113 protein-coding genes and 1 riboswitch (1 of these 114 only partly in view) are annotated in these 111887 nt (G+C 59.7%); of the genes, 76 read left to right on the forward strand and 37 right to left on the reverse strand.

What is annotated here, in order from left to right:
• Positions 1 to 1199, reverse strand: partial view of a flagellar biosynthetic protein FliO gene (locus tag ACIQUH_RS02505; protein ID WP_400812309.1) — the 5' portion only. The gene continues 46 nt to the left of window position 1, outside the view; only the first 1199 of its 1245 coding nucleotides appear in the window; it begins with the start codon at positions 1197 to 1199; its stop codon lies beyond the left edge, outside the window.
• A 234-nt stretch (positions 1200 to 1433) separates the two neighbouring features.
• Between ACIQUH_RS02505 and ACIQUH_RS02510 the strand changes: the two genes are divergently transcribed.
• The 7 genes from ACIQUH_RS02510 (at position 1434) to ACIQUH_RS02540 (ending at position 9907) form a co-directional block, all read left to right on the forward strand.
• Positions 1434 to 1712, forward strand: a complete 279-nt coding sequence (locus ACIQUH_RS02510) for a hypothetical protein (RefSeq protein WP_400812311.1) — start codon at positions 1434 to 1436, stop codon at positions 1710 to 1712.
• Positions 1713 to 1886: 174 nt separating this feature from the next.
• A complete protein-coding gene (cckA, locus tag ACIQUH_RS02515; RefSeq protein WP_400812313.1) occupies positions 1887 to 4475 on the forward strand; it encodes a cell cycle histidine kinase CckA in 2589 nt (862 codons plus the stop codon).
• A 282-nt stretch (positions 4476 to 4757) separates the two neighbouring features.
• Positions 4758 to 5114 carry an ATP-dependent Clp protease adapter ClpS gene (gene clpS / locus ACIQUH_RS02520; RefSeq protein ID WP_196377757.1) on the forward strand — a complete coding sequence of 119 codons (357 nt, stop codon included), beginning with the start codon at positions 4758 to 4760 and terminating at the stop codon, positions 5112 to 5114.
• 10 nt (positions 5115 to 5124) lie between these two features.
• Positions 5125 to 7638, forward strand: coding sequence for an ATP-dependent Clp protease ATP-binding subunit ClpA (gene clpA, locus ACIQUH_RS02525; RefSeq protein ID WP_400812316.1), 2514 nt, complete (start codon positions 5125 to 5127; stop codon positions 7636 to 7638).
• Between the two features lie 167 nt (positions 7639 to 7805).
• The gene (locus ACIQUH_RS02530; RefSeq protein ID WP_400812318.1) at positions 7806 to 8564 is read left to right on the forward strand and encodes an AzlC family ABC transporter permease; all 759 of its coding nucleotides are present in this window, start codon (positions 7806 to 7808) and stop codon (positions 8562 to 8564) included.
• On the forward strand, positions 8561 to 8905 hold the full coding sequence (locus tag ACIQUH_RS02535) for an AzlD domain-containing protein (protein WP_400812320.1): 345 nt from the start codon (positions 8561 to 8563) through the stop codon (positions 8903 to 8905). Before ACIQUH_RS02530 ends, ACIQUH_RS02535 begins: the two co-directional genes overlap by 4 nt.
• A gap of 69 nt (positions 8906 to 8974) precedes the next feature.
• Positions 8975 to 9907, forward strand: coding sequence for a phosphatase PAP2 family protein (locus tag ACIQUH_RS02540; RefSeq protein WP_400812322.1), 933 nt, complete (start codon positions 8975 to 8977; stop codon positions 9905 to 9907).
• Here the strand turns inward: ACIQUH_RS02540 and ACIQUH_RS02545 are convergent.
• Complete coding sequence (locus tag ACIQUH_RS02545; RefSeq protein WP_400812507.1) at positions 9904 to 10788, reverse strand: LysR family transcriptional regulator; 885 nt, start codon at positions 10786 to 10788, stop codon at positions 9904 to 9906. The two genes, ACIQUH_RS02540 and ACIQUH_RS02545, sit on opposite strands and share 4 nt — an antisense overlap.
• Positions 10789 to 10898: 110 nt before the next feature.
• Here ACIQUH_RS02545 and ACIQUH_RS02550 point away from each other — a divergent pair, with 110 nt between their 5' ends.
• Positions 10899 to 11750: an urea carboxylase-associated family protein gene (locus ACIQUH_RS02550; protein ID WP_400812324.1), complete on the forward strand. Its 852-nt coding sequence runs from the start codon at positions 10899 to 10901 to the stop codon at positions 11748 to 11750.
• Positions 11751 to 11931: 181 nt separating this feature from the next.
• On the opposite strand, the gene ACIQUH_RS02555 is transcribed toward ACIQUH_RS02550, so the two are convergent.
• From ACIQUH_RS02555 to ACIQUH_RS02570, 4 genes are read right to left on the reverse strand one after another with little or no spacing between them, the layout of a single operon-like run.
• A complete protein-coding gene (locus tag ACIQUH_RS02555) occupies positions 11932 to 12360 on the reverse strand; it encodes an HIT family protein (protein WP_400812326.1) in 429 nt (142 codons plus the stop codon).
• Positions 12361 to 12381: 21 nt separating this feature from the next.
• Complete coding sequence (locus ACIQUH_RS02560) at positions 12382 to 13581, reverse strand: GNAT family N-acetyltransferase (protein ID WP_400812328.1); 1200 nt, start codon at positions 13579 to 13581, stop codon at positions 12382 to 12384.
• Positions 13578 to 14318: a glycerophosphodiester phosphodiesterase gene (locus ACIQUH_RS02565; RefSeq protein ID WP_400812330.1), complete on the reverse strand. Its 741-nt coding sequence runs from the start codon at positions 14316 to 14318 to the stop codon at positions 13578 to 13580. The genes ACIQUH_RS02560 and ACIQUH_RS02565 overlap by 4 nt, the downstream gene beginning before the upstream one ends.
• Positions 14315 to 14785 (reverse strand): RidA family protein, encoded by a 471-nt coding sequence (locus tag ACIQUH_RS02570; protein WP_279655271.1) that lies wholly within the window; start codon positions 14783 to 14785, stop codon positions 14315 to 14317. The genes ACIQUH_RS02565 and ACIQUH_RS02570 overlap by 4 nt, the downstream gene beginning before the upstream one ends.
• A gap of 116 nt (positions 14786 to 14901) precedes the next feature.
• Between ACIQUH_RS02570 and ACIQUH_RS02575 the strand changes: the two genes are divergently transcribed.
• The 19 genes from ACIQUH_RS02575 to ACIQUH_RS02665 all read left to right on the forward strand — a co-directional run bounded on the left by ACIQUH_RS02575 (position 14902) and on the right by ACIQUH_RS02665 (position 33049).
• Positions 14902 to 15744, forward strand: a complete 843-nt coding sequence (locus tag ACIQUH_RS02575; RefSeq protein WP_400812332.1) for a cell envelope integrity EipB family protein — start codon at positions 14902 to 14904, stop codon at positions 15742 to 15744.
• Between the two features lie 193 nt (positions 15745 to 15937).
• A complete protein-coding gene (gene rpsB, locus ACIQUH_RS02580; protein WP_269710387.1) occupies positions 15938 to 16705 on the forward strand; it encodes a 30S ribosomal protein S2 in 768 nt (255 codons plus the stop codon).
• A gap of 362 nt (positions 16706 to 17067) precedes the next feature.
• Positions 17068 to 17994 carry a translation elongation factor Ts gene (gene tsf / locus ACIQUH_RS02585; protein ID WP_400812335.1) on the forward strand — a complete coding sequence of 309 codons (927 nt, stop codon included), beginning with the start codon at positions 17068 to 17070 and terminating at the stop codon, positions 17992 to 17994.
• Positions 17995 to 18091: 97 nt separating this feature from the next.
• Entirely contained in the window at positions 18092 to 18814 is a 723-nt protein-coding gene (gene pyrH, locus ACIQUH_RS02590; RefSeq protein ID WP_003502561.1) for a UMP kinase, read from the forward strand.
• A gap of 61 nt (positions 18815 to 18875) precedes the next feature.
• Positions 18876 to 19433, forward strand: a complete 558-nt coding sequence (gene frr / locus ACIQUH_RS02595) for a ribosome recycling factor (protein ID WP_003521407.1) — start codon at positions 18876 to 18878, stop codon at positions 19431 to 19433.
• A gap of 65 nt (positions 19434 to 19498) precedes the next feature.
• Complete coding sequence (locus tag ACIQUH_RS02600; protein ID WP_400812338.1) at positions 19499 to 20242, forward strand: isoprenyl transferase; 744 nt, start codon at positions 19499 to 19501, stop codon at positions 20240 to 20242.
• A complete protein-coding gene (locus ACIQUH_RS02605) occupies positions 20242 to 21075 on the forward strand; it encodes a phosphatidate cytidylyltransferase (RefSeq protein ID WP_400812340.1) in 834 nt (277 codons plus the stop codon). Before ACIQUH_RS02600 ends, ACIQUH_RS02605 begins: the two co-directional genes overlap by 1 nt.
• A 49-nt stretch (positions 21076 to 21124) precedes the next feature.
• Positions 21125 to 22246 (forward strand): RIP metalloprotease RseP, encoded by a 1122-nt coding sequence (rseP, locus tag ACIQUH_RS02610; RefSeq protein ID WP_400812509.1) that lies wholly within the window; start codon positions 21125 to 21127, stop codon positions 22244 to 22246.
• 199 nt (positions 22247 to 22445) lie between these two features.
• Positions 22446 to 24776: an outer membrane protein assembly factor BamA gene (gene bamA, locus ACIQUH_RS02615; protein WP_400812342.1), complete on the forward strand. Its 2331-nt coding sequence runs from the start codon at positions 22446 to 22448 to the stop codon at positions 24774 to 24776.
• A 49-nt stretch (positions 24777 to 24825) separates the two neighbouring features.
• Positions 24826 to 25893 (forward strand): UDP-3-O-(3-hydroxymyristoyl)glucosamine N-acyltransferase, encoded by a 1068-nt coding sequence (gene lpxD, locus ACIQUH_RS02620; protein ID WP_400812344.1) that lies wholly within the window; start codon positions 24826 to 24828, stop codon positions 25891 to 25893.
• Entirely contained in the window at positions 25886 to 26353 is a 468-nt protein-coding gene (gene fabZ / locus ACIQUH_RS02625; protein WP_149146525.1) for a 3-hydroxyacyl-ACP dehydratase FabZ, read from the forward strand. The genes lpxD and fabZ overlap by 8 nt, the downstream gene beginning before the upstream one ends.
• Entirely contained in the window at positions 26350 to 27165 is an 816-nt protein-coding gene (gene lpxA / locus ACIQUH_RS02630; protein WP_149741415.1) for an acyl-ACP--UDP-N-acetylglucosamine O-acyltransferase, read from the forward strand. The genes fabZ and lpxA overlap by 4 nt, the downstream gene beginning before the upstream one ends.
• A gap of 3 nt (positions 27166 to 27168) precedes the next feature.
• On the forward strand, positions 27169 to 28041 hold the full coding sequence (locus ACIQUH_RS02635) for an LpxI family protein (RefSeq protein ID WP_400812347.1): 873 nt from the start codon (positions 27169 to 27171) through the stop codon (positions 28039 to 28041).
• 4 nt (positions 28042 to 28045) lie between these two features.
• Positions 28046 to 29218, forward strand: coding sequence for a lipid-A-disaccharide synthase (gene lpxB, locus ACIQUH_RS02640; RefSeq protein ID WP_400812349.1), 1173 nt, complete (start codon positions 28046 to 28048; stop codon positions 29216 to 29218).
• Between the two features lie 208 nt (positions 29219 to 29426).
• Positions 29427 to 30137: a GntR family transcriptional regulator gene (locus ACIQUH_RS02645; protein ID WP_400812351.1), complete on the forward strand. Its 711-nt coding sequence runs from the start codon at positions 29427 to 29429 to the stop codon at positions 30135 to 30137.
• A 6-nt stretch (positions 30138 to 30143) separates the two neighbouring features.
• A complete protein-coding gene (locus tag ACIQUH_RS02650) occupies positions 30144 to 30929 on the forward strand; it encodes a transporter substrate-binding domain-containing protein (RefSeq protein ID WP_400812353.1) in 786 nt (261 codons plus the stop codon).
• Between the two features lie 80 nt (positions 30930 to 31009).
• Entirely contained in the window at positions 31010 to 31681 is a 672-nt protein-coding gene (locus ACIQUH_RS02655; RefSeq protein ID WP_400812355.1) for an amino acid ABC transporter permease, read from the forward strand.
• Positions 31678 to 32337 carry an amino acid ABC transporter permease gene (locus ACIQUH_RS02660; protein WP_003521390.1) on the forward strand — a complete coding sequence of 220 codons (660 nt, stop codon included), beginning with the start codon at positions 31678 to 31680 and terminating at the stop codon, positions 32335 to 32337. Before ACIQUH_RS02655 ends, ACIQUH_RS02660 begins: the two co-directional genes overlap by 4 nt.
• Positions 32315 to 33049 carry an amino acid ABC transporter ATP-binding protein gene (locus ACIQUH_RS02665; RefSeq protein ID WP_080790806.1) on the forward strand — a complete coding sequence of 245 codons (735 nt, stop codon included), beginning with the start codon at positions 32315 to 32317 and terminating at the stop codon, positions 33047 to 33049. The genes ACIQUH_RS02660 and ACIQUH_RS02665 overlap by 23 nt, the downstream gene beginning before the upstream one ends.
• A gap of 76 nt (positions 33050 to 33125) precedes the next feature.
• Here the strand turns inward: ACIQUH_RS02665 and gltA are convergent, their stop codons facing one another.
• Positions 33126 to 34415 carry a citrate synthase gene (gene gltA / locus ACIQUH_RS02670; protein WP_003502585.1) on the reverse strand — a complete coding sequence of 430 codons (1290 nt, stop codon included), beginning with the start codon at positions 34413 to 34415 and terminating at the stop codon, positions 33126 to 33128.
• A gap of 307 nt (positions 34416 to 34722) precedes the next feature.
• On the opposite strand from gltA, the gene ACIQUH_RS02675 reads away from it, so the two are divergent.
• Positions 34723 to 37152: a ComEC/Rec2 family competence protein gene (locus tag ACIQUH_RS02675; protein WP_400812511.1), complete on the forward strand. Its 2430-nt coding sequence runs from the start codon at positions 34723 to 34725 to the stop codon at positions 37150 to 37152.
• Between the two features lie 20 nt (positions 37153 to 37172).
• Here the strand turns inward: ACIQUH_RS02675 and ACIQUH_RS02680 are convergent, their stop codons facing one another.
• From ACIQUH_RS02680 to ACIQUH_RS02715, 8 genes are all read right to left on the reverse strand, one after another.
• Positions 37173 to 37850: a glutathione S-transferase family protein gene (locus ACIQUH_RS02680; protein WP_400812359.1), complete on the reverse strand. Its 678-nt coding sequence runs from the start codon at positions 37848 to 37850 to the stop codon at positions 37173 to 37175.
• 439 nt (positions 37851 to 38289) lie between these two features.
• On the reverse strand, positions 38290 to 39012 hold the full coding sequence (gene lexA / locus ACIQUH_RS02685; protein WP_003521385.1) for a transcriptional repressor LexA: 723 nt from the start codon (positions 39010 to 39012) through the stop codon (positions 38290 to 38292).
• Positions 39013 to 39259: 247 nt separating this feature from the next.
• Positions 39260 to 40519 carry a TRAP transporter large permease subunit gene (locus tag ACIQUH_RS02690; protein WP_174056728.1) on the reverse strand — a complete coding sequence of 420 codons (1260 nt, stop codon included), beginning with the start codon at positions 40517 to 40519 and terminating at the stop codon, positions 39260 to 39262.
• On the reverse strand, positions 40516 to 41049 hold the full coding sequence (locus ACIQUH_RS02695; RefSeq protein WP_400812361.1) for a TRAP transporter small permease: 534 nt from the start codon (positions 41047 to 41049) through the stop codon (positions 40516 to 40518). Before ACIQUH_RS02695 ends, ACIQUH_RS02690 begins: the two co-directional genes overlap by 4 nt.
• 119 nt (positions 41050 to 41168) lie before the next feature.
• Positions 41169 to 42176, reverse strand: coding sequence for a TRAP transporter substrate-binding protein (locus ACIQUH_RS02700; protein WP_400812363.1), 1008 nt, complete (start codon positions 42174 to 42176; stop codon positions 41169 to 41171).
• Between the two features lie 122 nt (positions 42177 to 42298).
• Positions 42299 to 43330, reverse strand: coding sequence for a transketolase family protein (locus tag ACIQUH_RS02705; protein ID WP_400812365.1), 1032 nt, complete (start codon positions 43328 to 43330; stop codon positions 42299 to 42301).
• Positions 43327 to 44199 (reverse strand): transketolase, encoded by an 873-nt coding sequence (locus tag ACIQUH_RS02710; protein ID WP_400812367.1) that lies wholly within the window; start codon positions 44197 to 44199, stop codon positions 43327 to 43329. Before ACIQUH_RS02710 ends, ACIQUH_RS02705 begins: the two co-directional genes overlap by 4 nt.
• Before the next feature lie 59 nt (positions 44200 to 44258).
• On the reverse strand, positions 44259 to 45020 hold the full coding sequence (locus ACIQUH_RS02715) for an SDR family NAD(P)-dependent oxidoreductase (protein ID WP_400812369.1): 762 nt from the start codon (positions 45018 to 45020) through the stop codon (positions 44259 to 44261).
• 169 nt (positions 45021 to 45189) lie between these two features.
• Here ACIQUH_RS02715 and ACIQUH_RS02720 point away from each other — a divergent pair, with 169 nt between their 5' ends.
• The 17 genes from ACIQUH_RS02720 (at position 45190) to lipA (ending at position 61201) form a co-directional block, all read left to right on the forward strand.
• Positions 45190 to 46077, forward strand: coding sequence for a LysR substrate-binding domain-containing protein (locus ACIQUH_RS02720; protein WP_400812371.1), 888 nt, complete (start codon positions 45190 to 45192; stop codon positions 46075 to 46077).
• Positions 46078 to 46228: 151 nt separating this feature from the next.
• Positions 46229 to 47128: a sugar phosphate isomerase/epimerase family protein gene (locus ACIQUH_RS02725; protein WP_400812373.1), complete on the forward strand. Its 900-nt coding sequence runs from the start codon at positions 46229 to 46231 to the stop codon at positions 47126 to 47128.
• A 21-nt stretch (positions 47129 to 47149) separates the two neighbouring features.
• Entirely contained in the window at positions 47150 to 48142 is a 993-nt protein-coding gene (locus ACIQUH_RS02730; RefSeq protein ID WP_400812375.1) for a dihydroxyacetone kinase subunit DhaK, read from the forward strand.
• Between the two features lie 11 nt (positions 48143 to 48153).
• Positions 48154 to 48798, forward strand: coding sequence for a dihydroxyacetone kinase subunit DhaL (gene dhaL, locus ACIQUH_RS02735; RefSeq protein WP_400812377.1), 645 nt, complete (start codon positions 48154 to 48156; stop codon positions 48796 to 48798).
• Positions 48799 to 48859: 61 nt separating this feature from the next.
• Positions 48860 to 49297: an RpiB/LacA/LacB family sugar-phosphate isomerase gene (locus ACIQUH_RS02740; RefSeq protein WP_003521371.1), complete on the forward strand. Its 438-nt coding sequence runs from the start codon at positions 48860 to 48862 to the stop codon at positions 49295 to 49297.
• Positions 49298 to 49401: 104 nt separating this feature from the next.
• Entirely contained in the window at positions 49402 to 50271 is an 870-nt protein-coding gene (locus ACIQUH_RS02745; RefSeq protein ID WP_400812379.1) for a VOC family protein, read from the forward strand.
• Positions 50271 to 51116, forward strand: coding sequence for a 3-deoxy-8-phosphooctulonate synthase (kdsA, locus tag ACIQUH_RS02750; protein WP_400812381.1), 846 nt, complete (start codon positions 50271 to 50273; stop codon positions 51114 to 51116). Before ACIQUH_RS02745 ends, kdsA begins: the two co-directional genes overlap by 1 nt.
• 149 nt (positions 51117 to 51265) lie before the next feature.
• A complete protein-coding gene (gene eno, locus ACIQUH_RS02755) occupies positions 51266 to 52540 on the forward strand; it encodes a phosphopyruvate hydratase (RefSeq protein WP_065115527.1) in 1275 nt (424 codons plus the stop codon).
• A gap of 304 nt (positions 52541 to 52844) precedes the next feature.
• Positions 52845 to 53162 carry a septum formation initiator family protein gene (locus ACIQUH_RS02760; protein ID WP_004441601.1) on the forward strand — a complete coding sequence of 106 codons (318 nt, stop codon included), beginning with the start codon at positions 52845 to 52847 and terminating at the stop codon, positions 53160 to 53162.
• A 153-nt stretch (positions 53163 to 53315) separates the two neighbouring features.
• Positions 53316 to 54359 carry a pyruvate dehydrogenase (acetyl-transferring) E1 component subunit alpha gene (gene pdhA, locus ACIQUH_RS02765; RefSeq protein ID WP_400812384.1) on the forward strand — a complete coding sequence of 348 codons (1044 nt, stop codon included), beginning with the start codon at positions 53316 to 53318 and terminating at the stop codon, positions 54357 to 54359.
• A 17-nt stretch (positions 54360 to 54376) separates the two neighbouring features.
• A complete protein-coding gene (locus ACIQUH_RS02770; RefSeq protein ID WP_400812385.1) occupies positions 54377 to 55777 on the forward strand; it encodes a pyruvate dehydrogenase complex E1 component subunit beta in 1401 nt (466 codons plus the stop codon).
• A gap of 14 nt (positions 55778 to 55791) precedes the next feature.
• On the forward strand, positions 55792 to 57150 hold the full coding sequence (locus ACIQUH_RS02775; RefSeq protein ID WP_400812386.1) for a pyruvate dehydrogenase complex dihydrolipoamide acetyltransferase: 1359 nt from the start codon (positions 55792 to 55794) through the stop codon (positions 57148 to 57150).
• 12 nt (positions 57151 to 57162) lie between these two features.
• Positions 57163 to 57636 (forward strand): hypothetical protein, encoded by a 474-nt coding sequence (locus tag ACIQUH_RS02780; RefSeq protein WP_400812388.1) that lies wholly within the window; start codon positions 57163 to 57165, stop codon positions 57634 to 57636.
• Positions 57633 to 58274 (forward strand): SGNH/GDSL hydrolase family protein, encoded by a 642-nt coding sequence (locus tag ACIQUH_RS02785; protein ID WP_400812390.1) that lies wholly within the window; start codon positions 57633 to 57635, stop codon positions 58272 to 58274. The genes ACIQUH_RS02780 and ACIQUH_RS02785 overlap by 4 nt, the downstream gene beginning before the upstream one ends.
• Before the next feature lie 60 nt (positions 58275 to 58334).
• On the forward strand, positions 58335 to 59780 hold the full coding sequence (gene lpdA, locus ACIQUH_RS02790) for a dihydrolipoyl dehydrogenase (protein ID WP_400812392.1): 1446 nt from the start codon (positions 58335 to 58337) through the stop codon (positions 59778 to 59780).
• A 97-nt stretch (positions 59781 to 59877) separates the two neighbouring features.
• Positions 59878 to 60126 carry a GlsB/YeaQ/YmgE family stress response membrane protein gene (locus ACIQUH_RS02795; RefSeq protein WP_006312479.1) on the forward strand — a complete coding sequence of 83 codons (249 nt, stop codon included), beginning with the start codon at positions 59878 to 59880 and terminating at the stop codon, positions 60124 to 60126.
• 103 nt (positions 60127 to 60229) lie between these two features.
• The gene (lipA, locus tag ACIQUH_RS02800) at positions 60230 to 61201 is read left to right on the forward strand and encodes a lipoyl synthase (protein WP_046800214.1); all 972 of its coding nucleotides are present in this window, start codon (positions 60230 to 60232) and stop codon (positions 61199 to 61201) included.
• A 164-nt stretch (positions 61202 to 61365) separates the two neighbouring features.
• On the opposite strand, the gene ACIQUH_RS02805 is transcribed toward lipA, so the two are convergent.
• The 3 genes from ACIQUH_RS02805 to ACIQUH_RS02815 all read right to left on the reverse strand — a co-directional run bounded on the left by ACIQUH_RS02805 (position 61366) and on the right by ACIQUH_RS02815 (position 63697).
• Entirely contained in the window at positions 61366 to 62298 is a 933-nt protein-coding gene (locus tag ACIQUH_RS02805; RefSeq protein ID WP_400812395.1) for a DMT family transporter, read from the reverse strand.
• Between the two features lie 359 nt (positions 62299 to 62657).
• Positions 62658 to 63392 (reverse strand): AraC family transcriptional regulator, encoded by a 735-nt coding sequence (locus ACIQUH_RS02810; protein ID WP_400812397.1) that lies wholly within the window; start codon positions 63390 to 63392, stop codon positions 62658 to 62660.
• Positions 63393 to 63520: 128 nt separating this feature from the next.
• Complete coding sequence (locus ACIQUH_RS02815; protein WP_003496171.1) at positions 63521 to 63697, reverse strand: hypothetical protein; 177 nt, start codon at positions 63695 to 63697, stop codon at positions 63521 to 63523.
• Positions 63698 to 63946: 249 nt separating this feature from the next.
• Here ACIQUH_RS02815 and ACIQUH_RS02820 point away from each other — a divergent pair, with 249 nt between their 5' ends.
• The gene (locus ACIQUH_RS02820) at positions 63947 to 64516 is read left to right on the forward strand and encodes an AAA family ATPase (RefSeq protein WP_400812398.1); all 570 of its coding nucleotides are present in this window, start codon (positions 63947 to 63949) and stop codon (positions 64514 to 64516) included.
• Positions 64517 to 64525: 9 nt separating this feature from the next.
• Positions 64526 to 64981: a type II toxin-antitoxin system RatA family toxin gene (locus tag ACIQUH_RS02825; RefSeq protein ID WP_400812400.1), complete on the forward strand. Its 456-nt coding sequence runs from the start codon at positions 64526 to 64528 to the stop codon at positions 64979 to 64981.
• On the opposite strand, the gene ACIQUH_RS02830 is transcribed toward ACIQUH_RS02825, so the two are convergent.
• Entirely contained in the window at positions 64963 to 65472 is a 510-nt protein-coding gene (locus tag ACIQUH_RS02830; protein WP_400812402.1) for a CinA family protein, read from the reverse strand. The two genes, ACIQUH_RS02825 and ACIQUH_RS02830, sit on opposite strands and share 19 nt — an antisense overlap.
• Complete coding sequence (locus tag ACIQUH_RS02835) at positions 65469 to 66656, reverse strand: bifunctional 2-C-methyl-D-erythritol 4-phosphate cytidylyltransferase/2-C-methyl-D-erythritol 2,4-cyclodiphosphate synthase (protein ID WP_400812403.1); 1188 nt, start codon at positions 66654 to 66656, stop codon at positions 65469 to 65471. Before ACIQUH_RS02835 ends, ACIQUH_RS02830 begins: the two co-directional genes overlap by 4 nt.
• Before the next feature lie 276 nt (positions 66657 to 66932).
• Between ACIQUH_RS02835 and dusB the strand changes: the two genes are divergently transcribed.
• From dusB to hflX, 8 genes are all read left to right on the forward strand, one after another.
• Positions 66933 to 67949 carry a tRNA dihydrouridine synthase DusB gene (gene dusB, locus ACIQUH_RS02840; RefSeq protein WP_400812405.1) on the forward strand — a complete coding sequence of 339 codons (1017 nt, stop codon included), beginning with the start codon at positions 66933 to 66935 and terminating at the stop codon, positions 67947 to 67949.
• Positions 67946 to 69094: a nitrogen regulation protein NR(II) gene (locus tag ACIQUH_RS02845; RefSeq protein ID WP_269347687.1), complete on the forward strand. Its 1149-nt coding sequence runs from the start codon at positions 67946 to 67948 to the stop codon at positions 69092 to 69094. The genes dusB and ACIQUH_RS02845 overlap by 4 nt, the downstream gene beginning before the upstream one ends.
• Positions 69091 to 70542: a nitrogen regulation protein NR(I) gene (gene ntrC / locus ACIQUH_RS02850; protein WP_003521350.1), complete on the forward strand. Its 1452-nt coding sequence runs from the start codon at positions 69091 to 69093 to the stop codon at positions 70540 to 70542. Before ACIQUH_RS02845 ends, ntrC begins: the two co-directional genes overlap by 4 nt.
• A 150-nt stretch (positions 70543 to 70692) precedes the next feature.
• Entirely contained in the window at positions 70693 to 72954 is a 2262-nt protein-coding gene (locus ACIQUH_RS02855; protein WP_400812408.1) for an ATP-binding protein, read from the forward strand.
• Positions 72944 to 74308, forward strand: a complete 1365-nt coding sequence (locus ACIQUH_RS02860) for a sigma-54 dependent transcriptional regulator (protein ID WP_006315356.1) — start codon at positions 72944 to 72946, stop codon at positions 74306 to 74308. The genes ACIQUH_RS02855 and ACIQUH_RS02860 overlap by 11 nt, the downstream gene beginning before the upstream one ends.
• 48 nt (positions 74309 to 74356) lie before the next feature.
• The gene (gene trkA, locus ACIQUH_RS02865; RefSeq protein ID WP_065655394.1) at positions 74357 to 75733 is read left to right on the forward strand and encodes a Trk system potassium transporter TrkA; all 1377 of its coding nucleotides are present in this window, start codon (positions 74357 to 74359) and stop codon (positions 75731 to 75733) included.
• A 184-nt stretch (positions 75734 to 75917) separates the two neighbouring features.
• On the forward strand, positions 75918 to 76160 hold the full coding sequence (gene hfq, locus ACIQUH_RS02870) for an RNA chaperone Hfq (RefSeq protein WP_003496145.1): 243 nt from the start codon (positions 75918 to 75920) through the stop codon (positions 76158 to 76160).
• 126 nt (positions 76161 to 76286) lie between these two features.
• On the forward strand, positions 76287 to 77693 hold the full coding sequence (gene hflX / locus ACIQUH_RS02875; protein ID WP_400812512.1) for a GTPase HflX: 1407 nt from the start codon (positions 76287 to 76289) through the stop codon (positions 77691 to 77693).
• Between the two features lie 152 nt (positions 77694 to 77845).
• On the opposite strand, the gene mazG is transcribed toward hflX, so the two are convergent.
• Together mazG and ACIQUH_RS02885 are read right to left on the reverse strand one after the other, a co-directional pair.
• Positions 77846 to 78691: a nucleoside triphosphate pyrophosphohydrolase gene (gene mazG, locus ACIQUH_RS02880; protein ID WP_400812411.1), complete on the reverse strand. Its 846-nt coding sequence runs from the start codon at positions 78689 to 78691 to the stop codon at positions 77846 to 77848.
• Between the two features lie 75 nt (positions 78692 to 78766).
• Positions 78767 to 79354 (reverse strand): deaminase, encoded by a 588-nt coding sequence (locus ACIQUH_RS02885; RefSeq protein ID WP_400812413.1) that lies wholly within the window; start codon positions 79352 to 79354, stop codon positions 78767 to 78769.
• 263 nt (positions 79355 to 79617) lie between these two features.
• Here ACIQUH_RS02885 and cysG point away from each other — a divergent pair, with 263 nt between their 5' ends.
• The 5 genes from cysG to ACIQUH_RS02910 all read left to right on the forward strand — a co-directional run bounded on the left by cysG (position 79618) and on the right by ACIQUH_RS02910 (position 84545).
• On the forward strand, positions 79618 to 81081 hold the full coding sequence (gene cysG / locus ACIQUH_RS02890) for a siroheme synthase CysG (protein WP_400812415.1): 1464 nt from the start codon (positions 79618 to 79620) through the stop codon (positions 81079 to 81081).
• Entirely contained in the window at positions 81074 to 81388 is a 315-nt protein-coding gene (locus ACIQUH_RS02895; protein ID WP_400812416.1) for a DUF2849 domain-containing protein, read from the forward strand. The genes cysG and ACIQUH_RS02895 overlap by 8 nt, the downstream gene beginning before the upstream one ends.
• Positions 81389 to 81396: 8 nt before the next feature.
• On the forward strand, positions 81397 to 83067 hold the full coding sequence (locus tag ACIQUH_RS02900) for a nitrite/sulfite reductase (protein WP_400812417.1): 1671 nt from the start codon (positions 81397 to 81399) through the stop codon (positions 83065 to 83067).
• 10 nt (positions 83068 to 83077) lie between these two features.
• Positions 83078 to 83584 carry a DUF934 domain-containing protein gene (locus ACIQUH_RS02905; RefSeq protein WP_400812419.1) on the forward strand — a complete coding sequence of 169 codons (507 nt, stop codon included), beginning with the start codon at positions 83078 to 83080 and terminating at the stop codon, positions 83582 to 83584.
• Positions 83585 to 83732: 148 nt separating this feature from the next.
• Positions 83733 to 84545, forward strand: coding sequence for a ferredoxin--NADP reductase (locus ACIQUH_RS02910; RefSeq protein ID WP_400812421.1), 813 nt, complete (start codon positions 83733 to 83735; stop codon positions 84543 to 84545).
• 58 nt (positions 84546 to 84603) lie between these two features.
• Here the strand turns inward: ACIQUH_RS02910 and ACIQUH_RS02915 are convergent, their stop codons facing one another.
• Positions 84604 to 85890, reverse strand: coding sequence for an MFS transporter (locus ACIQUH_RS02915; protein WP_400812423.1), 1287 nt, complete (start codon positions 85888 to 85890; stop codon positions 84604 to 84606).
• A 195-nt stretch (positions 85891 to 86085) separates the two neighbouring features.
• On the opposite strand from ACIQUH_RS02915, the gene ACIQUH_RS02920 reads away from it, so the two are divergent.
• On the forward strand, positions 86086 to 86589 hold the full coding sequence (locus ACIQUH_RS02920; protein WP_400812425.1) for a hypothetical protein: 504 nt from the start codon (positions 86086 to 86088) through the stop codon (positions 86587 to 86589).
• Positions 86590 to 86627: 38 nt separating this feature from the next.
• Here ACIQUH_RS02920 and ACIQUH_RS02925 read toward each other — a convergent pair whose 3' ends face one another.
• The 5 genes from ACIQUH_RS02925 to ACIQUH_RS02945 all read right to left on the reverse strand — a co-directional run bounded on the left by ACIQUH_RS02925 (position 86628) and on the right by ACIQUH_RS02945 (position 92791).
• The gene (locus ACIQUH_RS02925; protein ID WP_400812514.1) at positions 86628 to 87431 is read right to left on the reverse strand and encodes an endonuclease/exonuclease/phosphatase family protein; all 804 of its coding nucleotides are present in this window, start codon (positions 87429 to 87431) and stop codon (positions 86628 to 86630) included.
• Positions 87432 to 87587: 156 nt separating this feature from the next.
• Complete coding sequence (gene gcvP / locus ACIQUH_RS02930; protein WP_400812427.1) at positions 87588 to 90452, reverse strand: aminomethyl-transferring glycine dehydrogenase; 2865 nt, start codon at positions 90450 to 90452, stop codon at positions 87588 to 87590.
• Positions 90452 to 90814 (reverse strand): glycine cleavage system protein GcvH, encoded by a 363-nt coding sequence (gcvH, locus tag ACIQUH_RS02935; protein WP_142855703.1) that lies wholly within the window; start codon positions 90812 to 90814, stop codon positions 90452 to 90454. Before gcvH ends, gcvP begins: the two co-directional genes overlap by 1 nt.
• Positions 90815 to 91053: 239 nt before the next feature.
• Positions 91054 to 92193: a glycine cleavage system aminomethyltransferase GcvT gene (gcvT, locus tag ACIQUH_RS02940; protein WP_400812429.1), complete on the reverse strand. Its 1140-nt coding sequence runs from the start codon at positions 92191 to 92193 to the stop codon at positions 91054 to 91056.
• A gap of 152 nt (positions 92194 to 92345) precedes the next feature.
• Positions 92346 to 92433, reverse strand: a riboswitch (glycine riboswitch).
• A gap of 172 nt (positions 92434 to 92605) precedes the next feature.
• Positions 92606 to 92791, reverse strand: a complete 186-nt coding sequence (locus ACIQUH_RS02945; protein ID WP_400812431.1) for a DUF3008 family protein — start codon at positions 92789 to 92791, stop codon at positions 92606 to 92608.
• A 163-nt stretch (positions 92792 to 92954) separates the two neighbouring features.
• Here ACIQUH_RS02945 and ACIQUH_RS02950 point away from each other — a divergent pair, with 163 nt between their 5' ends.
• Both ACIQUH_RS02950 and ACIQUH_RS02955 read left to right on the forward strand, forming a co-directional pair.
• Entirely contained in the window at positions 92955 to 93344 is a 390-nt protein-coding gene (locus tag ACIQUH_RS02950; RefSeq protein ID WP_400812433.1) for a hypothetical protein, read from the forward strand.
• An 87-nt stretch (positions 93345 to 93431) separates the two neighbouring features.
• On the forward strand, positions 93432 to 94403 hold the full coding sequence (locus ACIQUH_RS02955) for a copper chaperone PCu(A)C (RefSeq protein ID WP_400812435.1): 972 nt from the start codon (positions 93432 to 93434) through the stop codon (positions 94401 to 94403).
• 238 nt (positions 94404 to 94641) lie between these two features.
• On the opposite strand, the gene ACIQUH_RS02960 is transcribed toward ACIQUH_RS02955, so the two are convergent.
• Complete coding sequence (locus ACIQUH_RS02960) at positions 94642 to 94944, reverse strand: hypothetical protein (RefSeq protein ID WP_035239747.1); 303 nt, start codon at positions 94942 to 94944, stop codon at positions 94642 to 94644.
• A gap of 201 nt (positions 94945 to 95145) precedes the next feature.
• Here ACIQUH_RS02960 and crcB point away from each other — a divergent pair, with 201 nt between their 5' ends.
• From crcB to ACIQUH_RS02985, 5 genes are all read left to right on the forward strand, one after another.
• On the forward strand, positions 95146 to 95523 hold the full coding sequence (crcB, locus tag ACIQUH_RS02965) for a fluoride efflux transporter CrcB (protein ID WP_400812437.1): 378 nt from the start codon (positions 95146 to 95148) through the stop codon (positions 95521 to 95523).
• Between the two features lie 66 nt (positions 95524 to 95589).
• Positions 95590 to 96579 (forward strand): RluA family pseudouridine synthase, encoded by a 990-nt coding sequence (locus tag ACIQUH_RS02970; protein WP_400812439.1) that lies wholly within the window; start codon positions 95590 to 95592, stop codon positions 96577 to 96579.
• Positions 96580 to 96584: 5 nt separating this feature from the next.
• Positions 96585 to 97250 carry an HAD family hydrolase gene (locus tag ACIQUH_RS02975; protein ID WP_400812441.1) on the forward strand — a complete coding sequence of 222 codons (666 nt, stop codon included), beginning with the start codon at positions 96585 to 96587 and terminating at the stop codon, positions 97248 to 97250.
• A 32-nt stretch (positions 97251 to 97282) separates the two neighbouring features.
• Positions 97283 to 98074 (forward strand): ATP12 family chaperone protein, encoded by a 792-nt coding sequence (locus ACIQUH_RS02980; RefSeq protein ID WP_400812443.1) that lies wholly within the window; start codon positions 97283 to 97285, stop codon positions 98072 to 98074.
• A gap of 60 nt (positions 98075 to 98134) precedes the next feature.
• Positions 98135 to 98623 carry a hypothetical protein gene (locus ACIQUH_RS02985; protein ID WP_400812445.1) on the forward strand — a complete coding sequence of 163 codons (489 nt, stop codon included), beginning with the start codon at positions 98135 to 98137 and terminating at the stop codon, positions 98621 to 98623.
• Between the two features lie 23 nt (positions 98624 to 98646).
• Here the strand turns inward: ACIQUH_RS02985 and ACIQUH_RS02990 are convergent, their stop codons facing one another.
• From ACIQUH_RS02990 to ACIQUH_RS03005, 4 genes are read right to left on the reverse strand one after another with little or no spacing between them, the layout of a single operon-like run.
• A complete protein-coding gene (locus tag ACIQUH_RS02990) occupies positions 98647 to 99405 on the reverse strand; it encodes a DUF3658 domain-containing protein (RefSeq protein WP_400812447.1) in 759 nt (252 codons plus the stop codon).
• Positions 99406 to 99442: 37 nt separating this feature from the next.
• A complete protein-coding gene (fghA, locus tag ACIQUH_RS02995; protein WP_400812448.1) occupies positions 99443 to 100276 on the reverse strand; it encodes an S-formylglutathione hydrolase in 834 nt (277 codons plus the stop codon).
• A gap of 29 nt (positions 100277 to 100305) precedes the next feature.
• The gene (locus tag ACIQUH_RS03000) at positions 100306 to 100965 is read right to left on the reverse strand and encodes a DUF1345 domain-containing protein (protein ID WP_400812450.1); all 660 of its coding nucleotides are present in this window, start codon (positions 100963 to 100965) and stop codon (positions 100306 to 100308) included.
• A gap of 25 nt (positions 100966 to 100990) precedes the next feature.
• Positions 100991 to 101446: a YaiI/YqxD family protein gene (locus ACIQUH_RS03005; RefSeq protein WP_400812452.1), complete on the reverse strand. Its 456-nt coding sequence runs from the start codon at positions 101444 to 101446 to the stop codon at positions 100991 to 100993.
• A gap of 166 nt (positions 101447 to 101612) precedes the next feature.
• Here ACIQUH_RS03005 and ACIQUH_RS03010 point away from each other — a divergent pair, with 166 nt between their 5' ends.
• Positions 101613 to 102065, forward strand: coding sequence for a DUF5680 domain-containing protein (locus tag ACIQUH_RS03010; protein WP_400812453.1), 453 nt, complete (start codon positions 101613 to 101615; stop codon positions 102063 to 102065).
• Between the two features lie 53 nt (positions 102066 to 102118).
• Here ACIQUH_RS03010 and ACIQUH_RS03015 read toward each other — a convergent pair whose 3' ends face one another.
• Both ACIQUH_RS03015 and ACIQUH_RS03020 read right to left on the reverse strand, forming a co-directional pair.
• Positions 102119 to 102775 carry a peroxiredoxin gene (locus ACIQUH_RS03015; protein WP_400812455.1) on the reverse strand — a complete coding sequence of 219 codons (657 nt, stop codon included), beginning with the start codon at positions 102773 to 102775 and terminating at the stop codon, positions 102119 to 102121.
• A gap of 102 nt (positions 102776 to 102877) precedes the next feature.
• Complete coding sequence (locus ACIQUH_RS03020; protein WP_400812457.1) at positions 102878 to 103768, reverse strand: arginase family protein; 891 nt, start codon at positions 103766 to 103768, stop codon at positions 102878 to 102880.
• Between the two features lie 207 nt (positions 103769 to 103975).
• Between ACIQUH_RS03020 and ACIQUH_RS03025 the strand changes: the two genes are divergently transcribed.
• Complete coding sequence (locus ACIQUH_RS03025; RefSeq protein ID WP_400812459.1) at positions 103976 to 104626, forward strand: glutathione S-transferase family protein; 651 nt, start codon at positions 103976 to 103978, stop codon at positions 104624 to 104626.
• 42 nt (positions 104627 to 104668) lie between these two features.
• Here the strand turns inward: ACIQUH_RS03025 and ACIQUH_RS03030 are convergent, their stop codons facing one another.
• Entirely contained in the window at positions 104669 to 105106 is a 438-nt protein-coding gene (locus tag ACIQUH_RS03030; RefSeq protein ID WP_400812460.1) for a GNAT family N-acetyltransferase, read from the reverse strand.
• A gap of 140 nt (positions 105107 to 105246) precedes the next feature.
• Entirely contained in the window at positions 105247 to 105387 is a 141-nt protein-coding gene (locus ACIQUH_RS03035) for a DUF1127 domain-containing protein (protein WP_400812462.1), read from the reverse strand.
• Positions 105388 to 105685: 298 nt separating this feature from the next.
• Here ACIQUH_RS03035 and ACIQUH_RS03040 point away from each other — a divergent pair, with 298 nt between their 5' ends.
• The 6 genes from ACIQUH_RS03040 to ACIQUH_RS03065 all read left to right on the forward strand — a co-directional run bounded on the left by ACIQUH_RS03040 (position 105686) and on the right by ACIQUH_RS03065 (position 111651).
• Positions 105686 to 106876 carry an ABC transporter substrate-binding protein gene (locus ACIQUH_RS03040; protein ID WP_400812464.1) on the forward strand — a complete coding sequence of 397 codons (1191 nt, stop codon included), beginning with the start codon at positions 105686 to 105688 and terminating at the stop codon, positions 106874 to 106876.
• Between the two features lie 21 nt (positions 106877 to 106897).
• Positions 106898 to 107770 carry a branched-chain amino acid ABC transporter permease gene (locus ACIQUH_RS03045; RefSeq protein ID WP_035217353.1) on the forward strand — a complete coding sequence of 291 codons (873 nt, stop codon included), beginning with the start codon at positions 106898 to 106900 and terminating at the stop codon, positions 107768 to 107770.
• A gap of 145 nt (positions 107771 to 107915) precedes the next feature.
• Entirely contained in the window at positions 107916 to 108902 is a 987-nt protein-coding gene (locus ACIQUH_RS03050) for a branched-chain amino acid ABC transporter permease (protein ID WP_400812467.1), read from the forward strand.
• Complete coding sequence (locus tag ACIQUH_RS03055; protein WP_269346180.1) at positions 108899 to 109672, forward strand: ABC transporter ATP-binding protein; 774 nt, start codon at positions 108899 to 108901, stop codon at positions 109670 to 109672. The genes ACIQUH_RS03050 and ACIQUH_RS03055 overlap by 4 nt, the downstream gene beginning before the upstream one ends.
• Positions 109662 to 110405, forward strand: a complete 744-nt coding sequence (locus tag ACIQUH_RS03060) for an ABC transporter ATP-binding protein (RefSeq protein ID WP_080828768.1) — start codon at positions 109662 to 109664, stop codon at positions 110403 to 110405. Before ACIQUH_RS03055 ends, ACIQUH_RS03060 begins: the two co-directional genes overlap by 11 nt.
• Before the next feature lie 37 nt (positions 110406 to 110442).
• Positions 110443 to 111651: an aspartate transaminase gene (locus ACIQUH_RS03065; RefSeq protein ID WP_400812469.1), complete on the forward strand. Its 1209-nt coding sequence runs from the start codon at positions 110443 to 110445 to the stop codon at positions 111649 to 111651.
• Positions 111652 to 111887 lie beyond the last annotated feature (236 nt).

The following is a 111887-nucleotide window of genomic DNA, read 5'->3' on the forward strand; positions in this document are numbered from 1 at the left end:
TCTTTCTGCATGTCTCCATCCGGTGAAGCGCCGGTGACGGGCGGAGAAACTGGCTGTGGCTTGATCTGCTTTTCCGCGACAGGAGCGATGGACGGTTCATTATCCGCCTCCTTGCTCTTGGCAATCTCCGCCTCGAGAAAACTCTCGAAATCGCTGGCAAGCTCATCGGAAAACTTCGGCTCGGCGTCGTTCGAAGGCACAGCCGGATTTTCGGGCTTGGGCGGAAAAGGTGCGGGCGGCGTAGTCTGCCCCGGTTTCAGGTCGGGTAGAACCCTTTCCCGCGCTGCGTCGAGAAAATCGGCGGCGCTGGACTGGTCGATCACCGGCTCGCGCGCGGCAAAAACCGGTGGCGCAAATTCCGCAGTCCGTTCTTCCGCCTTCGCCTGTGCGGGCGCCTGCACGGGGACTGGCGGTGCGACCGGAGCCGGAGCCGGCACGACGGGCTCGGCACGCCTGGGTTCCGTTCGGGCCGCGGCCATGTCGAGCGACGCAGCCGCCATAGGCAGAATGGCAGCGGCTGGAGCAACTGCAACAGGTATTGGCGGCGGCGTGGGTCGGGCTGCCTCCCGCTCGGGCGTGGCCTGTCTTGCCGGCGGCGCGGGTTCGCGCGCCGTTACAGATGCGGATACGGGTTGCGGCGGGGTCGAAGGGCGTGGCGGAACCTGCGCGGCGGCTGCCGCAACGGGTGCCGGACGCGGGGCCGGGGCGGGCGGCTCCGGCCGTTGCGGTTGCTTTGCGGGTTCTTCAGGCACGGAAACGGGAGATGCTGCCACAACGGGCTGCTGTTGCGGCAGGGCGGCGCGACGTTCCTGCTGGATCGTCGGCTCGGCTCTCTTCTGTTCGCTTTCCTGGCGCGGCAGCGCCTTCAATTCCGGCTCCTGCACGTCCCTGACGATCGGGATCGCGCCTATGCCGCTCTCGATGACGATATCCGTTGGGCCGCCGATCATGACCAGATGCTCGACATTGTCGCGGCGCACCAGCACCAGGCGGCGGCGCGCATCTACGGCCGTTGCATCGAGAACCTGCAGACGCGGCTGCCGGTTGCGCCCGCCCCGGATGAAAGGAGCCGAACCACTGCGCCGGCGCAGAAGCCACAGCGCAATCGCCAGAACCAAGAGGGCCACACCCACACCGACGACGGCGACGATGAGACGGTTTCCATAGGTGCCGATAAAATCTTCCATCATGGAGATCATCCCTTCAGATTTTTTTTGGCTTTTAGTTTCTTGGGCAATTAATATTGCCGTGGTTCTTATAATGTGAACATCAAGCAGGAAAAGACGATTTTTTTAGGCGCGACACAAGGTTTATTCATTTCGCCCCATAGGATCGCCGCCTCAACCGCAATGACGCCACCCAAGCGTCATATCTCGTCCTTCAATGCTGCGAGACAGCGAAAGTTGCATTTTTTGTCGAAGGAGCGGTCCTGAATGTCCCGGTCATTGCGCATTGACAGCTCCCTTGCACGCCGTTTGATAAGTGTTGTTTTGCTGCTGTTGCCGTTTTTCGCGTTTCCACAATGGAGCGCGCGTGCCGAAGACAAAGTGCCGGAAACCTCACCCACCATGACGGAGTTCGTGCGAGACAATCCTTTCTGCGTCGACTTCACCGACGGATGCTCGGTTTGCACCGTCACCGATGGCAAGATCATCTGTTCCGCGCCACGCATTCAATGCCAGGTGAAGGCATTGACCTGTACCAGACAGTAGTCTTTTAAGGCTTTTATACACCCTTCAGGCCGTTTTCGCTGTGCGTTTTTAAGCCTTTGTGTCCTGGCGGAGCTTTTTGCCGGTCAAGCGAGTTGCTACAAGAAATTCTGCTGCCCGATTCCGTCACGGAAATAAGGCGGACCGAATGACGACCTGCACGACTGCGAGGCCAAGATGACACGGGTGCGCGAGACAAGCGACAACGACCTTCCGCTGGTGGACAGGCGTGCCCGTTCCGGCACGGTTTTGCGCATTCTGCTTCTGGCGCTTGTTCTGATCGCGGCGGCGGCCGCCTTCGTCTATTTCAAGGATTCGCTGGAAAACGAAATCGTGCTCGGCATTCTCGGCGTGCTGGCCATGATGGGCATTTTCTTTCTGGTCTCGTCGATCATCGGCTTCATCGAGGTCATGCCGCAGTCGCAATCCGACGGTCTTGCCCGTCGCTTCCTGTCGGCACACCCCGAAGGCACGCTGATCACCGATGCAAAGGGGCATATGGTCTATGCCAACGCCACCTATTGCCGGATGAGCGGCACCACCAAGGCGAGCGATATCCAGAGCCTCGAGACGCTTTTGTCTCGCAGCCGCGAATCGACCGAAGCGCTGTACCGGCTCATCAACGTTCTGCGCGAAGGCCGCGACGGCTACGAAGAATTCCGGCTGCTGAAACCGCTCGGCGAAGACTCCAACACCGGGCCGCATTGGTACAGGCTGAAGGGCCGGGTGCTGAAGGATGCGGGCGGCGAGGGTCTGCACGTCTTCCAGATCGCCGATATCACGCCGGAGCGCGAGGATCAGGAGCGCTTTTTCCGCGAATTGCAGAATGCCATCGATTATCTCGATCACGCCCCGGCCGGTTTCTTTTCCGCTGGCCGCAAGGGCGAAATCGTTTATCTGAACGCCACCCTGTCCGAATGGCTCGGCATCGATCTGGCGCAGTTTTCGCCGGGTTCGATGACCGTCTCCGATATCGTCGCCGGTGAAGGCATGGCGCTGATCGAATCGGTGCATCCGCAGGGCACGGCGAAACGTACCGAAATCCTCGATCTCGACATGCGCCGGGTGAACGGCCAGAGCATGCCGGCCCGCCTCGTGCACCAGGTCACCTCGAAAGATGGCGCGCCCGGTGAGAGCCGCACCATTGTCCTTATGCGCCCGAAGGGACAGGAGGATACGGAATCCTCCTCCGCCATGCGTTTCACGCGGTTTTTCAACAATACGCCGATGGCCATCGCCTCGCTTGATGGTGAAGGCCGCATCCTGCGCATCAACGCGCCCTTCCTGAAATTGTTCTCCGGCGTCGTCGGGCGCGACGATATTGATCGCGGCGTGGCACTCGAAACCGTCCTTCACGACAATGAAAAGCCGCGGCTCGAACAGGCTTTGGCCGAAGCCAAGGACCGCCAGGGCGATATTGCGCCCTTCGATTCCCGCCATCCGAGCGACGAGACCAGGCATTTCCGTTTCTACGTCAACGCCGTCATCGATCAGGACGATGAAGCGCCGGAAGAAGTGGCGATTGTTTATGCCATTGAGGTGACCGAGCAGAAGGCGCTCGAAACCCAGATGGCGCAGACGCAGAAGATGAATGCGGTGGGCACGCTGGCGGGCGGCATCGCCCACGACTTCAACAACGTGTTGACCGCCATCCTGCTCTCGTCCGACCATCTGCTGCTGCAGGCGCGGCCCGCCGATCCGAGCTTTGCCGATCTCATGGAGATCAAGCGCAACGCCAACCGCGCCGCCGTGCTGGTGCGCCAGCTTCTCGCTTTCTCGCGCAAGCAGACCATGCGCCCGGCAATCCTCAACCTCACGGATGTGATCGGCGATCTGCGCATGCTGGTCGACCGGCTGATATCAGGCACCAATGTCAAGCTGGAGGTCGATTACGGCCGCGATCTCTGGCCGGTAAAGACGGACCTGTCGCAATTCGAACAGGTGCTCATCAATCTCTGCGTCAATGCGCGCGACGCCATGCCCGATGGCGGCAAGATCACCATCAGGACGCGCAACGTCGATGAAAAGGAAGTCGCAGCGCTTGGCCGTCCCGAATTCCCGGCCGAAGACATGGTCATGGTGGAAGTTGCCGATAACGGCACCGGCATTCCGCCTGAAATCATGGACAAGATTTTCGAGCCCTTCTTCACCACCAAGGAAGTTGGCAAGGGGACCGGCCTTGGCCTGTCGATGGTCTATGGCATCGTCAAGCAGTCGGGCGGTTATATCTATCCCGAATCGGAAGTGGGCAAGGGAACCGCCTTCCGCATTTACCTGCCGCGCCATGTGGTGGAGGCCGTGCAGAGCAATGGACAGCAGTCCGGTGAGGCAGCACTTGCTCCTGTCATCGCTGCCGAGCCGGTAAAGGAAGAGCCGCTGGACCTGACCGGCAAATCCGCTGTCGTGCTTCTGGTGGAGGACGAGGAGGCAGTGCGGCGCGGCGGCAAGCGCATGCTGGAAACGCGCGGTTACACCGTGCACGAGGCCGGCTCCGGCACCGAGGCGCTGGAGGTGATGGAGGAACTGGAAGGCAAGGTCGACATCGTCGTCTCCGACGTCGTGATGCCGGAAATGGACGGTCCTTCGCTGCTGAGAGAACTGCGCAAGTCCTATCCCGACCTGAAATTCATCTTCGTTTCGGGTTATGCCGAAGATGCCTTCGCCAAGAACCTGCCGGCGGATGCCAAGTTCGGATTCCTGCCGAAACCCTTCTCGCTGAAGCAGCTTGCCATTGCCGTTCGCGAAATGCTGGACGACAAGGAGTAAGGCTGGCGGCGGCGAACCGGGTTAGCCTGCGCCACGACCTTTTCCGCCCGTTCGAATCCGGCCTGAAATGTGCCGCTCCTGCCGGTTCGTCTCTACTTGTGCTGCGCGCGGCCTCCGCATCCGCACTTTTCCCGAGGTTTGCCCCTTCGCAAACGCAATAGTGATTGCACCGTTTCGCAAGGGGCTTAAAATCGCGTCTTAACGACCTAGATATGAAGAGGCGAAGTTCTCCCTCCTGGCGATAAGCTGTCGGTTTGAGAACAGTTTGGAGAATGATGAAAGATGATCGCTAGGCCGATCTACATGCAGGGCGAGGGCGAAGGGGAAGACGGCAGCGGTACCAACCGCGGAACGTCTGTTATCACCCGCGTCAAGCCAAAAACAAAAAGACCGAATTTGTACCGTGTTCTTTTACTGAATGACGACTACACTCCCATGGAATTCGTCATCCATATTCTGGAGCGTTTTTTCCAGAAGGATCGCGAAGCGGCAACCCGTATCATGCTGCACGTGCACCAGCACGGCGTGGGCGAATGCGGGGTGTTTACATATGAGGTCGCAGAGACGAAAGTAAGCCAGGTCATGGATTTCGCCCGACAGCACCAGCATCCGCTGCAATGCGTCATGGAAAAGAAATGAGGATCGCAACGTGCCAACTTTTTCCCCGAGTCTCGAGAAGGCGCTGCACCAGGCACTGACCTTTGCAAATGAGCGTCATCACGAATATGCGACGCTGGAACATCTCCTTCTGGCGCTGATCGACGACGCGGATGCCGCCGCCGTGATGGGCGCCTGCAATGTCGATCTCGATGCGCTGCGCAAGACCGTCAGCGACTACGTCGACAATGAACTGACGAACCTCGTCACGGGTTACGACGAGGATTCCAAACCCACATCCGGCTTCCAGCGGGTCATCCAGCGGGCCGTCATTCATGTTCAATCGTCCGGCCGCGAGGAAGTGACCGGCGCGAACGTGCTTGTGGCCATTTTCGCCGAGCGCGAAAGCCACGCCGCGTATTTCCTGCAGGAACAGGAAATGACCCGTTACGACGCGGTCAATTACATCTCCCACGGTATCGGCAAGCGTCCGGGCACCTCCCAGACCCGCACGCCGCGTGGTGCCGATGAGCCGGAAAGCGAAAACAAGCCGAACCGCAGCAACCCCGAGGAGGACGGCTCCTCCGCCAAGAAGCAGCAGGACGCGCTGAAAGCCTATTGCATCAACCTCAATGAAAAGGCGAAGAACGGCAAGATCGACCCGTTGATCGGCCGTCACGACGAGGTCAACCGCACGATCCAGATTCTCTGCCGCCGCTCCAAGAACAACCCGCTTTACGTGGGTGATCCGGGCGTCGGCAAGACGGCGATTGCCGAAGGTCTTGCCAAGCGCATCGTCGAAGGCAAGGTGCCGGAAGCGCTCGCCAACGACACGATCTTTTCGCTCGACATGGGCACGCTGCTGGCCGGCACCCGTTATCGCGGTGATTTCGAAGAGCGTCTGAAGCAGGTGGTCAAGGAACTCGAAGAATATCCGGGCGCAGTTCTGTTCATCGACGAAATCCACACCGTCATTGGTGCGGGTGCAACCTCCGGCGGCGCGATGGACGCATCGAACCTGCTGAAGCCTGCGCTGTCCTCGGGTGCTATCCGCTGCATCGGCTCCACCACCTACAAGGAATATCGCCAGTTCTTCGAGAAGGATCGCGCGCTTGTGCGTCGTTTCCAGAAGATCGACGTCAACGAGCCGTCCATCGATGATGCCATCGCCATCATGAAGGGCCTGAAGCCCTATTTCGAGGATTATCATCACCTCAGATATTCCAATGAGGCGATCAAGGCTGCCGTGGAACTGTCGGCCCGCTACATTTCCGACCGCAAGCTGCCGGACAAGGCGATCGACGTGATCGACGAGACCGGTGCGGCGCAGATGCTGCTGCCGGCCTCCAAGCGTCGCAAGCTGATCACCGAGCGGGAAATCGAGGCCACCATCGCGACGATGGCCCGCATTCCCCCGAAGACGGTCTCCAAGGACGACGAGATGGTTCTCGCCAATCTCGAAAAGGAACTGCGCTCGGTCGTTTATGGTCAGGACATCGCCATCGAGGCGCTGGCCACGGCCATCAAGCTGGCACGTGCGGGCCTGCGCGAACCGAACAAGCCGATCGGCTCCTACGTCTTCTCCGGCCCGACGGGCGTCGGCAAGACGGAAGTGGCCAAGCAGCTTGCCGCTTCGCTCGGCGTCGAGATGCTGCGCTTCGACATGTCGGAATATATGGAGCGCCATACCGTGTCGCGTCTGCTCGGCGCACCTCCCGGTTATGTCGGCTTCGATCAGGGCGGTCTTTTGACCGATGGCGTCGACCAGCATCCGCATTCCGTGGTGCTGCTGGACGAAATCGAAAAGGCGCATCCTGACATCTACAACATTCTGTTGCAGGTGATGGACCATGGCTCGCTGACCGACCATAACGGCAAGAAGATCGACTTCCGCAACGTCATCCTGATCATGACGACTAATGCGGGTGCGTCCGAAATGGCGAAATCCGCCATCGGTTTCGGTTCTTCGCGCCGCACGGGTGAGGATGAAGAGGCGATCAACCGCCTGTTCACGCCGGAGTTCCGCAACCGTCTGGATGCGATCATTCCGTTCTCGCCGCTGCCGACCGCCGTTATCCACAAGGTCGTGCAGAAGTTCGTCATGCAGCTGGAAACCCAGCTCTCCGAACGCAACGTCACCTTCGATCTGCATGAAGATGCGATCTCCTGGCTGGCGGAAAAGGGTTACGACGAAAAGATGGGCGCTCGCCCGCTGTCGCGCGTGATCCAGGAAAACATCAAGAAGCCGCTCGCCAATGAAATCCTCTTCGGCAAGCTCAAGAAGGGCGGCGTCGTCAGCGTCACCGTCGGCAAGAAGGATGACGGTTCCGACGGCCTGATCCTTGAGGTTCTGCCGGAGACCGCACCCGTGAAGCCGCAGCCGGAGGCCGAGTTGAAGGCGGCCAAATCGCCCGGCAAGGCAAAGGCCAAGGCGAAACCCGCTTCCAAGGCGGCGAAGGCCAATGAAGAGGCGGATGTCCTTGTTGCCGAAGCCGATAAGTCGGACGAGGACAACAAGCCGCGCCGCAAGACCAATACGGTGCCGAAAGTGCCGAAGAAGAAATGATAACGGTCTTCGACCGATAAATCAGTGCCGGGCGAAAGCCCGGCATTTTCATGTATGAAGCGCGCCGCGTTTTGTCTGATACCTACGGCGCGCTCTATTTTTTTGTTTTACGCATGTCGTTCCGAAACACGGCGCATTTCGGGGAGACATGCACGAGTGGGTCAGCAATGCAGACTGCCGACAGCGATACCGTCCCCCTGAGCGGCTGGTTTTTCCGGGGAATGCGGGGCATATTCTCGTTGCCTTCGCTCATTCTCACGACATCTTTCGTCGGTTTCAGCGCCTTTGCACTGGAATCCGGGGTTGCGCGCGGCGAAGCCGTGTTCATGACGCTTGTCATCTGGGCCCTGCCGGCCAAGATGATCCTGATCGGCTCCATGGTCGGTGGCGCCAATCTTGCCGCCTGTTTTCTGGCGGTGACATTGTCCTCGGTCCGGATGATGCCGATGGTTGCTTCCATCGTTCCGGAAATGCGCGGCGCGAAGACGCCGACTTGGATTTTGCTTTTTCTCTCGCATTTCGTTGCAATCACGGCGTGGGTCTTTGCCACGCAGAATCTCTCCAAGGTGCCACGAGAGGCGCGCGCCGCCTGGTTCGCGGGTTTTGGTATTACGCTTACCGTCGTCAATGCCATCATCGTCGGCCTGTGTTACGGCGTGGTCGCCGCCTTTCCTCCGCTCGTCGCGGGTGTTCTCTTCTTTTTGACCCCGGTTTATTTCATAGCATCGATCTGGGCCTCCGCCCGCCATTCCGTCGTCAAGGTCGCCTTCGTCATCGGCGTGATTGCCGGACCTGTCTTTGCGGTGATCGCGCCGGAATTCGATATTCTCTATGCCGGGATAGGCGGGGGCACTTTGGCCTATCTGATCGACCGCCTCCTGTTCCGCCGCCGGATAAAGCCCCTCTCACCGGAGAGCGAACCATGATGACCGAACAATGGTGGGCGCCTTATCTCTTTATCGCCATCGCCGGCTGGCTGGCGACCGATCTCTGGCGCTGGCTCGGCGTCCTCGCCGGTAACCGGTTAAAAGAGGATTCTGAAGCGCTTTATTGGGTGCGGGCGGTGGCCACCGCCCTCGTCATGGCGGTGACCGCCAAGCTCATCGTCTTTCCGACCGGAACGCTGGAAGCATCGCCGATTTGGCTGCGCATCGGCGCCGCTGCAGTCGGTTTTCTCGCATTCCTGCTCGCCGGCCAGCGTGTCATCGTCGGGGTGGCTGTTCCGATTCTGCTTCTGGCAGGCGGGCTTTTCATGCTCGGTCTTTAATATTGAATTATCCTAATATTAAGTCCGCGTCCGTAGTTTATCTCTGTTTGGGGACAGGGACGGACTTTAATGCAGCTATTTGCCGCAGAGCGATTTGTACTGCGTACGGTGATCATATTATTTGTTGTCGATGCCGCGCTGATCGCCATCAAGGGTATTCAGCTTGATTATGTCGGATATTTTTTATGCGGGATGGCGGGTGTCGGCGTGTTTGCGCTCGGTCTGTTCTATCGTAACAGCGGTCGCGATCTTCCCATTGCCGCTGCCTTGATTTCGAGCGGATTGTTCATCCTGTTCTCGCTGGTCGGTGCTGTTTTTAACTACATGTTCCTGCCCGTGGCGTTTCCGGTAATCGATCCCGTGCTCTTCCGCCTGGACAGGGCTCTCGGGTATAGCTGGCCTGATATGGTGACCTGGGCAGCGACATATCCCTGGATCGGCAAAATGCTGTTCGTGGTTTATACGACCTCCCTGCCGCAATTGCTGCTGATCATCATCATGCTCGGTTTTACGGGCAAGGACAGGATGTTGCATCATTTCATCGTCACCGGGGTGATGGGTGCGATGGCCAGCATCATCTTCTGGATATTTTTTCCCACCTATGGGGCAAAGGCCTATCACGAGTTGCCGGAGTGGGTTACGCAGGCCATTCCCTTGATGGTGGATCCCGCCTACGGGCGTGAATTGATGCGACTTGGGCAGGACGGTGTGACCTATCTCTCTCCCAAGAACGTACTGGGCCTCATCGGCTTCCCGTCGTTCCACATCTTCATGGCGGCAATGTCGGTCTGGTTCGTACCGCGTCACTGGCTGGTGATATCGGTGATCCTGACGCTGAACCTCCTGATGCTGCCGGCCGTTCTGGTGCAGGGCGGACATCATCTTTCGGATGTTTTCGGCGGCCTCATCGCTTTTGCGGTCGTCTGCGCCGCATCGGGCCGGCTGCTTGACTGGCTGTCGGCGAGGGAAAGCATGGGGGTTGCGGTAACGGTTCCGGCTTAGATCGTTGTAGTGGAACCGTTGCTCTGACTTGTATAGGCTTCCGTCACCAGCCAGTCGGCCAGAATCTTCGCCTGCGCTGTCATCTCCTCCGTCCGGATGAGCCAATAATATTTGTCCGTATCGACAGCCCGGTCGAAGAGAACGGCCAACTGGCCGTTTGCGATCTCTTCGCGAAGAAGCGCCGTCGGGCAGAGGCCGATACCCTGTCCCGCTTTCAAGGCCGTAACGAGCAGATTGAAATCCGCGAAAATCGGACCTGCGCCATAGGGCAGCGGCATATCGCCGACCGCAAACCAGTCCCGCCATGCCGTCTCGCTGTCGTCATGCAGCAATTCCGCGCGCAACAGACTGGCCTCATCATCGAAAGGGCCGGAACTGACGAGGTAGGCGGGAGCGCAGGTCGGGCGCGTCTCGGCGCTGAAAAGTGCCGCGGCATTTTCCCCGAAGGATATCCCATGCGCGATGGTGAGATCGGCGGCCCCTGCATGCTGCGTCCCGGAATAGCTGATCGACACCTGTATATCGGGATGCAAGGCCCGGAAGCGGGGCAGCCGGGGTGTCAGAAAATGTGCCACCACAGAGGGCAGGCTGGCAAGGTGCACGGTCATCCGCTCTCGCCCGCGGCGAATGCGTTCTGCCGCGGAAGCGATATGCCGCAGGCTGCTGGAGACCGTGTTGCCAAATTCCTTTCCGGCCGGGGTAAGCCTGACGCCGCGCGCGTGACGCTCAAAAAGCGCAACCCCGAGCCATGCCTCGAGATTGCGCACATGCTGGCTTACCGCAGTCGCCGTCATGCCCAGCTCCTGCGCGGCCAGGGCAAAACTGGCCTTTCTGGCGGCGGCTTCGAAAGCGCGAAGGGTGGCGAGTGGCGGCAGTGTCATGATCGGCAAGGGTAAGTGAGACTTGGGCTGAGCGCAAGAAAAACCCGTCTTGTCAGCGGGGCGGCCATGGCGCATTTATCACGTCGATAACGTCTTTTTCCGAGGATTTCATGACCCCCATGCCTGTTGCCGAACCCGCGGATGCCGCCGCGCGCCGTGCCATCCGTCCCGTCGTTGTTTATCCGAACGGCACGCTGGAGACACCGGATCTTGCGCGCCTTGAGCGGGCAAAGAACGGGATGGAGAAGGTCGACGAAGTCATCGTGCCCCCGCGTGACGGTCGCACCTTCAATGTCCCCAAGGGGCATTTTTTCCGCATCGTCAGTATCGAAGGCCCGCAGGTGGGGGATTTGAACCTCTGGAACGCCGATGATCTGAACGAGCGCTTTTTCAGCGGCAAGACGCGCGCGCTGCATGCCACCCATGTTTCCGTCGGCAACCGGCTGTGGAGCAACCTGCCATCTCTGCGGCCGATGGCGACCATCACCCATGATACGCTGTCATGGTATGGCTTCGACGAAGATGGCGGCGGTGTGCATGACGTGATCGGCACCCGCTGCGATCCCTATACCAACAAGCTGCTGAGTGGCGGTGACTATCACCATTGCTGCCATTCCAACCTGACGAATGCGCTCGCCTCCGCCAGGGGCCTGTCGTTCCGCGAGGCTGAGCCGCATGTGCACGATGTGCTGAATGTCTTCATGTGCACCGGTTTTACCCACGATACACACCAATATTTCATGAAGGCGAGCCCGGTGCGGCCGGGCGACTATCTGGAATTTTTCGCGGAAATCGATCTCATCGGCGCGCTTTCCGCCTGCCCCGGCGGCGATTGCAGCGCCACGCATTCCAGCGACACGGCGGCCTGTTATCCGCTGAAGGTGGAAATATTCCGGCCGGATATGGCGGCGCTGGAAGGTTGGCCGTGGCCGGAGCGGAATGCGTACCGTCCTGTCGGGTGATAATGCACATCACCGTCGTCATGCCGGACTAGATCCGGCATCCAGCCACGGCGCGTCTGCGCCGTGAGAAGAGTCTCCCGCGATCAAGGACTTGATCGCGCTGGACCCCGGATCAGGTCCGGGGTGACGGCGTGCGGATGCCGTGGTCCGGCTGCCAAACGCCCATGCGTCTTTACGCTCTTCACGAAGCGAGCGCCGCCCTGATCTTTTCCGCATGGGCCTTCAGCACCTCGCCATCCGCCATCACGCCGGAATGCGGCTTCAGCGGTTCGCCTTCCTTGCGCGGAATGACGTGGAAATGCAGGTGGAACACGGTCTGGCCGGCTGCCGGCTCGTTGAACTGGGCGATGAAGACGCCGTCCGCATCGAAAGCTTCCTTGGCGGCCACGGCGAGTTTCTGTACCACGGGAATGGTTCTTGCCAGCACTTCCGGGTCGGCATCGAGCAGATTGCGCGAACCGGTCTTGGGAACGACGAGCAGATGGCCGGGCGCCTGCGGCATCACATCCATGAAGGCCAGCGTATGCTCATCCTCGTAAAGCTTGTGGCTCGGAATTTCGCCGCGCAGGATTTTTGCGAAGATATTGTTGTCGTCATAGGCGCTGGTCATCGTTGATCTCCTCATCGCGGACTATGCGTCCGGTTCCTGTTCCTGTCTCTCACCCTTGCGGAAGGGCGTGTGTTCATCGAGATAATCGCCAATATGCTCGACCTCTTCGCGCTCGCGCTGAAGATAATCGGCAATGGCGCGGCGCAGGCCCGGATGGGCGATGAAATGCGCCGAATGGGTGGTGACCGGCACGTAACCGCGCGCCAGCTTATGCTCGCCCTGGGCGCCGGCTTCCACCCGCTTCAATCCCCTGGAAAGCGCGAAATCGATCGCCTGATGGTAGCAGACCTCGAAATGCAGGAAGGGGTGATCCTCGATGCAGCCCCAGTGGCGGCCATAAAGCGCATCCGAACCGATGAAGTTGATCGCACCGGCAATATAGCGCCCCTCGCGTTTCGCCATCACCAGCAGCACGTCATCGGCCATCCGTTCGCCGATCAGCGAATAAAATTTCCGCGTCAGATAGGGCCGGCCCCATTTGCGGCTGCCGGTATCCATGTAGAAGGCGAAGAACTGGTCCCAGATATCCTCGGTCAGATCGCTCCCGGTCAGCCAGTCGATCTCTATGCCATGTTCCAGCGCCGCACGGCGTTCCTTTTTTAGCCCCTTGCGCTTGCGCGAGGACAGGGCTTCGAGAAAATCATCATGGTCGCGATAACCGTCATTGATGAAATGGAACTGCTGGTCGGTCCTGTGCAGGAAATCCCGGGGTAGAAGGGCGGAAAGGTCGTCTTCCTGCAGAAACGTGACATGCGCGGAGGAAACGCCGATCTTTTCCGTCACCTGTGCGAGACCGGAGGCCAGAAGCGGCTTGAAGCGCGTGGCGTCCGCCGTTTCTGCAACAAGGAGCCGCGGCCCGGTCGCAGGAGTGAAGGGCACCGCACATTGCAGTTTCGGATAATAATGGCCGCCGGCCCGCTCGAAAGCATCCGCCCAGCCATGGTCGAACACATATTCGCCCTGGCTGTGGTTTTTCAGATAGGCCGGAACAGCGCCGACGAGCGTGCCCGCAGCATCTTCGAGCAGCAGGTGATGTCCAAGCCAGCCGGTCTTTGCCGTAGCCGAGCCTGACTCTTCCATGGATGATAAAAATTCATGGGAAATAAAAGGATTGTAGTATTTTCCTGATGTATTGCGCGAAGTTCCGGAAAGCCGTTTCCAGCTTTCCGGATCGATATCCCCGAAGGATTGCGCAATGCTGATGGAATAGTCTTCTGTCATGCCGTGGCGGACGGGTTCTCTCTCGGGTCGAAACCTTCGAATGTCATCTGGTCCGCATATTTATAGGTAGTCGCACGCGCATTTTCATCCCTGACCGTCCAGGTAATCACCGGAAGCCCGAGTTTTCTTTGCGCTTCGATGAAGCTGTTGGGCAGGTGACCCCAATGATAGGAGATGAAATCGAGCCCCAGCTGCATCGCTTCGTCATGCTTGAAGAAGTCTTCCGGCTTGTCGCCTTCGGCCGTGAGACCCAGCGGCCAGGGCGAGCCCGCAGCCTTCAGGTCTTTCAGCAGGTGATGATCGAAGCTCATCAGCGCCACATGGCCCTTATAGCCTTCGAGATCGTCCAGCACCGCCTCCGCAAAACCGTCATCGACGCCTTCGCCGGCGCGGCCTTTCAGCTCGATCACCAGCGGCACCTTGCCGGCTGTGAGCGCCAGAAGCTGCTTGAGGGTAGGGACCCGGTCCTTGGTCTGACCAACGGCAAGCAGAGAAAGTTCGGCCGATGTGCGTTCCCGCACGTCGCCCTTTATACCTGTCAGCCGGGCCATGTCGTCATCGTGAAAAATCACCGGCACGCTGTCGGCCGCCAGCTGTACGTCGCATTCAATGGCGAAACCGGCCTCGATGGCGCGGAAAAAGGCGGAGAGCGTATTTTCCCAGACCGCCTTGTTGAGATCGTGATAACCGCGATGGGCGACGGGCTCAGCCGTCAGCCAGGAAAGCTTGAGCGTCATACGTCGATTTCCACGATGGCGTCGATTTCGACGGATGCATTGAAGGGCAGGCAGGCCATGCCGACGGCGGCGCGGGCATGTTTGCCGGGCTCACCGAGAACATTGGCGATGAGATTGGAAGCGCCGTTGATGACGAGGTGCTGTTCCACGAACTCGGGAACCGACGCGACAAAGCCGTTCAGCTTGATGACACGGCGGATTTTCGAGAGATCGCCATTCAAAGCGGCCTTGACCTGTGCGAGAATGTTGACGGCGCATAATTCGGCCGCGCGCTGGGCGCCCGCGACGTCGACATCGCGGCCAACGAGGCCCGTCACCGCAATCTTGCCCGATTCCATCGGCAGTTGACCCGATACATAAAGCAGATTGCCGCTGATGGTGAAAGGAACGTAGTTTGCGGCTGGTGCTGCCGCGACTGGAAGCGTAAAGCCAAGTTCCTTGAGGCGGCCTTCGATGACGTCCGACATTTTCGTCTCCGGTTTTGTTGTAAATCCTTCAAGAATCCGGCATTCAGAAGATGTTGATCCAAAAGCCGGGCGGTTGCTTGTACAATATGAGCAGCGAGTCCAACAGGAGATATTGCATGTTTGTCAGGACGCTTGGTTTCGTTGCCGCAACAGGGCTTATGACCGGCCTGTCAAACGCTGCCAATGCCTTGCCCGTCGCGGTTCCGGATCTCATTGCGCATCGCGCCATCTATGATCTCGAACTCAAGGATGCGTCGGATCGCTCCGGCATCGAGGGCATGACGGGTCGCATGGTCTATGAATTCACCGGCTCGGCCTGTCAGGGTTACAAGACGGATTTCCGTTTCGTGACGCAGATCAACACGGGCGACGCCGTGCGCATGACCGATCAGCAGACCACGACCTTCGAAGATCTCGCGGCCAAAAAATTCACCTTTGAGACCAAGTCCTACACCGACGACAAGCTGGACAAGGAAGTGCAGGGGGCCGCAACCGAAGGCACCGATGGCGTGAAGATCGATCTCACCCGCCCGGATGCCCGCCAGGTGAGCCTCGTCGCCAGCGAATTCCCGACACAACATATGTTTCAGGTCATCGAAAATGCCCGCCAGGGCAAGCGCATTTTTGAATCGCGCATTTTCGACGGTTCGGATGACGGCGATGAAAGCCTGATCACGTCCACGCTGGTCGGCAAATCGCAGACACCGAAGGACGGCGATGAGGACGCCGGCAAGGCGGGCGAATTCGCCAAGGCCGCTTACTGGCCGGTGACCATCGCTTATTACAACGACAAGACCGGCACCGACGCCCTGCCGATCTACCGCATGTCGTTCAAGCTCTACGAAAACGGAATCACCCGCGACCTGACGATGGATTACGGCGATTTCGTTCTGACGGGTAAGCTTGCGAAGCTCGATATCCTCAAGCCCGAGACCTGCGAAAACAAGCCGGTTCGCTGAAACGCGGGCGGTTCTCGCGGTTTTTTTGCATAAACGCTTGCATTTTCACGCGGGCGACTGTATGCGGCTCACCATTCCACACGCGAAGCTTGGGATGTTCCGGGAGAAATCCGGTCCGTTCCGCCCGGTGGTATCGATGAAAATCGGTGCTGTTCGCTTCGCGGGGGTTAAACCGGAAAAGGAGTAACAAGGCATGGCATTGCCCGATTTTTCTATGCGCCAGCTTCTGGAAGCTGGTGTTCACTTCGGCCACCAGACGCACCGCTGGAACCCGAAGATGAAGCCGTACATCTTCGGCGACCGTAACAACATCCACATCATCGACCTGGCTCAGACCGTTCCGATGCTGTCGCGCGCCCTTCAGGTCGTGTCCGACACCGTCGCTCGCGGCGGCCGCGTTCTGTTCGTCGGCACCAAGCGCCAGGCGTCGGAAATCATCGCCGACAGCGCAAAGCGTTCGGCCCAGTACTACGTCAACTCCCGCTGGCTCGGCGGCATGATGACCAACTGGAAGACCATCTCGAACTCGATCCAGCGTCTGCGCAAGGTCGACGAGATCCTGAACTCGGAAGCTTCCGGCTACTCCAAGAAGGAACGCCTGAACCTCGAGCGCGAGCGCGAAAAGCTTGAAAAGGCTCTCGGCGGTATCCGCGATATGGGCGGCGTTCCGGACCTGATGTTCATCATCGACACCAACAAGGAAAAGATCGCGATCGAAGAAGCCAAGCGCCTTGGCATTCCGGTCGTTGCGATCATCGACAGCAACTGCGATCCGGATCACATCGACTACCCGATCCCCGGTAACGACGACGCATCGCGCGCCATTTCGCTTTATTGCGACCTGATCGCCCGCGCTGCCATCGACGGTATCGCACGTCAGCAGGGCGCTTCCGGCCGCGACATCGGCGCTGCCGAAGAAGCTCCGATCGAGCCCGCTCTCGAAGACGAGGCTGGCGCCTGATTTAGGCCCTGTCTGGCGGTGATTTCTTGATCGCCGTCTCCTCGACCAGGATATGACAAGGCCGTCAAAGACCTTCAATGGGTTGACGGCCTTGTTCGTTTCATACCGCTCCGTCCCGGTTTTTAGGAAGCTGTCGGCGTCTGATGTGGTTGAAACGGAAAGCAGTCTTCATAACGCTGTCACACTTCGGCGGCACCCATCATTTCGATGTATGGAGACGCCGCAGCACTTGGGAATGCGCATACCCCTTTCCTGAAATCCTCTCCGGTTTCAAAGGGTGTGCGGCCGGGTACACTCATCACCCAGAAATTCGGCACGGCAAATTCAGCCGGCTGACCGATCGAACCGATAAGAGGCAAACAATGACCGAAATCACAGCCGCAATGGTGAAGGAACTGCGCGAGAAATCCGGCGCAGGCATGATGGACTGCAAGAAGGCTCTTGCTGAAACCAATGGCGACATGGAAGCGGCGATCGACTGGCTGCGCGCCAAGGGTATCGCAAAGGCCGACAAGAAGTCCGGCCGCACGGCTGCCGAAGGTCTGATCGGCGTTGCCACCATGGGTCACAAGGCTGTCGTCGTTGAGCTCAACTCCGAGACCGACTTCGTTGCCCGTAACGATGCGTTCCAGGACCTCATCCGCGGTATCGCCCAGGTTGCCCTCACCACCGATGGCACCGTTGAGGCTGTTTCCGCTGCCACCTATCCGGCAACCGGCAAGTCTGTTGCTGACAGCATCAAGGACGCGATTGCGACGATCGGCGAAAACATGACGCTGCGCCGCTCGGCTGCACTCGAAGTGCCGCACGGCGTTGTCGCGACCTATGTCCACAACGCTGCCGGCGACGGCATCGGCAAGCTCGGCGTTCTCGTTGCCCTGAAGTCGGAAGGCGACAAGGCTGTCCTGAACTCCATCGGCCGCCAGGTTGCCATGCACATCGCTGCAACCAACCCGCTCGCCATCCGCGCTGAAGAAGTTGACGCCGCCGTTGCTGAGCGCGAACGCAACGTCTTCATCGAGCAGGCCCGCGAATCCGGCAAGCCGGAAGCCATCATCGAAAAGATGGTTGACGGCCGCATGCGCAAGTTCTTCGAAGAAGTCGCACTTCTGTCGCAGGCTTTCGTCATCAACCCCGACCTGACCGTCGGCGCTGCCGTCAAGGAAGCCGAAAAGGAAGCCGGTGCGTCCATCGAAGTGACGGGCATGGTTCGCCTGCTGCTCGGCGAAGGCGTCGAGAAGGAAGAAAGCGATTTCGCAGCCGAAGTCGCAGCCGTCGCCAAGGGCTGATTATATTTACCCAATCTTGGGAAAACGGGAGGGCATCGCGTGACAACGCGGTGCCCTTCGTGTATCCGCGTTTCGGTTACATTTCCGAGGAGTCATGATGTCTTCCAAGCCGATCTACAAACGTGTTCTTCTCAAGGCTTCCGGTGAAGCCCTCATGGGCGATCAGGGTTTCGGTATCGATGTGGCGGTGGCCGACCGTATTGCCTCCGATATCGCCGAGGCGAGGGCGATGGGCGTTGAAGTCGGCGTTGTCGTCGGCGGTGGCAATATTTTCCGCGGTGTGGCCGTGGCATCCAAGGGTGGCGACCGCGTCACCGGCGACCATATGGGCATGCTGGCGACCGTCATCAACGCGCTGGCGCTGGCAACCTCGTTGCGCAAGCTCAGCATCGACACCGTCGTTCTCTCGGCAATCGCAATGCCTGAAATCTGTGAGAGCTTCTCGCAGCGTGCCGCCCTTCACCATCTGGCCCAGGGGCGCGTGGTGATTTTCGCCGGCGGCACCGGCAACCCGTTCTTCACCACCGATTCCGCTGCGGCGCTGCGCGCCGCCGAAATGGGTGCAGAAGCGATCTTCAAGGGCACCCAGGTGGATGGCATCTACTCCGCCGACCCCAAGAAGGATCCGACAGCGACCCGTTTCGACGAACTGACCCACAGCGAAGTGCTCGGCAAGGGGCTGGCGGTCATGGATATCGCTGCCGTGGCGCTTGCCCGCGAAAACCACATCCCGATCATTGTTTTCTCGATCCATGAGAAGGGCGGTTTCGCGCAGATATTGACCGGCGGCGGCCGCAAGACCATCGTGCACGACAAATAATCCAAAACGATGCCGCCCCTGGGGCGAATACGGCCGCTGGCCGACAAGATGGAGTATCAAGATGAGTGGTGTTGACCTCAACGATATCAAGCGCCGTATGGACGGTGCCATCAATGCATTCAAGAGCGATATCGCATCGCTGCGCACCGGCCGCGCTTCGGCCAATATTCTCGATCCGGTCACCATCGAGGCCTATGGCTCGCGCGTTCCGCTCAACCAGGTTGCGAATATCACCGTGCCGGAGCCGCGCATGCTCGGCGTCAACATCTGGGACAAGTCGATGGTCAACGCCGTCGACCGGGCGATCCGCGAGTCCAATCTCGGCCTCAACCCCATCGTCGACGGCCAGAACCTGCGTATCCCGCTGCCTGAACTCAACGAGGAGCGCCGCAAATCGCTCGTCAAGGTCGCCCATGATTATGCCGAAAAGTCCAAGGTGGCGATTCGCCATGTGCGCCGTGATGGCATGGACGGTCTGAAAAAAGCCGAAAAGGACGGTGACATCGGTCAGGACGAAAGCCGTGGACAGTCGGAAAAAGTGCAGAAAATGACCGACGACACGATTTCGGAAATTGACCGCTTGCTTGCCGAGAAGGAAAAGGAAATCATGCAGGTCTGATATCGCTTGCGATAGACCTGTATTTTATTCGTTTTAATTCCGCGCTGCCCTGTTACTGGATCGATATGCCGACGACGACACGTTCCTCCATACCCGAGCACGTCGCCATCATCATGGATGGCAATGGACGCTGGGCAAAGCAGCGCGGTCTTCCGCGCGTGATGGGGCATCGCCGCGGGGTGGAGGCGGTGCGCGAGACCGTGCGTGCGGCTGGCGAATGTGGCATCAGCTATCTGACGCTGTTCGCCTTCTCTTCGGAAAACTGGCGCAGGCCCGAAGCCGAGGTGAGCGATCTGATGGGCCTTCTGAAGGCCTTCATCCGTCGTGACCTTGCGGAACTTCATCGCGAAAATGTCCGCGTGCGGATCATCGGCGACCGGCAGGGGCTGAAGACCGACATACGCTCCCTCCTTGAAGAGGCGGAGCAGATGACGGCCGATAATACCAAGCTGACGCTGGTGATCGCCTTCAATTACGGCAGCCGTGACGAGATCGCCCGCGCGACAGCGTCAATCGCCCGTGATGTCGCTGAAGGCCGGCTCGATGCCGCTTCGATCACGCCGGAGATGATTTCGGCCCGGCTCGACACCTCGGGCATGCCGGATCCCGATCTCATCATCCGCACCAGCGGCGAAGAGCGCCTGTCGAACTTCCTGCTCTGGCAGGCGGCCTATTCCGAGTTCCTGTTCGTGCCTGAATATTGGCCGGACTTCGACCGCCAGCGATTCTTCTCCGCAATCGAGCAATATGCAACGCGTGACCGCCGCTTCGGTGCACTCACCGAGCAGGTTGCCGTGGCAGGCGCCTGATGAGCCGTGAACTCAGACTGCGGATCGTATCCGCGATCGTCATGGCCGCGGTCATTCTGGCCGCGACCTGGTATGGCGGCATCCTCTTCCGCATCGTCGCGGGCCTTCTGGCGATTCTCATCTATTATGAATGGTCGACGATTACCCGGCTGTCGGAGACCAACTCGACCGGCAATGCCTGGGGCTGGTTTGCGGTCGCCGTCATCGCCGGCAATACGATTTTCGGCGAATCCTCGCTCGATCTGCCGCTCTTATCCGGCTTCACGCTGACCGCGGCGCTGTTTCCGGTTTTGCGCGGCAAGAACTGGTGGCTGGTGGGCGGCATTTTTTATGCGGGTCTGAGCGGCATATCGCTGGCAGCCATTCGTGGTGACGAGTTGACGGGCTTCGTGTCCATCCTGTTCATTTTCGCCGTCGTCTGGTCGACGGATATCCTCGCCTATTTCGTCGGGCGCGCCATTGGCGGGCCGAAGCTCGCACCTTCGATCTCGCCCGGCAAGACCTGGTCCGGCGCGATCGGCGGGGCGGTCGCGGCCGTGATCGGCGGCGGCGCGGTGTCCATGGCCTATCACGGCAGGATCAGCCTGCTGGTGCTGGGGCTCGCGCTTGTCCTTTCGGTGTTCAGCCAGATCGGCGACCTTTTCGAATCCTTCGTGAAACGGCGTTTCCAGGTCAAGGATTCCAGCCATCTCATTCCGGGCCATGGCGGCTTCATGGACCGTGTTGACGGTCTTGTTTTCGCCTGCTTTACGGTATTCCTCATAGCTTTCGTGCATGCGGCGGCAACTGGCGACGTTCCCGGATCGGGTGGCGGCCTGTTGCCGGGCTTCTAGGCGGCGCGGAAGATCACGACACAAAGGGCAGATTGTCATGAACACAGTAATGGCGGCGACCGGCTTTCTGACCGGTTATATCGTGCCCTTCATCCTGGTGCTGTCCCTGCTCGTTTTCGTTCATGAGATGGGTCATTATCTTGTCGGCCGCTGGTGTGGCATTCGATCCACGGCCTTCTCCATCGGTTTTGGCCCGGAGCTGATCGGTTTCACCGACAAGCGCGGCACAAGATGGAAGATTTCCGCGATCCCGCTCGGCGGTTACGTCAAGTTCTTCGGCGACGAGGATGCCGCCAGCAAGCCGGATAGTTCCGGCCTGTCGCACATGTCGCTTGAGGATAGGGCGCAGACGCTTTCCGGTGCAAAGCTGTGGAAAAGGGCGGCGACGGTTGCTGCAGGCCCGATCGCCAATTTCATTCTCGCCATTCTCATCTTCGCAGTGCTCTTCGGCATCTATGGCCGGATGATCGCCGATCCGGTCGTGGCGGAAGTGCGTGAAAACAGTGCCGCCGCAGCGGCCGGCGTGCAGCCCGGCGACCGGCTGGTGGCGATCGATGGCGAAAAAGTGATGACCTTTGAGGATGTCCGTCGTTATGTCGGCATCCGCCCGGGCACGCCGATCACCGTAACGGTCGAAAGGGCGGGCGAGGAGCTGAAGCTGCCGATGGTGCCGACCCGCACCGAAACCACAGACCAGTTCGGCAACAAGCTGGAAATGGGCATTATCGGCATCGTCACCGACCAGACCAGCGGCAATTTCCGCCACATCGAATATTCGCCGTCCGAAGCGCTGCTTGAAGGCGTGCGCGAAACGGGCCACGTCATCACCGGTACCTTCAACTATATAGGCAACCTCGTGACCGGGCGCATGAATGCCGATCAGCTGGGCGGTCCGGTGCGTGTGGCGCAGGCATCCGGCCAGATGGCGACGCTCGGCATTTCCGCCGTTATCCAGCTTGCCGCGGTTCTTTCCGTCTCCATCGGTCTGTTGAACCTGATGCCTGTGCCGGTTCTGGATGGCGGGCATCTGGTGTTCTACGCCATCGAGGCCATTCGCGGCCGGCCGCTCGGCGCGGGCGCGCAAGAAGTCGCGTTCCGTATCGGCATGATGATGATTTTGGGTCTTATGGTTTTTGCAACATGGAATGATATCAGCAGCTTGATCGGCTGAGGATTGTGTTTTAACGGTTTTGTTAGTTATTTGTTTACCCTGTTTTTATGCCGAAGTGGCGAATGAGCCACTCTGAAGCACGAAGTAAACAGAATTTAACGTTCACGCTTGCTTGTAGGGGAAAAGCAGGTAAAACGACGCACATGGCCGGAGTCGGGTTCCGCCCGCTGAGGGACAACGTAAAAAGGTAAGAATTGAAATGAAGGCTGGTTCAAGATTTTTGAACGCTGTGTCGGCGGTTGCTCTGTCTGCCGGTGTTGCTTCGGTTGCGGGCCTTGGCGTGCTTGCCTCTGCTGGCGCTGCAAATGCGGCCGTCATCAGCAGGATCGATGTTCGCGGGGCCGACAGGTCCGGTGCGGACTCCGTGCGTTCCAACATCACCATTGCGCCGGGTAAGAACTTTTCCAATTCGGACATCGATGAATCGGTGAAGCGTCTTTACGCCACCGGTTATTTCTCGAATGTCTCCATGCGCGTTTCCGGCAGCACGCTGGTCGTGACCGTCAATGAGAACCAGCTCGTCAACCAGGTGGTCTTCAACGGTAACCGCAAGATCAAGGACGACAAGCTCGCCGGCGTCGTGCAGACCCAGTCGCTTGGCCCGTTCAATCAGGCCATCGTGACGGCGGATATCGCCCGCATCAAGGAAGCCTATGCCGCCATCGGCCGCAGCGATGTTGAAGTCACCACGCAGACCGTTTCCGTCGGTCAGGGCCGTGTGAACATTGCTTTCGTCATCAATGAAGGCGAGCGTACGAAGATCGGCCGCATCGATTTCGTCGGCAACAATGCCTATAGCGACGGTCGTCTGGCCGCCGTCATCAACACCAAGAAGTCCAATATGCTGTCGTTCCTGACGCGTAAGGACGTTTACAACGAGGACAAGCTGCGCGCCGACGAAGAGGCGCTGCGCCAGTTCTATTACAACCGCGGTTACGCCGACTTCCGTGTCGTGTCCTCCGAGGCTGTGCTGGACGAGTCCAAGAACGAATACACCATCTCCATCACGGTCGATGAAGGTCAGCGTTACAACTTCGGCAACGTCGCGGTCGAATCGACCGTTCCGGGCGTCGATGGTTCGGAACTGCAGGGCCTCGTGGAAACCCGCCAGGGTGGCAGCTACAGCGCCAAGGAAGTTCAGCAGAGCATGGAAGCGATTTCCAAGCGCGTGGCCGGTGAAGGTTATCCCTTCGCCCGCGTAACGCCGCGCGGCGACCGCGACATGGCTGGCAACACCATCGGTGTGACCTATATCGTCGATCAGGGCGAGCGCGCCTATGTCGAGCGCATCGAAATCCGCGGCAACACCCGTACGCGTGACTATGTCATTCGTCGTGAGTTCGATATTTCCGAAGGCGATGCGTTCAACCAGACGGTCATCACGGCTGCAAAGCGCCGCCTCGAAGCGCTCGGTTATTTCTCGAAGGTCAATATCTCGACCGCCGGCGGCAGCGCGCCTGACCGCGTCGTCATCGTTGTTGACGTAGAAGATCAGTCGACGGGTTCGTTCGGTATCGGCGCCGGCTACTCGCAGAACGACGGTGTGCTGCTCGAAGCCTCCATCGAAGAGAAGAACTTCCTCGGTCGCGGCCAGTACATCCGTCTCGCAGCCGGTGCGGGTGAAGACGATGCGCGCAGCTATACGCTGTCCTTCACGGAACCCTATTTCCTCGGCTACCGTCTTGCCGCAGGTTTCGACCTGTTCAAGAGCCAGAGCCGCAGCGAAGACTATTATGACTACGACGAGCAGGGCTTCTCGCTGCGCGTGACCGCGCCGATCACCGAAGACCTCTCGACGACGTTCAAGTACACCTACAAGCAGATCAATTATGACGGTGAGGGCGACTGGGAAACCGGCAGCAACCTGGCTGGACCCTACAAAGACTTGATCCGTGGCGGTGACTGGACGCAGTCCATCATTTCGAACACGCTGAACTACAATACGCTCGACGACCGCAATATGCCGCGCGAAGGCTGGCAGGCTGCTCTGACGAACGAATTTGCAGGCCTCGGCGGCGATTCCGAATATTACAAGATTTACGCCAAGGCTCGCTTCTTCTACACGCTGTCTGACGAGTACGATGTCATTGGTTCGATCACGGGTCAGGCCGGCCATGTGCTGCCGACGGGCGACAATCTGCTGGTATTCGATCAGTTCAAGTTCGGCGGCCGTCAGGTTCGCGGCTTCAAGAACGATGGTATCGGTCCGCGCATCGGTTCCGACTCCATCGGCGGCACGACCTATTTCGCCGCTTCTGCTGAAGTCTCGGCTCCGATGCCTGGCGTTCCGGAAGATTTCGGCCTGCGTCTCGCTGGCTTCGTGGATGCCGGTACGCTGTATGGCAACAAGGTTAAGATTCGTGCTGGGGAAACTCTGCAGGACGACGACTCCATCCGCGCATCCGCCGGTATCGGCGTGATGTGGGCGTCGCCCTTCGGTCCGATCCGCGTCGACTACGCGGTACCGATCGCCAAGGAAGACTACGACGAGGAACAGCGTTTCCGGTTTGGCATGTCCAACACTTTCTGATATCGGCAGTCCAGAACTGCAACTTTGAACGTTCTGGAGTTTCCGGCTGATGGAATACAACGCCTTTTTTCCGCCCCACGAGGGACTGCGATTGAAAGATATCGCAGACCGTTTTGGGGCGGAACTGTCTGACGACGCGGCAGGAGAGCGGATTATCAGGTCCGTTTCGCCGGTCTACCGGGCAAAACCCGATCAGCTCTGCTATATTCTTTCGCGCAAGAACCGCGATGAGCTGCAGACCTGCGAAGCTGGCGCCGTCATTTGTGACGCCGCACTTGTAGACATGCTTCCGTCCAACACCCCTGCATTGATATCGAAAAACCCGCACACGCTTTTTGCGCAGGTGGGCGCCTTGCTGCATCCTTCCGCCATGCGTCCCAGTCCGATTGCACGGATGGAAGCGGAAATTTCCCATGCTGCGCATGTCGATCCCTCTGCAAAGCTGGAGGCTGGCGTCATCGTCGAGGCGCTCGCTGTGATCGGAGCCGGTGCCCATATCGGTGCTGGAACGCGGATCGGTCCCGGCGTCATCATCGGGCAGGATGTGCAGATCGGACGCGATTGCACCATTGCCGGCGGCGCAAGTGTTCTTGCCGCGCTCATCGGCAATAATGTGATCATCCATAACGGCGCGCGCATCGGTCAGGACGGTTTCGGTTATGCGCCCGGTCCGCGCGGCATGCTGAAGATCGTGCAGATCGGCCGGGTCATCATTCAGGACAATGTCGAGATTGGCGCCAACACCACGATCGATCGCGGTACCATGGATGACACGGTCATCGGCGAAGGCACCAAGATCGACAATCAGGTCCAGATCGGCCACAACGTGCGCATCGGCCGCCATTGCGGCATCGTCAGCAAGGTCGGCATTGCGGGCAGCACCCGCATCGGCGACGGTGTGATGATTGGCGGTGCGGCCGGCATCAATGGCCATATCAACATTGGCGACGGCGTGCAGATCGCGGCGATGAGCGGTGTTGTGGCGGACGTACCGGCAGGCGCCCGTTATGGTGGCACGCCTGCGCGTCCAATGAAATATTTCCTGCGCGACATGGCCGAAATTCTGGCACGCGCTGAAGGGCGTGATAAAAAAACAGGAGAGAAAAACAATGACTGAAGAAACGAAGACGACGCTCGGCGCGGCTGACATTCTGGAAGTCATGAAGCTTCTGCCGCATCGTTATCCGTTCTTGCTGATCGACAAGATCATCGAGATCGACGGTAACAATTCGGCGATCGGCATCAAGAATGTGACTGTCAATGAGCCGCATTTCACCGGTCACTTCCCGGACCGGCCGATCATGCCGGGCGTTCTGATCGTCGAAGCCATGGCCCAGACGGCGGGGGCGATCTGCGCTCGTAGCCAGGGCGAGGGCGGCCACCTGGTCTACTTCATGACAATCGACAATGCGCGGTTCCGCAAACCCGTCGTGCCCGGCGATCGTCTGGAAATTCATGTCGTCAAGCAGCGTCAGCGCGGCAATGTCTTTAAATTCCATTGCGAGGCAAAGGTGGACGGCGCGCTGGTGGCGGAGGCCGATGTCGGCGCCATGATGATCCCCGAGGATCAGCAATGAGCACGATTGCCGCCTCGGCCAGAATTCATCCGACGGCCGTGATCGAAGACGGTGCTGTGATCGGTGAAAACGTCGTCATCGGTGCGCTGAGCTATGTCGGTGCGAAAGTCACGCTGCATGACGATGTCCGGCTTCACAATCACGCCGTTGTTTCCGGCCTGACCGTCATCGGTCGCGGCTCGGTCATCCATTCGATGGCGGTCATCGGCGGCACGCCGCAGGCGGTTCGTCACGATGGTTCGGAAACGACGCTCGAGATCGGTGAACGCTGCATCATGCGCGAAGGCGTGACGATGAATGCCGGCAGTTCCGACGGCAGCGGCAAGACCATTGTCGGTGACGATAATCTTTTCCTCGCCAATTCTCATGTGGCGCATGATTGCCGCCTCGGCAGCCATATCATCCTGTCCAACAATGTGATGCTGGCGGGCCATGTCACCATCGAAGACCGCGCTATCCTGGGCGGCGGTTGTGCCGTGCATCAGTTCACCCGCATCGGCCGTCAGGCTTTCATCGGCGGGCTGTCGGCGGTCAATTACGATGTCATTCCTTATGGCATGCTGAATGGCAATCCCGGCATTCTCGGTGGCCTGAACGTCGTCGGCATGACCCGTGCCGGCATCGAGCGTGCGGATATCCACAAGGTCAGACGCGTTTACAAGGCGATTTTCGAGGCCGAAGGCACGATCCGCGGCAATGCCGCAGCCATCGACCGTAACGACTATCTGGATTGCCCACAGGCGCTTGAAGTCATCGATTTCATCGGTGCGGATAGCGACCGCGCGATCTCTTCGCCCAACCGGGGCAAGTGAGCCGTGACAGGCGGCGGGCGTCTCGCCATCGTGGCCGGTAGCGGCCAGTTGCCGCTTTATGTGGCCACCGCCGCCCGTGAGATGGGCGAAAACCCCTTCATCGTGCGGCTGCGCGATGATTCCCGTTTCGACTGGAGCGGTTTTGATAATGCCGTCATCAGTGTCGGCGATGTCGCAGGTCTTGGCCGTCTGCTGAGTGAAAACCGGGTAGACCGTGTCGTACTGTCCGGCGCTGTGGCGCGGCGGCCGGAATGGCGCGAGATCCGCCCCACAATCGGCATCCTGCTCAAACTGCCGTCCATTGTCAGAACACTGCTCTCGAGCGGCGATGATGCCGTTCTGCAGATGGTCATCAAGATCATCGGAACACTCGGCGCAAAGGTCATTGGCGCTCACGAAATCGCGCCCGGCCTGCTGGCTGCAATAGGTCCTTTCGGTGCGCAAAAGCCTGCGGAGGATGATCTGCGGGATATACGCAAGGCGGCTGAGGCCGCGCTTGCACTTGGCAAGCTGGATGTGGGGCAGGGCGCGGTCGCCGTGGGAGGCCGTATCGTCGCGCTGGAAGGCGTTGAGGGCACGGATGCCATGCTGGCGCGCGTCGCGGCATTGCGCGCCGAAGGACGTATATCCCCGCGCCGCAGGGGTGTGCTCGTAAAGCTCTGCAAGCCGCAGCAGGATGTGCGCGCCGACCTGCCGACAATCGGTGTGGAAACGGTGGAGAATGCGCGAAAGGCCGGGCTGGCGGGCATCGCCGTTGAAGCCGGGCGGGCGCTGGTACTCGATCGCGAGGCGATGTTGAAAGCGGCCGACGAGGCGGGCATATTCGTCTGCGGCATCGATACGTCACTTGGCGGAGACATGATGGGGGAGGCTTGATCGGATGACGGCGGCATTAAAAGTGGCGGTCATAGCCGGGGAGGTGTCCGGTGATCTTCTGGGTGCGGATCTGATCCGGTCGCTCAAGGCCCGATATACGGGGCCTGTCGAGCTGGTGGGTGTCGGCGGTGAGGCGCTGGAAGCGCAGGGGCTGGTTTCCCTGTTCGACTATTCCGAACTCTCCATCATGGGCTTCACGCAGGTTCTGAAAAAGCTGCCGAAGCTTATTGCGCGGATCAACCAGACCGCAGCCGCCATCGTCGCTGCAAAGCCCGATATTCTGCTGATCATCGACAGCCCGGATTTCACCCATCGCGTTGCGAAGAAAGTCCGCCGGCAACTGCCGCATCTGCCTGTCGTCAATTATGTCTGCCCGAGCGTCTGGGCGTGGAAGGAATATCGCGCCACCGCGATGCTGTCCTATGTCGATCACGTACTGGCCCTGCTGCCGTTCGAGCCGGCAGCCATGCGCCGTCTCGGTGGCCCGCCGACCACTTTTGTCGGCCATCGCCTCAGCGTGGATACCGATGTGCTCTCAGTGCGGCAGAAGCGTGCGGAACGCTCTCTTCCGGCCAATGGCGAAGCGAAGACCATTCTTCTGCTGCCAGGCTCCCGTTCCACTGAAACGACGCGGCTGATGGAGCCGTTTCAGGCGGCGGCGAGAGCTTTTGTCGAGCGCAACGGTCCGACGCGGTTTCTCTTGCCCACCGTGCCGCGCCAGGAAAAACGCATCCGCGAACTGGCAGCCTCATGGCCGGAGGATATCAGGCCCGAAATCGGTATCGATTCCACTTTCAAATGGAATGCGTTTGCTGAGGCCGATGCGGCCATCGCCGCCTCCGGCACGGTCATTCTGGAACTCGCACTTGCAGGCGTGCCGACGATCTCGGTCTACAAGACCGACTGGATTTTCACCATGCTCAGCAAGCGGGTGAAGACCTGGACGGGTGCACTTCCGAACCTGATTGCCGACTACGTCGTCGTGCCGGAATATTTCAACGAGGTGGTAAGGGCTGGCTCGATGCTGCGCTGGGCCGAGCGCCTGTCTTCCGATACCATCGAACGACGGGCAATGCTGGAAGGTTATGCGCTGGTACAGCAGCGTTTGCACACGGATGTGCCTCCAGGCGAAACCGGTGCGGCCATTCTTCTCGATGTCCTCAAGAGCAAGAAATAGCCCCTCAGTATAACCCCATTCGCCACGACTTCAGCTGCCGGAACGCCCATTTGCCGGTGGCTGATTTTGGCTGCCGTCCTGCCGCTGATGCAGGCAGGCGATGGGTCGATTTTGCTGCATTTGATCGTTAGGGCGGCAAGCGGCTGACCATCTGACGGTTCCGGGCCCATGAATTTCCGTCTGGCACACCTCTTGCTTTCAATCTTGTATGCAAGATAGCCATACATCCGAAAGCGCCCAGAGCGCGGTAGAAGACGCAATTATCTCCGGCATCCTTTCCGCGCGCATCCGTCCGGGAACCCGCCTCAGCGAGAACCAGCTCGCCAGCCTCTTCAGCGTGTCGCGCACGCGCATTCGCGAAGCGATGATGCGGCTGGAGACGCGCGGCATCGTCACCGTCAGCCCGCGCCGCGGCTGGTTCGTGGTGGAGCCTTCCGCCGAAGAATCCATCAAGGTCTATGAGGCGCGGCGAATCATCGAATATGGGCTCTTGCGCAATCTTTCCAGCGTCAGCCCGGAAGGTATCGCCGTCCTCGCCGATCATCTCGATGAGGAGAAGGCGGCGATTGCCAAGGGCGACCGCCAGCGCCTGACCTGCCTGATGGGCGATTTCCACATTCGCATCGCCGAAATCGCCGGAAACGACATCATCGTCGAAACGCTGCGCGACCTGACGGCCAGAACCATTCTCATCTCCATGCTCTACCAGTCCGATTTCCATGCACAGCAATCGCATGACGGACATTGCCGTATCTTCGAGGCGATCAGGGCGGCCGATTTCCACGCCGCCGCCGAACTCGCCATCCGCCACCTCGACGAGGTCGAGACCGGTCTTGACCTCACCCGCAGGCCTGACCCGCTTTACGAGCTTCGTAACTCCCTTTCATTGCAGCCTCTTTCCCCAAGCCCCAAGGAGTAGTTTCCCATGTTTTCCAGACGTTCATTGCTTGCCATCGCCGCGATTTCGGCAACGCTCGGTTTTTCGCCGGCAGCCTTTGCCGATGCGCTCGGGGATATCACTGCGCGCGGTACGATCCGCGTTGCAGTCCCGCAGGATTTTCCGCCCTTCGGCAGCGTCGGCACGGATATGGCGCCGCAGGGTTACGATATCGATGTGGCCAATCTGATCGGCGAGAAGCTTGGCGTGAAGGTCGAGCTGGTGCCGGTCACCAGCGCCAACCGCGTTCCCTATCTGCAAACCAACAAGGTCGATCTCGTCATTTCGAGCCTCGGAAAGAACCCGGACCGTGAAAAGGTCATCGACTTCTCCACCGCCTATGCGCCTTTCTTCAACGGCGTGTTTGCGCCGGATTCAGTTGCCGTCACCAAGGCGGAAGACCTGTCGGGCAAGACCATTGGCGTCACCCGTGGCGCGGTCGAGGATCTGGAACTGACCAAGGTCGCTCCGTCCGACACCACCATCAAGCGTTATGAGGACAATAACGGCACGATCTCCGCCTTCCTCGCCGGTCAGGTTGAAGCCGTGGCCACCGGCAATGTCGTGGCCGCCGCCATTCTCGCCAAGAACCCGCCGAAGCGTCCCGAACTGAAATTCCTGATCAAGAATTCCCCCTGCTATATCGGCCTGAACAAGGAACAGCCGGCGCTTCTGGAAAAGGTCAACGCCATCATCGCGACTGCAAAGACTGACGGTTCGCTGAACACCATCGCGCAGAAATGGCTGAAAACCGATCTTCCGAAGGATCTCTGAGCAACCCGGCAAATCCATGCGCCGGTCCTGTCTGATACTGGCCCGGCGCATGATTTGTCCTCCCCGAAAGGAAATATCGGGTGAAATACACATTCGATTTTGGATGGCTTCTCGATTATTACCCGCAGATCGCCAAGGGCATCGTCATCACTCTGGAATTGATCGCCATCGGCGGCGTTCTTGGCATCGCGCTCGGCATATTCTGCGCCTGGGTGCGCGCGCTCGGGCCCAAATGGCTGCGGCCGCCGGTTGCGACCTATGTGGAACTCATTCGCAATACGCCATTTCTCATACAATTGTTTTTTATCTTTTTCGGCCTGCCATCGCTTGGCCTGCAATTGTCGGAACTGAGCGCGGCCAACATCGCCATGGTGGTCAATCTCGGAGCCTATAGCTGCGAAATCATCCGTGCCGGCATTCAGGCGACGCCCAAGGGGCAGTTCGAGGCTGGGGCAAGCCTTGCCATGACCCGTTTCGAAACCTTCCGGCATGTGGTGCTGGTGCCCTCCCTGCAACGCATCTGGCCGGCGCTGTCTTCGCAGGTGGTGATCGTCATGCTCGGCTCGTCGGTCGTGTCGCAGATTGCCGCCGAGGACCTGACCTTCGCGGCCAATTTCATCCAGTCGCGCACCTTCCGCGCCTTCGAAGCCTACATGGTCTCCACCGTCATCTATCTCGTGCTGGCCATTCTGTTGAGGCAGGTGCTGGTCATGGGCGGCAACCTCATTTTTCCGCGCAGGAGTGTCCGATGATCGAATTCTCCACCTGGGATATTCTCAGAAACCTGCTGCTCGCCACGCGCTGGACCGTGCTGCTGTCGCTCGTCTCCTTTGCCGGCGGTGGCCTTGTGGCGCTGCTTCTGCTGTTCATGCGCATTTCCCGCAAAAAATCGATGCGGGCTTTCGCACGCTATTATGTCGAGCTTTTTCAGGGCACGCCGCTTTTGATGCAGCTCTTCATCGCCTTTTTCGGCCTTGGCCTGTTCGGCATCGATGTGCCGGCCTGGCTGGCGGCGGGCCTGACGCTGATCCTGTGGGCGGCTGCCTTCCTCACCGAAATCTGGCGCGGCTGCGTCGAATCCGTCGCGAAAGGCCAGTGGGAGGCATCGGCAAGCCTTGCCATGGGACGTCTGCAACAGATGCGCTATGTGATTCTGCCGCAGGCCATGCGGGTGGCCATTCCGCCGACCGTCGGTTTCTTCGTTCAGGTCATCAAGGGAACGGCGGTAACCTCGATCATCGGCTTCGTGGAGCTGTCCAAGGCGGGTACGGTCGTCACCAACGCCACCTTCCAGCCCTTCACAGTTTATGGCCTCGTCGCCCTCATCTATTTCGCGCTGTGCTGGCCTCTGTCGAAGAGCAGCCAGATCCTCGAAAGGAAGCTCAATGTCGCTCATCGAAATCACTGAAGTCCGCAAAAGTTATGGCAGCAACGAGGTTCTGAAAGGCATCAACCTTGATGTGGAGCCCGGCGAGGTCATCGCCATCATCGGCAAGAGCGGGTCGGGCAAGTCGACCCTGCTTCGCTGCATCAATGGGCTGGAGACGATCTCGGCCGGTTCCATATCGGTGGCCGGCGCACAGCTTCTCGACGATGATCTACATCTGAAAGCCCTGCGGCTGAAGGTCGGCATGATCTTCCAGCAGTTCAACCTCTTTCCGCACCAGACCGTCGGCGGTAACGTCATGCTGTCTCAGACGGTGGTGAAAAAGACACCGAAGCCGGAAGCGGAAGCCGTTGCCCGCAAGATGCTGGAACGGGTCGGGCTGGCGCATAAGTTCGATGCCTATCCCGATGAATTGTCCGGTGGCCAGCAGCAGCGCGTCGCCATTGCCCGTGCACTCGCCATGCAGCCGATCGCGCTCCTCTGCGACGAGATCACCTCGGCGCTCGATCCAGAACTGGTCTCGGAGGTGCTGGCGGTGGTGCGTGAACTGGCTGGCGAAGGCATGACGCTGCTGATGGTGACGCATGAAATGAAATTTGCGCGTGACGTCTGCTCCCGCGTCGTTTTCATGCACGAGGGCAGGGTGCATGAAATAGGCCCGCCGGAAGAGGTGTTTTCCAATCCCTCAACGCCCGAGCTCAAGCAGTTCCTGGGCGTTGCTGCACGCCACTGAGAACCATTCGGATGCCCAACAAAAAAGGCCGGCGGGTGAAAACCTGCCGGCCTTTGATCTTAGAGGGTTTCGCGGCTTAACGCTTCGAAACCGGAACGTAGTCGCGCTTGCCGGCGCCCGTATAGAGCTGGCGGGGACGGCCGATGCGCTGCTGCGGATCTTCGATCATTTCGTTCCACTGCGCGATCCAGCCGACGGTGCGGGCAAGAGCGAAAAGAACGGTGAACATGGTCGTGGGGAAGCCGAGCGCCTTCAGCGTGATGCCCGAATAGAAGTCGACATTCGGGTAGAGCTTCTTTTCGACGAAATAGGGGTCGGAAAGGGCGATCTTTTCCAGTTCCAGCGCGACCTGCATGATCGGATCGTCGGAATTGCCGGTCGCTTCCAGCACTTCGTACATCGTCTTCTGCATGATCTTGGCGCGCGGGTCGTAGTTCTTGTAGACGCGGTGGCCAAAGCCCATCAGGCGGAACGGATCGTTCTTGTCCTTGGCGCGCGCGATATACTCGGGAATACGGTCAACCGTGCCGATTTCGTTGAGCATGTTGAGCGCCGCTTCATTGGCGCCGCCGTGAGCCGGGCCCCAGAGGCAGGCGATGCCAGCCGCGATACAGGCGAACGGATTTGCACCCGATGAGCCGGCAAGACGCACCGTGGAGGTGGAGGCGTTCTGCTCGTGATCGGCATGCAGGATGAAGATGCGGTCCATGGCGCGGGCCAGAACCGGGTCCACCTTGTAGTCCTCGCACGGCACGGCAAAGCACATGTGCAGGAAGTTGGAGGCGTAATCCAGATCGTTCTTCGGATAAACGAAGGGCTGGCCGATATGGTACTTGTAAGCCATGGCGGCGATCGTCGGCATCTTCGCGATCATGCGCAGCGAGGCGACCATGCGCTGGTGCGGATCGGTGATGTCGGTCGAGTCGTGGTAGAAGGCCGAGAGAGCGCCGACCGTGCCGCACATGACGGCCATCGGATGCGCATCGCGACGATAACCGGTGAAGAAGCGGCTCATCTGCTCATGCACCATGGTGTGGCGCGTGACGCGGGTGTCGAAATCCTTCTTCTGCGCAGCGGTCGGCAGTTCGCCGTAGAGCAGCAGATAGCAGGTTTCCAGGAAGTCGCCCTGTTCGGCAAGCTGCTCGATGGGGAAACCACGATGCAGGAGAACGCCCTCGTCACCGTCGATATAGGTGATCTTGGATTCGCAGGAGGCCGTCGACGTGAAACCCGGGTCGTAGGTGAAGGAGCCCGTGTGTTTATACAGCGTGGCGATATCGACGACGCTTGGTCCAATCGTGCCTTCCCTGACCGGGAGTTCCACCTGCTTTTCGCCAAGTGTCACTGTAGCGCTTTTTTCCGTCATACTGATCCTCCGAGAACATGCGGGTGGGGGCGCTGAGACACGCCCCGCGGTTAAGCGTCTACCGATTAGCTATATGATCCTGGCGCCGATGCCAAGCTATCCAAAGGTCAAATTGTGCATTGCGGCAAACGCAATGACGTTGCTTTTTGCTTTCTTGATCATGGCAATTCAATCTCGGTCAACGCCGGGTTAAAGGAAAGCATTGCAATCCCTCGCGTCCGCCTGCAAACCTGTTTCCGGTGCGGCAGGGGCGCGGCGCGGATTGCTCGGTCAAGGGGAAAAACAGCATTTCGGATATGCGGAAACGATGCGGGGCGGCTTGCCCGGCACGGCGGATATCCTGTTCCCGCTACGCAGAACGGGCGATATAGCGCCCTATGGTGCGCTCGCCCCTGTGAGCAAGCCGAACCCGCGCGTTGCCGCCTCTCAAAAAATCGCCGCATGCTTGGCGGAGGAGCGCGCATTCGGCCATGATTTTCTTTTCGTACCGGTTTTCATCGGCAGCGGTGCGATCCTCTGGTTTTCCCTCGACACTTCGCCTTCATTTCCCGTTCTGGCGGTCACATGTCTCATCGCCGCTGGCCTGGCATTTTTCGCGAAATATCGCTCGGGCTTCGCGGCGACGGCCTGCACCCTTGTCGCGCTGTTCTTGCTGGGCATGCTTTTCGCCGAAGTCGAAACGCGGCGGGCAGGGACCGTGGTGCTGGATACGCCCGTCACCACCACCATCACCGGCAGGGTGATGCGCAGGGAGGTGGATGCCCGTGGCAACTGGCGGTATGTGGTGCAGCTAGCCGCAACGGAGGCGCCGGCACTGTCACGCCCGCCGGGGAAGGTCTCGCTTCTCTCACGCGGGGCAGGCGAGCCTGTCGCACTTGGTGCGACCATTCGTGGCAAGGCGCGGCTTTCACCGCCGTCCGGCCCGGCCTTGCCGGGGCTCAACGATTTCGCCTTCGCCTCCTACTTCAGGGGCATAGGCGCGACCGGATTCTTCTACAAGCCGCCACAGGCGGTCACTCCACCCGGCATCGACGCGAAGACCGACTGGCTGGAATGGGCCGACATGCAACTCTATGGCCTTCGCACCGCAATTGCCGAACGCATCCGCAGCACCATCGGCGGCGATGCCGGAGCCTTTGCTGCCTCCATCGTCACCGATGAGAGACAGGCCATATCCCCCGAGACGATGGAAGCGTTGCGACTGTCCGGCCTTGCCCATATCGTCGCCATATCCGGCCTCAACATGGCGCTGGCGTCCGGCATATTCTTTGTCGGGCTGAGGCTTGCCTTCAGTCTTTTTCCGGCATTTGCGCAGCGCTGGCCCGTCAAGAAGATTTCGGCTTTCGCCGCACTCCTGATGACACTTGCCTATTATCTCATTTCCGGTTTCGCCGTCTCCGCCGAACGCGCCTGGTTGATGACATCGGCGATGCTGATCGCGGTGCTGTTCGATCAACCCTCGCTCAGCCTCCGGAATGTGGCGCTTTCCGCGCTGGTCATTCTTGCTTTTTCGCCATCGGAAATCATGGGGCCGAGCTTCCAGATGTCCTTTGCCGCGACCATCGCGCTCGTCGCCTCCTACGCCGCCTGGAGCCGCTGGCGCGCCGAGCGGGAACGTCTGTTCATCGGGCGCAAACCGGCATGGATGACGGTGGCGCAAACGGCGGGCGCCATCATCGGCGGCGTCATGACGACGTCGCTGATCGGCGGGCTCTCGACGGCGGTCTATTCAGTCGAGCATTTTCAGCGTGTCACCACCTATGGACTTTTCGCCAATCTGGCCGCCATGCCGCTGATGTCGCTCATCGTCATGCCCTTCGGCCTTGTCGCCATGTTGCTGATGCCCTTCGGGCTCGACGCGCCATTCCTGAAGGTCATGGGTTACGGCATGGCCCTCGTCATCGAGGTTGCGCAGGAGGTGGCGTCCTGGGGAGGAAGTGCGGCAACGGGACGTCCCCATGACTGGTTTCTGGGTCTCGCCTCGGCTGGTTTTCTGCTGCTGACATTGCTGCGCAGCCGGCTTGCGCTTCTGGGCATGCCGTTTCTGTTCCTCGCCTTTGGCCTGTCGGCGGCCGCGGCCTATCGCAATCCGCCTGATCTGCTCGTTCATGAGGATGGTGAGCTGGTGGCGTTACTGGAGGACGGTAAAGTCTATACGACGAAAACACAGCCGCAGGGTTTCGTTTATGGTCAGTGGCAAAGGGCGCTGCTTTTGCCGGAACAGCCTGTGCCGCCGGTCTTTCTCAAGAGCGAGACCAAGACAGCCAAAGTGGCTTTGACCACGAAGGCGAAGCTCGATCCGAAAGAGATGAGCGCTGTCGCCCGGCGGATGACGGTGGCCCTGAGAGACGCCGCACCCGGTGTTTTCACCTGCAGCAAAGGTATATGGTGCGCAGCGCGCGCGGGAAGCGGCGAATGGATCATCGTTCTGGAAGACGGTCGCTTTGCCGGAAAGGCCTGCGATATCGCCGATATCGTCATCGTTTCCCGCAGAACCTCCTTCTCCCAATGCCGCTCGGGCGCGCTCCTGTTGAATCGCGATATTTTGCGACGGATCGGTTCGCTGGAGCTGGACTTCGCAGACAGCGATCAGGCAGGGGTGGTCGGCAGGTTGGGCGCCGCAATCGCCGGAATGGACAGGCCCTGGAGCGAACATCGCTATTACGACTGGAAAAGCGGCCATTTTGAACACGACCTGCCTGATGCCGTGACCCGGTTGCTGGCGGCGCCGCAATAAAGTGCCGCCAGCATGGATCGTCAGGCCCTTATGCGCAAATCCGCGGTCACGTCGCCGATCCCGGCGATTTCCTCTTCATGCGCCGCGTCGCGCCATGTCTCCTTCAGTCCGGCCTCGTACCATTCGCGCATGGCGGGAAGGGCAAGCAGCCGGTCGCAATAGGCTTTTGCCGCGGGCGAAAGTTCCGCCCCATAGCTCTGGAAACGAAAGGCCACCGGGCAGAAGAAGGCATCGACCGCCGTGAATTTCTGGCCCGCAAGATAAGGCCCGCCGAATTTCGCGAGACCTTCGCTCCACAGCGCATCGATGCGCTTTATATCGGCCGCAAGCCCGGTGTCGCCACCCTTCGGTTTTACGCGAATGCCGACCGACATGGGATATAGATTGCGCAGCGAAGAAAAGCCCGCATGCATTTCGCTCGCCGCCGAACGAGACCAGGCCCTTGCCTGCTTGTCGCTCGCCCAGACGCCCTGGTGTCGCTCCGCCAGATATTCGGCGATCGACAGCGATTCCCAAACCGTCACTCCCTCATCGACAAGGCAGGGTACCTTGCCGGTCGGAGAGAAGGTGGAGAAGGAAACGCCTTCGCCGAAGGGAACGAGTTTTTCATCGAAGGCGATGCCGAGCGTGCGCATCAATACCCACGGCCGCAGCGACCATGAGGAATAGTTCTTGTTGGCAATATAAAGATCGTACATGACGTGCTCCCCGATATGACGCGCATTTCTATAACGGCGGATGGGCCTTGGAATATTGCAAATAATCCATGGCTCCCATAAGCGGCATTGATGGATGGGAAGGTGAGGTCAGGGAAAAAGAGGCGCATCCACGTCACCACCTGGAGATGACGGCGAGACATATGGCGACGCGATTTGCAACCTGCATCCTCGCTCAAGGAGATGAAGGGTGCTCATTTCCTTGAATTCAACCAGCCGCCTCTTTGCCCTTTCCTGCAGCACAACGAAAACATCTGGCATGAATCCGGAACCATCCTTCATGACAAAAGACGCGCCGATCCGCTGGACGATTTCTCTTTACTTCGGCAAAGCCGCATTGTTCCAGAAAGCAAACCGCGATGCTTCAAAGGGAGCGTCATCTTTCCCGATGACGCTCCCACCGAAAAAAAGGCGCCGTCAATTAATGATAACGGCGGATCAGCCCAACCAGCTTGCCCTGGATTTTCACCCGGTCCGGTCCGAAAATACGGGTCTCATAGGCGGGATTGGCCGCTTCCAGAGCGATGGAAGCTCCCTTGCGGCGGAAACGCTTCAGGGTCGCTTCTTCATCATCCACCAGCGCGACGACGATATCGCCCGGATTGGCGGTGTTGCCGTTGCGGATGATGACGGTATCGCCATCAAAAATGCCGGCCTCGATCATCGAGTCGCCCTTGACCTCAAGAGCATAATGTTCGCCCGAACCCAGCATGTCGACCGGCACGGCCACATCGTGGGTGTTGTTCTGGATGGCGGAAATCGGCACGCCGGCGGCGATGCGGCCCATGACCGGCACGGTGACGGCGCCGCCGAGATCATTGGCTGGCGCCTTGGGGGCAGGGGCCGGTTCCGGCGTCTTCGGCTTGCCGAGGCTGCCTTCGATGACGCTGGGCGAAAAGCCGCGCTGCGGCCTCGCACCCGGCGTGTAGGCCTCCGGCAATTTGATCACTTCCAGCGCTCGTGCCCTGTTAGGTAGCCGGCGAATAAAGCCGCGCTCCTCGAGCGCGGTGATGAGCCGGTGGATGCCGGATTTGGAGGCAAGATCGAGTGCGTCCTTCATTTCATCGAAGGAGGGCGGCACGCCGGACTCTTTCATTCTTTCATGAATGAAGAGAAGCAATTCCTGCTGTTTGCGCGTGAGCATGAGGAAAACACCCTTGAGAATCGTCGTTGAAGTCGCGAAACAAATACAGAACGAACACTATATGTTCCATATGTGTTCCGCAATCCCCTAAAATTTCGTGAAGGGTGTATCGCAGATGGTGATTTGATCGTCGAAACCGTGAACAAAGCGGATTTGATTACTTAAGCGAGGTGTCTCGAACGCCAAAACCATCGGCCGGGGAGAATCGGCCGATGGTTTCCGTTGCCATTTTGCTGCGGGCTGAGTGTCAGTAGATCGTGAGCGCAGGAATGAAGCTGACCGCGATGAGAAGCAGCATCGCCATGGTGAAGAACGGCCACAATTCCCTCGTCGTCGCGCCGAGCGGCGCTCTGGCGATGGAGGACGAGATGAAGAGCGTGGTGCCGATCGGTGGCGTATAGAGCCCGATACCGAGATTGATGACCATCATCATGCCGAGCTGCACCCGGTCGAGCCCGATCATATCCGCAAGCGGCACGAAGATCGGTCCGAGAAGCAGGATCGACGGCGGCAGATCGAGCGGCATCCCGATGATCAGCATCAGGATGTTCATCATGAGAATGATCAGGATCGGGTTGGAGATATTCTCCGCCACCCAGGTGGCGAAATGCTGGGGAGCCTGATCGAAGGTGAGGACCCAGCCTACCGCCGCACTGCCCATGATGACCAGCATGACGACGCCGGTTGCCGAGCCCGCCTCGACGAAATTGTCGCAGAAACGTTTCCACGTCAGATCGCGATAAAAGAAGATGCTGAGCACGAGCGAATAGACGACAGAAAGAACGGCGACTTCCGTCGGCGTTGCAAAGCCGAAGCGCAGGCCGAGGATGATCAGGATCGGCAGAAGGATTGCCGGCAGGCTGCGGAATGCAAGGAGCGCCAGATCGCGCTTGCGGATACTTTCGTCACGCACGGCATAGCCCCGCCGCACAGCGATGGCCCAGCAGACGAAGATGAAGCCCACTGCCATGAGCAGGCCCGGCAGAATGCCGGCTATGAACAGATTGGCGATGCTGACACCGCTGACCAGCGAATAGAGGATCATCGGGATCGACGGTGGGATAAGCACGTCGATGACCGCCGAGGTGGCATTGTTGGCCGCACAGAGGGGGGCAGGGTAGCCTTGGCGTTTCTGCCATGGAATGAGCACCGAACCGAGCGCACTCGCATTGGCGACCGCCGAGCCGGAAACGCCGCCGAACACGACCGAAGAAATGACCGTCGTGGAAAGCGGGCCGCCGCGCCAGCGCTGCATGGCCTTGGAGGCGAGTTCCAGAAGCTGGGTTCCGAGTTTGCCGCCGAGCATCAGCGTGCCGGCGAGCATGAAGAACGGCAGCGCCAGCATCGGAAAAGACTGCGTCTGGTCGTAAACCTGCTGCGCCACGATCGAAAGCGGCACGTAACCGTTCCACAGCACGGCGACACCCGCAGAGATGATCAGGGCGTAGCCGACCGGAACCGCAATCATCATGAGAATACAAAATGCAATGATCATCACGATGGTCATAGCGGCATCTCCTCGGTTGCGCCGTGCGGGCGGGCATGCCAGCCGCCGGAGAGAATGCGCAGGCTCGCTGTTGCGGTCGTGACGGAGACCAATGCCGCGCCGAAGGCGATGGAATAATAGCCGATGCTGTTGGGCAGTTGCAGGACGGGGCTGATTTCTGCGCCGGCGATCTCGGCGACGACAAGCGCCTGTTGCGCGAGAATGACGAAGCTTGCGACCGTCACGAGATTGGCAAACAGCAGAACGCCCACCTTGCCGCGTTCGTCGAACTTGTCATAGATCCACTCCACTGCCATATGCGCGCCGTTCTGCGCCGCAAGGGTAATGCCGGCGACGATGAACCATGGAAACAGCATGGTCGGCAGTTCTTCCGCAAAATCCAGACCGCCGGATGTCGATAGATAGCGGACGATGACGTTTGCGGTCATGATGACCGTGAGCAGAATGCCTGACGCCACGATGATGACGCGGCAGAGGATGGCGATGAAACTGTCAACGCGATTGGCGGCGGACAAGGCTCCTTCGAGCATTGGCGCATCTCCTGAAAACTGAAACCGTATGAATGTCGGCGTGAGCGACGCTCCCGCCGATCCTGTCGGTGGACATGAAGGCGAGGTCGGGCGGCACGAGCCGGCCCGGCATCTGATCGTCAGCCCTTGGCAGCTTTTTCAAGCTCAGCGACGAAATCGCCGAAGGGCTTCTGCTTCCATGTCTCCAGCACCTGCGCGGTGGCCTTCGCGAAAGCGGCGTGGTCGATGTCTTCCACCACCTCGATAGCGGCATTGGCCTTGAATGCGGCCAGAGACGCGCTTGCCTTTTCAGCCGAGAGTTTGCGCTGAAGCGCCCCGGCCTCCTTCGCAGCCGCCTTGACCGCCTCAAAATCCTTGCCCAGCCGCCCCTCGGCGAATTTGGACATCAGGAACGGGGTGGATTCCCATTTATGGGCAGTGAGGCTGATATGTTTGTTGACCTCGTAAAGCTTGGAGCTTTCGATGTTGACAAGCGGATTTTCCTGCCCGTCCACCACGCCCTGCTGAAGCGCGATGTAAAGTTCGCCAAAGGCGATCTGAACCGTCGCCGCATCCAGCGCCTTGAAAATATCCATCGTCATCGGGTCGGCGGGCGTGCGGATTTTCAGGCCCGCGACGTCCTGCGGCTTGGTGATGGCGTGTTTGGAGTTGGAAACATGGCGGATGCCGTTGTCCCACCAGTCGAGCGGCACGATGCCGACCTTCTGGAAGCGCGCATCGAGCGATGCGCCGACATCGCCCTCAAGCACCTTGATCGCCTGATCGGCATTGCTGAACAGGAAGGGCAGGCCGAGCGCCGCGAGTTCGGGAACAACGCTCGAAACCGGACCCTGGCTGTTGGCGGTGAAATCCAGCGCCCCGGTGCGCAGGCTGGTCAGCATGGCGGCGTCGCTGCCAAGCGTTTCGGAACCGGCGACGTTGATCGCCACGCGGCCTTCGGTTTTCTCTGCGACGAGTTCCGCGAATTTCGCGGCCGCCAGCGTGCGTGGATTGCCCGGCGCCGCACCATGACCGAGCGTCAGCGTCGTGGCAGCCCGGGCGTTGCGGGACGTCATCAGAACGGCCGGCGCCGCCAGCGCCAGTCCCGTACCGGTCAAAAACATGCGCCTGTTGATGGAAATACTCATTTTTCTCCTCCCTGGATTTAAATACCCTCAGCGTTGTCCGATCATGCGGATAACGCGCTCCACTCCCTAAAAACCGCCGGCTCCCCCCCGGCTGATTCCGCACTATGTTTGAGCTTCAGCCTTTAGACCGAACCGCGCGGTACTTCAAAACTTTCATTCTCCAGCCAGCCTCTGGCGCGCGCCACGATCATCGCCGTCGAGATGCCGTAGCGGTCATGCAGGGTTGGCAGCGCGCCCGCATCCAGAAAGGCATCGGGCAAGGCGATCTGCCGAAGGCGCGGCGCCCGGCCGCTTTTCATCAGCGCCATTGCCACGGCCTCTCCCAGCCCGCCGATTTCGCTGTGGTTTTCCGCCACGATGACCAGGCGATCCGCCCTGTCCACTTCCGCAAAGATCGAGGCGGTATCGAGCGGTTTGATGGTGGGGGAATGCAGTACGGCGCAGCCGACACCCTCCTTCTCGAGCAGGGCAGCCGCTTCGAGAACCCGCATCGTCAATATGCCTGATGATATGAACAGGACCTGCGCACCATCACGGATGAGCTTCGCCTTGCCGAGTTCGAACCGATAGCCATATTCTTCGAGCACAACCGGCACCTGACCGCGCAACAGGCGCATATAAACGGGGCCGTTATAATCCGTAATCGCCGGCACTGCGCCTTCTATGTCTGTCGCGTCGCACGGGTCGATGATCGTCATGTTCGGCAACGCGCGGAAGATCGCCAGATCGTCGGTTGCCTGATGGCTGGGGCCATAACCCGTCGTCAGGCCGGGCAGGGCGCAGACGATCTTCACCGGCAGATTTTCCTCGGCAATCGCCATGGCGATGAAATCATAGGCCCGGCGGGCGGCGAAGACCGCATAGGTGGTTGCGAAGGGCACGAAGCCTTCGCGCGCCAGACCGGCCGCAGTGCTCATCAGGAGCTGCTCGGCCATGCCCATCTGATAAAAGCGCTCGGGAAAGGCTTTGGCGAAAATATGCAGGTCGGTATATTTGCCGAGATCGGCGGTGAGGCCGACAATATCCTTGCGTTTCTTCGCCAGCTGAACAAGAGCGTGACCGAAGGGAGCGGGGCGTGTCGGCTGGCCTTCGGCGGCAATGGAGGCGATCATCGCCGATGTGGTGAGGCGCTTCTGCGGGGCTGCTGCACTCATTGCGGCCGTCCTTCCTCAAGCGCGTCGAGCGCCATTTTCCATTCATGCGCTTCCACGCGAATGAAATGGGTGATTTCGCGGTTTTCGAGAAAGGGTACGCCACGGCCCATCCGGGTATCGAAAATAATGGCGCGTGGCCTGTCATCGGCAAGTGACACGGCGATATCGAAGGCCTCACGAACCTTGTCAATATCATTGCCGTCCACCCGCTGCACGTGCCAGCCGAAGGCCGCGAATTTGGCGTCCACGGGTTCAGAGGACAGCATCTCGCGGGAAGGGCCGTCCGCCTGCTGATTGTTGAAATCCACGAGATTGATGAGATTGCCGAGCCTGTGGTGGGATGCGCCCATGGCTGCCTCCCAGGTCGAGCCTTCCCCCAATTCGCCATCCGACATCAGGTTTATGATGAATCGGTCGGAATTCTTGCGTTTGAGGCCGAGAGCCATGCCGACGGCAATGCCAAGCCCATGGCCGAGCGATCCGCCGGTAATCTCCATGCCCGGCGTATAGGAGGCCATGCCGGACATGGGCAGGCGCGAGCCGTCGCAGCCATAGGTCTCCAGCTCGTCTTCCGGGATGACGCCCGCCTCGATGAGTGCCGCGTAAAGTGCAATCGCATAATGGCCGATGGAGAGCAGAAACCGGTCACGGCCTTCCCAGTGCGGATCGTCCGCCCGGTAACGCATGGTGTGAAACCACGCCACTGCCAGAACATCGGCAATGCCGAGCGCCTGGCCGACATAACCCTGTCCCTGCACCTCACCCATCAACAGGGCGTTGCGCCGGATGCGCCAGGCACGCTCCGCCAGCGATACATTCGCCAGCGCCGCGCCCGTCGCTGTATCCGTGTCTGAATACGCCTGAGCCATGGTTTCCTCCTCCCGGTCAGAAAAATCGAAGCCGGTTTCCCGGCTTCGAAAGGTGGTTCTCAGTGAATGAGCATTCCGCCATTCACATCGACCACCGCGCCGGTGACGTAGGAGGAGAGATCCGACGCAAGGAAAAGATAGATATTGGCGACATCGATGGCGTCGCCGAGACGGTTGAGCGGAATGCCCTTGAGAATGTCGCGGCGCATGTCGTCGGTGAGCTTGCCGCCGGTAATGTCGGTCTGGATCAGGCCGGGGGTGACGGAATTGACGCGAATGCCGTCAGGGCCGAATTCACGGGCCATGGCCTTTGCCAGCCCGAGAACGCCGGCCTTGGCCGCCGAATAATGCGGTCCGCCAAAAATACCGCCGCCGCGCTGTGCGGAGACCGACGACATGCAGGCGATCGAGCCGCCGCCATTGTCGCGCATGTTGGGAATGAAGGCCTGGCTGAAATTCAGCACACCGGTCATGTTGACATCGACGATGCGCTGCCAGTCCGTGGCCGTAATGTCGAGCGTCTTCACCGGCTGGGTAATGCCGGCATTATTGATGAGGATATCGATCTTACCGAAAGCGGCGATGACTTTTTGCGCGGCCGCTTCGCAGGAGGCGCGATCCGCCACATTACCGCCGACGCCGAGATGCTCGCCACCAGCCACTTTTTCAAGCGAGGCCGCGGCTTCGATGCTGCCGGCTTCATCCAGATCCACGATGGCGACGCGGGCGCCGTGGCGGGCGAAAAGTTCCGCCGTGGCGCGGCCGATGCCGCGTTTGCTGGCGGCGCCTGAAATAACCGCGGTCTTTCCATTCAACAACATAAGCAATCCTCCCAAGCCGGACGGGCCGGCTCCATACGCTTGACGGCGGTGCTCCCGACCTGCCGCCGCATCCCGTCCTGCGACGAATGCAGCCTCGATATTGCAGATGGGCAGAGGGCGCTTCAAACGCGAAGTTTACATCATCTCATGAATCTGCTTCAGTAATCGAATGTTGAACGGCATTTCACTCACCTCCATCCGCGCTTTCGAATCCGCCGCCCGGCTTGGCTCTTTCCGCGCCGCTGCCGATGAGCTCAACCTGTCGGCGAGCGCCGTCAGCCACGCCATCGTCAAGCTGGAAAGGGTGCTCGGTACCCCGCTTTTCGAGCGCACGACGCGAACCGTGCGCCTGACGGCGGCGGGGCAGACGCTTCTGACCCATGCATCGAACGCCTTCGAGGAGCTGCGGCAGGGCATCGAGGTGGTTTCTTCCAACCGATCCCATCTTCTGCGCCTGCACTGCGCCCCAAGCTACGCGGCGCAGGTGTTGTCTCCGCGCCTGCCGCAATTTCTGAGCGCCAACCCGGGGATCGAGGTGCGGCTGGCGGCAAGCACCGCCTATGTGCGCTTCGTCGATGGTGAATTCGATGCAGATATCATCTATGGCGAACCGCAGGGAGATGATCTGATTGTCATTCCGCTGGGCAGCGAGCGTGTCACGCCACTGTGTTCGCCGGCGCTTGCGGACGAGATCAGGACGCCCCGCGATTTGAACCGGCAATTGCTTATTCGAAGCGACAACAAACGTCTGCAATGGCCGGACTGGTTCGAGGCCAATGGGCTCGGCAAGCCGCCCATTCAGGCCATGAGTTTCGACCGCAGTTTCCTGGCGATCGATGCCGCCGCAAACGGCATTGGTGTGGCGCTGGAATCGACACGGCTTGCCCATCGCGAGATAAAATCCGGGCGGCTGGTCGCGCCCTTGAGCGGCGCGACGCAGGATCTTCACTATGTCGGCCACTATCTCGCTTTTCCCAAATCCGGCAGCCAGCGCAGGCTGGCAAGACGGTTTGCCGACTGGCTGATCGAAGATCTGCAGGACCCTGCATTTGAATAGGAGTGTGGCCGTTACGTGAATTGAATTCACCGGCGCGTTAATTTTTTCCGCTTGCTCACGAGCGGACCTCTCCGTCATTTTCCGGTCGGAATAATGAGGTTGCAGCGTGATCGGCGTCGTCCCTTCGGCTGCGTCTCAAGGGGAGGATTGCATGAAAGATCGCATCATATCGGCGTCCGGCGCGCCATATGACGGCTATGGGCGCGAGGAGATGCTGGAGAGCATCGCCAGGATCGGTTTTCGCCATGTGGAGCCTGCCTTTATCGTCGGTTATACCGAACCATTCGACGAAAGCGCGTTCCTGCCGGCTGAAATGGCGTCATGGCGCCGCTCGCTGAGCGATGCCGGGCTCGGTTGCCATGCCATGTCGTCGCATATCGATCTTGGACTGGACGATTCCGTTGAAATTTTCACCGGCAGAATGGCCTTTGCGGCGGGAATCGGTGCGAGGGTAATCGCCACCAATGCTGCAGCCCGGCAGCGCGAACAACAGTTCCTGCGCAATATCGAGGTGCTTCTACGCCGTGCCGAGGCCTTCGGCATCGTGATTGGGTTGGAAAATCCCGGCGACGGCAGCGACAACCTTTTCAATATCGCGCAGGAGGGCATCGCGCTCACGCGGCGTTTCGGTTCCCCATGGCTGGGGCTGAATTATGACGCGGCCAATACCGCGTCCCACCGTCCGCAACTTAGGGATTTTGCTGACGACGCGGTGGCGGCGCTGCCTGCCTCGGTCCACGCGCATATCAAGGATGTGAAACGCACGCCGGAAGGCTGGTTTTTCGTGCCGGTGGGCGAGGGCGATATCGATTGCCGCAAGCTGCTCGGTGAGATTGCCAAAAAGCCGGAGATGCCGATCAGCATCGAGTTTCCAGCACGCCTTCACCGTCGCGCGGATGCCCAGCCGGTAAGGCGTATCAGTCCCGCATCGCTTCGGGAAATAGAGCAGGCGCTGACGGCTTCGCTTGACGCGGTCAAAAGAGGATTGGCCGGAGGCGGAGCCGCGAACTCGGCCGCTGTCGCCGGAGCAGCGGCAGGGGCTGGCGCGTAGACGGCATAAAGGAGGAGAGTTATGCAGAGATTTGTGAATAACCCCGATGAGGTGGTCGAGGATACGGTAAAAGGCTTCGTCAAGGCGCATCGCGACATCGTGCGTCTTGCGGAAAATCCGCGTGTCGTCGTTGCCAGGGGCGCACCGGTCGCCGGTAAGGTCGGGGTGGTCACGGGCGGCGGTTCCGGGCATGAGCCGGCCTTTATCGGTTATACCGGCCGCAACATGCTGGATGCCGTCGCCGTCGGCGAATTGTTTTCATCGCCCACGGCCAAGAGCTTTCACGATGCGATCCGCGAGGCCAATGGCGGCAAGGGCGTGATCGTGCTCTACGGCAACTATGCCGGCGACAACATGAATGTGAAAATGGCGACAAAGCTCGCCGCGAAAGACGGCATCGAGATCGCCACCGTCGTCGCCAATGACGATGTGTGTTCCGCCGCCCCCGGCGAGCGTGAGAAACGCCGTGGTGTCGCTGGCGAAATCTTCATGTGGAAGATCGGCGGCGCCAAGGCGGCAAGCGGCGCTTCGCTGGAGGAGGTGCGCGCCACCGCCCAGAAGGCCATCGACAGTTGCCGCTCAATCGGCGTCGGTCTCGGCCCCTGCACCCTGCCGGCGGTCGGTCATCCCAACTTTCAGATCGAACCGGGCACGATGGAAGTGGGCATAGGCCACCATGGCGAACCCGGCGTTCGCGTCGAGAAGCTGAAATCCGCCGCTGACGTGGCGAAGGACATGTGCAAGATCGTTCTCGATGATCACAACCTGCCGGCCGGCAGCGAGGTGGCGGTGCTGGTCTCCGGCCTTGGCGCGACGCCGGTCAATGAACTCTACATCCTCAACGATACGATCGAATCCGAGATTTCGGCGCGTGGCCTGAAAATCCACAAAACCTATGTCGGCAACTATTTCACCTCGCTTGAGATGGTGGGCGCGACTTTGACCGTGATGGCGCTGGATGACGAGCTGAAGCCGCTGCTCGATGTCGAAGCGCTTTGCACCGTTATGCTGTGAGGAGAAAATTCATGCAGTCTTTTCAGAACGCCAAGGCCGGCGACATCGTTCTCTCCATGGCCGAAAGGATCATCGAAAATCGCGCCTATCTCAGCGAGATCGACGGCAAGATCGGCGATGGCGACCATGGTGTGAACATGGCCAAGGGATTTGGTATGGCCGCAGACCGGCTGAGAGGTCAGGACGCCTCGCTCGCTAAGGCGCTCGATACGCTCGGCACGGTCCTGATGACGGAAATCGGCGGTTCCATGGGGCCTCTTTATGGGGTGATGTTTACGGAATTCGCCGAGAAAATCGAAAATGCCGAGCTTATCGATGCGCCGTCCTTCAGCAGAATGCTGCATGCCGGCCTCGAAGGCGTCAGTTCCATCGGTTCCGCGAAGGTGGGCGACAAGACGCTGCTGGATACGCTGGTGCCGGCGGTTAAGGCATTCGACACCGCCACCGCCTCGGGCGCGTCGTTCCACGATGCCGCCGCCGCCCTTGTCGCCGCCGCCGAAACCGGCAGGGATTCGACCATCAATCTCGTGGCGAAGATCGGTCGCGCCAGTCGTCTCGGCGAGCGCTCGCTCGGTGTTCTCGACGCGGGCGCCACCTCCTGCGCGCTCATCTTGCGCAGCCTTGCCGAAGGCGCACAGGCCAGATTGCAATCGTGAAAACAGGACATGGCGGCTGCAGCCCGTCGGGGCTCGCTCGCGACTAACGGGAGATTTGGAAATGAGAATTGTCGCGGGCGCCGACAGCGCCGGAAAACCCCTGCTGGATGCGGTGCTCGCCCATCTTTCCGGCAGGCAAGGGCTGACGGTCGTGGATCGAAGCCAGGACGGATTTTATGCCGATCTGGCCGAAGCCGTGGCCGGCAGTATCATCGCCGGCGAATTCGATCGCGGCCTGCTGTTTTGCGGAACGGGGATAGGCGTCTGCATTTCCGCCAACAAGGTGCCCGGCATCCGCGCCGCCCTGACCCACGACACCTATTCCGCCGAACGGGCGGCGAAATCCAACAATGCCCAGATCATCACCATGGGTGCCCGCGTCATCGGACCGGAACTGGCGAAAGCCATCGTCGACACCTGGCTGGCATCGGATTTCGATCCGAAAGGATCTTCGGCGAAAAACGTGGAGGCGATCAACCGTCTCGATGCATGCCGGTGAGCCATAGGTGCGTGACCGGGCCGGCCGGGCGAAGCTGACTGTTTGCATTGCTGGCGTCATCTGTGCTTTTGTCACGCACAAACCCGCAGCACAGGGGCTCGAAAATGGTGAACCGAAATAGTGTCGATCATCTCGTTTTGCCGGTACAGTCTCTTGCCGTGGCGAAAGACCGCCTTGAGGCTCTCGGCTTCACCGTCGCTCCGGAGGCCCTCCATCCCTTCGGCACGCAGAATGCCTGCATTTTCTTCACGGACGGCACCTATCTGGAACCGCTCGCGATTGCTGACCCGGCTAAATATAATGACTCGGTGAACAGGGGCGACGTGTTCACCGCTAGGGACCGGGCCTTTCGGCAGCGTCATGGCGAGGAGGGTTTTTCGGCCCTGGTGGCAAGAAGCGAAAGCGCCATTGCCGATCACGACAGGTTTTCCGCATCCGGCTTCTCGGCAGGCGATATCTTTGAATTTTCACGGCCCGTGCGGATGCCGGATGGCTCACAGAGTGAGGCGGCATTCCGGCTGGCATTCGCAGCGAGCGGCGCTGCTTCGGATTTCTTTCTGTTCAGCTGCCAGCGATTGCAGGCTTTGCCGAACGACCGGGCGGTGCTGGAGCGCCACGCCAATGGTGCTTCCGGCCTCAGTGAGATCGTTCTGTTTTCCGGCGGCGATCCGAACGCGGTCCGTCTGATCGAAACGGTATTTGCCTGTGAAGAGGAGATGTCTCCAGACGGAGACATTGTTTTTGCGACCGGCAATGCGCGCATCAGGCTGAACCAAAAACCGGCCTTCAGCGAAAGCCTGCTCAATCCTCCGAATGGACTGCACGGCGCAGGCATCGTCTTTTCCGTTGACGATCTTGCCGTGACAGAAGCGGTGCTTACTGCTAATGGCGTCTCCAGCGCAGAAGCGGACGGCCGTCTGGTGGTGTCCGCAGCACCCGGTCAGGGCGTTGCATTCGCCTTCGAGGAAAAATGATGAGCGTTACGAACAATCTCAAAGTCACCGCCGGCGATGGCGCCAGCAAGGTTTCCTTCTCCAACGCCGAGCGTTTTTCGCTGATCGCCGGCCCCTGCCAGATGGAAAGCCGCGAGCATGCCTTCATGATCGCTGGCGTCCTGAAGGAGCTTTGCGACAAGCTGGGGATCGGGCTCGTTTATAAGTCGTCCTTCGACAAGGCGAACCGTACTTCGCTTTCCGGCAAGCGCGGCATCGGCCTTGAGAGCGCAATGCAGGTTTTCGCCGATCTCAAGAAGGAATTCGGCTTTCCTGTTCTGACCGACATTCACACCGAAGAACAATGCGCCATCGTTTCCGAAGTGGTGGATGTGCTGCAGATCCCGGCCTTTCTCAGCCGCCAGACCGATCTTCTCGTCGCCGCCGCGAAAACCGGCCGCGTCATCAATGTCAAGAAGGGCCAGTTCCTCGCCCCCTGGGACATGAAGAATGTGCTTGCCAAGCTGAATGAGAGCGGCAATCCGAATGTGCTTCTGTGCGAACGCGGCGCCTCCTTCGGTTACAACGCGCTTGTTTCCGACATGCGCTCCTTGCCGATCATGGCTTCGCTCGGTGCGCCTGTTGTCTTTGACGCCACGCATTCGGTTCAGCAGCCGGGCGGGCAGGGCGGCTCAACGGGTGGCCAGCGCGAATTCGTCGAGACTCTGGCGCGGGCGGCCGTTGCGGTCGGTGTCGCAGGCCTCTTCATCGAAACCCATGAGGACCCGGACAATGCACCGTCCGATGGCCCCAACATGGTTCATCTGAAGGACATGCCGAAGCTGCTGGAAAAGCTGCTCGCTTTCGACGCCATTACCAAAGCCTGAGGGGCGGGGGCGCTACGGCGGGCACGGTCCGTGCCAATCGATTTTAATGGCGGGCGGGCCGTTTCTGCTGCCCGTCGTCATTGTAATTTCTTCGCCATCGTCTAAGACAGGCGACGGAAAATATCTGTTCCATTCCCAAGGGAGAGACCATGACTGCCATTACCGATATCATCGCGCGCGAAATCCTCGACAGCCGCGGCAACCCGACCGTTGAAGTCGATGTCTATCTCGAAGACGGCTCCATGGGCCGTGCGGCCGTTCCGTCCGGCGCCTCCACCGGCGCGCATGAAGCGGTTGAGCTGCGCGATGGCGGCAAGCGTTATCTCGGCAAGGGCGTGGAAAAGGCGGTAGAAGCCGTCAATACCGAAATCTTCGACGCCATCGGCGGTTTCGATGCTGAAAACCAGATACAGATCGACCAGACGATGATCGCGCTTGACGGCACGCCGAACAAGTCGCGCATCGGCGCCAACGCCATCCTCGGCGTCTCGCTTGCCGTCGCCAAGGCTGCGGCTGAAGCCTCCGGCCTGCCGCTTTACCGTTATGTCGGCGGCCCGAACGCGCATCTGCTGCCGGTTCCGATGATGAACATCATCAATGGCGGCGCCCATGCCGACAACCCTATCGACTTCCAGGAATTCATGATCCTGCCCGTCGGCGCGGAAAACATCCGCGAAGCCGTGCGTATGGGTTCGGAAGTGTTCCACACGCTGAAAAAAGAACTGTCCGCTCAGGGCCACAACACCAATGTCGGTGACGAAGGCGGTTTTGCGCCCGGTCTCGAAAGCGCACCGGCAGCGCTCGATTTCATCATGAAGTCGATCGAAAAGGCTGGCTATCGCCCGGGTGAAGACATGTATGTCGGCCTCGACTGTGCATCGACGGAATTCTTCAAGAACGGCAAATACGTGCTCGAAGGCGAAGGCCGCACGCTGGAATCCGGCGCGATGGCTGAATATCTGGCCGAACTCGTTGCCAAGTATCCGATCATCTCCATCGAAGACGGCATGGCTGAAGACGACTGGGACGGCTGGAAGGCGCTCACCGATCTGATCGGCAACAAGTGCCAGCTGGTCGGCGACGATCTTTTCGTCACCAACTCGGCGCGTCTCCGTGACGGCATCAAGATGGGCGTTGCCAACTCCATCCTCGTCAAGGTCAACCAGATCGGTTCGCTGTCCGAGACGCTGGATGCGGTTGAGACCGCGCACAAGGCCGGTTACACCGCCGTCATGTCGCACCGTTCGGGCGAGACGGAAGATTCGACCATTGCCGATCTCGCCGTTGCCACGAACTGCGGTCAGATCAAGACCGGTTCGCTTGCCCGTTCAGACCGGCTCGCAAAGTACAACCAGCTGATCCGCATCGAGGAAATGCTGGGCCCGCAGGCTGCCTACGCCGGCCGTTCGATCCTGCGCGGCTAATCCGCGTTCGGGTTTGGATACGTGGCCCGCTGTCTGGCGGGCTAAAGTTGGTGAAATACCCGCCAACATATGAGACGTCATCCTCGGGCTCGACCCGAGGATCCACTCCGGTCCGCTTATGGATCCTCGCCTCAAGGGCGAGGATGACTGCAGAGAGGGGCAGGTCCAACGGCAAATCAAGCCCGCCTTCCGGCGGGCTTTTTCATGCCCATTTGCCGATTGGAATTTAAGGTCAACGGATAGTTAAACAATCCGGCTTAGTCTTGAGACTCAAAGGTTATGCGTTTTAAGGCTTCTCTCCGGCATGTGGACCAGACATCATAAAAAAAGACGATTCGGCCGTTTGATCGTTCCGGCCATCACGATCGCTTTTCTTTCCTATTTCGGTTATCATTCCATCCATGGCGACTTCGGCCTGCAGGCGACGGAGCGGCTGGAGCGGCAGCGTATTACCCGGACGGCCGAGCTTGCCAAGCTGACGCAGGCGCGTGTGGCGCTGGAGCGGCAGGTGGAATTGCTGAGCGATGGTTCGCTTGAGCGCGACATGATCGACGAGATTTCCCGCTACCAGCTGAATATGTCCCGCACGGACGAAATCGTCATCATGAACACATATTTCTAATTAACTGAAATCAGGTTAATTTAACATTTTTGATTTATTCACAGCATCTTAGCGTGAATATGTGCCATGCGTTTAAAGCATTGCTGCATGGCATTTTCTTGCATATGGTACGCGCCACTCTATCCATTCAAACGGCAACTCAGGGAGGGATGAATGGCGCCGCGAAAACCAGCGACCGTATCCGGCCGAAAGATAACGGCAAAGGCTGCAACCGAATTCACCGGCAAGAACAGCCCGGACTTCTCGAAGGAAGAAGAGCTTCACGCTTACCGTGAAATGCTGCTCATCCGCCGTTTCGAGGAAAAGGCCGGCCAGCTTTACGGCATGGGCTTCATCGGTGGTTTCTGTCACCTCTATATCGGCCAGGAAGCCGTTGTCGTCGGCATGCAGATGTCGCAGAAGGACGGCGATCAGGTCATCACCGCTTACCGTGACCACGGCCACATGCTGGCGCTCGGCATGAGCGCGCGCGGCGTCATGGCCGAGTTGACCGGACGCAAGGGTGGCCTGTCGAAAGGCAAGGGCGGCTCCATGCACATGTTCTCCAAGGAGAAACATTTCTACGGCGGCCACGGCATCGTCGGCGCGCAGGTGTCGCTCGGAACCGGTCTCGCCTTCGCCAACAAATATCGTGGTAACGACAATGTCTCCGTGACCTATTTCGGCGATGGCGCTGCCAACCAGGGCCAGGTCTACGAGAGCTTCAACATGGCGGCTCTCTGGAAGTTGCCGATCATTTATATCGTCGAGAACAACCGTTATGCCATGGGCACCTCGACCGCCCGCGCCACCGCCCAGTCGAACTACTCGCTGCGCGGCCAGTCCTTCGGCATCCCCGGCATCCAGGTGGATGGCATGGATGTGCGCGCCGTCAAGGCCGCCGCCGACCAGGCGCTGGACCATTGCCGTTCCGGCAAGGGTCCGATCATTCTTGAAATGCTGACTTACCGTTACCGCGGTCACTCCATGTCCGACCCGGCGAAATACCGTTCGAAAGACGAAGTGCAGAAGATGCGCTCCGAACATGACCCGATCGAGCAGGTCAAGGCGCGGCTTCTGGAGCAGGGCTGGGCAAGCGAAGACGAATTGAAGGCCATCGACAAGGATGTCCGCGATATCGTCGCCGACAGCGCCGACTTCGCCCAGAACGACCCAGAGCCGGATGTCTCCGAGCTCTACACCGACATTCTGCTCTGATCGGGAAAGGGAAACCCATGCCTGTAGAAATTCTTATGCCCGCCCTTTCCCCGACCATGGAGGAAGGCACGCTTTCCAAGTGGCTTAAAAAGGAAGGCGACAAGGTCACCTCCGGCGACGTGATCGCCGAGATCGAGACCGACAAGGCGACCATGGAAGTGGAAGCCGTCGACGAAGGCGTCATCGGCAAGCTGCTGATCGACGCCGGCACCGAAGGTGTGAAGGTCAATACGGCTATCGCCGTTCTTCTTCAGGACGGTGAAAGCGCCGACGATATTGCGTCCGCTTCCGCGCCGAAGGCCGAGGCCGCAAATTCCACTTCGGACGCCGCTGGCGGCAAGACCCGCGAAGCCGCCGAAGAGCCGAGCGCCGCCAAGGTTCCGGCCGCCCCGAAAATCGACGTCGCGGCCGATCCGGATATTCCGGCCGGCACGGAAATGGTGATGACGACTGTGCGCGAAGCGCTGCGCGACGCCATGGCGGAAGAAATGCGCGCCGACGAAAAAGTCTTCGTCATGGGTGAGGAAGTTGCCGAATATCAGGGCGCCTACAAGATCACCCAGGGCCTGTTGCAGGAATTCGGCGACCGCCGTGTTATCGACACCCCGATCACCGAGCATGGTTTTGCCGGTATCGGCGTCGGCGCTGCGATGACGGGCCTCAAGCCCATCGTCGAATTCATGACCTTCAACTTCGCCATGCAGGCGATCGACCAGATCGTCAACTCGGCGGCCAAGACGCTTTACATGTCGGGTGGCCAGATGGGCGCTCCGATGGTGTTCCGTGGTCCGTCCGGTGCTGCTGCCCGCGTTGGCGCGCAGCATTCGCAATGTTACGCCGCATGGTACAGCCATATTCCGGGCCTCAAGGTCGTCATGCCCTACACGGCAGCCGACGCCAAGGGTCTGCTGAAAGCAGCTATCCGCGATCCGAACCCGGTCATTTTCCTGGAAAATGAAATTCTCTACGGCCAGAGCTTCGAAGTGCCGAAGCTCGATGATTTCGTGCTGCCGATCGGCAAGGCGCGCATTCACCGCAAGGGCAAGGATGCGACCATCGTTTCCTTCGGCATCGGCATGACCTATGCGATCAAGGCGGTTGCGGAACTCGAAAAGCTCGGCATCGACGTCGAACTGATCGATCTGCGCACCATCCGCCCGATGGATCTGCCCACCGTCATCGAATCGGTCAAGAAGACCGGTCGTCTCGTCACGGTCGAGGAAGGTTTCCCGCAGTCATCGGTCGGTGACTTCATCGCCAACCAGGTCATGCGCGCCGCTTTCGATTATCTCGATGCGCCGATCCTGACGATCGCCGGCAAGGATGTTCCGATGCCTTATGCGGCAAACCTCGAAAAGCTGGCTCTGCCGAACGTCGATGAAGTCGTTCAGGCCGTCAAAACCGTCTGCTACAAGTAAGGGGAGGCGTTTCGATGCCGATAAACATCACCATGCCTGCCCTTTCTCCGACGATGGAAGAGGGCAATCTGGCCAAGTGGCTGGTCAAGGAAGGCGACAAGGTCGCACCCGGTGACGTGATTGCCGAGATCGAGACCGACAAGGCGACCATGGAAGTGGAAGCCGTCGACGAGGGCACCGTTGCCAAGCTGGTCGTTCCGGCCGGCACCGAAGCCGTCAAGGTCAATGCCCTGATCGCGATCCTCGCCGCCGATGGCGAGGATGTGGCCGAGGCGGCAAAGGGCGGCGCTGCCGTTTCCGCCAAGGCGGAAGCTCCGAAGCAGGAAGCCGCCAAGGCCGAAGCGCCGGAGGAAGAAGCTGCACCGGCCAAGGCTGAAAAGCCGGCGGCCGATCAGGCAGCGGCACCTTCCACGCCGGCTCCGGTTGCAAAGTCCGGCGAGCGCATCTTCGCTTCGCCGCTTGCCCGCCGTCTCGCCAAGGAAGCCGGTCTCGACCTTTCGGCCGTGTCCGGTTCCGGCCCGCATGGCCGCATCGTCAAGACCGACGTGGAAAAAGCTGTCGCTTCCGGCGGTGCAAAGGCTGCTCCGGCCGCCGCTGCATCGCCAAGTGCACCGGCTCCGGCACTCGCCAAGGGTCAGTCGGACGAAGCGGTTCTCAAGCTGTTCGAACCGGGTTCCTACGAGCTGGTGCCGCATGACGGCATGCGCAAGGTCATCGCCAAGCGCCTGGTCGAATCCAAGCAGACGGTTCCGCACTTCTACGTCTCCGTGGATTGCGAACTGGATACGCTTCTGGCGCTGCGCGCCCAGCTCAACGCGGCTGCTCCCGAAAAGGACGGCAAGCCGGTCTACAAGCTGTCGGTCAACGACATGGTCATCAAGGCGCTGGCCCTTGCGCTGCGCGACGTGCCTGACGCCAACGTCTCGTGGACGGAAAGCGCCATGGTCAAGCACAAGCATTCGGATGTCGGCGTCGCCGTTTCCATTCCGGGTGGCCTGATCACGCCGATCATCCGCAAGGCGGAAGAGAAGTCGCTCTCCACCATCTCCAACGAGATGAAGGACTACGGCAAGCGCGCGAAAGAGCGCAAGCTGAAGCCCGAGGAATATCAGGGCGGCACGACCGCCGTGTCCAACATGGGCATGATGGGCGTGAAAAGCTTCTCCGCCGTCATCAACCCGCCGCATGCCACCATTCTGGCGGTCGGCGCGGGCGAGCAACGCGCTGTCGTGAAGAATGGCGAGATCAAGATCGCCAATGTCATGACGGTCACGCTTTCCACCGACCACCGCTGCGTCGATGGCGCGCTCGGAGCCGAACTGATCGGCGCCTTCAAGCGCTACATCGAAAACCCGATGGGCATGCTGGTTTAATCGGAGAGTGAGATGACAGCTGAAGAGCAAACGAAAGAAGCTAGGGTGTCGCTGAAGCGTGCTTTTGCTATTTCGGTCTCTTCAGCTTTCTGGGCGCTATTAGGCGGGCTGACGGCATTTTTTGCCGTTGCGTTCGCCGTCACGCCCGGCGCTGGCGAAGAGCCAATCGTGGATCAGGGCTTCTTCCTTGTGTGCGTAAATCTCGTTCCTTTAGCCATGGTGATCGCGGGGGCGTCTTTAGTCGCACTCCTGTTTCAGGATCCCGGAAAGGCCATGGCTGTGGCGACGGTGGTGCTGATTTCGGTTGTTGCAGGTGGATTGGCGTATTTGTTTTGGCGATATGCCGATTTGTCTTCGAGATACGACCAGATCTATGCTTTCGGTGCATTTGTACCAGGCGTAGTGGCGATCTTGATCAACTGGATCGGTATCAATCATCGACTTAAAGGGCCAATCAATTTGGGTAAACTCGGAAATCCGGCATGAAATCAGTTCTTTGCTTTGGCGATTCCCTCACTTGGGGTTCAAATGCGGAAACGGGTGGCCGGCACAGCCATGACGATCTTTGGCCGAGCGTCTTGCAGAAGGCGCTCGGTTCCGACGTGCATGTGATTCACGAAGGTCTTGGCGGCCGCACCACTGCTTATGACGATCTGACGGCCGATTGCGACCGCAATGGCGCGCGGCTTTTGCCGACGCTGCTGCACAGCCACGCGCCGCTTGATCTCGTCATCATCATGCTCGGCACCAATGACATGAAACCGTCGATCCATGGATCGGCCATCGTCGCCATGAAGGGTATCGAGCGGTTGGTGAAACTCACGCGCAACCATGTCTGGCAGGTGCCGGATTGGGAAGCGCCTGACGTGCTGATCGTCGCGCCGCCGCAGCTTTGCGAAACGGCGAACCCCGTGATGGGCGCGCTCTTTCGCGATGCGATCGATGAATCGGCGATGTTGGCTTCGGTCTACCGGGACCTTGCCGACGAACTCGATTGTGGCTTTTTCGATGCCGGGTCCGTCGCCCGCACGACGCCGGTGGATGGCGTCCATCTCGATGCTGAAAACACGCGGGCCATCGGGCGCGGGCTGGAACCCGTCGTCCGCATGATGCTCGGACTTTGACAACAATTCTCGTTTCGGAACGGTTTACCGTCATCCGAACAAGACAAGGCAGGATTTCCAATGGCTCAATCTTATGACGTCATCATCATCGGTTCGGGACCGGGCGGTTACATTGCCGCGATCCGCGCAGCCCAGCTCGGCATGAAGGTTGCCGTCGTGGAGCGCGAGCATCTGGCAGGCATTTGCTCCAACTGGGGCTGCATTCCAACCAAAGCCCTGCTGCGCACCGCCGATGTCATGCACACCGCCACCCATGCCAAGGATTATGGCCTGACGCTGGAAGGTTCGATCAAGCCTGATGTGAAGGCAATCGTCGCCCGCTCGCGCGGCATTGCTGCGCGCATGAACAACGGCGTCGGTTTCCTGTTCAAGAAGAACAAGGTCGACATCATCTGGGGTGAAGCCAAGATCACCAAGCCGGGCGAAATCGTCGTTGGTAAATCCACCAAGCCGGTGGTTCAGCCGCAGGGTCCCGTGCCGAAGAACACGCTGGGCGAGGGCACTTACACTGCCAAGCACATCATCGTCGCCACCGGTGCACGCCCGCGCGCGCTGCCCGGCATCGAGCCGGATGGCAAGCTGATCTGGACCTATTTCGAGGCGATGAAGCCAGACGAACTGCCTAAGTCGCTGCTCGTCATGGGTTCGGGCGCGATCGGCATCGAATTCGCCAGCTTCTACCGCACCATGGGCGTCGACGTCACCGTCGTCGAAATCATGAGCCAGGTCATGCCGGTCGAAGATGCGGAAATCTCCACCTTCGCCAAGAAGCAGCTAGAGAAGCAGGGCATGAAGATCCATCTGGAAACCAAGGTTTCCAAGGTCGAGAAGGGCGCGAACTCCATCACCGCGACGCTCGAGAAGAAGGACGGTTCTTCCGAGAAGATCACGGCCGACCGGATGATTTCCGCCGTTGGCGTCGTCGCCAATATCGAGGGCATCGGCCTTGAGGCTGCCGGCGTGAAGACCGATCGCGGTTTCATCGTCATCGACGGTTACGGCAAGACCAATGTGCCCGGCATCTACGCCATCGGCGATGTCGCCGGCCCGCCGCTGCTCGCCCACAAGGCCGAGCATGAGGCCGTGATCTGCGTCGAAAAGATCGCCGGTCTGCCGAATGTTCACCCGATGGACAAGCTCAAGATTCCGGGCTGCACCTATTGCAACCCACAGGTCGCCTCGGTCGGCCTCACCGAAGCCAAGGCCAAGGAACAGGGCCGCGACATCCGCGTCGGCCGCTTCTCCTTTGCGGCAAACGGCAAGGCCGTTGCGCTTGGCGAGGACCAGGGCATGGTCAAGACCATCTTCGACAAGAAGACCGGTGAGCTGCTTGGCGCCCACATGGTCGGTGCGGAAGTCACCGAACTCATTCAGGGTTTCGTTGTCGCCATGAATCTGGAGACGACGGAAGAGGATCTGATGCACACGATCTTCCCGCATCCGACCATTTCGGAATCGATGAAGGAAAGCGTGCTTGACGCCTATGGGCGTGTGCTGAACGCATAAGTGCCGCGTGATGCCCGGCATTGTCTAACCTTGCCGGGTGTCCCATATGTCTCGATACCGGCCACTTAAGGGACCGGTTCTTTCAGGGAGCGTGGGAATGGAAAGTGTAGGCTGGATTGCAGCAATCATCATCGGCGGTCTCGCCGGCTGGCTTGCGGGCAAGCTCATGGACATGCGCTTCGGCATCTTCATGAATATCATTCTGGGCATTGTCGGTTCAGTTGTCGCCGTCGCCGTCCTTCGCACCCTCGATGTCTTCGTGCAGGACAGCAGGCTCGGTTATTTCGTCACGTCTTTCCTTGGCGCCAGCCTCTTGCTGTTTGTGGCAAAGCTGGTGCGGCGCTAACGGGCTGCATGACCGGAAGGGGCTTACGCTTTTTCTGGAATTGTTCTAAAGCATCCGGCCAACAGGTGTTTAGATCGCTACAGGCGATGGAAGCAGGTTTTTAATGGTCACTATTCTCGACAGGACATCGTCCGACGAAAAACGCATCCGCCATCCGGAAAAGGCGCATCGGCCAGATACCGAGGTCATGCGCAAGCCGGAATGGATCCGTGTCAAGGCGCCGACCTCCAAGGGTTATCACGAGACGCGCGAACTGGTGCGCAGCCACAAGCTGGTAACGGTGTGCGAGGAAGCCGGCTGTCCGAATATCGGCGAATGCTGGGACAAGAAACACGCGACCTTCATGATCATGGGTGAAATCTGCACCCGTGCCTGCGCCTTCTGCAACGTCGCGACCGGCAAGCCCAATGCGCTTGACATGGACGAGCCCGAAAACGTCGCCAAGGCCGTCAAGCAGATGGGTCTTAGCCACGTCGTCATCACCTCGGTCGACCGCGACGATCTTGCCGATGGCGGCGCTGAACATTTCGAGAAGGTCATCTGGGCGATCCGTGCCGCATCTCCGACGACGACCATCGAAATCCTCACGCCCGACTTCCTGAAGAAGCCCGGTGCGCTGGAGCGTGTCGTGGCCGCCAAGCCCGACGTCTTCAACCACAACATGGAAACCGTTCCGGGCAATTACCTCACGGTTCGCCCCGGCGCGCGTTATTTCCACTCCGTGCGCCTCCTGCAGCGCGTCAAGGAACTCGACCCCACCATGTTCACCAAGTCCGGAATCATGGTCGGCCTGGGTGAAGAGCGTAACGAAGTGCTGCAGCTGATGGACGATCTCCGCAGCGCCGACGTGGACTTCCTGACCATCGGCCAGTACCTGCAGCCGACCCGCAAGCACCACAAGGTCGAGGCCTTCGTGACGCCGGAGGAATTCAAGTCCTACGAGACGGTCGCCTATACCAAGGGCTTCCTGATGGTCTCCTCAAGCCCGTTGACGCGTTCTTCCCACCATGCCGGTGACGATTTCGAGCGCCTGCGTGCGGCCCGCGAAAAGAAGCTGCTGGCGGCTGCGGAATAAGAGGCTGTAGAAGCGCGCAAAGGCCATTGCCCGTTCCTGTCATCCTCGCCCTTGAGGCGAGGATTCATGACCGCTGGTGAGGTGGATCCTCGGGTCAAGCCCGAGGAAGACGCCGAGTGGCAGGGCATAAGGCCACAAACACACTTTTTCGGCATCCAGCCAGCTTAAGCCGCAATCTTCTCCGGCCGATGCGCGCGCATGCACAAGATCACGCTCAGCACCACCGAGCAGATCGCCATGACCTCGACTAGCGTCGGTCCGCGCCCTTCCCATAGAAACCCGTAAAGCAGCGCAAACAGCGTTTCGAACAGGATCATCTGTCCGACCATGGTGAGCGGCAGAAGACGGCTCATCCTGTTCCAGAGCGCATTTCCCAGAATGGAGGCGGTGAAACCAAGCCCGGCGGCGATGGCGGCGAAATGCAGCCAGTCTCCTGAACTGTGGCTTTCTCCGCCAAAGCCGAAGGCCGGAACGGCGAGCAGTAGCGCAAGCCCGCCGGTCACGACCCCGGTCATCATGTTCCAGTCATCGGCGCTGACATCGTGAAGACGTGACAGCCAGCGGGCATTGCCGACGGCAAAAGCCGTCCAGGAGGCCAGCGCGCCGAGAGCACAGGCAAGACCGATGACACGGGAGACATCCAGCCCCGTATCGTTTTCCGTCAGCGACTGCCAGGAAATGCCGATAATGCCGATTGCGCCAAAGGCAAGCGATGGCCACAGTCGCTTCAGCGACACCGCGCCATGATCGCGACTGCCGATGATGGTGACGGCGACGGGCAGGAAGCCGATGATGATCGAAGTGAAGGCAACACCGCTCAGTTTCACCGCCGTCGATATGAAGACATAATAGGCGATATTGCCGATCATGCTCAGCCAGCCGAGCGCAAACCATTCCCGCGCGCCAAAATGCGCCGATACCCGTTTCAGACGTGGCCCGATGATGATGAGGGAAATCAGCCCATAGGTGAGATAACGCGCCGTCGATAATTGCAGGGCCGAAAAATCCGGCACGAGTTTCGGAGCGAGAAAGATGCCACCCCAGAGTGCGCCCGCCAGCACGCCGTAAAAAACACCGAGACCTGTTCTGTTGTTCATGTCATGTCACATCCGCATTTACTTTGTCCGCGATGTGCCACAGCCCCTTTCGACTGTCTTGACAAAAACTCCTGAGGACTTGTCCGCCGCTCTGATTGTTGTTTTTCAGAGGGTTGTACGTTTATAGCGGATAGAGGTGCGTGTGGTTTACCCCCCTCTGCCCTGCCGGGCATCTCCCCCTCAAGGGGGGAGATCGGCAGGAGGCGCTACCGCCACTTCATTCTCAAACGTTGAGATGGGCGAGACTTTGCCGCAGATCGATCTCCCCCCTTGAGGGGGAGATGCCCGGCAGGGCAGAGGGGGGTAAACCACACGCACCTCTATCCGCTATAAACGGACAACCTCCTGAAAGCTCACATCTAGTGAATGCCGCGGTTCCGGCGATAGGCGGCCGGCGTTTCACCCACGGCATTGCGCATGGCGCGCGTCAGCGCCGTCTGGTCGGAAAAACCGGCCTTGAGCGCGATTTCCGCAATCGGCAGGCTGGTTTCGCTGAGGAGCGTGCAAACCTTGTCCATGCGCAGCCCTGCAAGCCAGCGGTGAGGCGGGAAACCGAATTCTTCGAGAAACAAAGCGTGCAGGCGGCTGTCGCTGATCGTCACGCAGGCCGCCAGCATGTCGATGGTCCAGGGAAAGAACGGCTCCGCCCGGACGACCGCACTGAGTTTGCGCAGGCGCTGGCGGATATCGGTTTTTTCAGTCGCTAGGCTGTCCACCAGCAGCGGGGCCCAAAGTGCGGCAATATCGTCACGCCGCCCATCCGTTCCGATGAGGCCACGCATATAAGCGATCAATTGCCGTGTGTCCGGGGCGATATCGAGAAAAGGCATGCGTGCGAATTTCTCAAGCGTCCGTTCGGAAACGGCGCTTTCATCGATATCGACCACCAGCGAATGGTTGATCGCGGTGGCTTCCTGCGTATGCGGCGCATCGCGATGAATGAAGACACCACGGCCGGTGGAGAGTTCATCCTGACGCCCGGCGACATCGATCCGCAGGCAGCCGGAGACGGGAAGAACGATCTGCACGAAGCCGTGCCGTTCCCTGGGTCTCTCCTGCCTGTAGGTTCTGATATCGGCCGATGCGGATGTCATGACGCTGTCATTTCCATTGTTCAAAGAAATGGCCGCCTCGAAAAAGCGGCCGGTTTCATTGCGTGATTATGACATCGTCTTGAAGATTGGACCAGCCGGCTTTATCGGTCGGCTATACGAAACGGCAATTAACAGTCTTCCTTGGCGGTCGATTCGCCGCGTTTGCGCTTGCGCAGAACCGGCTTGTTCTCCCTCGCTTCGCATTTCGCGACGTCGATGAGATAGGCAAGCACCGGCATGCCGTTCATCGATGCGAGTTGCTTGGCGGATTCGAGAAGGTTGATGATGTTGGAAAAATCGTCCATCGGCTCACTCAGTGGCTCAAAGCGGTTATGTGTCGGGTCTGAACCCAAGGATGAATAGGCGCGGGGAAATCGGGAGGGCCCGGCGCGTTTGCATCCAATGGGTGTAATATTAGTCGCAAATAAATAGCAATCCCTTCAACAGAGTTGCAATAGTCAATTTTCCGTAACTGCCATGCGCGACGACAATATCCGCTCTGTTGCGGATATCCCTGCCGCAGGTAATCTCCCCGGTCATGACGAGGTTATGCGATGCCGAACTATCTTGAGACAGTGGAAGATGCCGCGGCGATCATCGCCGGGGCGCAACGCATCATGGTCGTTGGCTGTTCCGGCGGCGGCAAGTCGACGCTCTCCCAGAAGCTCGCAAGCAGATTTGGGCTTCGCTACATCTCCATGGACCGTGAAATCTTCTGGCTGCCCGGCTGGCAGGCGCGCCCGCGCGAGGAACAGCGGAAGAGGATAGCCGCGATCATCACCGAAGAGCGCTGGCTGATGGATGGCAGCAATCCATCCTCGTTCGACATGCGGTTGCCGCGCTCCCACATCGTTCTCTGGGTGCGTATGCCGCGTTGGCTCTGCCTGTGGGGTGCCGTCAGCCGGGCGATCAAGGGATATGGCAAGGCGAGGCCGGAAATGGCGGAGGGATGCCCCGAACGGATAGACGTCGATTTCCTGCGCTATATCTGGAACTTCGAACGGCGCCACACCCCGATCTTCGAGCAGAATTTCGCGCTTTATGGCGCCGACGTGCCTGTATTCCAGCTGAAAAGCCGAAAACAGTTTAGCCGCCTTCTTGATCTTCTTGTTATCGGCGATTAACTGCCGCTTATGCCCCAGTTCGAAACGCATCGCCTCGTCAAACACTCGCCAGACCGCATGTACGACCTCGTCGCCGATGTGGAAAAATATCCGCAGTTTCTGCCGCTTTGCGAGGCGCTTGCCGTGCGCTCGCGCAAGGAGCGGGAAGGCAAGGTGCTTTTGGTGGCGGATATGACGGTGGGCTACAAGGCCATTCGCGAGACCTTCACCACGCAGGTGCTGCTGAACCCGGCCGAGCGCGCCATCGATGTGAAATATATCGACGGGCCGTTCAAATATCTCGACAATCGCTGGCGTTTCGAAGCGGCCGAAGATGGTGGCGCGGCCATTCATTTTTTCATCGATTACGAATTCAAGAGCCGGCTGCTCGGCGCGGTCATGGGCTCGATGTTCGACCGGGCTTTCCGCATGTTCGCGGAAGCCTTTGAGACCCGCGCCGATAAAATTTACGCCGACCCGGCCTGAGTGAGGGCAATCAGCATCTGGAGCGCGGTTCTGACAGTCGCAAGCCGGATTTCGGTGCGGCCAATCTCGCCGTAATGCATCTCTTTGTGCAGGCTGCGGCCGTCACGCGCCTTGGCCGCCAGATGTACCAGTCCCACCGGTTTTTCGGCCGAGCCGCCGCCCGGACCGGCAATGCCGGTCACCGCCACGGCAAAATCCGCGCGCGAGCGGAAGAGGGCGCCATGCGCCATCTGCAGTGCCGTCTGGCGGGATACCGCCCCGAATGTTGCCAGCGTCCCGGCGCCAACCCCCAGCATGTCCATCTTGGCTTCGTTCGTATAGGTGACGAAACCGCGGTCGACCACGGCGGAGGAGCCGGCAATCTCCGTCAGCGCGCCGGCGATCAGCCCGCCTGTGCAGCTTTCGGCGGTCGAGACCATGAAGCCGCGGGCGGTGAAATCGGCAATGATCTGCCGCGCCAGTTCTTCTATGTCAGCGGGAAAGAGGCTCATAACGGTCGGCCCCTGTAAACGACGGTAGCGGTGGCGATTGCAGCGATGCCCTCCCGGCGGCCGACAAAACCGATCGTCTCATTGGTCGTCGCTTTCACCGAGCAGCGCTCCAGCGCGATGCCCAGCATGTCCGAGAGCGCTTCGCGCATGGCCTGGCGGTGCGGACCGATGCGCGGCGCCTCGGCGATCAGCGAGACATCGGCACTCATGATCGTGCCGCCATTGTCGCGCACCACCTTGGCCGCATGTTCAAGGAAGATGCGCGAGGCCGCACCCTTCCATTGCGGATCGGAAGGCGGGAAGTGATCGCCGATATCGCCTGCGCCACAGGTGGCGAGCAGCGCGTCCGTCAGCGCATGCAGCGCCACGTCGGCATCCGAATGGCCTTTGAGTTTCTGGTCGTGTTCGATGAAGACACCGCAGAGTGTCACGCCGTCGCCGGCCTCCAGCTGGTGCACGTCGTAGCCATTGCCGGTGCGCACGTCAGGCAATGCATGGGAGAGCTTTTCATCGGCCATGGCGATATCCCGCTTGAGAGTGAGTTTCACATTGTCGACCGAACCTTCGGTCAGCGTCACCGGCAATCCCGCCCATTCGGCAATCGATGCGTCATCGGTGAAATCCGTCTTGCCGGAAGCCGCTGCGGCGCGATGCGCGGCGAGAATATCGCTATAATTGAAGCTTTGCGGTGTCTGCGCCGCATAAAGTCCCTGTCGGGAAACCGTCTCCACGACACGCCCGTCCGCGCCGCGCTTCAGCGTGTCTGTGACGGGCAGGGCAGGCAAAACGCCCGCTGCCCCCGACTGGTGCAGCGCCACGATGCGCTCCAGCATGTCGGCGGCGACGAAAGGCCGTACGGCGTCATGGACCATCACATGGGTCGGCTCATGGGAGGAGAGCGCCTCAAGCCCGGCCAGGACCGATTGTTGACGTGTCGCGCCACCGGTGACCGTGGTGATCCGCTCGCCAGCATCAAGCCGCCCAAGGATCGGCGACAGCAGCGCCGCATCGTCGGCATGGCTGACGACCACGACAGGGCAGGCGTCGTTCCAGTTAAGGAAGGTCGCCAATGTATGCTCGATCACGGCCCTGCCGCCGATCGGGCGATATTGCTTCGGCCCTTCCTCGGGGGAGCCTGCCCTTTCGCCGCGTCCGGCGGCGACGATGACGATGCCGAATTTCATAGTACTTTCCTGCATTGGTCATATGCTTTGCGCGCAACCCTTAGCGGTTGACAGTCCTGCTCTAGCGTTTCAAAACCCGAATGGCCAGCCCGATAAGACGCGCATTCATCCCTGCATGTCGCAGGATCCATCGTCATCGCACCTTGGAACCTGCACAAATTGCTGCCGACAGCAAAACAGGCAGGCAGCCGCCCAGCAAATAAAAGGTGCAACCCTCTAAAAGTGCTTGGCAACCGCGCAAACACTGTCTAAAAATAATGCAAATAACCCTTCTGCATGAAAGATCATCAATTGCATCTTCCGGAGTTGTCAGAACCGTTCAGCATCGGCTCAGTCACGATCCGTAATCGTGCGGTGCTGGCGCCCATGTCGGGCGTGACGGATTTGCCGTTCCGGCAGCTGGCCTGGCGTTATGGCGCGGGTCTGGTCGTGACGGAAATGGTCGCAAGCCGCGAACTCGTCGCTAACAGGGGCGAATCCTGGGCGCGTCTGAAAAATGCCGGCATGGTTCCGCATATGGTGCAGCTCGCCGGGCGCGAAGCGCATTTCATGGCCGAGGCCGCGAAGATCGCCGCCGATAACGGCGCTGGAATCATCGATATCAATATGGGCTGTCCGGCCAAGAAGGTGACGGGCGGTTATTCCGGTTCGGCTTTGATGCGTGATCCCGATCATGCGCTCTCGCTGATCGAGGCGACGGTCGGCGCGGTCGATGTGCCCGTGACGCTGAAGATGCGGCTCGGCTGGGACGAAAACACCATCAATGCGCCGGAGATCGCCCGCCGCGCCGAAGCGGCAGGCGTGCAGCTCATCACCATTCACGGCCGCACCCGCATGCAGTTTTATGAGGGGCGGGCGGATTGGGATGCCATTCGCGCCGTGCGCGAGGTGATTTCCGTGCCGCTGATCGCCAATGGCGATGTGGAAACGGCCGAGGATGCGCGCGAAATCCTGCGACGTTCCGGTGCGGATGCCGTCATGGTCGGCCGCGGCGCGCAGGGGCAGCCCTGGCTGCCGGCCGTGCTCGCCGGACATGCGCCGCCGCCCCGCGCCGATATTCCCGCCATTGCCATCGAACATTACGAGATGATGCTGGAATTTTACGGAAGGGAAGCCGGTCTGCGGCATGCCCGCAAACATCTGGGCTGGTATCTCGACCGTTTCGCGACAGAGATCGCCACGCCCGACAAGGCTCAAATCATGACATCGCGTGACACGGGGGAGGTGGCGGATCTGCTGCGCTTCGCCCTTGGCGCAAATGCGGGCGAAGACGCCGCAAGGAAGGCCGCATGAGCGCTGACAAACACAGCCCGGCAGATGCAAACCCGCTCGCCATGGCGGTTCTGAATGCGGTGCAGAACCCCGTCATTCTGGTGGATGGCGAGGGTTTTATCGCATTCGCCAATTGGGAGGCCGAAGCCTTTTTCGGGGCGAGCGCTTCCCATCTTGCCCGCTACCGCGTCTCCACCTTCATTCCTTTCGGCAGCCCGCTGCTGGCGCTGATCGATCAGGTTCGGGAACGCCGCGCGCCGGTCAACGAATATCGCGTCGATCTGAGTTCGCCGCGTCTCGGTCAGGACAAGCTGGTCGATCTTTACGTCGCCCCCGTTGTCAGCGAACCGGGATCGGTGGTCGTCGTCTTTCAGGAACGGTCGATGGCCGACAAGATCGACCGGCAACTGACCCACCGCGCCGCCGCCCGTTCCGTCACCGGCCTTGCCTCGATGCTCGCGCATGAGATCAAGAACCCGCTGTCCGGCATTCGCGGCGCTGCCCAGCTGCTGGAGACCTCAGTTGCCGACGAAGACCGGGCGCTGACTCGGCTGATCTGCGACGAGACCGACCGTATCGTCTCGCTGGTCGACCGCATGGAGGTGTTTTCCGACGAGCGGCCGGTGGACCGCGTGCCGGTCAATATCCACTCGGTACTCGATCATGTGAAGGCCATCGCCAAGGCCGGTTTTGCCCGCAATATCAAGATTTCCGAAAATTACGACCCGTCGCTGCCGCCGGTCTATGCCAATCGCGACCAGCTGGTGCAGGTCTTTCTCAATCTCGTGAAGAATGCGGCCGAGGCCGTGGGCAACCAACCGGATGGCGAGATCATTTTGACCACGGCCTATCGCCCCGGCATGCGGCTTTCGGTTGCCGGCAGCCGCGAGCGCATCTCGCTGCCGCTTGAATTCTGCGTGCATGATAATGGACCGGGGGTTCCCTCCGATCTGCTGCCGCATCTTTTCGATCCCTTCATCACCACCAAGACGAATGGTTCGGGCCTCGGCCTGGCGCTTGTCGCCAAGCTGATCGGCGCCCATGGCGGCATTGTCGAATGCGACAGCCAGAACCACCGCACGACTTTCCGCGTATTGATGCCCGTCTCGCCGGAAGTGGCGCTCGACGACAGCTCTTTGCCGAACACGACAGGAAATGACAGATGACAGCTACGATCCTCGTCGCCGATGATGATGCCGCAATCCGCACCGTTCTGAACCAGGCGCTGAGCCGCGCCGGTTACGACGTGCGCATTACGTCCAATGCCGCAACGCTCTGGCGTTGGGTTTCGGCGGGTGAGGGCGATCTTGTCGTGACCGATGTCGTGATGCCGGATGAAAACGCCTTCGATCTTCTGCCGCGCATCAAGAAGGCCCGCCCGGACCTGCCGGTTCTGGTCATGAGCGCACAGAACACCTTCATGACCGCCATCAAGGCCTCTGAAAAAGGCGCTTACGACTATCTGCCCAAGCCCTTCGACCTGACAGAACTGATCGCCATCATCGGCCGCGCGCTCTCCGAACCGAAGCGCAAACCGGCCAAGCTCGATGACGACATGCAGGACGGCATGCCGCTCGTTGGCCGCTCGGCGGCGATGCAGGAAATCTACCGCGTTCTCGCCCGCCTGATGCAGACAGACCTGACCCTGATGATCACGGGTGAATCCGGTACGGGTAAGGAACTGGTGGCGCGCGCGCTGCATGATTACGGCAAGCGCCGCAACGGTCCCTTTGTCGCCATCAACATGGCGGCTATTCCGCGAGATCTGATCGAATCCGAACTCTTCGGCCATGAGAAGGGCGCCTTTACCGGCGCGCAGAACCGCTCGACAGGCCGTTTCGAACAGGCCGAGGGTGGCACGCTGTTCCTCGATGAAATCGGCGATATGCCGATGGATGCCCAGACGCGCCTGCTGCGTGTGTTGCAACAGGGCGAATATACGACGGTGGGCGGCCGCACGCCGATCCGCACCGATGTCCGCATCGTCGCTGCCACCAACAAGGACCTGAAACAGTCGATCAATCAGGGCCTCTTCCGCGAAGACCTTTATTATCGCCTCAACGTTGTGCCGCTGCGCCTGCCGCCGCTGCGTGACCGGGCCGAGGATATTCCCGATCTGGTGCGCCATTTTATCCAGCAGGGCGAGAAGGAAGGTCTTGAGGGCAAGCGTTTCGAGAGCGAAGCGCTGGAAGTCATGAAGGCCTATGCCTGGCCGGGCAACGTGCGCGAACTGGAAAACCTGATCCGCCGCCTCATGGCACTTTACCCGCAGGAAGTCATCACCCGCGAGATCATCGAGCAGGAACTGCAATCGGATGTTCCCGACAGTCCGCTCGACAAGATGGCGGTCCGCACCGGTTCGCTCACCATCTCGCAGGCGGTTGAGGAAAACATGCGGGATTATTTCGCCAGTTTCGGCGATGGCCTGCCGCCGCCCGGTCTTTATGATCGCGTGCTGCGCGAACTCGAATATCCGCTGATTCTCGCAGCCCTGACGGCGACACGCGGCAATCAGATCAAGGCCGCCGATCTTCTTGGCCTCAACCGCAATACGCTGCGCAAGAAAATCCGCGAGCTCGGCGTTTCCGTTTATCGTAGCTCCCGCCCAACCTGAGAATGTTGACAAGGCCGCATTTGTCGTTGCACTTTCGCCACATTGTGTTGCTTGAAAAACACTAGGAAGGAAAGAGATTCGCCAGCCTGAGGTGTATCTCGCCTGACTTCAGAAATGTGGTGCTGGTTGGCCAGCAATTGGGAGTAGTGCATGCGGAAACCCGCCGCCGAACACGACGTTGCCGATGAAGCAGCGGGCATGGTGGTTGCCGATCGCAGGATGTCTTTCGCCTTGCCGGGGCTGGTGCTCGCCGGCGTCGCTCTCGTTTGCGCCATCATCACCCTCTTCGTGCTTATGGGCGTGACGCCGATTGCGCCGACGACCAATGTCGTCATCGCCTCGGTGGTGATCAATTCGATTTTCGTGATCGGCCTGATCGTTCTCATCGGCCGCGAAATCAACCGGCTGCTGAAAGCGCGGAAAAAGGGCAGGGCGGCGGCGCGACTGCACGTCCGCATCGTCGTGCTTTTCTCCATCGTGGCGATCACGCCGGCCGTTCTCGTGGCGATCTTCGCCAGCCTGACGCTGAATGTCGGTCTCGACCGCTGGTTTTCAATCCGCACCCAGTCGATCGTCGAGTCATCAGGCAATATCGCCCAGGCATATATGATGGAGAATGCTGGCTACCTGCAGGGGCAAACGCTGTCGATGGCCACCGACCTCGACCGCAACCGCGCGCTTTTTTATCTTGATCGTACCGGCTTCGTCGATCTGATGACGCGTCAGGCCAAGGGCCGCGGCCTGCTCGGCGCGTTTCTGGTGCAGGAGGACGGCGACGCGGTTGCGCAGGCCGATATCAAGACGGAAAAACCGCTTCCGGCCATTCCGCACGACGCGCTCGAAAAAGCCGCCGCCGGTCAACCAACCCTTATTCCGCCGGGTATCACCAACCTCGTTGGCGCCATCATCAAACTCGAAGGCATCAGCGGCACGTTCCTCTATACCGTGCGCGCGGTCGATCCCAAGGTGATGACCGCAATGCGGCTGATGGAGGAGAACCGCGCGGAATACAAGAATATGGAGGCGGGACGAGCGCCGCTGCAGATCGCCTTTGCGATCCTCTATCTCGGTTTTGCGCTGATCGTGCTTCTGGTCGCCATATGGACGGCCATCGCGGTCGCCGACCGGATCGTGCGGCCGATCCGTCTTCTCATCAGCGCCGCCGACAGTGTCGCCACCGGCAACATGCATGTGCTGGTTCCCGTTCGCGCTGTCGATGGCGACGTCGGGCGCCTGTCGCGCACCTTCAACAAGATGGTTTCGGAACTGCGCAGCCAGCAGGAGCAGATCATCGAGGCCAAGGACGATATTGACGACCGCCGCCGCTTCATCGAAGCCGTGCTGTCGGGTGTGACCGCCGCCGTCATCGGCATTGATGAGAACCGCAGGATCACCATCGTCAACCCGTCCGGCGAGGAATTCCTGGCGCTGAATTTCGACCAGTGGATGGGCGCGCAGCTGTCCGAGATCGCGCCTGAGATCGATCAGGTCGTGACCGAGGCAAACACTTGGGCGCGCGGCAACTTCCGCAAGCAAATCAATATCATGCGGCGGGGCAAGGAACGGACGCTGAATGTGCAGGTAACTCGCGAGGATGCCCGCGACAGCCGCGACAGCTACGTCATTACCCTTGATGACATCACCGATCTCGTCATCGCCCAGCGCTCCACCGCATGGTCGGATGTGGCACGGCGCATCGCGCATGAAATCAAGAACCCGCTGACGCCGATCCAGCTTTCCGCCGAGCGTATCAAGCGCCGTTTCGGCAAGCAGATCGACGAAAACGACCGCGCCATCTTCGACCAGTGTACGGACACCATCGTCCGGCAGGTCGGCGATATCGGCCGGATGGTGGATGAATTCTCAGCCTTTGCGCGCATGCCGAAGCCGACGAAGGAAAAGTCGGACCTTCGGGCGATCCTCAAGGACGCGGCCTTCCTTCGCGAAATCAGTGCCGCCGATACGAAGTTCACGACGGAGCTGGGCGATATTCCGCTGGAGGGCATGTTCGATGCTCGCATGCTGGGACAGGCCTTCGGCAATCTCATCAAGAATGCGACGGAAGCAATCGAAGCGGTGGAAGGCGAAAAGCGGCCGGGTAAAATCCTGGTGCGCGCCTCTTTTGACGAGGCCAATTCGCGTTTCGTGGCTGACATCATCGACAATGGCCGCGGCCTTCCCGTCGAGAACCGTCACCGCATTCTCGAACCCTATATGACGATGCGGGACAAGGGCACGGGCCTTGGGCTCGCCATCGTCAAGAAGATCATTGAGGAACATGGCGGGTATCTGGAACTCCACGATGCCCCTGCCGAATTCGACCATGGCCATGGCGCCATGATCCGAGTGCTGCTGCCCTATATCGAGGCGGTCGGCGGCGAAAATAACAAGGAAGCAGCATATGGCGTCTGATATTCTGGTCGTGGATGACGAGGCGGACATTCGCGAAATCGTAGCGGGCATTCTTTCCGATGAGGGCCACGAGACCCGCATGGCCTTCGACAGCGACAGCGCACTGGCCGCCATTTCGGAACGTGTGCCACGCCTGATCTTTCTCGACATCTGGATGCAGGGTTCGAAGCTCGACGGTCTGGCGCTGCTGGACGAAATCAAGAGCCGCCACCCCGAAATTCCTGTCGTCATGATTTCCGGTCACGGCAATATCGAAACCGCCGTCAACGCCATCAAGCGCGGGGCCTTCGATTTCATCGAAAAGCCGTTCAAGGCCGATCGTCTGATCCTGATCGCCGAGCGGGCGCTGGAAAACTCCAAGCTGAAGCGCGAGGTTCAGGAACTCAAGAAGCGTACCGGTGACGCGGTTGAACTCGTCGGCGCCTCGCTTGCGGTGTCTCAACTTCGCCAGACCATCGACAGGGTTGCTCCAACCAACAGCCGCATCATGATCCTCGGCCCCTCCGGTTCCGGCAAGGAGCTGGTGGCGCGCATGGTGCACAAGAAATCCTCGCGCGCCACGGGACCTTTCGTGGCGCTGAATGCTGCGACAATCACCCCGGATCGCATGGAAATTGCGCTGTTCGGCACCGAAGGCCTGCCCGGGCAGCCCCGCAAGGTGGGTGCTCTGGAAGAAGCCCATCGTGGCGTTCTTTATCTCGATGAAGTCGGCGAAATGCCGCGCGAAACGCAGAACAAGATCCTGCGCGTGCTGGTCGATCAGCAGTTCGAGCGCGTCGGCGGTGGCAAGCGGGTGAAGGTGGATGTGCGCATTATTTCCTCCACCGCCCATCACCTCGAAAGCCTGATCGCCGAAGGCCAGTTCCGCGAAGACCTGTACCACCGTCTCGCCGTGGTACCGGTCAAGGTGCCGGCTCTGTCCGAACGGCGCGAGGATATTCCTTTCCTCGTCGACATGTTCATGCGGCAGATTTCCGAGCAGGCTGGCATCCGCCCGCGCAAGATCGGCGACGACGCCATGGCCGTTCTCCAGACCCATGACTGGCCGGGCAATATCCGCCAGCTGCGCAACAATATCGAGCGGCTGATGATTCTCGCCCGTCCGGAAGGCGGCGAAGCGCCGATCTCGGCCGACATGCTGCCTTCGGATATTGGCGACATGCTGCCGAAGATTTCAGCCCAGGGCGACCAGCACATCATGACTTTGCCGCTGCGTGAAGCCCGTGAAATGTTCGAGCGTGATTATCTGATGGCCCAGATCAACCGTTTCGGCGGCAATATTTCGCGAACGGCGGAATTTGTCGGCATGGAACGGTCGGCACTGCATCGCAAACTGAAATCTCTCGGCGTATAAGGGACCAAGGCGCTTCGCCGCAACCGATTATTCCGTCAGAGAGACAGCATGAAAGTCATCATTTGTGGTGCAGGGCAGGTGGGTTACGGCATCGCCGAACAATTGTCGCGGGAGGATAATGAGGTATCGGTGATCGATACGGCCGCGCCGCTGATCACCGCCATCACCGAGACGCTGGATGTACGCGGTTATGTCGGCCACGGCGCGCATCCCGACATGCTGGCAAAGGCCGGTGCGGATCAGGCCGACATGATCATCGCGGTGACCCTGCACGACGAGATCAATATAGTCGCCTGCGAGGTGGCGCATGCGCTCTTCAGCGTGCCGACCAAGATCGCCCGCATTCGCGACCAGAGCTATCTGAAGCCGGAATATGCCGATCTCTTCAGCCGCGAGAACATGTCCATTGATGTGACGATTTCTCCGGAGGTCGAAGTCGGCAAGATGGTGCTGCGGCGCATCGCCTTTCCGGGCGCGACTGACGTGGTGCGCTTTGCCGACGATACGATCTACATGCTGGCCATCGAGTGCATGGAAGATTGCCCTGTCATCAACACGCCGCTGCAGCAGCTTTCCAGCCTGTTTCCGGACCTCATCGCCACCGTGGTCGGTGTTTATCGCGATGGCATTCTCAAGGTGGCGCATTCTTCGGAACAGTTGCGGGTGGGTGACCTCGCTTATGTCATCTGCCAGCGCCAGCACGCCCGCCGCACCTTGAGTCTCTTCGGTCATGAGGAGCAGGAGGCGCAGCGCATCGTCATTGCCGGCGCCGGCAATATCGGCCATTTCGTCGCCCGCAAGATCGAGGAGATGCAGCCGAAAACCCGGGTGAAGATCATCGAGGCGGATCGCGACCGGGCGGTTGCCGCTTCCGAACAGCTCAGCCACACCATCGTCATGCACGGCTCGGCGCTCGACCAGAAAATCCTGATGCAGGCCGATATTCAGGACGCCGATCTGATCGTCACGCTCACCAATAACGACCAGACCAATATTCTGGCCGCCGTGATCGCCAAGCAGCTCGGCTGCAAATCGAATCTGGCTCTCTTGAACAGCACGTCGTTCCACGACGTCGCCCGCTCTCTGGGACTCGATGCCTATATCAACCCTCGGGCCGTGACGATCTCCCGCGTGCTTCAGCACGTGCGCAAGGGTCGTATCCGTTCGGTCTATGCCGTTCAGCGCGGCTCGGCGGAGGTGATCGAGGCGGAAGCGCTGGAGACCTCGCCGCTGGTCGGCCAGTCCTTCCGCGACATCGATATGCCCGACGGCGTGCGCATTGGCGCGATCTATCGCGACGGTGTGGTGATCCGCCCGGATGGCAGCACGAAAATCAAGGCGAAGGACCGCGTGGTGCTGTTTGCATCCGCCGATGCGGTGCGCGACGTGGAACAACTTTTCCGTGTTTCGATACAATATTTTTGACTGTCCCGAATTGAAAATGCGGGTCAATACTCGTACCTGTCAGACTGTTTTCGCCGTTGCGGAACGGAACATGATTTGATACCAGAGTTTGAGGTCGGCCAAGCGGGGGACAAGACTCGGCCGGCTTATTATTGATTGATTATTTTCCGGTATCCCTGCCGGCAAAAAAGAAAGAAGCGGCGCCATGGCGGAACGTTCTCAAAACCTTCAGGATCTCTTCCTCAATACCGTTCGTAAGCAAAAGATTTCGCTAACGATCTTCCTGATCAACGGCGTCAAGCTGACGGGCGTTGTCACCTCCTTCGACAATTTTTGCGTGCTTCTGCGCCGCGATGGTCATTCGCAGCTGGTCTACAAGCATGCGATTTCCACCATCATGCCCGGCCAGCCGATGCAGATGTTCGAAAGCGAAGAAGGCGCGGCCTGATCGGGCTTCCTCGACGGATATTCGACATAGACTGATCAGGATCGGGAACATTTCCCGTTCCCTCAGGTTAACTCCCATGGCCGCCCGCGCGGATGCGGTCGGCCGCAATCTTTTTTCTGGATAAGGCTGAGCCCCATTTCGACGCGCGACACCTCGAACGAATCGATCATTCCGGAGCAGGAAAAGCACCGCGACGACATGCGCGCGGTCGTTCTTGTGCCCGTCCTCAAGCAGCAGCGCGAAAATCGGGATGCGTCGGCAGCTCCGGCTTCGCCCGGCCGCTCCGTCGAAGCCAAGCTCGAGGAGGCAAAAGGGCTGGCGCTTGCCATCGATCTTGAGGTGACCCAGGGGCTCATCGTCGCCGTCAACCAGCCACGCCCGGCCACGCTGTTCGGAACCGGCAAGATCGAGGAAATCGGCCATCTTCTCGATGAGACCAATTCCGGTCTGGTGATTGTCGATCATCCGCTGACCCCGGTGCAGCAGCGCAATCTCGAAAAGCAGTGGAACGCCAAGGTCATCGACCGCACGGGTCTTATCCTTGAAATCTTCGGCCGCCGCGCCTCCACCAAGGAAGGCACCCTGCAGGTCGATCTGGCGCATCTGAACTATCAGAAAGGCCGCCTCGTCAGAAGCTGGACCCACCTTGAACGCCAGCGCGGTGGTGCAGGATTCATGGGCGGTCCGGGTGAAACCCAGATCGAGGCCGACAGACGGTTGCTGCAGGATCGCATCGTAAAGCTCGAAAAGGAACTGGAGCAGGTGGTGCGTACCCGCCAGCTTCACCGTGCCAAGCGCCGCAAGGTGCCGCATCCGATCGTTGCCCTGGTTGGCTACACCAATGCCGGCAAATCCACGCTGTTCAACCGCATCACCGGTGCGGGTGTTCTGGCGGAAGACATGCTGTTCGCAACACTCGACCCGACCTTGCGCCGCATGAAGCTGCCACATGGCCGCACCGTCATCCTGTCCGATACGGTTGGTTTCATTTCCGATCTTCCAACGCATCTCGTCGCCGCTTTCCGGGCGACTCTGGAAGAGGTGCTGGAAGCCGATCTCGTTCTGCATGTGCGCGACATGTCCGATCCGGACAACGCCGCCCAGTCCGCGGATGTGCTGCGTATTCTCGGCGACCTCGGCATTGACGAGAAGGAAGCGGAAAAGCGCATCATCGAGGTCTGGAACAAGGTCGACCGTCTGGAACCGGAAGCGCATGACGCCATCATGCAGCGCGCCGAGGGCCGTTCGGATATCCGCGCCGTTTCGGCCATTACGGGCGAGGGCGTCGATGCCCTGATGGACGAGATTTCCAGGCGCCTGTCCGGTGTGCTGACGGAGACGACCGTGTTGCTTTCCGTCGAGCAATTGCCGTTGATCTCGTGGGTCTACAGCAATTCCATTGTCGACGGTCGTGAAGACCATGAGGATGGATCGGTTGCGCTCGATGTGCGCTTGTCGGAAGCACAGGCCGCCGAACTGGAACGGAAGCTCGGTAAAGCGACTGTCCGCGAACGCGAGGACTGGGAGCGCTAAGCGCTCCGAAAAGGGTGACAAACTCCGAAAATCTCTCTTTCGTCGGACTTGATCCGGCATCCAGCCACGACGCGTCTGCGCCGTGAAGGGAGTTATCGCGATCAAGGACTTGATCGTACTGGACCCCGGACTAAATCCGCGGTGACGGTGGGCTAGGACGAAACCGTCTCAAGCGAACGTTCGATGCGTTTCGCCGCCTGCCAGAGATCTTCCATTCTCTCAAGGCTCGCTTCTTCCAGCGTCTCGCCATTTTGGCTGAGCGACGTTTCGATGTGATTGAAACGCCTGCGGAATTTCGTGTTCGTACCGCGCAGTGCATCTTCCGGATCGGCTTTGACATGCCGGCCGATATTGACGAGGGCGAAAATCAGATCGCCGAGTTCGTCCGAGACCTTTTCCGGTTTTCCGTCCGCCAGCGCCTCACGCAATTCGGCGATTTCCTCCTCGATCTTGTCGAGAATGGGAGCGGGGTTCGACCAGTCGAAACCGGCGCGCGCCGCCTGTTCCTGCAGCTTCAGGGCCTCTGTCAACGCCGGCTGGCTGCGCTGTACGCCGCCCAGAAAGCCTGCCTTGAAATCCTCGGTGATGCCGCGTCGCGCGCGGCGTTCGGCACGCTCGCGTTTTTCCTCGGCCTTGATACGGTCCCATTGCAGTTTGACGCCATCAGGCGTGTCGGCATCGGAGACGGCGAAGACATGCGGATGGCGGCGGATCATCTTCGAGGTGACGGCATGCACCACATCGCCAAAAGCGAATTCACCCCGTTCCTCGGCAATGCGGGCGTGGAAAACCACCTGCAGCAGAAGGTCGCCCAGTTCCTCGCAAAGATCGTCCATATCCTTGCGCTCGATGGCGTCGGCAACCTCATAGGCCTCTTCGATCGTATAGGGCTTGATCGTCTCGAAGGTCTGCACGACATCCCACGGGCAGCCGGTCTCCGGCTGGCGCAGCGCTTCCATGATCTCGATCAGGCGGGAAATATCCTTCGAGGCTTCCATCGTGTCTAAACCTTCATTTTCAGTTTTACGCATTGTCCGGACGGAAAAGCACTACGCAGTTTTCCCGGAAATGCTCTAATTCAGCGGAATATCGTTGTCGCTCTTGGATGATTGGTAGCTGGTGGAGAGATCGTCATAAGCAGCCTTGATGCGGGCTGTCTGGGCCTTCAGCGCGCTTTTCAGCGGATCGTCCTCGCCCTCCACCAGATCGGCAATGAAGAAAGAATTCCAGAAGGCATTGTTGCGACGATAACCGCCCGGTTCCAGCCCAAAAACTTCCTTGAGGATTTTCAGATCGTGAGGGATCGCGAAAGCGTCACGCGAATCCTCGTGACTGAAGAAGGAATAGAAATTATCGAAGCCGGCCCAGGTGATGGCGGACATGCACATGGTGCAGGGTTCGTGGGTGGAGAGGAAAATCAGTTCCCTGGTGTTCGGCTTTTCGCCCAATTCGTAAAACCGCTTCAACGTATGAACTTCGCCGTGCCAGAGCGGATTTTCCAGCTCGTTATTGGTCTCGGCAACCACCAGTGACAGGTCGGATTTACGCAGGATCGCCGCACCGAAGACCTTGTTGCCAAGGCTGACGCCGCGGGCCGTCAAGGGCAGAATATCGTGTTCGATGACATTGAGGAGGCGGGGGGCAAGCGTCTGGCTGGTCAAGGGTCTGATCCTTCGTGCCGCTTCAGTCAAAAGCGGTCTTCACATGGAGAAATCGACAGGTGATTGTCGTTCCTTGTTCGGCGCGGGCACCCGCTTTGTCAAGGGATTCCGAGGGGATTCTAAAGCCCTGCCAAAGCTCTAAAAATCATTGCCGGTTTGTTTTCCTCCAAAACGGGGGTCTTCGAGAAATAAAAATCCAGGTGTCGGAAAGGCTTGAATTTCTGTTTCTTCAATCTTGCACCGCAATGCGGGATATATGTCCAATGCGCAACGAACATGATTTTTCCACTGCTGGCGACCGCCTTTCAACCTTCCCCGCTTTCTTCCGGGTCGAGGGACGGCAGGTGGCTGTTTTCGGCAATGGTGACGAGGCTTTCGCGAAGGTAAGGCTTCTCGCCAACACCAACGCGCATATCATTGCCTATGCCGACAGGCCGGAAGCGGATTTTTCGCGTTATATCAGCGAAAACGGTATCGATCACCGGGCTTTTGCTTTCGCCATCCCGTTGATCGACGGGGCCACGCTGGTCTTTGCCGCGACCGGCGATGAGGCTCTGGACCGCGAGATCGTCACCGCCGCGCGCGCCAGGAAAATTCCCGCTAATGCGGTGGATCAGCCGGCATTTTGCGATTTCTTCACCCCGGCGCTCGTGACCCGCGCGCCCGTCGCCGTGGCTATCGGCACGGAAGGGGCAGGGCCGGTTCTCGCTCAGATGATCCGCGCCCGCATCGACCAGATGTTGTCGCCGTCACTTGGCAAGCTTGCACGGCTTGCCGTGCAATATCGCGACGCGGCCGAGGAGAACGTGCCAAAGGGCGCCTTGCGCCGCAATTTCTGGCGGCGGTTCTTTTCCGGTGCTGTGGCGGATGCGGTCGCCGTTGGGGACACGCTCTCCGCCCGCCAGGCCGTCGACCGGTTGCTGCAATCGCCCGAACGCAGTGAAGGCCGTGTCTGGCTTGTTGGCGCGGGACCGGGCGCTGAAGATTTGCTGACGCTGCGCGCACAGCGCGTGCTGATGGAGGCCGATGTTATCGTTTACGACGCATTGGTGCCGCAGGCGATTGTCGATATGGGCCGCCGCGATGCCGAAAGGCTCTCCGTCGGCAAGCGCAAGGGTTGCCACAGCAAGTCGCAGGAAGAGATCAACCGCCTGCTGGTGCGTCTGGGAAAAGACGGAAAGCGCGTCGTGCGCCTCAAATCCGGTGATCCGCTGGTCTATGGCCGGGCGGGCGAGGAAATGGCGGCGCTGCGCGAGGCTGGTATCGCTTACGAAATCGTGCCTGGCATCACCTCGGCCTTCGCTGCCGCTGCGGATTTCGAATTGCCTCTGACGCTGCGTGGCGTCGCTTCGTCGCTGATTTTCACCACCGGCCACGATCTGACCGGCGATGTCCTGCCCGATTGGGCCCGTCTTGCCGTTTCCGGCGCAACAATCGCCGTTTACATGGGCCGCAGCGTTGCCGCCTCTGTGGCGACGCGGCTGATCGAAGCGGGGCTGGGTGTGGAAACCACCGTTGCCGTTATTGAAAACGCCAGCCGCGCGGATCGTCGCCTGCTGCATGGCACATTGAATGATCTGCCCGACCTCGAACATCGCGATGAGCTGACCGGTCCGGTCATGGTCATTATTGGCGATGCCGTTGCGGGCGCCAATTTCGACAGATCCGAGGCGCTTGCGCTTGCAGTCAAGCCGACGGGCCTCAAACGGGAGTATGTGAATGGTTGACAAGGTTTTGACCGCCAATCGCCTGAGCGACGGCATCGCCGTCTGGCTCGACGCCAATGGCGAATGGACCGAGGCATTGCAGGACGCGATCGTGGCGCGCCATGCGGAGGCCATCGCCTCGCTGGAGGAAATCGGCAAGCGGGATTTCTCCGCCAACAAGGTCGTGGACGTTGCCATCGTCGATGTCGTCGAGCAGGATGGCAAGCTCTGGCCGACGCGTCTTCGCGAACGCATTCGCGCCGCCGGCCCCACCATGCACTATGCCGCCGGTTACAAGCCGGCCGATGCAGCATTCATCGCAGTCTGAGGAAGAAGATGTACCGTTACGACGAGTTCGATCACGCATTTGTTGAAGGCCGCGTGGCACAGTTTCGCGATCAGGTCGAGCGCCGTTTGTCCGGCGAGCTGGCCGAGGATGCGTTCAAGCCGCTGCGCCTGATGAACGGTGTCTATCTCCAGCTGCATGCCTATATGCTGCGCGTCGCCATTCCCTATGGTACGCTGAATTCCAAGCAGATGCGGATGCTGGCCCACATCGCCCGCAAATATGACCGTGGTTACGGCCACTTCACCACCCGTCAGAACATCCAGTACAACTGGCCGCGCCTTTCCGACACGCCGGATATCTTGTCCGAACTGGCGAGCGTGGAAATGCATGCGCTGCAGACCTCCGGCAACTGCATTCGCAACGTCACCGCCGATCATTTCGCCGGTGCGGCCGCCGATGAGGTCGCCGATCCGCGTCCCTATGCGGAAATCCTGCGTCAGTGGTCTTCCGTCCACCCGGAATTCTCCTTCCTGCCACGCAAGTTCAAGATCGCCGTCACGGGTGCCGAGCGCGACCGCGCCGCCATTCAGGTTCACGATATCGGCCTGCATCTGAAAAAGAACGACAAGGGCGAGATTGGTTTTGCCGTCTATGTCGGCGGCGGGCAGGGCCGCACGCCGATGATCGCCAAGAAAATCCGTGACTTCCTGCCGGAAGAGGATCTCTTGTCCTACACCACGGCGATCATGCGCGTTTATAACCTGCACGGCCGCCGCGACAACAAATACAAGGCGCGCATCAAGATCCTCGTGCATGAGACCGGTGCGGAAGAGCTGGCCCGTCAGGTCGAGGTCGAATTCGCGGAACTCAAGAACACCGAGTTGAAGCTGCCGGATGCGGATATCGCGGCAATCACCCATTACTTCGCGCCGCCGGCGCTGAAGGACCGGCCGGAAGGCTGGGAAAGCCTGGCGCGCTGGAAGCGGGCGGATGAAGGTTTTGCCCGTTTTGTCGAGCAGAACGTCGCGCCGCACAAGCATCCCGATTACGGCATGGTGACGATCTCGCTGAAGCCGATCGGCGGCATTCCGGGCGATGCGACCGACGAGCAGATGGAGCTCGTCGCCGATATCGCCGCAGAATATGCCTTCGACGAAATCCGCATCAGCCATGAGCAGAACATCATCCTGCCGCATGTGGCGCTGGCCGATCTCGAGCCGGTCTATCGTGCACTGGTAGGTGCTGGCCTTGCGACCGCCAATGCCGGGCTGATCACCGATATCATTGCCTGTCCCGGGCTGGACTATTGCGCGCTCGCCAATGCGCGCTCCATTCCGGTGGCGCAGGAAATTTCCACCCGCTTCGGCGCGCCCGAACGTCAGGCGGAAATCGGCGAGCTGAAGATCAAGATTTCCGGCTGCATCAACGCCTGCGGTCACCACCATGTCGGCCATATCGGCCTGCTGGGCGTGGAGAAGAAGGGCGCGGAACTCTACCAGATCACACTCGGCGGATCGGGCGACGAAAACACCTCGATCGGTGAAATCATCGGCCGTGGTTTCGAGCCGGAGAAGGTGACCGATGCCATTGAAACCATCGTCGATACCTATCTCGGGCTTCGCCTTTCGAAGGAAGAAAACTTCCTCGAAGCCTATCGCCGCGTCGGACCGCAGCCCTTCAAGGATGCGCTCTACGGTTCCGCTGCAGAAGCTGCCTGAGGAGAATGCCATGACGAAAATCTGGAACCGCGACGGCTTCGTGGAAAACGATCCCTGGGTGATCGAAACGGAAGAATTGAAGGCGACAGCCGAGCAGAAGCCTCTGCTGCCGCTCGCCGATTTTCTGGTTCGCGCTGCCGAAAGCAACGATATCGGTCTCGGTGTCCTGATTGCACCGGCCGATGATGTCATCCAGCTCGGCCCTTACCTTGATCGTATCGATCTTGTCGCCGTAAGCTTCCCGGCCTTCAATGACGGCCGTGGTTTCAGCCACGCCTCTTTGCTGCGCAGCCGCCTCGGTTTTGCAGGCGAGGTGAGGGCGGTCGGCGATGTTCTGATCGATCAGGTGCCGCTGATGCTGCGCACCGGTTTTACCAGCTTTGCGGTAACGAACGGTACGGCGATCCGCCGCCTGTCCGAAAATCGCCTGCCGGAAATCCCGGTTTATTATCAGCCGACGGCCCGGCCGGCGAGCAGCGGTGAGGCCTATAGCTGGCGTCGCCGTGCGTCTCTATGACACGTTGCGTGGAAATATGAGTTTTTGATACATATTTCCTACGCACATGGCAGTATTGATATTCTCATGTCTTCAAACCTCGGCAAGAATGGTATAATTGCCCGGTTGGAGAATGTCGCCTATCGAATAAGAATGGACGGAACCTGAAATGAACGCGCCAGCCAAGACGGAAGATTTCGCGATCAAGATACCTGACGGTGTTTACGCCGAGACGGTTTTGTCGGTGGAGCACTATACGGATCATCTGTTCCGTTTCCGCATGACGCGTCCGGCCGGTTTCCGTTTCCGTTCCGGTGAGTTCGCCATGATCGGCCTAATGGTTGGCGACAAGCCGATCTACCGCGCCTATTCCATCGCCAGCCCCGCCTGGGACGAGGAATTGGAATTCTTCTCGATCAAGGTTCCGGACGGCCCGCTGACCTCGCATCTTCAGGCGATCAAGCCCGGCGATACCGTGCTGATGCGCAAGAAGCCGACAGGCACGCTGGTTCTGGACGCGTTGACCCCCGGCAGACGGCTTTACATGTTCTCCACCGGTACCGGCATCGCGCCTTTCGCGAGCCTGATCCGCGATCCGGAGACCTACGAGAAGTTCGAAGAGGTGATCCTCACCCACACCTGCCGCGACGTGGCCGAGCTGAAATACGGCTTCGATCTGGTCGAGGAAATCAGGAACCATGAATTCCTCAACGAGATCGTTGGCGACAAGCTCAAGCATTATGCGACGGTCACCCGCGAAGATTATCCCTTCCAGGGCCGCATCACCACGCTGATCGAAAACGGTAAGCTGTTTGCGGATCTCGGCGTTCCCGCACTCGACCCCGCCATCGATCGCGGCATGATCTGCGGTTCTTCGGCCATGCTGAAGGACACCAAGGAACTGCTTGAAAAGGCCGGCCTTAACGAAGGCGCCAACAACAAGCCCGCCGAATTCGTCATCGAGCGCGCTTTCGTCGGTTGATCACATAACCAACAACGAGAGTTCAGGAGGCCGTCAGGCCTCCTTTTTGTTTGCGCTTTCAGTGCCGGTGGTGAGAGGCGGTGTCGTCATTCCGGTTCGGCGCTATCTCATTGCGATAGAGAAGAAAAAGCCCGATGGCGATAGCGGCAATGCCGCCGCCGACGAGATGCGACAGCGAATAACCGCCCTTCGTCACCAGCCAGCCTGCGACGACATTGCTGAATGATGCGCCGATACCCTGAACCATCATGACGCTGGCAAGGCCGACATTAAAACGACCGGTGCCCTTCAAAATCCTCTCCACCGCAACCGGGGTGACGATGCCGAGCAGGCCGGCGCCAACGCCATCGAGAAACTGCACCGGGAAGATCACCCAGAAATCCGTAAAGGCTGAGGCGAGAAGACCGCGTATCGGCAGGGCGACCAGCGCGATGATAAAAACGGTCGAGAGGCCGAAACGGCGTATCAGCCATGGGGCCATTGCGGCGACGAAGATCATCGCGAATTGTGCGACGCCGGTGATGATGGCGGTGGTGCGGAAGGGCGTCTGCAGTTCGATGGCGAAATCCTGCGCGATCAACCGGCTCATCGGCGCGTTGCCGAAGTGGAAGACAAGCAGAATGATGGCGAGAAAGATCAACCCGCGCTCCTGCAGCAGCACCTTGATGCCGGATGGGCCGGGTTCTCCCTTGTCTTCGGCAAGGCCGCGGGCGACCTTGTGGTCGATTCGATTAGGGTCGATGGCCGCCGTCGCGACCAATGCGCCTGCAGCGGTCAGCAGCATGAGGCCGATGATGCCGTTCATGCCGAAGAAGGTAACCACCACATATGTCGCGAAAAGCGAGGCGAAATTGCCGCCGTGGTTCCAGAACTCGTTGCGTGAGATCTGATGGGAGAACAGACGTTCGCCGACAAGGCCGAGTGTGAGGCCGGCAAGTGCCGGCCCGACCACGGCGCCGACGACGGCCGTCATGATCTGACCGGTCCAGACGATCCATGTATCCGGAAAGATCAGCGTGATCAGCGCGCCGATGGTCACGAGGATGACGGAAATGGCGAGCAGTGTCCTTTTCCACGTTGTGCCATCCACCAGCGCGCCACAGAGCGGCGTTGCAAGCAGACCGACGAGGCCACCCACCGTGGCGATCATGCCCAGCGAAAGCGAAGACCAGCCCTTTGTCGCTAAAAAGGCATCCAGAAACGGCCCAAGGCCGTCGCGGGCATCGGCGAGGAAAAAGTTCAGTGCGGCAAGAGCAAAAAGCGTGCGGTCTGAAATGCCACCGCTGCGGGGCAGGCCACCGGAAGGAAGGCTGCCGCGCGCTGCCGAAACGCCGATCGTCGTCATGAAATATGCTCCGAAAATATGCGCGAGAAGATGGGAATTGATTGAGGCTGGCGAGAAACATCTGTGCCCGCATTTGGTTGCACAGGCACAATAGAAATATTGGTCCACCGCTATTTTTGATGGTTGCAGAATAGGCCGAAGGAACGTTTACCGACGCAAGCGAGTTAGCCTTCGTGGAAAAAACGGATACTCGCCATGAAGACCAAAGCTTTTGCGATTTTATTTTCTGCCGGATTGCTCGGCGCACAGCCCGCACATGCGGATGAACGCGAATTCCTCTCGTCGCTGAAAGGCACCTGGGCGGGCAAGGGAACCGTGATTACCCGCATCGGCACGCCGCCGATCAGCGTAAACTGTACGCTCAACTCCAATACCGGAGCGTCTTCGCTCAACATGTCCGGTACTTGCCGGGGACTGCTTGTGGTAAAGCGCGCAATCGCCGCCGATCTCTCGACGAAGGGCGGGCGCTATAGCGGCGCCTATACCGGCCCTTCCGGCCGCCCGTCTGCCCTTTCCGGCACGAGACAGGGAAATGCGATCAACCTGACCGTCCGCTGGAATCGCGACATCAACGGCGACCGTGTCGCCGCCATGACCATTGAGAAGGTTGGCGAGAATGGCCTGCGGTTGCGCACCACCGACAAGGACGGACGGACCGGCAAGACGGTGGTGACGAGCGATATCCGGCTTGTACGCTAAGACAGCCGCGGGAAAATGACGGGTGGGGCGTTCGAATCTTAACGGAACTCGAGCAACAGCGGGCAATGGTCCGAAACCTCAGGCTGTCTCACCACATCGAAGTGATCGACCTCTACAGCCGGGTTGACCAGCATGTAATCCGCATAACGGTTCGGTTTGGCATAATGCGAGGTCCGGGTGTCGGTAAAGCCCCGTGTCGTGACGAGTTCGGTGAGATCCAGTTCCTTCAACACGGCGAAGGTTTCGCTATCAGGCAGAACATTAAAGTCGCCGCAGACGACGATCCTGTCGCCATCCTCCGCAATGTTTTTCACAAGTTGGACGAGGCGTTTTGCCTGCGCCAGACGAGCGGATGTATCTTGCTTGCCGTCGAGGTCGCGCAGCCCATGCATATGGGCGATGACGGCGGGCTGCCCGGTTGTGAAGTCGAAAACCCTGATGGCGTGGCCCGTGCGTGAACGTGGATGATCGCCATATCCGTCAGCCGAAAAGACGCCGTGTACGAAACCCTGCGCCTGCGCAATGATGGCGAGGGATTTGCGAACGAAGGTCGCTAGCCCAAATTGGGAAGGATATCGTATTTTGCCCTGCCAGAGGTCCCCCTGCGCCGCGGGGCAAAATATCGCCACATGATCTGGCAAGGCCTCTGTGACATCGCGGAAAAAGTTCGCCCGCTGCGGCAAGTCAATGCCGTGATCACGATAGCTCAGCCAGTCCTGCGTGGCGGCTGGTGTGTGCACCACTTCCTGCAGACATAAGATATCGGGGTCAGACAAGGCAATATAGGGAACGAGCTCGTCATGAAGCTTTCCGCCCCAACCATTCAGGCAAATCAGACGCATTCCCACTCCATCCCCACGTCGCGGCGTCATCTGTTTAACACGGGATATGCCACGATCAATCATTCGGAAGCGTGATGGCCAGATAGCGAAGGCCCTGCCAAAACGAAAAAGGCCCGGATCGCTCCGGGCCTTCGTATGTCGGTTGCAGTGCTGCCTTTATTCCGCCGCCTCGGCATAGGCCTCCATCGGCGGGCAGGTGCAGATGAGGTTGCGGTCGCCATAGACATTGTCGATGCGGTTGACCGGCGACCAGTATTTGTCGATGCGGAAGGCGCCGGGCGGGAAGCAGCCCTTTTCGCGGCTATAGGGACGATCCCATTCGCCGACCAGGTCTTCCACCGTGTGCGGCGCGTTCTTCAGCGGGTTGTTGGTCTTGTCCGCACGGCCTTCCTCGATGTCGCGGGCCTCCTCGCGGATCGCCAGCATCGCATCGCAGAAACGGTCGATTTCCGCCTTGGTTTCGGATTCCGTCGGCTCGATCATCAGCGTGCCGGCAACCGGCCAGCTCATGGTCGGCGCATGGAAACCGCAATCGATCAGGCGCTTTGCCACATCGTCAACCGTCACGCCGCAGCTATCCGCAAGCGGCCGGGTATCGATGATGCATTCATGCGCCACGCGACCGGTCTCGGACTTGTAGAGCACGTCATAAGCGCCCTTCAGTCGTTCGGCGATATAGTTGGCGTTGAGGATCGCCACCTTGGTCGCCTGCGTCAGCCCTTCGCCGCCCATCATCAGGCAATAGCTCCAGGAGATCGGCAGGATCGACGGCGAACCGAACGGAGCGGCAGACACCGCACCCTCACGACCGTCCGTCGCCGGATGGCCGGGCAGGTGAGGCGCCAGATGCGCCTTGACACCGATCGGTCCCATGCCCGGACCGCCGCCGCCATGCGGAATGCAGAAGGTCTTGTGCAGGTTGAGGTGCGAAACGTCGGAGCCGATATCGCCGGGACGGGCAAGGCCAACCATGGCGTTCATGTTGGCGCCGTCGAGATAGACCTGTCCGCCGTGCTTATGGGTGATCTCGCAGATTTCGCGAACCGTCTCCTCGAACACGCCGTGGGTGGACGGATAGGTGATCATGCAGCACGAGAGGTTTTCCGCATACTGCTCTGCTTTTGCGCGGAAATCATCGATATCGATGTCACCGTTATCCCGCACCTTCACCGGCACAACCTTCATGCCGACCATCTGCGCCGAGGCAGGGTTGGTGCCATGCGCCGAGGTTGGAATGAGGCAGACGTCGCGATGCGTGCCGCCATTGGCGAGATGATAGTTGCGGATCGTCAGAAGCCCCGCATATTCCCCCTGCGCGCCGGAATTCGGCTGCATGGAGAAAGCGTCGTACCCGGTGACCGAGCACAGCTTTTCCGAGAGATCGTCGATCATCTCCTTGTAACCGAGCGCCTGATTGGCAGGTACGAAGGGGTGGATGTCGGAAAATTCCGGCCAGGTGATCGGCAGCATTTCCGCCGTGGCGTTAAGCTTCATGGTGCACGAACCGAGCGGGATCATCGAGCGGTCGAGCGCCAGATCGCGGTCCGAAAGACGGCGGATGTAACGGGTCATCTCGCTTTCGGCACGGTTCATGTGGAAGATCGGATGCGTCATGTACTGGCTGGTGCGCAGCAGGTCCTTCGGCAGACGATAGTCCGGCTCGAAATCCGAAATCGAGAAATTGCCGCCGAACGCACGCCAGACGGCTTCCAGCGTTGCCGGGCGCGTACGCTCATCAAGGCTCATGCCGATCTTGGTCGCGCCGACCTTGCGCAGGTTCACACCTTCCGCCACGGCCGAGCGCAGGATGACGCCCTGCATATGGCCGACTTCGACGGTGATCGTGTCGAAGAAGGTTTCCGGTTCGATGGTGTAGCCGAGCTTTTCCAGACCCTTGGCCATCAGCACGGCCTTCTGGTGGGTCTGCTGGGCAATCGCCTTGATACCCTGCGGGCCGTGGAAGACGCCGTACATTGAAGCCATGACGGCGAGCAGCACCTGCGCGGTGCAGATGTTCGACGTGGCCTTTTCGCGGCGGATATGCTGCTCGCGGGTCTGCAGCGACAGGCGGTAGGCGCGGTTGCCGCGCGCATCGACGGAAACGCCGACCAGACGGCCGGGCATGGAGCGCTTATGCGCGTCCTTGACGGACATATAGGCTGCGTGCGGACCGCCATAACCGACCGGAACGCCGAAACGCTGCGAGGTGCCGATGGCGATGTCAGTACCCATTTCGCCCGGAGACTTCAGAAGCGTCAGCGCCAGAAGATCGGCGGCGACGGCCGCAATCGCGCCCGTCTGGTGCAGGCGGGAAATCAGGCCGGAGAAATCGCTGACATGACCGTGGGTGCCGGGATACTGGAAGATCGCGCCGAACACGTCGACCGGATCGAGATCGGTGAACGGGTTGCCGACAATAACCTTCCAGCCGAGCGGGGCCGCACGGGTCTCGATCAGCGCAATGGTCTGCGGATGGCAATTGGCATCGACGAAGAAGGCGGTCGCCTTGGATTTCGCGACGCGCTGGCACATGGCCATGGCTTCGGCAGCGGCAGTAGCTTCATCGAGCAGCGATGCGTTGGCGACATCAAGGCCGGTGAGATCGCAGACCATGGTCTGGTAATTCAGCAGCGCCTCTAGGCGGCCCTGGGAAATTTCCGGCTGGTAGGGGGTGTAAGCCGTGTACCAGGCAGGGTTTTCCAGGATGTTGCGCTGGATGACCGGCGGCGTGATGGTGCCGTAATAGCCCTGGCCGATCAGCGAGGTCAGGACCTGGTTCTTGTTGGCCGTCTCGCGAAGACGATCCAGCGCCTCGCGTTCGGTCAGCGCCGCACCCCAGGTGAGCGGCACCTTCTGGCGGATGGAGGAGGGAACGGTGGCGTCGATGAGGGCGTCGAGGCTCTTGTAACCGACGACCTTCAGCATCTCTGCCATTTCCGACGGCGACGGCCCGATGTGACGCCGGTTGGCGAAATCATAGGGCTGGTAGTCGGTGAAATGGAATTCGGTGGGCGTCGTCATTACGCGATCAGCTCCTTGTAGGCCGCTTCGTCAAGCAGCGTATCGGCATCCGCGACGTTGGAAAGTTTCAGCTTGAAGAACCAGCCGGCACCCTGCGGATCCGAATTGACCAGCGAGGGATCATCGACGATGGCCTGGTTGATTTCCACCACTTCGCCATCCAGCGGACAATAGACGTCGGACGCCGCCTTGACGGATTCCACGGTCGCAGCCTCGCCATCCTTGGCGAAGGTGGCGCCCACTTCCGGCAGTTCGACAAAAACGAGATCGCCAAGCTGTTCGGCGGCGTGGCTGGTGATGCCGACAGTGGCGACATCGCCTTCGAACTTCAGCCATTCGTGTTCTGCGGTAAATTTCAGCATAGGGACGTCCTCTCTGGAAAAGTAATTGGTGAGTGGGTGATTGGCCGTCGGAGCGGGATACCCCCCTCTGCCCTGCCGGGCATCTCCCCCTCAAGGGGGGAGATCGGTCTGCGGCTAAGGTTCAACCTTCTCAATGTTTGAGAATGGAATTGCGAAAGAGCCTCTTGCCGATCTCCCCCCTTGAGGGGGAGATGCCCGGCAGGGCAGAGGGGGGTAGCGGCTCGCTCGACCATTATCGATTACCGCTTGTAGGTGGGCTTGATGAAGGGCAGGGCGGCGACGGTGACGGGTAGATATTTGCCGCGCACTTCCGCAAAGATCGCCGTGCCGGGAGCGGCATAAGAAACAGGCACGTAACCCATGGCGACGGGGCCTTCGACCGAGGGGCCGAAACCGCCGGAGGTGACTTCGCCGATTTCCGTCTTGCCTTCAGCATCCGCAAAAAGCTTCGAATGGCCGCGCACTGGCGCCTTGCCCTCGGGCTTCAGGCCAACACGGCGGCGTGATGTGCCGTCCTTCAGTTCGCCAAGAATGCGTTCCGCACCCGGAAAACCGCCTTCGCGATCACCACCGGCGCGGCGCGCCTTCTGGATCGCCCATTCCAGCGAGGCTTCGATGGGGGAGGTCGTTGTGTCGATGTCGTTGCCGTAGAGACAAAGGCCGGCCTCCAGACGCAGGCTGTCGCGCGCGCCCAGTCCGATGGCTTCGCAATCGGGGTGCTCAAGCAGGGCCTTGGCGATCTCTTCCGCCTTGTCTGCCGGAACCGAGATTTCAAACCCGTCTTCACCGGAGTAACCGGAACGGGAAACGATGCAGGGCACGTCATGCAACGGCACTTCCTGCACATCCATGAATTTCATCTCGGAAACGCTCGTCCACAGTTCGGCCAGCACCTCTTCGGCGCGCGGCCCCTGCAGCGCGATCAGGGCGCGGTCATCGAGAAGGGTGATCTCGCAGGCGTCGGAGAGATGCGCCTTCATATGGGCGACATCGGCATCCTTGCAGGCGGCGTTGACGACGACGAAAAGATGGTCGCCGCGATTGGTGATCATCAGATCGTCGAGAATGCAGCCGTTTTCGTCGGTGAAGAAACCGTAACGCTGGCGGCCTTCCTTGAGACCGAGAATATCGACCGGCACCAGCTTTTCGAGCGCAAGCGCGGCGTCCTCATTGTTGCCGGACTTCGCTTTCAGGATCACCTGACCCATGTGGGACACGTCGAACAGACCGGCGGAGGTGCGGGTCTGAAGATGTTCCTTCAGCACGCCGGCCGGATATTGCACGGGCATGTCGTAACCGGCGAAAGGCACCATGCGGGCGCCAAGCGATATGTGCAGGGAATGCAGCGGCGTGGTTTTCAGCGCGGCGGTATCGTCCAAGGACGCCTCCAGGGTTGCGCGAGATATCGCGCGGGCTCAGGTCATGGCGCAAAAGCGCCGGTTCAAGAGCCCCCTCTGTCCTTGTCGCCTGAGATTGTTATCCCTTCGGCGAGCCGTCCTTTAGATCAAGGTGGCTTCTCTCCAGAGTTCCGTCGTCACCGCTGGTCCTTTTGCCTGAGAGTTTCCGGGGCGGTTGCTCCTTCGGCACCGCACTGAAGCGGTTTCTCCCAACGATGATGCGACGCTCATTATCTTCGAAGCCCCGCTATTGGCAAGGACCAAATGACGCATCTGAACAGATTCTTGCTCCATCTGCGCCATCGTCATTCACCCCGCACCACATAACCTTGTCGACACCGCCTTTCCACCTTCATTCCTGTGACAAACAGAGGAATGAGGATGAGAGGAGCCGTCAGTCTGTTTTTTTCTCCGGCAGGCCCTTGCGTTTCGTCGAGGCGAAATCCTCAAGTTCCTTTTCTGTCATGGACTTCTCCATGCTTTTTGAAGCACCCTTTAAACTGGATTTCTTCATTTCGCCGCGTTTGGCGTCCAGTGCGGCCCCCGCCGCTTTCTGCTGGGCCTTCGATTTGGCTGGCATGTCGGACCTCCTTTAAATGATGGTTCCGGCAGGAAAATGCCGCCTTGCATCGATTGTTCCTTGCAACTGTTAAGCCTGCGGCAAAATTCCCCTTTGAAATCGGCCGGAAAGCGGGATATCGCATGGGATCATGGATGCAAATCGGATACGACGGCTGACAGGGATGGAGAAAATGCTTCGCATTTTCTGCGCGACCCTGATGTTGTCCCTCGGTTTTGCCCACAAGCCGGCCCTTGCCGCGGCCCCCGCCGTTTCTCTGGACGAGAGTTACAGGCTGCCGGACGGCACCTTCGCGGAAATCTGCCTCGGCCACGGCAATGGTGTGAACGCTTCCCATACCAAGGACGACCCAAGCCATTCCGGTGATGCCATCCTGTTTTGCGAGGCCTGCCTGCTGGCCTCCTCCATTCTTCTGCCGATGCCCGATACGGCTGGCTGGCTGAAGACCCAATTCGCCTGGCTCGACAATCGCCTGCCTGCGGAATGGAGCTTCCGCTCTGTCCTGACGATCCAGAAGCCTGCCGCGCGCGGCCCGCCATCCCTGTCCACCTGATTTTTCGTTTTACGGGATCATCGCCGCCTTTGGCGGCACGGAGCGGCTGCACGGACCCAGAGGGATCGCAGTCGCAGGGACAAGCAAATGAAAACCACCAAGATCATCACCTGCAGCCTTTTCGTCGCCTCGGTTTCGGCCGCGCAGGCTTTCGCTCACGCCACATTCGTTGACGGTTCGGCCGAACAGGAAAGCACCGTCGTCGCGGCCCTTCAGGTGCCGCATGGCTGCGAAGGCGGGCTCGCCACCACCGAAGTTCAGATCAAGCTGCCGGAAGGCTTCATTTCCGCCAAGCCGCAGCCCAAGGCCGGCTGGGAACTGGAGGTCATCAAGGGAGACTACCAGAAGGCTTACAAGAACCACGGCAAGGAGATCAAAAGCGGACCGGTCGAAATCCGCTGGAAGGGCGGCAACCTGCCGGACGAGTTCTATGATACCTTCGCCGTGCAGGGTAAGATTTCCGGCGTCGAAGCAGGGCAGGATCTGCCATTCAAGGTAACGCAGCTCTGCGGCGACAAGGGCAAGGTTTCCTGGGACGAAGTGGCGGCGGCCGGCGTCGATCCGCATTCCCTGAAAAGTCCCGCTCCGACCATTCGCGTCGCCGCAAAGGCTGCGCATGCCGGTGGCCATGATCACTCCGCCATGGATATGGATGTCGTGAAGGCCGGCAGCCTCGAGGTGTCGGGCGGTACGACCAAGGCCATGCTGCCGGGCCAGCCCGTAGGCGGTGGTTACGTGACGGTCAGGAACACCGGCGACAGTGACGATAAGCTGATCGGTGTCGAATCCTCCGCCGCCGGCCGGGCTGAAATCCACGAGATGGCCATGGTCAACGACGTCATGAAAATGCGCAAGCTGGATGACGGCATCGTCATTCCCGCAGGTCAGACGGTAGAACTGAAGCCCGGCGGCCTGCACATGATGTTCTTTGACGTAAAGAAGCCATTTGCCGAAGGCGACAAGGTGCCGGTGACACTGATCTTCGAAAAGGCCGGCAAGGTCGAGATCGTGCTGTCCGCGGGCGCAGCCAAGGGCGGCGGCGACCACCAGCATAATTGACCGATGAAAAACGGCTACCGGAACGCGTGACAGGTCCGGTAGCCGCAAATTTTCATCTATCGTGTTTGTTCTTCAGCGCCGTGGCGGAAAAGGCAGGATGGCGTTTGCCCATATGGTTTTCCGGAACTCGGTCATAAACATCTAGAAGACCAGTCTGACACCAAGCTGAATGCACGGATCCACTTACATGGCGCGAAATTGAAGAAAAGACATTAAAATCTCTTTATATCAACCTGATTTATAAATTACTTTCCGATTTTGAGGTGAAGCTGTTCTCCTCGTAGGCCTCCACGGCCTGTTCCAGCGTCGCCTGCGGTTCCTGGCGCTGGCTGCTTGCGATCAGGAAATAGAGGGTGAGGGCTGGCGGCTTGATCGTCGTCATCAGGCCCCGCAACTGGAAGTCGTCCCCGTGTTCGGCCTTGCGCGCCAGTTCGTGAATAGCCTCTTCAACCTCGCTTTTGCGCGGCACGCGTTGCGGCGGCTTCATCGCCTCCAGCGCATAGGCCGCTGTATTCGCGGAAACGGAAAGAACCTGTGTCATCGAACCTCCGGCAATCTTCGCCGACCCTGAAAACCCGGAGAATAACACCTGCCCATTGTTGGAAGGCTAAATCGCGGAGCTGCAATTTAATCGTATTTTAATGGTCGAAAGCGCCGCGCAAAGGGGTTTCTCTAGCGGTTCCCATGGTCTAGAAATGCCTCGGACTGCCCGATCAGGCATTTCCCCGGAGACAACATCCCCATGCTCAATATCGCTCTTGTCGCTATAGGCGGCGCAATCGGTTCCGTTTTCCGTTATCTGGTCGGCGTGTGGAGCGTGCGACTGGCGGGGCTGAATTTCCCCTGGGGGACACTGGCAGTCAATGTGGTCGGATCTTTCCTGATCGGTCTGCTGGTCGAGCTTGTGGCACGGCGGCTGAACGCCTCGATGGAAATGCGTCTCTTCCTCGTCACCGGCGTGCTCGGCGGGTTCACCACCTTTTCGTCCTTCTCGCTCGATGCGGTTGCGCTTTTCGAACGCGGCGCGCTCGGGCTTTCGGCCGTTTACGTGCTTGCCAGCCTTGTGGTTTCTATTGCGGCGGTTTTCGCCGGGCTGGCCTTGGGCCGCAGTTTGTTCTAAAGGCTTGGTCCAAACGGCGCGCTGGCGAATAGGGCGCGCGATCAGGACAGAAAGACTGGAAATTTCATGGCAGGTATCGAGCATATCAAGGTCGGGGCCGACGAGGCCGGTATGCGCCTCGATCGCTGGTTCAAGATTCATTATCCCGGACTTGGTTTTGGACAGTTGCAGAAGCTTCTGCGCTCCGGCCAGGTGCGTGTGGATGGCGGCCGGGTAAAGACGGATGCGCGCGTTCAGCCGGGACAGATGGTGCGCGTGCCGCCGGTCGATTCCGATCTCAAGGTCAAAAGCGGACCGATCGGATCGAAGGACCTCAAACATTCCGAAGATGGCGAACTCCTGGCGCGCATGCTCTTGCATGAGGACGACAAGGTTTTCGTCTTCAACAAGCCGGCCGGTATCGCCGTGCAGGGCGGTTCCGGTGTTAACCGCCATATTGATGGGTTGCTGGAAGCCTGGACCAACCAGAAGGGCGAAAAGCCGCGTCTGGTGCACCGTCTCGACCGCGATACGTCGGGCGTGCTGGTGGTTGCCCGCACCCGCGGTGCTGCACAGAAGCTGACAGCCGCCTTCCGCGAACGCGATACCAAGAAGACCTATTGGGCGCTGGTCAAGGGCGTGCCGCGCAAGCATCAGGACAAGATTTCCACCTGGCTCGTCAAGGAACAGACGATGGACGGCGATCGCATGCGTATCGCCAAGCATGGCGAAGAGGGGGCCGATCACGCGGTTTCCTATTACCGCGTCATCGATACCGCCGCGCAGAACCTCGCCTGGCTGGAAATGGAACCCTATACCGGCCGCACCCATCAGCTTCGCGTGCACGCGCTGCATATGGGCCACCCGATCATCGGCGATCCAAAATATTATATCGACGATCCGAACTGGGATTTCCCCGGAGGCATCCAGAAGCGCCTGCATCTCCACGCGCGCCATATCGACATACCGCATCCGAATGGCGGCCGGCTTCGGGTCAGCGCACCCTTGCCGCCGCATATGGTGCAGACCTGGAACCTGCTCGGCCTCGACGTAGCCGATGGCGATAGGGAAGACTGAAAGCGATGAAGCTCGTTCTTTTCGATTGTGACGGCACACTGGTGGATAGTGCCGGCCTGATCCATGCCGTCATGTCTGAAACCTTTGCCGATTTCGGCAAGCCGCGGCCCGATATCTCCGAGACCAAGGCGATCATCGGGCTGACGCTCGATATTGCCATTGCCCGCATGCTCGGCAGGGCGCATGTGGATGACGAGGCGCTGGCGATGGCACAGCGTTACAAGGAGGTGTACCACCCCCTGAAGGAACGGTCGGAAATCACGACACCGCTTTTCGACGGTATCGCTCCGCTGATCTATACGCTGTCGAAACGGGACGACGTGCTGATCGGCGCTGTCACCGGCAAGGGCCGACGTGGACTCACCCAGATCCTCGAGAGCCACGGCTTTGCCGAGCATTTTATCGTTTCGCGCACGGCGGATGATTGCCCCTCCAAGCCGCACCCGGCCATGGTGATGGAATGCTGCCATGAAACCGGCATGGTTCCGGCCGATACTGTCGTGATCGGCGATGCGATCTATGACATGCAGATGGCCAAGGCTGCGGGTGCAAAAGCCATCGGTGTCGCCTGGGGCTATGCCTCGGTCGACGATCTCTGGAAGGCGGGCGCCGATGCGGTCGTCAGCCACCCGCGAGAAATCCCGGCCTATGTTCCGGCCGATAATCCCTAAAACCTTTTCTACCCGACTGATGAGGACGTGCCATGCGTGATCTCCTGAACGACCTTTCGGAGGGCCTCAGCCATCCCGACCCGATCCTGCGCGCGCAAATCCAGATGCAAAAACCTTTGCCCAAGCGTTTCTACAAGGATGTCACCGTCGGCGAGGCGGAGGGTAGCTTTGCCATTCTTCTCGATGGCAAGCCGCTGCGCACCCCCGCCAAGAAGCCGCTGACCGTCCCGACGCGCGCGCTGGCGGAACTGCTTCGCGATGAATGGGATGCCCAGAAAGATGTCGTCAATCCGGTGGTCATGCCCGTCTCGCGGCATGTGAACACGGCCATTGATGGCGTCGCCAACGATACCCAGGCGGTTTTCGAAGACATACTCCGTTTTTCCTCTTCCGATCTCCTCTGCTATCGCGCCGGCGATCCGGAAGCGCTGGTTGCGCGCCAGACGGACCATTGGGATCCGGTTCTTGACTGGGCGGCCAATGTGCTTGGAGCGCGCTTCATTCTCGTCGAAGGCGTCATGCATCAAGACCAGCCGCGCGAAGCCATCGCGGCTTTTGCGGTAACGCTGAAAAAATACGATACACCGATTGCGCTTGCCGCCCTGCACACCATGACCTCGCTGACCGGTTCCGCCATTCTGGCCCTTGCACTGGCGGAAGGAGAGCTGACGCTGGAAGAAGCATGGGCGCTCGCCCATCTCGATGAAGACTGGACCGCCGAGCAATGGGGCGAGGACGAGGAGGCGCTGGAACGCCGCGCCGTCAGGCTCATCGACATGCGCGCCGCACTCCATGTTCTGGAGTCGCTGAAGAGCGCTGCTTAACGCTTTTCTAACCCTGATCGCTCAATATACGGTTACCTCACGTTAGGGGAGCCGTTGATCATGATCACCACGATGAAACGCCTTGGCATTGTTGTGCTGGCGTGTTTCACGCTCATGTCTTTCAGGCTGGAACCGGAAGCGACCAATGCCGACCGGCTGCTTTACGATGTGCGCGGTGCATTCGTTGCCGCACGCCCGGATGTCGCTCCGGCGCTGATGCAGTCCATTCATGCGCAGGTGCAGAACGCCATCAAGACCACGGCGCGCGGAGAAACCCGGCCGCGCGTGGTACTGACCATCCGTCTCGCTTCCGTTACACACGGCCCCTTCCTGTTCGGGGAAAGAGCATCGGCCAAGGTCATCGTGCGCGCTGCCGCCGTGGCGACGGGAGAGGTGATCGCGGAAGCCAAATTCACCGCCACCGTCGTCAGCTTCGACAATCAATCGATCGAGCAGGAACTCGCTTATGGTGTCGCCGAACGCGTGATCCGCGAATTCAGGCTGAACCGGCCCGGCCCGACGACACTTGCGACGGCTCTGTTTCCGTAAGGTTTTCCTGAAACCTCAAGCTCTTAAGGCGTCCCTGCGGGTAATCTCACGAGGCATGTCTGTATGTCGAACGGGTCGCCGTCGACCTCCAGCTTGCCTTGATCCATCAAAGTTTGAAGACGGACTGTCAGCATCAAATCTCCGACCTGATGATATGGTTTGCAACTTGCCGACAGCGCATGTCCCACCACATACGCAGCCTTTCGCCATCTCGTTTCCGCTTGTTGCAGCAAGAGAACATCAAAATGATCTGCCGCTGCGGAGGTGAGGCCGGCCGGCGTCACGATACGGAAAAAGGCGTTTTCCTTCTGTAATCGAACCCAATCATCCCGATTTCGCGCATCCTCTTCGGTGGATACGGGTTGCTCACGTCCCGCCAACTGCGTCAGGGACTCCGCCAGCATCACGGAAACAGCGCTGTTTTGTATGGGACCCTGCAAAAACCGGCTCGATACATCGATGACATCGTAGGGGCGGCCATTCATATGCGCCGCCCATGCAAGCCGAAAGGCAAATTCGCGGGCCGAGTGTTTGCCGAACCACAGGACAATTCTGTCTTCGGCCGTATCAACCTGCTCCCAGAAATCCTGAAACTCATTTGCCGCCGAAGGCCAGTCGAAATATTCGTTCCACCAGCTCACCCTATCTGCTGACGTAAGGGAAGCGATAGGGCCACAACTGAGATCGTCGAGGAACGGCAGAATTCTGTCCTCGGCTCTGCCTTCGGACAACGCCTTCTTTAGAGAACCTCTGGCAGACAAACTGGGCACGACATGCAGCATTTTTCCTCCAGCCTCTTCAGGATTTCGCTTTCGACCTTCACCCCAGCCGCTCGGCGTGCCACTTCAGATGCTCATCCATGAAGGTGGAAATGAAATAATAGGAGTGGTCGTAGCGATCGTGCATGCGCAATGTCAGGCCGATATCCGTGCTCTTGATCGCCTCTTCGAACAGCCAGGGGCGCAGGCCCTTTTCGAGGAAACTATCGGCCTTGCCCTGATCGATCAGGAATTCGGGGAAACGCGCGCCATCCTCGACAAGCGAGCAGGCATCATATTGGCGCCATGCGGCCCGGTTCGCACCGAGATATTTTTCCAGCGCTGGTTCGGACCAGTCGGCCGAAGAGGGAGCCACGATCGGCGCAAAGGCGGAGCAGCTCTTGAAACGGTCGGGGTTCCTGAGCGCAATGGTCATCGCGCCATGGCCGCCCATTGAATGGCCGAAAATGCCCTGGCGGCTCATATCCGCACGGAAATGCTGGCCGATGAGGGCAGGCAGTTCTTCCGTCACATAGCTGTACATCCGGTAGTGTTCGGACCAAGGTTCCTCCGTGGCGTCGAGATAAAATCCGGCGCCCTTGCCCATCTGCCAGTTGGTCAGCTCATCCGGCACGTCATTGCCGCGCGGGCTGGTATCCGGGCAGACGATGATCAGCCCGAGTTCGGACGCCATGCGGCGATATTCGCCTTTTTCCATGACATTGGCGTGGGTGCAGGTGAGGCCGGAAAGATACCACAGGACAGGGCAGGGCTCGTGGATCGCCTTCGGCGGTACATAAACCGCAAAGGTCATCTCAGATTTGAGCGTTTCGGATTGGTGCGAAAATACGCCCTGCATGCCGCCAAAGGCCGTATTTTGCGAAATGATGTTCATGAAGCCATTCCTTGTGAAAATTTCCCGGTTCAGCCCGCAAGCGAGACGGCCGCATTGACCGCCGCCGCCACCAGAACCGTGTTGAAGAAAAAAGAAACGATCGAGTGCAGCAGCGTGACCTTGCGCATGGCGGTCGTGGTTATCCCCACATCCGATGTCTGCGCCGTCATGCCGATCACCACGGCAAAATAGAGAAAGTCATAACCGCAGGGTTCCTTCGTCCCCGGAAAATCCATGCCGCCGCGATGCTGGGGCTTGCCGTCCACCATGGCCGGCCGCCAATATAGATGCGCGTAATGCAGGGCGGTCATGGTGTGAATGGTCAGCCAGCCGAAGATCACCGAGGCGAAGGCGATGAGCAGCGCCCAGACCGTTTCGCCGGTATGGTTGAGGGCCTGAAACAACGATACGACCGCGACAGCAACGGCAAGCAGCGTGACGGCGATGATGGCGACTGCCGGCAGATCGTCGCTATCGGCATGGGCCTTCAGATGCTGCGCCGTCAGGCCCGACAGGCGAAAGGCGATCAAGGTGAGATAGGTCAGGAAGAACAGGACGGCTGCGATCTCAATTGCCAGTGATGGCGCAAAAACCAGCGCCAGGCCAAGGCTTATGGCACCGACCAAAAAAGCAATGACGAAGGGTTGATGGCGACGATAGCTGTTGCTTTTCATATTGGCCGGGCTCATGGGCGGCACCTTTCTGTTGGCGCCGTCATTTTTTGACACGGCGGCAGAAACGGTCAAGCGTCTCCAGAAAAGCGGAGCGATCGCGCGGTGAAAAAGCCGCGTTATATCCCTTGCTTTCGCCGGTTTCGCGCAGATGCGCGCCAAGATCGCGCATCGCCGTCGCCATCCCGATATTCGACGGATCAAAAACGCGACCCGTTGGTCCCGTGACCAGCGCACCCTTGGCGACACAGCGGCCGGCGAGCGGCACATCGGCGGTGATGACGATATCGTTCTCACCGGCATGATCGGCGATCCAGTCGTCCGCCGCATCGAAACCGGCGGATACGATGACGTTTTTCACCATGGGATCTCGCGACGGGCGCAGACCGGAATTGGCAACGAAGGTCACTTCCAGCCCATGCCGCTCCGCCACCTTGAGAATCTCCGGCTTCACGGGGCAGGCATCGGCATCGACATAGATTTGCGGGTTTTGCGGCATGGACACTCTTTTCGGATAATTCCTGCCACGCTTCTAAGCGCAAACGCCGCGATTACCAAGCCCGCCATTGCTGAAATGCAGGTTCGATACCGGCCAGGGGGCGCACTTGCGACCATCCTGAAAATCGCCTATGTTCCCTTTATGTTCTTATCCCAAAAGGTTTCCCATGTTGGAAGAGTTCATCGTGCAGGCCAAGTCCGCCACCTATGTCGGCGGCGGCAACAAATCCGCGACGCCCACGCGTAAGGGATCGCACGATCTCGGCTATCAGAGCGGCGACTGGCACTATATCGACAGCTATTTCGGGGGAACCGATTTCATCGGCCAGGAGGTTGTCTGGCACGAGGGAACGGCGGTGTGGGCGATGAGTTATTACGGCCGCATCCTCCGGCCCGACATGATCGACGGCGTCACGGCTGGCAGGGTCATTCAGCGGTCGCTTTCCACGCTCTATCGGGAGGGCCGGTTTCTTGGTGGCTTCACCCACCCGGTGGAAAATCTGGTCTATGTCGATACGAATGAGGGTGAGTTCCGGTCCTTCACCGGCGTCGAGCGCATTTATCGGGGGCATACCGAGACATACCGGCTTGACTATCATGGCGGGATCATAAAGCCGTGAGAGAGGTGAGGGATGGGACGATGATGTTTCATCGCCCCATCACAGGCTTCAAATCAGCCGGGCTGCCGGGTCTTGCGCAGATAGGGAAGAACCGTGTCGTAGGAACCGAAACGGGTAATCGCGTCTTCGTTGGAGACGGCGGCGGTGATGATGACATCCTCGCCCTGCTTCCAGTTGGCCGGTGTCGCCACCTGATGTTTGGAGGTGAGCTGGATGGAATCGATCGCGCGAAGAATTTCCTCGAAATTGCGGCCGGTGGTCATGGGGTAGGTGAGGACCAGCTTGATCTTCTTGTCCGGACCGATGACGAAGACGGAACGCACGGTGGCGTTGTCGGCGGGCGTGCGGCCTTCGGAACTGTCGCCAGCGCCGGCCGGCAGCATGTCGTAGAGCTTGGCGACCTTCAGGTCCTTGTCGCCGATCAGCGGATAATCGACGTTGAAACCGGTCGCGGTACGGATATCGTTCTTCCACTTTTCGTGGCTTTCGACCGGGTCGACCGAAATACCGATGATCTTGACGCCACGCTTTTCAAATTCCGGCTGCAGGCCGCCCATCGCGCCGAGTTCCGTCGTGCAGACGGGCGTGAAGTTCTTGGGATGCGAAAACAGGACCGCCCAGCCGTCGCCGATCCAGTCGTGGAAGCTCACCGGACCATGGGTGGTCTCGGCGGTGAAGTCGGGTGCTATGTCGTTGATACGCAGGCTCATCTGATGTTTTCTCCCTAATGATTTGAACTGAAAACTGATGGTTCTCGGCAATCCGTGTCCAGCACCGGAGCTTAGAGTTTTTGCGCGAAATGGCCACAGTTTTTATCGGCTCGCGGTCGCGTTTCCGAGCAGGGGAAGTTTGCGAAGTTCCCGCGACAGCTCGATGGCGCTCCATGGCAGATATTCGGTTATGGCCAGTCCGACGATCTCGGATACGGAGGAAACTGACAGGAGAACCCGTTGAATTTGCGGCAGCGTCATGCGACCTCTGGCCACGCCGTCAAAGGCGTCCGGCGGTGCGGACGGATCGCGAAACAAAAGAAAATCGTAAAGAGCCGGATCGAGCACGTCGAGGTCGAAATGCACGACGGCATGTTTCAGGCCACGCGCCTTCAGCCATTCCGTAACCGGCGCGCCGCCATCCCGCAATTTTTCCGGCGAAAGGCGGGCTATGCCGTGCCTTGCGATGAAATCCGTCTCATAGGGCGTGGTTTCGGTCAGACCCACATAGAGCACGTTTTCCGGCTTCACGCGGTAAGGAACGGTGGCGACGAAATCCGCGTCGCCTTCCCCCATCAGTACCGCCAGCAGATGCGCATGGGCGTTGGCATATTGCGCGGCGGACATGATATCGGGGTGGGCGTCGATCCAGATGACGGCGAGATCGTCCCGGTAGCGATTGTTGAGGTAGGTGACGGGGCCGAGATTGACGAGGCAATCGCCGCCGAGCGTGACGATGGCCTGAGGATTGTGCCTGCCGATCGCCGCATGGACCTCGCCGAGAATGGCGAGGTTCGTCTCGCGGGATTTTATGCCGGCGCTGACCGGGCGCTGACCGGTTCCATCCGGCGGCGGAACGGCGATGGTTTCCACCGGACCCTGCGGATCGGGCGCGATGGCGGAAAGAACCCGGCTGCCGATGTAATAATCCGGTCTGTCGCCGCCCTGCCAGAGCGGCAGATTGAGTCGAAGCACGTGTTTCGGGTCGATCATCGGTCAGTCCTTTGGATTTGGCGTCATCCGCCTGCGGGTTCCCGATCGATATAGGTCTGAAAAGCCGTATGACAATGACGCCCCTGCGCGCCCGTCGATGATTGTTTTCGCCCCGGCGAGCCGGTATCCTGACGCGGTCATCGGTCGCAGCCTATATCCGATCCCGGCGCGCTGCCCACCTCCGGAAAGACGCCATGGAGAACAGCAATGACAATCACCATTACCGCCTTTGAACGGTCGCCTGATGGTGGCAAGGGTCTCGCCCGCGACATGCGCGTGCGCTGGGCCTTGGAAGAGGTCGGCCAGCCCTATGACGTCCGCCTCCTTTCCTTCAAGGCGATGCGGGAGCCGGCGCATCTCGCGCTTCAACCCTTCGGGCAGATCCCGACCTATGAGGAAGGCGATCTCGTCCTGTTCGAATCCGGTGCGATCATATTCCATATAGCCGAACGCCATGCCGGCCTGTTGCCGCAGGATGCGAATGCGCGGGCGCGCGCGATCATGTGGATGTTCGCCGCGCTCAGCACCATGGAACCGCCCATTGTCGAGCATTTTGTCACCGGCTTTATCGAAAGGGACAAAAGCTGGCACGTGGAACGCCTGCAGATCGTCGATGAACGTATTCGCAAACGGCTTGGCGAATTATCCGGCCGACTGGGTGAGGCCGACTGGCTCGACGGCGCATTCAGCGCTGGCGATCTGTTGATGATATCTGTGCTGCAACGGATAAAAAGTTCGGGCATCCTCGATGAATACGCGAATCTCGCGGCCTATGTCGCCCGCGGCGAGGCGCGTCCCGCCTATAAGCGCGCCTTTGCCGATCAGTTGGTGATTTTCAAAGCCACATCGAACGGCTGACCCACCCCGGCCGGAGGAACCCGCGCTGCGGACCGCCGGCGATCAAGCCGACGTGCTGACGCGATAGGCCATTCCGAGCGACCTCGGAGCGGTCTCCTTGAAACCGAATTTTTCGTATAGCCGGTTTGCCGGCACATCGGCGATCAGGCTGACATAGGCCGAAGCGGGAAGCTCGTTCTTCACGTGGTTCATCAGCGCATCCATGACCGCCTTGCCCAAGCCTCGACCCTGATGGGCGGGATCGACGGCAATGTCCACGACCTGAAAAAAGCAGCCGCCATCGCCGATCAGCCGGCCCATGCCAATGGCGGAACCTGCGTGCAGGACCACCACGGAGAAAACCGTGCCTTGCAAACCCTTCTCCGCCGCCGCCTGTGAAAAGGGGCTTAGCCCCGCCACGGCGCGAAGGCGCAGATAGTCCTCGACAGATGGAGTTCTCGCGACAATGGAATATTCGGGGGAATAATCGGAGTGGTTCATTCGGCTCTCCTCCTGGCAGCGCTCTTACAGCGCCGCCCGATATATGGAGGAGAGTTCTACAGGAGCTTTACCGATTCTGGAGCACGATTTTCAACACCTGTACCGCGCGCGGGCGCCCATGAAGGCGGCCCTCGGCCTGTTTAGCGGCGGCCTTCCACGGCGGAACGGATATGCGAGCGGCTGACGCCGATGTCGGAAAGGCTTCTGTCATCAAGCGCGCTCAGTTCGGCCATGGCGCGGCGGTTGCGGAAATAGTTTCGAACAGTCTCGTGAAGTTTCATTTTCATAGTTTCCAGTGATGAGATTGCATAAAATATGCCCATAATAACGCGAAAAATACAGGCATTTGCCTGCATGGAAGACATGCAAAAATCGAAACACGACGTCTGGAGATGGGGAAACACCTGCCGGCATAAGGAAACGCTATAGCGGCAGAAAGGACTTGTGTTGGCAAAATATCCGGCGATGAACCTACTCTACCTGAAAGATTAGCGTGACGTTAATCGACAAGAACCGCAAAAGCGGCAAAAGCTCGCCCGGCCAAAGCCGGAAAAGATAAATCCGAAAAGGAGTGGGAACATGAAAAACGGTATTACTCGCAGACTTCTACTGGTTTCCGCCGCGGTCGCTCCGATCCTGAGCCTGTCGCCGGCGCTCTCCGCCTCCGCTTATGCGGCCGATACGATAAGGCTCGGCCTCGTCGCACCGATGAGCGGCGCGAATGCGCGCTACGGCGCTTTTTCCATGCATGGCGCGGAACTGGCGGTAAAGGACATCAACGCGGCCGGCGGTATCAACGGCCAGCAGATCGAACTTTTCAACGCCGACAGCCAGGGCACGCCGGTCGAAGGCGTTTCGGCCACACGCCGCCTGATCGATCAGGACGAGGTGGATTTCGTCATTGGCGACGTCTCCAGCTCCGTAACGCTTGCGATGCAGCCTGTCGCTGAAGATGCGGAAGTTCTGCTGCTGAACGCCGCATCCTCCAACCCGAAGATCACCTATCAGGCGGGTGTCGGCGGGTTCAAATGGACCTTCCGCAATTATCCGACGGATGAGAACCGTGCGCTCGTCGTGGCGAAATATGCCGCCGAACAGCGCGGTTTCACGAAGTTCGCCGTCCTTTCGGTCGATAGCGATTATGGCCGCTCCGCCATCAGCTTCACCAAGAAATATCTGCCCGACTTCAAGGGGGAAATTCTCAGCGAAGATTATTACAAGGAAGGCGAAGTCGACTTCCGCAGCGTGCTGGCGAAGATCCGCGACAATGGCGCGCAGGCGATCATCATGTATGGTCTGGCCGATACCACGCCGATCGTCGCCCGCCAGATGCTGGAACTCGGGCTTGCCGGCAAGGTCGTGCTGATCGGCAATGGCGAATTCAACACCGAAAAGACGATCAAGTCAGCACCGAAAGCCATGGAGGGCGCTGTGGAAGCCGCCGCCTGGCTGCCGCAGTTCGATAGTCCGGCCAGCAAGGCCTTCGTGGAGAAATTCACCGCCACGTATAAGGAAGCGCCGAACAATCACGCCTATGTGCACTGGGATACCGTCAACCTGCTCGCTCAGGCGATAAAGGAAGCCGGAAGCGCTGATCGCAATGCCGTCCGCGAGGCCCTCTCGAAGATCAAGTACAAGAGCCCGGTCGGCGAAGTGACCTTCGACGATCACAATCAGGCCCGCCTTCCGATGATCCTTCTCCAGATCGAGAACGGCAAGCCCAGCATCAAGGGCGCTTATACGGCGGAAATCCAGTACCCTGCGAACTGATAGACCGGGAGGGGTACAGCCATGTTCTCGACAATTCTCGAGCAAGTCGTAAACGGGATCGTCACCGGTTCCGTCTACGCGATCGTCGCCGTCGGCATGACCATGATTTTCGGGGTGCTGAGAGCCATCAACTTCGCTCATGGCGAATATTACATGCTCGGAACCTTCGGGGCGTGGTTCGCCATCGATTATCTCGGCCTGTCCTATGAGGCCTCGATCGTCGTCGGCGTTCTTTCCACCGTTGTCGTGGCCTATGTGGTCGGCCAGCTGGTGATGCGCAGAATGGTGGGGGCGCCGGCGGAGTCCGGCGTTCTCGCCACCCTCGGCATCGCGCTGATCCTGCAGAACACGATCATTTTCGTCTTCGGCGGCGGCTACAAGTTTTTCGCCGGTGGTTACATCGAGCCGATTTCCATTCTCGGCTTCACCCTGGCGCAGCAGCGCGTGCTCATTCTGGTCGTGTGTCTCATCGTTTTCGTCGGTCTGGAACTGATGGTGACCTATAGCCGTCTCGGTATGGCGATGCGGGCGGTCTCGCAGAATGTCGAATGCTGCGGCGTGGTCGGTATCGATGTATCGCAGGTCGTGTTGCGCACCTTCATTCTCGGCGCCGCGCTAGCCGCACTGTCAGGTGTGCTGACCGCGCCGGTCAATGTCAGCGTCTATGGCGGCATGGGGGAGCTCATCACCTTCAAGACCCTGCCGATCATCATCATGGGCGGTCTTGGAAACGTGCGCGGCACCTTCTTCGCGGCCATGATCCTCGGCATCGCCGAAAGCCTCGTCGCCACCTATGTCGGTCTGCAATTCCGCGACACTGTGGGCTTTGCAACGCTGATCCTGATGCTGATGTGGCGTCCGCACGGCCTGTTTTCGACGCAGGCGCGCTTTTAGAGCATTTCCAGGAAAAGTGGACCCCGGTTTTCCGTCCGGAAATGCGGAAAAACAAAGAGTTAGAGCGCTTTGGCGATTCGAAGAAAAAGCCAAAACGCTCTAGAAGCCGCGCCCGCCGAATTTACTCGAATTTTGAGGACTCGACATGTCTCTCACAGACACCGTTCCCCAGGCACGCCGCCGCGATCTGCGCATTCCGCTCGCCGCCGTCCTGATCGTCGTCGCGCTGGCCGCGCCCTTCATCGGCACGCGTTACGTTACCCATTCGCTCATCATCGCCCTTATCTTCATGCTGCCGGCGCACGGGCTCAATCTGCTCGTCGGCTATACCGGCCTGTTATCGCTGGCGCAGGCGGCTTTCTTCGGTATCGGCGCCTATACCGCCGGCCTGCTGGCGGTGCACTATGAAACGCCGTTTTATGTGAACCTGATTGCCGCCGGGCTGGTCTCCGGCGGGCTCGCCCTGCCGCTCGGCATTCCGGCGTTGCGGCTTCGCTCGACATCCTTCGTCATGTGTACGCTCGGTTTCGTCATCATCGGTCAGGCAATCGCCAAGAACTGGATTTCGCTGACCCGCGGCGACATGGGCCTTTCCGGCATACCTAAACCCTATTTCGAGCTTGGCCCGCTCTCCTTCACGGTCAGCGGAACCACCAGTTTCTATTATCTGGCTCTGGCCATCTGCGTACTGGGAACGCTTGCCGCATGGGCAATTGTCCGCTCGCCGGCTGGCCGCAACATGGTCGCCGTCCGCGAAAACGAAACGCTGGCGGAATCCCTCGGCGTTCCCACCTGGCGCTACAAGCTGATCGTCTTCATGCTGAGCGCCGTCTTTGCCGGGGTAGGGGGCAGCCTCTATGCACACTATTTAACGGTGGTCAGCCCGCTGACCTTCCAGATGTATTATTCCACGACGATGCTGATCATCGTTCTTGGCGGTGGTGCTGGCATGATTTCGGGGACCGTGTTCGGCAGCCTGCTTTTCGTCGGCCTGACGGAGGCGCTGCGTGTCGCGCCAGAAGTGCGGATGATCGCCTATGGCTTCTGCCTTCTCGTTCTCGTCTTCTGGTTCAGACAAGGCTTCGCTCCGTTGATCAATCGTTTCTGGAACGCGATCGGAGGTTCGAAATGACGGCTCATCTTCCCATCCTCGAGATAAAGAACCTCAGCAAGTCCTATGGCGCGGTGAAGGCGGTCAACGATGTCAGCATGCACATCGATCGCGGCGAGATCGCCGGGCTGATCGGGCCTAACGGCTCGGGAAAGTCCACCTTCTTCGATTGCAGCACCGGGCTTGCCCGGCCGGATACCGGCAAGGTGATACTCGACGGACAGGACATCACCGGCTGGTCGCTCAACCGCATCGCCCGCGAAGGCCGCATGCTCCGGTCGTTCCAGAAGACAGTGACCTTCAAGGCGCTCGATGTGGAGGAGAACCTCGTCATCGCCGGCCAGATGTTCACCTTTCCCTCGCTCCTGTCGACATTCGGCCTCGGCGGCATGTCGCGCCGCCGCGTGGCCGGGTTGAGAGAGCGGGCGCGCGAGCTGATCAAGATGGCAGGCCTCTGGGACGTTCGCCATCAGCCCGCCGGCAATCTGTCCGGCGGCCAGCAGAAACTCATCCAGTTCGCCTCCATGCTGATGCCGGAGCCGAAGCTCATCCTGCTGGACGAGCCGATGGCGGGCATCAATCCGAAGATCATCGAGCGCGTGGTGGAAACGATCCAATATGCGAATAAATCGCTCGGCGTCAGCTTCCTCGTCATCGAACATAATATCGATGTCGTCACCAGCATCTGCCAGCGTGTCGTCGTGCTCGATCAGGGAACGAAACTGGTCGAGGGACTGCCGCATGACATCATCAAGGACCAGCGTGTGAGGGAGGCCTATCTTGGCGGCTGACAGCAATCTTTCCATCAAGGGCCTGCGCGCCGGTTACGGCAATCTCGATATCCTGAACGGCGTCGATCTCGACGTGCCGGCCGGGCAATTCGTGGCCCTCATGGGACCAAACGGTGCGGGCAAATCCACCCTGCTCAAGACGCTCTACGGCATGACGACCATCAAGGAAGGCGGCATCGACTGGCGCGGGAAGAACATCGCCGGATTGTCGTCACGCGCCATTCTGGGCGAGGGCATATCCTTCGTGCCGCAGGGCCGCTGCAACTTCCCGGTCATGACGGTCGATGAAAACCTGCAAATGGCCGCCTATACCATCCGCGATGCAAAGGTGAAGGCGGACCGGGATTATGTCTACGACCTTTTCCCGATCCTCAAAACCCGGCGCTCGACGCTCGCCGGCAACATGTCGGGCGGCGAGCAGCAATTGCTCGAAGTGGCAATGGCGGTTCTGCAACGGCCGAAGGTACTGCTGGTGGATGAGCCCTCGGTCGGCCTGTCACCGGCCGCAATCGGCATCGTGTTCGACGAACTGCTGCGCCTGCATGCGAATGGCATGACCATCCTGCTGGTCGAGCAGAACACCAAAAAGGCGATGGAAGTGGCGCAGCGCGCCGTCATCCTCCGTCTCGGCAAGGTGATCTGGGACGGCACGCCGGCGGAGATCACCCATGACGAACTTGGCGAATTGTTCCTGACCGGAAAGATGCGCGGCGAACTCGAAGCCGCGCACTGACAAGCTTACAGCATCAAGATTGAGACGAGGAAAGACCATGAGCGCTTTTGTGCCAGCATCACGCGTGTCGAAAATCAAGGTATCGCCAAGCACGGCGGCCGCGGCCCGCGCCCGCGAATTGAAGGCCGCCGGCCGCGATATCGCCGACCTGACGGTTGGCGAACCGGATTTCGATACGCCGGAAGCCGTCAAGGCGGCGGCCCATGCCGCCATCGACCGTGGAGAGACCAAATATACCGCCGTCAACGGCACGCCGGCGCTTCGCAAGGCGATCATCGGCGACTTCCAGAACCGTCTCGGCATCACCTATGGCGATAGCGAAATCTGCGTTGGCGGCGGCGCCAAGCAGATCCTGTTTCTGGCGCTGATGGCAAGCGTGGAGAATGGCGCTGAGGTCATCATTCCGGCTCCCTACTGGGTATCCTATCCCGATATGGTCATCGCCAATGACGGCACGCCCGTCATCGTCGCATGCCCGGAGGAAACGGGCTTCAAGCTGACGGCTGAAGCGCTGGAAGCGGCGATCACCCCGAAAACGCTGTGGCTGATCCTCAACGCCCCCTCGAACCCGACGGGCGCTGCCTATAGCGAAGCGGAACTCAAATCGCTGGGCGAGGTATTGCTGCGCCATCCGCATGTCATGGTCCTATCCGACGATATCTACGATCAGGTCTGGTTCCGGGACGAGCCGATGAAAACCCTCGTTGCCGTCGTTCCTGAACTGAAGGACCGGGTGCTTCTGACCAACGGTGTTTCAAAATCCTATGCCATGACGGGATGGCGGATCGGTTACGGGGCAGGGCCGGCGGCACTCGTCGCCGCCATCAACAAGTTGCAGTCACAAATGTCGTCCTGCCCGTCCTCGGTCAGCCAGGCCGCCGCCGCCCATGCACTTTCCGGCGACCAGACATTCGTGGCGGAAAGTGTTGCGGTCTATAAGAAGCGGCGCGACTACGCCTCATCGCGTCTGAACGCGATCCCCGGCCTCTCCTGCATGGTTCCGGATGGGGCTTTCTACCTCTATCCGAGCTGCGCCGGTGTAATCGGCAGGACGACGGCGGATGGCAAGGTGATCGAAAACGACCTCGACTTCGTTCTTTATCTCCTCGACAGCGTCGGCGTGGCGGCGCTCCAAGGGGCAGCCTATGGGCTTTCGCCCTATTTCCGCATTTCCTTCGCCACTTCCATGGAAGTTCTGGAGGATGCCTGCAACCGCATCGAGCGTGCGGTGGCGGCGTTAAGGTAGGGCAAGTCGGCAGGACCGAGGGCGGTCTGTTCAGCGTCCCTCATCCCTGTGCTCGTCACAGGGATCCAGCCAGCCCAAGTCCTTGGGCTGAAAGGACTCTCCCCGTCGCGCAGACGCGCGTCGGCTGGATTCCTGTGACGAGCACAGGAATTGTCTGTCGAAAAAGTGCTTTATTGTTCGGGACGTTGGATGACCTCCGAGGCGGCCACCCCGGAGGCCATGCGGTTGTACGCCCG

It is taken from the genome of Agrobacterium sp. NPDC090283, assembly GCF_044769685.1.
GTDB lineage: Bacteria > Pseudomonadota > Alphaproteobacteria > Rhizobiales > Rhizobiaceae > Agrobacterium.

Coding starts and splice junctions, on each gene's coding strand:
- ACIQUH_RS02705 (WP_400812365.1), bottom strand. CDS start 43,330: ATGAGTGCAGCAGCCCCGCAGAAGCGCCTCACCACATCGGCGATGATC.
- ACIQUH_RS02700 (WP_400812363.1), bottom strand. CDS start 42,176: ATGAGTATTTCCATCAACAGGCGCATGTTTTTGACCGGTACGGGACTG.
- ACIQUH_RS03005 (WP_400812452.1), bottom strand. CDS start 101,446: ATGCCGCAAAACCCGCAAATCTATGTCGATGCCGATGCCTGCCCCGTG.
- cysG (WP_400812415.1), top strand. CDS start 79,618: ATGCGCAACGAACATGATTTTTCCACTGCTGGCGACCGCCTTTCAACC.
- ACIQUH_RS02915 (WP_400812423.1), bottom strand. CDS start 85,890: ATGACGACGATCGGCGTTTCGGCAGCGCGCGGCAGCCTTCCTTCCGGT.
- ACIQUH_RS02920 (WP_400812425.1), top strand. CDS start 86,086: ATGAAGACCAAAGCTTTTGCGATTTTATTTTCTGCCGGATTGCTCGGC.
- ACIQUH_RS03045 (WP_035217353.1), top strand. CDS start 106,898: ATGTTCTCGACAATTCTCGAGCAAGTCGTAAACGGGATCGTCACCGGT.
- ACIQUH_RS02540 (WP_400812322.1), top strand. CDS start 8,975: ATGCAGCTATTTGCCGCAGAGCGATTTGTACTGCGTACGGTGATCATA.
- ACIQUH_RS02600 (WP_400812338.1), top strand. CDS start 19,499: ATGCCGACGACGACACGTTCCTCCATACCCGAGCACGTCGCCATCATC.
- ACIQUH_RS02830 (WP_400812402.1), bottom strand. CDS start 65,472: ATGAGCCTCTTTCCCGCTGACATAGAAGAACTGGCGCGGCAGATCATT.
- hfq (WP_003496145.1), top strand. CDS start 75,918: ATGGCGGAACGTTCTCAAAACCTTCAGGATCTCTTCCTCAATACCGTT.
- lpxB (WP_400812349.1), top strand. CDS start 28,046: ATGACGGCGGCATTAAAAGTGGCGGTCATAGCCGGGGAGGTGTCCGGT.
- ACIQUH_RS02990 (WP_400812447.1), bottom strand. CDS start 99,405: ATGCTGCATGTCGTGCCCAGTTTGTCTGCCAGAGGTTCTCTAAAGAAG.
- ACIQUH_RS02905 (WP_400812419.1), top strand. CDS start 83,078: ATGACGAAAATCTGGAACCGCGACGGCTTCGTGGAAAACGATCCCTGG.
- ACIQUH_RS02680 (WP_400812359.1), bottom strand. CDS start 37,850: ATGTACGATCTTTATATTGCCAACAAGAACTATTCCTCATGGTCGCTG.
- ACIQUH_RS02895 (WP_400812416.1), top strand. CDS start 81,074: ATGGTTGACAAGGTTTTGACCGCCAATCGCCTGAGCGACGGCATCGCC.
- ACIQUH_RS03065 (WP_400812469.1), top strand. CDS start 110,443: ATGAGCGCTTTTGTGCCAGCATCACGCGTGTCGAAAATCAAGGTATCG.
- ntrC (WP_003521350.1), top strand. CDS start 69,091: ATGACAGCTACGATCCTCGTCGCCGATGATGATGCCGCAATCCGCACC.
- lpxD (WP_400812344.1), top strand. CDS start 24,826: ATGGAATACAACGCCTTTTTTCCGCCCCACGAGGGACTGCGATTGAAA.
- ACIQUH_RS02910 (WP_400812421.1), top strand. CDS start 83,733: ATGAACGCGCCAGCCAAGACGGAAGATTTCGCGATCAAGATACCTGAC.
- ACIQUH_RS02745 (WP_400812379.1), top strand. CDS start 49,402: ATGGTGAACCGAAATAGTGTCGATCATCTCGTTTTGCCGGTACAGTCT.
- ACIQUH_RS02725 (WP_400812373.1), top strand. CDS start 46,229: ATGAAAGATCGCATCATATCGGCGTCCGGCGCGCCATATGACGGCTAT.
- ACIQUH_RS02690 (WP_174056728.1), bottom strand. CDS start 40,519: ATGACCATCGTGATGATCATTGCATTTTGTATTCTCATGATGATTGCG.
- ACIQUH_RS02855 (WP_400812408.1), top strand. CDS start 70,693: ATGCGGAAACCCGCCGCCGAACACGACGTTGCCGATGAAGCAGCGGGC.
- ACIQUH_RS02825 (WP_400812400.1), top strand. CDS start 64,526: ATGCCCCAGTTCGAAACGCATCGCCTCGTCAAACACTCGCCAGACCGC.
- ACIQUH_RS02785 (WP_400812390.1), top strand. CDS start 57,633: ATGAAATCAGTTCTTTGCTTTGGCGATTCCCTCACTTGGGGTTCAAAT.
- ACIQUH_RS02950 (WP_400812433.1), top strand. CDS start 92,955: ATGGAGAAAATGCTTCGCATTTTCTGCGCGACCCTGATGTTGTCCCTC.
- gcvP (WP_400812427.1), bottom strand. CDS start 90,452: ATGACGACGCCCACCGAATTCCATTTCACCGACTACCAGCCCTATGAT.
- ACIQUH_RS03040 (WP_400812464.1), top strand. CDS start 105,686: ATGAAAAACGGTATTACTCGCAGACTTCTACTGGTTTCCGCCGCGGTC.
- ACIQUH_RS02775 (WP_400812386.1), top strand. CDS start 55,792: ATGCCGATAAACATCACCATGCCTGCCCTTTCTCCGACGATGGAAGAG.
- fghA (WP_400812448.1), bottom strand. CDS start 100,276: ATGAACATCATTTCGCAAAATACGGCCTTTGGCGGCATGCAGGGCGTA.
- ACIQUH_RS02560 (WP_400812328.1), bottom strand. CDS start 13,581: ATGACAGAAGACTATTCCATCAGCATTGCGCAATCCTTCGGGGATATC.
- ACIQUH_RS02760 (WP_004441601.1), top strand. CDS start 52,845: ATGTGGACCAGACATCATAAAAAAAGACGATTCGGCCGTTTGATCGTT.
- ACIQUH_RS02985 (WP_400812445.1), top strand. CDS start 98,135: ATGATCACCACGATGAAACGCCTTGGCATTGTTGTGCTGGCGTGTTTC.
- ACIQUH_RS02945 (WP_400812431.1), bottom strand. CDS start 92,791: ATGCCAGCCAAATCGAAGGCCCAGCAGAAAGCGGCGGGGGCCGCACTG.
- rseP (WP_400812509.1), top strand. CDS start 21,125: ATGGCGGCGACCGGCTTTCTGACCGGTTATATCGTGCCCTTCATCCTG.
- ACIQUH_RS02770 (WP_400812385.1), top strand. CDS start 54,377: ATGCCTGTAGAAATTCTTATGCCCGCCCTTTCCCCGACCATGGAGGAA.
- pdhA (WP_400812384.1), top strand. CDS start 53,316: ATGGCGCCGCGAAAACCAGCGACCGTATCCGGCCGAAAGATAACGGCA.
- ACIQUH_RS02645 (WP_400812351.1), top strand. CDS start 29,427: ATGCAAGATAGCCATACATCCGAAAGCGCCCAGAGCGCGGTAGAAGAC.
- ACIQUH_RS02980 (WP_400812443.1), top strand. CDS start 97,283: ATGCGTGATCTCCTGAACGACCTTTCGGAGGGCCTCAGCCATCCCGAC.
- ACIQUH_RS03025 (WP_400812459.1), top strand. CDS start 103,976: ATGACAATCACCATTACCGCCTTTGAACGGTCGCCTGATGGTGGCAAG.
- ACIQUH_RS03035 (WP_400812462.1), bottom strand. CDS start 105,387: ATGAAACTTCACGAGACTGTTCGAAACTATTTCCGCAACCGCCGCGCC.
- ACIQUH_RS02845 (WP_269347687.1), top strand. CDS start 67,946: ATGAGCGCTGACAAACACAGCCCGGCAGATGCAAACCCGCTCGCCATG.
- ACIQUH_RS03000 (WP_400812450.1), bottom strand. CDS start 100,965: ATGAGCCCGGCCAATATGAAAAGCAACAGCTATCGTCGCCATCAACCC.
- ACIQUH_RS02545 (WP_400812507.1), bottom strand. CDS start 10,788: ATGACACTGCCGCCACTCGCCACCCTTCGCGCTTTCGAAGCCGCCGCC.
- trkA (WP_065655394.1), top strand. CDS start 74,357: ATGAAAGTCATCATTTGTGGTGCAGGGCAGGTGGGTTACGGCATCGCC.
- ACIQUH_RS03055 (WP_269346180.1), top strand. CDS start 108,899: ATGACGGCTCATCTTCCCATCCTCGAGATAAAGAACCTCAGCAAGTCC.
- lipA (WP_046800214.1), top strand. CDS start 60,230: ATGGTCACTATTCTCGACAGGACATCGTCCGACGAAAAACGCATCCGC.
- crcB (WP_400812437.1), top strand. CDS start 95,146: ATGCTCAATATCGCTCTTGTCGCTATAGGCGGCGCAATCGGTTCCGTT.
- ACIQUH_RS02975 (WP_400812441.1), top strand. CDS start 96,585: ATGAAGCTCGTTCTTTTCGATTGTGACGGCACACTGGTGGATAGTGCC.
- ACIQUH_RS02650 (WP_400812353.1), top strand. CDS start 30,144: ATGTTTTCCAGACGTTCATTGCTTGCCATCGCCGCGATTTCGGCAACG.
- ACIQUH_RS02550 (WP_400812324.1), top strand. CDS start 10,899: ATGACCCCCATGCCTGTTGCCGAACCCGCGGATGCCGCCGCGCGCCGT.
- pyrH (WP_003502561.1), top strand. CDS start 18,092: ATGTCTTCCAAGCCGATCTACAAACGTGTTCTTCTCAAGGCTTCCGGT.
- ACIQUH_RS02605 (WP_400812340.1), top strand. CDS start 20,242: ATGAGCCGTGAACTCAGACTGCGGATCGTATCCGCGATCGTCATGGCC.
- ACIQUH_RS02925 (WP_400812514.1), bottom strand. CDS start 87,431: ATGCGTCTGATTTGCCTGAATGGTTGGGGCGGAAAGCTTCATGACGAG.
- ACIQUH_RS02575 (WP_400812332.1), top strand. CDS start 14,902: ATGTTTGTCAGGACGCTTGGTTTCGTTGCCGCAACAGGGCTTATGACC.
- ACIQUH_RS03030 (WP_400812460.1), bottom strand. CDS start 105,106: ATGAACCACTCCGATTATTCCCCCGAATATTCCATTGTCGCGAGAACT.
- ACIQUH_RS03010 (WP_400812453.1), top strand. CDS start 101,613: ATGTTGGAAGAGTTCATCGTGCAGGCCAAGTCCGCCACCTATGTCGGC.
- kdsA (WP_400812381.1), top strand. CDS start 50,271: ATGAGCGTTACGAACAATCTCAAAGTCACCGCCGGCGATGGCGCCAGC.
- ACIQUH_RS03050 (WP_400812467.1), top strand. CDS start 107,916: ATGTCTCTCACAGACACCGTTCCCCAGGCACGCCGCCGCGATCTGCGC.
- lpdA (WP_400812392.1), top strand. CDS start 58,335: ATGGCTCAATCTTATGACGTCATCATCATCGGTTCGGGACCGGGCGGT.
- ACIQUH_RS02805 (WP_400812395.1), bottom strand. CDS start 62,298: ATGAACAACAGAACAGGTCTCGGTGTTTTTTACGGCGTGCTGGCGGGC.
- ACIQUH_RS02710 (WP_400812367.1), bottom strand. CDS start 44,199: ATGGCTCAGGCGTATTCAGACACGGATACAGCGACGGGCGCGGCGCTG.
- clpS (WP_196377757.1), top strand. CDS start 4,758: ATGATCGCTAGGCCGATCTACATGCAGGGCGAGGGCGAAGGGGAAGAC.
- ACIQUH_RS02815 (WP_003496171.1), bottom strand. CDS start 63,697: ATGGACGATTTTTCCAACATCATCAACCTTCTCGAATCCGCCAAGCAA.
- ACIQUH_RS02730 (WP_400812375.1), top strand. CDS start 47,150: ATGCAGAGATTTGTGAATAACCCCGATGAGGTGGTCGAGGATACGGTA.
- ACIQUH_RS02665 (WP_080790806.1), top strand. CDS start 32,315: ATGTCGCTCATCGAAATCACTGAAGTCCGCAAAAGTTATGGCAGCAAC.
- ACIQUH_RS02530 (WP_400812318.1), top strand. CDS start 7,806: ATGCAGACTGCCGACAGCGATACCGTCCCCCTGAGCGGCTGGTTTTTC.
- ACIQUH_RS02565 (WP_400812330.1), bottom strand. CDS start 14,318: ATGACGCTCAAGCTTTCCTGGCTGACGGCTGAGCCCGTCGCCCATCGC.
- ACIQUH_RS02675 (WP_400812511.1), top strand. CDS start 34,723: ATGCGGGGCGGCTTGCCCGGCACGGCGGATATCCTGTTCCCGCTACGC.
- ACIQUH_RS02740 (WP_003521371.1), top strand. CDS start 48,860: ATGAGAATTGTCGCGGGCGCCGACAGCGCCGGAAAACCCCTGCTGGAT.
- ACIQUH_RS02715 (WP_400812369.1), bottom strand. CDS start 45,020: ATGTTGTTGAATGGAAAGACCGCGGTTATTTCAGGCGCCGCCAGCAAA.
- eno (WP_065115527.1), top strand. CDS start 51,266: ATGACTGCCATTACCGATATCATCGCGCGCGAAATCCTCGACAGCCGC.
- mazG (WP_400812411.1), bottom strand. CDS start 78,691: ATGGAAGCCTCGAAGGATATTTCCCGCCTGATCGAGATCATGGAAGCG.
- ACIQUH_RS02860 (WP_006315356.1), top strand. CDS start 72,944: ATGGCGTCTGATATTCTGGTCGTGGATGACGAGGCGGACATTCGCGAA.
- ACIQUH_RS02810 (WP_400812397.1), bottom strand. CDS start 63,392: ATGACATCCGCATCGGCCGATATCAGAACCTACAGGCAGGAGAGACCC.
- ACIQUH_RS02955 (WP_400812435.1), top strand. CDS start 93,432: ATGAAAACCACCAAGATCATCACCTGCAGCCTTTTCGTCGCCTCGGTT.
- dusB (WP_400812405.1), top strand. CDS start 66,933: ATGAAAGATCATCAATTGCATCTTCCGGAGTTGTCAGAACCGTTCAGC.
- ACIQUH_RS02820 (WP_400812398.1), top strand. CDS start 63,947: ATGCCGAACTATCTTGAGACAGTGGAAGATGCCGCGGCGATCATCGCC.
- rpsB (WP_269710387.1), top strand. CDS start 15,938: ATGGCATTGCCCGATTTTTCTATGCGCCAGCTTCTGGAAGCTGGTGTT.
- ACIQUH_RS02960 (WP_035239747.1), bottom strand. CDS start 94,944: ATGACACAGGTTCTTTCCGTTTCCGCGAATACAGCGGCCTATGCGCTG.
- ACIQUH_RS02900 (WP_400812417.1), top strand. CDS start 81,397: ATGTACCGTTACGACGAGTTCGATCACGCATTTGTTGAAGGCCGCGTG.
- ACIQUH_RS02835 (WP_400812403.1), bottom strand. CDS start 66,656: ATGAAATTCGGCATCGTCATCGTCGCCGCCGGACGCGGCGAAAGGGCA.
- gcvH (WP_142855703.1), bottom strand. CDS start 90,814: ATGCTGAAATTTACCGCAGAACACGAATGGCTGAAGTTCGAAGGCGAT.
- tsf (WP_400812335.1), top strand. CDS start 17,068: ATGACCGAAATCACAGCCGCAATGGTGAAGGAACTGCGCGAGAAATCC.
- dhaL (WP_400812377.1), top strand. CDS start 48,154: ATGCAGTCTTTTCAGAACGCCAAGGCCGGCGACATCGTTCTCTCCATG.
- ACIQUH_RS02695 (WP_400812361.1), bottom strand. CDS start 41,049: ATGCTCGAAGGAGCCTTGTCCGCCGCCAATCGCGTTGACAGTTTCATC.
- ACIQUH_RS02660 (WP_003521390.1), top strand. CDS start 31,678: ATGATCGAATTCTCCACCTGGGATATTCTCAGAAACCTGCTGCTCGCC.
- fabZ (WP_149146525.1), top strand. CDS start 25,886: ATGACTGAAGAAACGAAGACGACGCTCGGCGCGGCTGACATTCTGGAA.
- bamA (WP_400812342.1), top strand. CDS start 22,446: ATGAAGGCTGGTTCAAGATTTTTGAACGCTGTGTCGGCGGTTGCTCTG.
- ACIQUH_RS02535 (WP_400812320.1), top strand. CDS start 8,561: ATGATGACCGAACAATGGTGGGCGCCTTATCTCTTTATCGCCATCGCC.
- ACIQUH_RS02780 (WP_400812388.1), top strand. CDS start 57,163: ATGACAGCTGAAGAGCAAACGAAAGAAGCTAGGGTGTCGCTGAAGCGT.
- lpxA (WP_149741415.1), top strand. CDS start 26,350: ATGAGCACGATTGCCGCCTCGGCCAGAATTCATCCGACGGCCGTGATC.
- ACIQUH_RS03020 (WP_400812457.1), bottom strand. CDS start 103,768: ATGATCGACCCGAAACACGTGCTTCGACTCAATCTGCCGCTCTGGCAG.
- ACIQUH_RS02570 (WP_279655271.1), bottom strand. CDS start 14,785: ATGTCGGACGTCATCGAAGGCCGCCTCAAGGAACTTGGCTTTACGCTT.
- gltA (WP_003502585.1), bottom strand. CDS start 34,415: ATGACGGAAAAAAGCGCTACAGTGACACTTGGCGAAAAGCAGGTGGAA.
- frr (WP_003521407.1), top strand. CDS start 18,876: ATGAGTGGTGTTGACCTCAACGATATCAAGCGCCGTATGGACGGTGCC.
- ACIQUH_RS03015 (WP_400812455.1), bottom strand. CDS start 102,775: ATGAGCCTGCGTATCAACGACATAGCACCCGACTTCACCGCCGAGACC.
- ACIQUH_RS02795 (WP_006312479.1), top strand. CDS start 59,878: ATGGAAAGTGTAGGCTGGATTGCAGCAATCATCATCGGCGGTCTCGCC.
- ACIQUH_RS02720 (WP_400812371.1), top strand. CDS start 45,190: ATGTTGAACGGCATTTCACTCACCTCCATCCGCGCTTTCGAATCCGCC.
- ACIQUH_RS02555 (WP_400812326.1), bottom strand. CDS start 12,360: ATGACCAGCGCCTATGACGACAACAATATCTTCGCAAAAATCCTGCGC.
- cckA (WP_400812313.1), top strand. CDS start 1,887: ATGACACGGGTGCGCGAGACAAGCGACAACGACCTTCCGCTGGTGGAC.
- ACIQUH_RS02970 (WP_400812439.1), top strand. CDS start 95,590: ATGGCAGGTATCGAGCATATCAAGGTCGGGGCCGACGAGGCCGGTATG.
- lexA (WP_003521385.1), bottom strand. CDS start 39,012: ATGCTCACGCGCAAACAGCAGGAATTGCTTCTCTTCATTCATGAAAGA.
- ACIQUH_RS02510 (WP_400812311.1), top strand. CDS start 1,434: ATGTCCCGGTCATTGCGCATTGACAGCTCCCTTGCACGCCGTTTGATA.